This is a genomic window from Paenibacillus sp. J22P51, assembly GCF_059692215.1.
Genome location: NZ_JCAUAZ010000020.1, coordinates 1 through 87,371, shown reverse-complemented (window position 1 = coordinate 87,371; position 87,371 = coordinate 1). Strand labels below are relative to the sequence as shown.

The 87,371-nt window shown below is 47.2% G+C and carries 79 protein-coding genes, 3 rRNA genes and 1 riboswitch; of the genes, 9 read left to right on the top strand and 73 right to left on the bottom strand.

Annotation, left to right across the window (positions count from 1 at the left end):
- The 6 genes from AC58QC_RS27485 to cysD all read right to left on the bottom strand — a co-directional run.
- Positions 1–112: ribosomal RNA gene (locus tag AC58QC_RS27485) — 16S ribosomal RNA — on the bottom strand; the annotation flags it as partial.
- A 421-nt stretch (positions 113–533) separates the two neighbouring features.
- Positions 534–2,681 carry an ABC transporter transmembrane domain-containing protein gene (locus AC58QC_RS27480; RefSeq protein WP_497418228.1) on the bottom strand — a complete coding sequence of 716 codons (2,148 nt, stop codon included), beginning with the start codon at positions 2,679–2,681 and terminating at the stop codon, positions 534–536.
- A gap of 139 nt (positions 2,682–2,820) precedes the next feature.
- Positions 2,821–4,434: a glycosyl hydrolase family 18 protein gene (locus tag AC58QC_RS27475; RefSeq protein ID WP_497418227.1), complete on the bottom strand. Its 1,614-nt coding sequence runs from the start codon at positions 4,432–4,434 to the stop codon at positions 2,821–2,823.
- Positions 4,435–4,596: 162 nt separating this feature from the next.
- Positions 4,597–5,253 (bottom strand): M48 family metallopeptidase, encoded by a 657-nt coding sequence (locus AC58QC_RS27470; protein WP_497418226.1) that lies wholly within the window; start codon positions 5,251–5,253, stop codon positions 4,597–4,599.
- Between the two features lie 219 nt (positions 5,254–5,472).
- Positions 5,473–7,191, bottom strand: a complete 1,719-nt coding sequence (locus AC58QC_RS27465; protein WP_497418225.1) for a GTP-binding protein — start codon at positions 7,189–7,191, stop codon at positions 5,473–5,475.
- A 1-nt stretch (position 7,192) separates the two neighbouring features.
- On the bottom strand, positions 7,193–8,116 hold the full coding sequence (gene cysD / locus AC58QC_RS27460) for a sulfate adenylyltransferase subunit CysD (protein ID WP_497272079.1): 924 nt from the start codon (positions 8,114–8,116) through the stop codon (positions 7,193–7,195).
- A gap of 276 nt (positions 8,117–8,392) precedes the next feature.
- On the opposite strand from cysD, the gene AC58QC_RS27455 reads away from it, so the two are divergent.
- Together AC58QC_RS27455 and AC58QC_RS27450 are read left to right on the top strand one after the other, a co-directional pair.
- A complete protein-coding gene (locus AC58QC_RS27455; protein ID WP_497418224.1) occupies positions 8,393–8,596 on the top strand; it encodes a helix-turn-helix domain-containing protein in 204 nt (67 codons plus the stop codon).
- A 131-nt stretch (positions 8,597–8,727) separates the two neighbouring features.
- Complete coding sequence (locus AC58QC_RS27450) at positions 8,728–9,126, top strand: (deoxy)nucleoside triphosphate pyrophosphohydrolase (protein ID WP_497418223.1); 399 nt, start codon at positions 8,728–8,730, stop codon at positions 9,124–9,126.
- A 37-nt stretch (positions 9,127–9,163) separates the two neighbouring features.
- Here AC58QC_RS27450 and AC58QC_RS27445 read toward each other — a convergent pair whose 3' ends face one another.
- The 7 genes from AC58QC_RS27445 to nadX all read right to left on the bottom strand — a co-directional run bounded on the left by AC58QC_RS27445 (position 9,164) and on the right by nadX (position 18,973).
- Positions 9,164–11,977, bottom strand: a complete 2,814-nt coding sequence (locus AC58QC_RS27445; RefSeq protein ID WP_497418222.1) for a DEAD/DEAH box helicase — start codon at positions 11,975–11,977, stop codon at positions 9,164–9,166.
- A 52-nt stretch (positions 11,978–12,029) separates the two neighbouring features.
- Positions 12,030–14,471, bottom strand: a complete 2,442-nt coding sequence (locus AC58QC_RS27440) for a DEAD/DEAH box helicase family protein (RefSeq protein WP_497418221.1) — start codon at positions 14,469–14,471, stop codon at positions 12,030–12,032.
- Entirely contained in the window at positions 14,464–14,790 is a 327-nt protein-coding gene (locus tag AC58QC_RS27435) for a nucleoside triphosphate pyrophosphohydrolase (protein ID WP_497418220.1), read from the bottom strand. Before AC58QC_RS27435 ends, AC58QC_RS27440 begins: the two co-directional genes overlap by 8 nt.
- A gap of 311 nt (positions 14,791–15,101) precedes the next feature.
- Complete coding sequence (locus AC58QC_RS27430) at positions 15,102–15,632, bottom strand: hypothetical protein (RefSeq protein ID WP_497418219.1); 531 nt, start codon at positions 15,630–15,632, stop codon at positions 15,102–15,104.
- Positions 15,629–16,447 (bottom strand): ParA family protein, encoded by an 819-nt coding sequence (locus AC58QC_RS27425; RefSeq protein ID WP_497418218.1) that lies wholly within the window; start codon positions 16,445–16,447, stop codon positions 15,629–15,631. The genes AC58QC_RS27430 and AC58QC_RS27425 overlap by 4 nt, the downstream gene beginning before the upstream one ends.
- Before the next feature lie 289 nt (positions 16,448–16,736).
- Entirely contained in the window at positions 16,737–18,140 is a 1,404-nt protein-coding gene (locus AC58QC_RS27420; protein ID WP_497418217.1) for an NAD-dependent malic enzyme, read from the bottom strand.
- Between the two features lie 26 nt (positions 18,141–18,166).
- A complete protein-coding gene (gene nadX, locus AC58QC_RS27415) occupies positions 18,167–18,973 on the bottom strand; it encodes an aspartate dehydrogenase (protein ID WP_497418216.1) in 807 nt (268 codons plus the stop codon).
- A gap of 135 nt (positions 18,974–19,108) precedes the next feature.
- Here nadX and AC58QC_RS27410 point away from each other — a divergent pair, with 135 nt between their 5' ends.
- Positions 19,109–19,444 (top strand): 2Fe-2S iron-sulfur cluster-binding protein, encoded by a 336-nt coding sequence (locus AC58QC_RS27410; protein WP_497418215.1) that lies wholly within the window; start codon positions 19,109–19,111, stop codon positions 19,442–19,444.
- 126 nt (positions 19,445–19,570) lie between these two features.
- Here AC58QC_RS27410 and AC58QC_RS27405 read toward each other — a convergent pair whose 3' ends face one another.
- From AC58QC_RS27405 to AC58QC_RS27355, 11 genes are all read right to left on the bottom strand, one after another.
- The gene (locus AC58QC_RS27405; RefSeq protein WP_497418214.1) at positions 19,571–19,870 is read right to left on the bottom strand and encodes a hypothetical protein; all 300 of its coding nucleotides are present in this window, start codon (positions 19,868–19,870) and stop codon (positions 19,571–19,573) included.
- Between the two features lie 43 nt (positions 19,871–19,913).
- A complete protein-coding gene (locus AC58QC_RS27400; protein WP_497418213.1) occupies positions 19,914–20,387 on the bottom strand; it encodes a RidA family protein in 474 nt (157 codons plus the stop codon).
- Positions 20,388–20,424: 37 nt separating this feature from the next.
- Positions 20,425–20,709 carry a 2Fe-2S iron-sulfur cluster-binding protein gene (locus AC58QC_RS27395; RefSeq protein WP_497418212.1) on the bottom strand — a complete coding sequence of 95 codons (285 nt, stop codon included), beginning with the start codon at positions 20,707–20,709 and terminating at the stop codon, positions 20,425–20,427.
- Positions 20,710–20,755: 46 nt separating this feature from the next.
- Positions 20,756–21,433, bottom strand: a complete 678-nt coding sequence (locus AC58QC_RS27390) for a GntR family transcriptional regulator (protein ID WP_497418211.1) — start codon at positions 21,431–21,433, stop codon at positions 20,756–20,758.
- Between the two features lie 89 nt (positions 21,434–21,522).
- The gene (locus AC58QC_RS27385) at positions 21,523–22,053 is read right to left on the bottom strand and encodes a chromate transporter (RefSeq protein ID WP_497418210.1); all 531 of its coding nucleotides are present in this window, start codon (positions 22,051–22,053) and stop codon (positions 21,523–21,525) included.
- Positions 22,050–22,640 (bottom strand): chromate transporter, encoded by a 591-nt coding sequence (locus tag AC58QC_RS27380; RefSeq protein WP_497418209.1) that lies wholly within the window; start codon positions 22,638–22,640, stop codon positions 22,050–22,052. The genes AC58QC_RS27385 and AC58QC_RS27380 overlap by 4 nt, the downstream gene beginning before the upstream one ends.
- Before the next feature lie 52 nt (positions 22,641–22,692).
- Positions 22,693–23,166, bottom strand: coding sequence for a GlcG/HbpS family heme-binding protein (locus AC58QC_RS27375; RefSeq protein ID WP_497418208.1), 474 nt, complete (start codon positions 23,164–23,166; stop codon positions 22,693–22,695).
- 28 nt (positions 23,167–23,194) lie between these two features.
- Positions 23,195–24,664, bottom strand: a complete 1,470-nt coding sequence (locus AC58QC_RS27370) for an aldehyde dehydrogenase family protein (protein ID WP_497418207.1) — start codon at positions 24,662–24,664, stop codon at positions 23,195–23,197.
- Between the two features lie 139 nt (positions 24,665–24,803).
- Positions 24,804–25,514, bottom strand: a complete 711-nt coding sequence (locus AC58QC_RS27365) for an iron-containing redox enzyme family protein (protein WP_497418206.1) — start codon at positions 25,512–25,514, stop codon at positions 24,804–24,806.
- Between the two features lie 123 nt (positions 25,515–25,637).
- Complete coding sequence (locus AC58QC_RS27360; RefSeq protein ID WP_497418205.1) at positions 25,638–27,041, bottom strand: hypothetical protein; 1,404 nt, start codon at positions 27,039–27,041, stop codon at positions 25,638–25,640.
- Positions 27,042–27,045: 4 nt separating this feature from the next.
- Positions 27,046–27,792 carry a creatininase family protein gene (locus AC58QC_RS27355; protein ID WP_497418204.1) on the bottom strand — a complete coding sequence of 249 codons (747 nt, stop codon included), beginning with the start codon at positions 27,790–27,792 and terminating at the stop codon, positions 27,046–27,048.
- A gap of 168 nt (positions 27,793–27,960) precedes the next feature.
- Here AC58QC_RS27355 and yyaC point away from each other — a divergent pair, with 168 nt between their 5' ends.
- Positions 27,961–28,563, top strand: a complete 603-nt coding sequence (yyaC, locus tag AC58QC_RS27350; protein ID WP_497418203.1) for a spore protease YyaC — start codon at positions 27,961–27,963, stop codon at positions 28,561–28,563.
- 43 nt (positions 28,564–28,606) lie between these two features.
- Here yyaC and AC58QC_RS27345 read toward each other — a convergent pair whose 3' ends face one another.
- From AC58QC_RS27345 to AC58QC_RS27315, 7 genes are all read right to left on the bottom strand, one after another.
- Positions 28,607–30,070, bottom strand: a complete 1,464-nt coding sequence (locus AC58QC_RS27345; protein ID WP_497418202.1) for a hypothetical protein — start codon at positions 30,068–30,070, stop codon at positions 28,607–28,609.
- Between the two features lie 1,006 nt (positions 30,071–31,076).
- Complete coding sequence (gene mcrC / locus AC58QC_RS27340; RefSeq protein WP_497418201.1) at positions 31,077–32,117, bottom strand: 5-methylcytosine-specific restriction endonuclease system specificity protein McrC; 1,041 nt, start codon at positions 32,115–32,117, stop codon at positions 31,077–31,079.
- Positions 32,114–34,288, bottom strand: coding sequence for a DUF8426 domain-containing protein (locus AC58QC_RS27335; protein ID WP_497418200.1), 2,175 nt, complete (start codon positions 34,286–34,288; stop codon positions 32,114–32,116). The genes mcrC and AC58QC_RS27335 overlap by 4 nt, the downstream gene beginning before the upstream one ends.
- Before the next feature lie 95 nt (positions 34,289–34,383).
- Positions 34,384–35,787, bottom strand: coding sequence for a 23S rRNA (uracil(1939)-C(5))-methyltransferase RlmD (gene rlmD, locus AC58QC_RS27330; protein WP_497418199.1), 1,404 nt, complete (start codon positions 35,785–35,787; stop codon positions 34,384–34,386).
- Positions 35,788–35,977: 190 nt separating this feature from the next.
- Entirely contained in the window at positions 35,978–36,907 is a 930-nt protein-coding gene (locus tag AC58QC_RS27325) for a diacylglycerol kinase (protein WP_497418232.1), read from the bottom strand.
- Positions 36,908–36,979: 72 nt separating this feature from the next.
- Positions 36,980–37,741, bottom strand: a complete 762-nt coding sequence (locus AC58QC_RS27320; RefSeq protein WP_497418198.1) for a sirohydrochlorin chelatase — start codon at positions 37,739–37,741, stop codon at positions 36,980–36,982.
- A 139-nt stretch (positions 37,742–37,880) separates the two neighbouring features.
- Positions 37,881–38,171 (bottom strand): YerC/YecD family TrpR-related protein, encoded by a 291-nt coding sequence (locus AC58QC_RS27315; protein WP_029198698.1) that lies wholly within the window; start codon positions 38,169–38,171, stop codon positions 37,881–37,883.
- Positions 38,172–38,409: 238 nt separating this feature from the next.
- Between AC58QC_RS27315 and AC58QC_RS27310 the strand changes: the two genes are divergently transcribed.
- Positions 38,410–39,051, top strand: coding sequence for an aminotransferase (locus tag AC58QC_RS27310; protein ID WP_497418197.1), 642 nt, complete (start codon positions 38,410–38,412; stop codon positions 39,049–39,051).
- 269 nt (positions 39,052–39,320) lie between these two features.
- Here AC58QC_RS27310 and AC58QC_RS27305 read toward each other — a convergent pair whose 3' ends face one another.
- Together AC58QC_RS27305 and AC58QC_RS27300 are read right to left on the bottom strand one after the other, a co-directional pair.
- Positions 39,321–40,403, bottom strand: a complete 1,083-nt coding sequence (locus tag AC58QC_RS27305) for a DUF3048 domain-containing protein (protein WP_497418196.1) — start codon at positions 40,401–40,403, stop codon at positions 39,321–39,323.
- A gap of 401 nt (positions 40,404–40,804) precedes the next feature.
- Positions 40,805–41,194 (bottom strand): rhodanese-like domain-containing protein, encoded by a 390-nt coding sequence (locus AC58QC_RS27300; protein WP_497418195.1) that lies wholly within the window; start codon positions 41,192–41,194, stop codon positions 40,805–40,807.
- Positions 41,195–41,330: 136 nt separating this feature from the next.
- Between AC58QC_RS27300 and AC58QC_RS27295 the strand changes: the two genes are divergently transcribed.
- The gene (locus AC58QC_RS27295; RefSeq protein WP_497418194.1) at positions 41,331–41,744 is read left to right on the top strand and encodes a thiol-disulfide oxidoreductase DCC family protein; all 414 of its coding nucleotides are present in this window, start codon (positions 41,331–41,333) and stop codon (positions 41,742–41,744) included.
- 17 nt (positions 41,745–41,761) lie between these two features.
- Here AC58QC_RS27295 and AC58QC_RS27290 read toward each other — a convergent pair whose 3' ends face one another.
- Together AC58QC_RS27290 and AC58QC_RS27285 are read right to left on the bottom strand one after the other, a co-directional pair.
- Positions 41,762–42,559 (bottom strand): DODA-type extradiol aromatic ring-opening family dioxygenase, encoded by a 798-nt coding sequence (locus AC58QC_RS27290; RefSeq protein ID WP_497418193.1) that lies wholly within the window; start codon positions 42,557–42,559, stop codon positions 41,762–41,764.
- 125 nt (positions 42,560–42,684) lie between these two features.
- Positions 42,685–43,623, bottom strand: a complete 939-nt coding sequence (locus tag AC58QC_RS27285; RefSeq protein ID WP_497418192.1) for an N-acetylmuramoyl-L-alanine amidase family protein — start codon at positions 43,621–43,623, stop codon at positions 42,685–42,687.
- Between the two features lie 96 nt (positions 43,624–43,719).
- On the opposite strand from AC58QC_RS27285, the gene AC58QC_RS27280 reads away from it, so the two are divergent.
- Positions 43,720–43,845: a hypothetical protein gene (locus tag AC58QC_RS27280; protein WP_497418191.1), complete on the top strand. Its 126-nt coding sequence runs from the start codon at positions 43,720–43,722 to the stop codon at positions 43,843–43,845.
- Positions 43,846–43,952: 107 nt separating this feature from the next.
- Here AC58QC_RS27280 and purD read toward each other — a convergent pair whose 3' ends face one another.
- The 12 genes from purD to purE form a co-directional block, all read right to left on the bottom strand.
- Positions 43,953–45,215 (bottom strand): phosphoribosylamine--glycine ligase, encoded by a 1,263-nt coding sequence (gene purD / locus AC58QC_RS27275; RefSeq protein ID WP_497418231.1) that lies wholly within the window; start codon positions 45,213–45,215, stop codon positions 43,953–43,955.
- 70 nt (positions 45,216–45,285) lie between these two features.
- Positions 45,286–46,833 (bottom strand): bifunctional phosphoribosylaminoimidazolecarboxamide formyltransferase/IMP cyclohydrolase, encoded by a 1,548-nt coding sequence (purH, locus tag AC58QC_RS27270; protein ID WP_497418190.1) that lies wholly within the window; start codon positions 46,831–46,833, stop codon positions 45,286–45,288.
- A 364-nt stretch (positions 46,834–47,197) separates the two neighbouring features.
- A complete protein-coding gene (gene purN, locus AC58QC_RS27265) occupies positions 47,198–47,809 on the bottom strand; it encodes a phosphoribosylglycinamide formyltransferase (RefSeq protein ID WP_497418189.1) in 612 nt (203 codons plus the stop codon).
- Positions 47,809–48,849, bottom strand: a complete 1,041-nt coding sequence (purM, locus tag AC58QC_RS27260) for a phosphoribosylformylglycinamidine cyclo-ligase (RefSeq protein ID WP_056612773.1) — start codon at positions 48,847–48,849, stop codon at positions 47,809–47,811. Before purM ends, purN begins: the two co-directional genes overlap by 1 nt.
- 111 nt (positions 48,850–48,960) lie before the next feature.
- Positions 48,961–50,493 (bottom strand): amidophosphoribosyltransferase, encoded by a 1,533-nt coding sequence (gene purF, locus AC58QC_RS27255; RefSeq protein ID WP_497418188.1) that lies wholly within the window; start codon positions 50,491–50,493, stop codon positions 48,961–48,963.
- Positions 50,478–52,721, bottom strand: coding sequence for a phosphoribosylformylglycinamidine synthase subunit PurL (gene purL / locus AC58QC_RS27250; RefSeq protein ID WP_497418187.1), 2,244 nt, complete (start codon positions 52,719–52,721; stop codon positions 50,478–50,480). Before purL ends, purF begins: the two co-directional genes overlap by 16 nt.
- Positions 52,699–53,394, bottom strand: a complete 696-nt coding sequence (gene purQ, locus AC58QC_RS27245) for a phosphoribosylformylglycinamidine synthase subunit PurQ (RefSeq protein ID WP_057311519.1) — start codon at positions 53,392–53,394, stop codon at positions 52,699–52,701. Before purQ ends, purL begins: the two co-directional genes overlap by 23 nt.
- Positions 53,395–53,468: 74 nt before the next feature.
- Positions 53,469–53,708 (bottom strand): phosphoribosylformylglycinamidine synthase subunit PurS, encoded by a 240-nt coding sequence (purS, locus tag AC58QC_RS27240; protein ID WP_028556672.1) that lies wholly within the window; start codon positions 53,706–53,708, stop codon positions 53,469–53,471.
- A gap of 25 nt (positions 53,709–53,733) precedes the next feature.
- Positions 53,734–54,615 (bottom strand): phosphoribosylaminoimidazolesuccinocarboxamide synthase, encoded by an 882-nt coding sequence (locus AC58QC_RS27235; protein WP_497418230.1) that lies wholly within the window; start codon positions 54,613–54,615, stop codon positions 53,734–53,736.
- 49 nt (positions 54,616–54,664) lie between these two features.
- Positions 54,665–55,960: an adenylosuccinate lyase gene (purB, locus tag AC58QC_RS27230; protein WP_497366402.1), complete on the bottom strand. Its 1,296-nt coding sequence runs from the start codon at positions 55,958–55,960 to the stop codon at positions 54,665–54,667.
- A gap of 26 nt (positions 55,961–55,986) precedes the next feature.
- Positions 55,987–57,162, bottom strand: a complete 1,176-nt coding sequence (purK, locus tag AC58QC_RS27225) for a 5-(carboxyamino)imidazole ribonucleotide synthase (RefSeq protein WP_497418186.1) — start codon at positions 57,160–57,162, stop codon at positions 55,987–55,989.
- Complete coding sequence (gene purE / locus AC58QC_RS27220) at positions 57,159–57,644, bottom strand: 5-(carboxyamino)imidazole ribonucleotide mutase (RefSeq protein ID WP_056612763.1); 486 nt, start codon at positions 57,642–57,644, stop codon at positions 57,159–57,161. The genes purK and purE overlap by 4 nt, the downstream gene beginning before the upstream one ends.
- A 287-nt stretch (positions 57,645–57,931) precedes the next feature.
- Positions 57,932–58,033: riboswitch (purine riboswitch) on the bottom strand.
- A gap of 322 nt (positions 58,034–58,355) precedes the next feature.
- Here purE and AC58QC_RS27215 point away from each other — a divergent pair.
- Positions 58,356–58,916 (top strand): YdeI/OmpD-associated family protein, encoded by a 561-nt coding sequence (locus tag AC58QC_RS27215; RefSeq protein WP_497418185.1) that lies wholly within the window; start codon positions 58,356–58,358, stop codon positions 58,914–58,916.
- Here AC58QC_RS27215 and AC58QC_RS27210 read toward each other — a convergent pair.
- From AC58QC_RS27210 to AC58QC_RS27190, 5 genes are all read right to left on the bottom strand, one after another.
- Positions 58,913–59,185, bottom strand: a complete 273-nt coding sequence (locus AC58QC_RS27210) for a Fur family transcriptional regulator (RefSeq protein WP_497418184.1) — start codon at positions 59,183–59,185, stop codon at positions 58,913–58,915. The two genes, AC58QC_RS27215 and AC58QC_RS27210, sit on opposite strands and share 4 nt — an antisense overlap.
- Before the next feature lie 345 nt (positions 59,186–59,530).
- A complete protein-coding gene (locus tag AC58QC_RS27205) occupies positions 59,531–60,502 on the bottom strand; it encodes a pectinesterase family protein (RefSeq protein WP_497418183.1) in 972 nt (323 codons plus the stop codon).
- Between the two features lie 40 nt (positions 60,503–60,542).
- Entirely contained in the window at positions 60,543–61,481 is a 939-nt protein-coding gene (locus tag AC58QC_RS27200; protein WP_497418182.1) for a polyprenyl synthetase family protein, read from the bottom strand.
- A 15-nt stretch (positions 61,482–61,496) separates the two neighbouring features.
- Positions 61,497–62,129 (bottom strand): response regulator, encoded by a 633-nt coding sequence (locus AC58QC_RS27195; protein WP_497418181.1) that lies wholly within the window; start codon positions 62,127–62,129, stop codon positions 61,497–61,499.
- Positions 62,126–64,432: an ATP-binding protein gene (locus AC58QC_RS27190; RefSeq protein ID WP_497418180.1), complete on the bottom strand. Its 2,307-nt coding sequence runs from the start codon at positions 64,430–64,432 to the stop codon at positions 62,126–62,128. The genes AC58QC_RS27195 and AC58QC_RS27190 overlap by 4 nt, the downstream gene beginning before the upstream one ends.
- A 77-nt stretch (positions 64,433–64,509) precedes the next feature.
- Here AC58QC_RS27190 and AC58QC_RS27185 point away from each other — a divergent pair, with 77 nt between their 5' ends.
- Positions 64,510–64,710 carry a hypothetical protein gene (locus AC58QC_RS27185; RefSeq protein ID WP_497418179.1) on the top strand — a complete coding sequence of 67 codons (201 nt, stop codon included), beginning with the start codon at positions 64,510–64,512 and terminating at the stop codon, positions 64,708–64,710.
- Positions 64,711–64,834: 124 nt separating this feature from the next.
- On the opposite strand, the gene AC58QC_RS27180 is transcribed toward AC58QC_RS27185, so the two are convergent.
- The 21 genes from AC58QC_RS27180 to AC58QC_RS27080 form a co-directional block, all read right to left on the bottom strand.
- Entirely contained in the window at positions 64,835–65,812 is a 978-nt protein-coding gene (locus AC58QC_RS27180) for an aromatic ring-hydroxylating dioxygenase subunit alpha (RefSeq protein ID WP_497418178.1), read from the bottom strand.
- A gap of 23 nt (positions 65,813–65,835) precedes the next feature.
- Positions 65,836–66,951, bottom strand: coding sequence for a BMP family ABC transporter substrate-binding protein (locus AC58QC_RS27175; RefSeq protein WP_497418177.1), 1,116 nt, complete (start codon positions 66,949–66,951; stop codon positions 65,836–65,838).
- Between the two features lie 7 nt (positions 66,952–66,958).
- On the bottom strand, positions 66,959–67,426 hold the full coding sequence (locus tag AC58QC_RS27170; RefSeq protein WP_497418229.1) for a (2Fe-2S)-binding protein: 468 nt from the start codon (positions 67,424–67,426) through the stop codon (positions 66,959–66,961).
- A gap of 10 nt (positions 67,427–67,436) precedes the next feature.
- Positions 67,437–69,725 carry a xanthine dehydrogenase subunit D gene (gene pucD, locus AC58QC_RS27165; protein WP_497418176.1) on the bottom strand — a complete coding sequence of 763 codons (2,289 nt, stop codon included), beginning with the start codon at positions 69,723–69,725 and terminating at the stop codon, positions 67,437–67,439.
- Positions 69,709–70,647, bottom strand: a complete 939-nt coding sequence (locus AC58QC_RS27160) for an FAD binding domain-containing protein (RefSeq protein ID WP_497418175.1) — start codon at positions 70,645–70,647, stop codon at positions 69,709–69,711. The genes pucD and AC58QC_RS27160 overlap by 17 nt, the downstream gene beginning before the upstream one ends.
- Positions 70,648–71,115: 468 nt before the next feature.
- On the bottom strand, positions 71,116–71,817 hold the full coding sequence (locus AC58QC_RS27155) for a nucleotidyltransferase family protein (RefSeq protein ID WP_497418174.1): 702 nt from the start codon (positions 71,815–71,817) through the stop codon (positions 71,116–71,118).
- Positions 71,763–72,779, bottom strand: coding sequence for an XdhC family protein (locus AC58QC_RS27150; RefSeq protein WP_497418173.1), 1,017 nt, complete (start codon positions 72,777–72,779; stop codon positions 71,763–71,765). The genes AC58QC_RS27155 and AC58QC_RS27150 overlap by 55 nt, the downstream gene beginning before the upstream one ends.
- 107 nt (positions 72,780–72,886) lie before the next feature.
- Positions 72,887–74,482 carry a gamma-glutamyltransferase gene (gene ggt / locus AC58QC_RS27145; RefSeq protein WP_497418172.1) on the bottom strand — a complete coding sequence of 532 codons (1,596 nt, stop codon included), beginning with the start codon at positions 74,480–74,482 and terminating at the stop codon, positions 72,887–72,889.
- Between the two features lie 2 nt (positions 74,483–74,484).
- Positions 74,485–75,720 (bottom strand): pyridoxal-phosphate-dependent aminotransferase family protein, encoded by a 1,236-nt coding sequence (locus tag AC58QC_RS27140; RefSeq protein WP_497418171.1) that lies wholly within the window; start codon positions 75,718–75,720, stop codon positions 74,485–74,487.
- Positions 75,707–76,999 carry a Zn-dependent hydrolase gene (locus AC58QC_RS27135; RefSeq protein ID WP_497418170.1) on the bottom strand — a complete coding sequence of 431 codons (1,293 nt, stop codon included), beginning with the start codon at positions 76,997–76,999 and terminating at the stop codon, positions 75,707–75,709. The genes AC58QC_RS27140 and AC58QC_RS27135 overlap by 14 nt, the downstream gene beginning before the upstream one ends.
- Positions 76,992–78,383, bottom strand: a complete 1,392-nt coding sequence (locus AC58QC_RS27130; RefSeq protein WP_497418169.1) for an allantoinase — start codon at positions 78,381–78,383, stop codon at positions 76,992–76,994. Before AC58QC_RS27130 ends, AC58QC_RS27135 begins: the two co-directional genes overlap by 8 nt.
- A gap of 58 nt (positions 78,384–78,441) precedes the next feature.
- Positions 78,442–78,798, bottom strand: a complete 357-nt coding sequence (gene uraH, locus AC58QC_RS27125; protein WP_497418168.1) for a hydroxyisourate hydrolase — start codon at positions 78,796–78,798, stop codon at positions 78,442–78,444.
- Positions 78,795–80,264 carry a factor-independent urate hydroxylase gene (pucL, locus tag AC58QC_RS27120; protein WP_497418167.1) on the bottom strand — a complete coding sequence of 490 codons (1,470 nt, stop codon included), beginning with the start codon at positions 80,262–80,264 and terminating at the stop codon, positions 78,795–78,797. The genes uraH and pucL overlap by 4 nt, the downstream gene beginning before the upstream one ends.
- Before the next feature lie 684 nt (positions 80,265–80,948).
- Entirely contained in the window at positions 80,949–81,434 is a 486-nt protein-coding gene (locus AC58QC_RS27115) for a nucleoside deaminase (protein WP_497418166.1), read from the bottom strand.
- 17 nt (positions 81,435–81,451) lie between these two features.
- Complete coding sequence (locus AC58QC_RS27110) at positions 81,452–82,381, bottom strand: ABC transporter permease (protein WP_497418165.1); 930 nt, start codon at positions 82,379–82,381, stop codon at positions 81,452–81,454.
- A 106-nt stretch (positions 82,382–82,487) separates the two neighbouring features.
- On the bottom strand, positions 82,488–83,609 hold the full coding sequence (locus tag AC58QC_RS27105; RefSeq protein WP_497418164.1) for an ABC transporter permease: 1,122 nt from the start codon (positions 83,607–83,609) through the stop codon (positions 82,488–82,490).
- A complete protein-coding gene (locus AC58QC_RS27100; protein WP_497418163.1) occupies positions 83,606–85,141 on the bottom strand; it encodes an ABC transporter ATP-binding protein in 1,536 nt (511 codons plus the stop codon). The genes AC58QC_RS27105 and AC58QC_RS27100 overlap by 4 nt, the downstream gene beginning before the upstream one ends.
- 271 nt (positions 85,142–85,412) lie before the next feature.
- The gene (gene chrA, locus AC58QC_RS27095; RefSeq protein WP_497272194.1) at positions 85,413–85,949 is read right to left on the bottom strand and encodes a chromate efflux transporter ChrA; all 537 of its coding nucleotides are present in this window, start codon (positions 85,947–85,949) and stop codon (positions 85,413–85,415) included.
- Positions 85,946–86,536, bottom strand: coding sequence for a chromate efflux transporter ChrB (gene chrB / locus AC58QC_RS27090; RefSeq protein WP_497418162.1), 591 nt, complete (start codon positions 86,534–86,536; stop codon positions 85,946–85,948). Before chrB ends, chrA begins: the two co-directional genes overlap by 4 nt.
- 550 nt (positions 86,537–87,086) lie before the next feature.
- Positions 87,087–87,203, bottom strand: a 5S ribosomal RNA gene (rrf, locus tag AC58QC_RS27085).
- Between the two features lie 69 nt (positions 87,204–87,272).
- Positions 87,273–87,371, bottom strand: a 23S ribosomal RNA gene (locus AC58QC_RS27080); the annotation flags it as partial.

Sequence of the window (87,371 nt, the reverse complement as noted above, 5' to 3'; positions counted from 1 at the left end):
TGTTACTCACCCGTCCGCCGCTAGCTTACCCCGAAGGGTAAACCCGCTCGACTTGCATGTATTAGGCACGCCGCCAGCGTTCGTCCTGAGCCAGGATCAAACTCTCCATAAAGTTTTCCCCTTAAAGTGAAGCGAAAGCTCCGAAGAGAATTCCGATTACTTTCCGGGGGCCCCTAAGGGTTTGATGATTTGTGCTCATTTGAAGCTAGCGAGATTTTACAATCTCATTTATAGTCGATTACTCGACTGTGCTTACTCACTCGTTGTTCAGTTTTCAAAGATCAATTTCTTTTGCTCTCTGCCGTGTTACCGAAGCAGCGAGAAGTAATATACCATGTTTACTTTTAATGTGCAACTACTTTTTTTCGAGTTACTTTCAGTTACTCTCGCCAGCCTGTCTTGCGGCCGGAGTGATAATATAGCATGGTTTCGACAAATAATGCAATGTTTTATTTTTCCATTTCGAGATAAACTTTTCACTACTGTTATTTAAAGCTGAAATTAGTCTCTGGAATTGACGGATTGTTCCCCGATTAACTCCGCTCACTAAGCGACTGATTCAACTTCGCCTTCATATCCGTATAGCGATCCAATAGTGGCAGTAGCTGATTGCGAGTTAACGACAACAGCATACAATCGGTTAGCGCCGTGATGTTGGCATTGCGAGGTGCATCTTTCAGCAGCGCGATTTCACCGAAGTGGTCTCCATCCTGAAGAACAGCAACCCTTACGTTCTCGCCTTTGGCATTTCTTTTCGACACTTCCACTTTGCCCCGTGCAATGATATACAGTTTATTTCCCGCTTCACCTTGTCGGAAGACATACTGGCCGCTCATGATTTTCTCCGTTATCAGCAAATCCTTGATTTCGTGCAGAAGATCCTCATTCATATAAGCAAAGAAAGGCATCTGTCTCAAGCGTTCAACTTCAATGACAACTTCTCCATTGTGAGATAGTTGGAAGCCTTGCTGCTTTTGCCAGAGACTGTGGTAAGCCCCTTGGCGTTCCAGCAGCTCTTGATGCGTTCCGTATTCGATAACTTTCCCTTCATCTATGTAATAGATCAGATCCGCATGTGAAACGGTCTTCAATCGATGCGAAACCGCAACAACCGTACGACCTTGATTGACACGGGAAATGGTCTCATTTAGTGTGATTTCTGACTCGGGGTCTAGAGATGCCGCGACTTCGTCCATGAAGGTCAGCTCGTTGGAACGAAGCAGCGCACGCGCGATCGATATCCGGTGCCGCTGGCTGACGGACAGATTGGCTCCATCATTTTCAATCCAAGTATCGTAGCCATTCGACATTTGCATAATCGCCTCGTGAACACCCACCGCAAGCGTCGCTTCAAGAAGCTCCTCCTCCGTGGCATCGGGATGACCTATCAGCAGATTATCGCGTATCGTCGTATTGAAGAGATAGGGTTCTTGGAAAATAACGCCGGCTTGCGTAAGCAGCGAAGACAGCTGGATTTTGCGTATATCGAGGTCATCCACTTGGATGGAGCCTTTTTGCGGATCATAGAATCGCATGAGGAGTTGGAGCAGCGTGCTTTTGCCTGAACCACTAGGACCCACCAAAGCCACATAACTACCCACGGGAATCGATAGAGTTAGATCCTGAATAACCGGATGAGCCGCTGTGTAGCCGAAGGTGACATTGTCGAACTTTATCTCATTTGTAAAAGAGGGATTCTGAGCAGCCTGCTCGTCATCCTCTAGATCGGGCTGGATCTCGAGCACCTCGTTGATGCGTCGGATACCGACTTCGCCTTCAATCAGGTCAGGCACGACCTCCATGAATTGAATCACCGAGATGCCAACTGTATCGAAAACCGAATAAAATGCAATTAAATCACCGATGGTCATCGTTCCTTGGAACGTAAAATAGCCCCCTAAACCAAGGATAATCACGTTAATAACGGATAACACCATGATTGGAAGTCGCTCAAGATTGGAGTTAATAAAGCTCCTCTTCACACCTAGCCGGAACCAAACTTGCAGTTGTTTGTTGAACCTATTTTTCATAGATTCCTGCAATTGAAAGCCTCGAATGACCTTAAAAGCCTTCATTTCCTCATCCATATTATTAGAAAATGACTCTACAATGCCAACGTACTCCTCGTTATAGCGCTGAGCGCGTTTATTCAATAATTTCTGCGGGACAAACATGAACACAATGCCGACAAACGCAACAAGTGCCAATTTCCACTCCAAAACAAACAATAACGCCGTACCGACCACCATGCTCAGACTAGCTAAAATAAGCGTCGAAAACGTCTGCATCATCGCATGCTCCACGGCTGGAATATCCATGGTGAACCGCGCGACAATATCTCCGATTCGATAACGTGAGAAGAAATGAGCAGAAAGCTTCTGTGTCTGTTCATATAGATCCCTGCGCAAGCCGATTAGAATCGTCTCGTTTAATTTGGACATGGCATAATCGCCGCCGACGCCTATTAACAAATTCAAGACCCCGCCAATGAGAAGCGCTAAGAGAAGGCCGAAGAAAATAGTCATATTACGAGGCGTGATGGCATCGTCGATTAAATATTTGATACTTAATGATGTGAAGTACTCAAAGGAGAGTTCAAATAATAGCGCTATTATGAACAGAGTAAATATTTTTTTGCTATTCGCTAGGTATCGTAGAACTGATCGGTATAGATAGAGCATGGAGGGATTCAGCGCCTTTTCGTTTAGTACATATTACCTATAGTTTACCATAGATAATTAATGGGGTGAATGAAAATGAACCCTATCCGCTAGAATAACAAAGGAGCTAGGTTAATAAACCTAACTCCTTTATATTTAACTATTCCTTAGCCGCTTGCTCTCCGACTCGTTCCCAATCCGATGCCGTATAGTTGCCCATATACCATAAGGATACAGCTTTCAGCTTATAGAACTTGGCGAGCCAAATTTTCTTGGCTATACTCTGGGAATCCTCGTAGAATAGCACATGACTACCGCGTTCATCCGCGAACGTAGCTTTCTTCAAGAAGTAAGGCATGTTCCACGTGCTGTCAACGCCTGGCATTGCTAGCCTTTTCTCTACATCCACGATGAATGGGGTAAGCGCAGGTCCGGTTACCCCGGATGCGGTAATCCACTGGTTAGCCTGTTTGGATATGCCTAGCACCAGCTTTTCATTTGGTATAAATTGAAGCGCTGTAAGGACTGTATCGTTCACTAGTGGTAATGGAGCAGATGGCAACATGTTATCATCATGCGTGAAGTCATAAGCCATAAGGATTACCGTATCAGCTAGCTTACCGATCTCTTTTAAATCATACCCCTTATAATAATAGATCGGAGGAACAGCTACGGACAATGTAAGCGGGCCTAACTGATCTTTCAAATCCTGAAGGAATTGGATATAGTCGGCTGCACTTGCCGCATCCTTCAAGCCTTCAAAATCAATACTTACCCCAGTAAACGAGTAGGCCGGATCGGTTAAAGTCTTAAGTAATGATGCGATAAAGGTTTTCTTGGCAGACTGATCCTTCAGGAAGTCCTTTAAATTAGCACCATTATAGAAAACCATCAGTTCTTTCGTGATTTGAGCAGCATTCGCAGCGGCAATGACCTCCTCATAACCACTTGGAACCCGATATTCCGAAGAGCTGATGTTCAATGAAGCCGTTCCAGCAGCGCTATATTCCAGGTGAGACCAGCCAAAGATCACATTCGAAAGCTTATTCATCTGCTTAATCGCAGAGTAGGACTGAATGGCATAATAACCTGTGAAGTCGATCTTTTGTTCGGCAACACTCTTATCAATCAAACGATAAATAACTGCTGCTGCCTGCTTGCGAATCAAAGACTCTTTCGGGTTAAATCCTGCCTGATCTCCCTCCATAATGCCTCGATGCGCGGCGTAATAAAGGTAAGGTCTCATAGCTTCATCTATGGCCGATTCATCCTTAAAGCCTCTAGTGTTCCGTTCCTTGATCCAATCCGTGGACAGCCATTGTTGACGAGTCTCTTCACTTTCAGACTCCAGCAACGATTTCCCTACGAGCATAGCCACTTCTTCTCTAGTAATCGTCTGAGCAGGATGAAGTAATCCCTCACTATCTAGCAAACTATCCAGCCATTTCCGATCGTAGACAACAGAAATATAAGGTGCCGACCAACGGTCCTTCGCTACATCTGCGGGAATATTCCCAAGGGCGGCATGATTCTCTATTTTACCTGCCATTACGAGCAACTTTATGAAAGCCTCTCTAGACAGGTCATCATTGGGACGATAGGTTTGGTCCTCGTAGCCGTTAATAATTCCTAATGCAGATAATGTGTAAATCGGATCTTTAGCATAATCTTGTTCCTCGTCCTTGAATGGCTTGAGTTGTACATCGTACGCAAAAGCGTTATTTGCAAACAACAGAACAAACAGCACGCCCATTAAGATTGTCTTTTTCAACATAATCTTCTTCTTTCCTTTCCCTCTATAGCAGTGATTGCTAGAATTGAAATTTATAGCAACACATTAATAGACGTAATGAGAGAGCGTTAGTTACGCTGGGATTATGTGAAAAATCAAAGAAAAAACCGTCCAATCACAAGTGGTGCGATCGTGGACGGAGTGTTATAGCGTCATCGCCTGCCCATACCGGGCAAGAAACGCTTCTTTTTCTTTATAGTCCGGCATTATGCTGCCTACGCGCCTCCAGAAGGAGCGATCATGATTCATATGCAAGAGATGGCATAGCTCATGGATGATGACATAATCAATAACCTCAACAGGCGCCATGGCTAGTCGGTAATTAAACGTTAGCTTCTTATCCGAGCTGCAGCTCCCCCACTTGGTTCTCGACTCATCGATCTCAATCGTCTTGGGTTTGACTTTTAGTTGGGTTTGATAGGATTTGATGCGTTCCCCGATAACCTTCTTACAGCTAGCGAAATAGAACTTCTTCAGGTTGATTTTCAACTCGTCCTCTGTGAGTCCATTCGTTTCAATTAACTCATGGAGGAAATGATATTTCCCGAGATGAAGGAACTTGCCTTCGCCTTCGTATTCTCTGACCTTAGGGATTGGTTGGCGAGCTTTGGTGATGGCATTTAGCTTGTCTAGAATAGACTTGCTGTGTTGTTTCACAGCGTTAATAATCGTCTCCTGGCTTGTATCGTTAGGAGCTTTGACGGTTATGAAACCCGTGTCATCGATGTGGATGTAGAGTTTTTTTCGGATGGCGTATTGGACGTTGACGTCTATGGTTGTGTTATCGAGTTCGATTTTCATGGGTATCATCGTTTCTGTAGGGGTATTTGTGTAGCGGATAAAGAAAGGGGAATCCGCTCTTCTCGTTCCACTATTGTATCAAAGTATGGTTGAGGTTTGGTAGTGGTATCTGGAGTAAATAGTTAAAGGAAGAAACCCTAGAAGCTAGTGCTTCTAGGGTTTGCTTTACTAAAGGACAACATCACCTGAGTTGTTGACTTACCACGGATTATGTTTGCATTAAAAATTAAGGAATTGTCCGACACTACTCTCATTGATTAAATATTTGATAATTCGTTTCACTACATAATTTGCAGCTTCTTCGGTTGAAAACTTACTTGAATCGATCACAACTTCCGGGTTCCCAGGTATATGATTCGTGCTGGAGCTCACATAAACTTCAAAATACTCTTTGCCAATGATGTCTCGCACGGTTTCTTGGTCGTTTCCGATCGGGGAATTATTCGATACCAATGCAATAAGTCCAGCATCGTTCATCAATTTTGCAATCTCTGCTAATCGCTGCAACGATTCTCCTTGGCCATTCTTGAGTAACATCGTATGGTGGCCTGTCGATACCAAACGCTTCTCGACTTCCTTAGCAAGAGCCAATTGATCTGAAACCGAACCCGTGAACCAAAGGGTCAAAGGATTCTGACCTTTTTGCTGGGCACGAACATCTCTGGTGATTTCCGTATCTAGCGCAGAATTGTCGGAGCTTTGAAGGATTTGCTCAATCACTCCGCAAGCAGATGTCATATTGGTTACACGATCGATTAGAATAAATCCGCCAATGCTTTTGTTTTGTTCAAAAGAATCAATAACGATATTGTCAGATAAAGAAAACTCACATGTTGCCAATTCATTTTTGACAATATGATCGGTTGGAACCGTTTTTCCAGTATTGATTTCGATTTTATGCGTAATGGCCGTTACAGTACCTGGCAGGACTTTCGTTCCTACTTTGACCAGATAGTTTTTGCCTGGCGTCAGAACGGAATCATCCATCCAAAGAATCGTAGCTCTAAAACTGTCCGCCTCTTGAAGCTGACTATCCTTCGTGAATACACAGCCCCGCGAAACGTCGACTTCCCGATCCAATTGAATGGTTACGGGCTGTCCAGCATAGGCATAATCGCGATCTTGGTCTGTCACGAGGATCCGTTTGACTTTCGCCTTCTCATGACTAGGCAACGTTGTCAGCTCATCGCCAACCGCGATACGCCCAGCCTCAATTTGGCCTTGGAAACCGCGGAATGTATGATCCGGACGGCATACACGCTGAATTGGCATCATAAATTGCTTCGTATTGTCGCTCTGATGAACATCCACATTATCCAAATACGGCAGCAAGGCAAGGCCTTCGTACCAAGGGGTATTTGGCGATTTTTTGGTAATGTTATCCCCTTCTGTTGCAGAAACAGGGATCACCTGAATGCTTTCGAAGTGAAACTCAGCGGTCAACTGCAAGAATTCTTGTTTGATCGCATCAAATGTCTTAGGATTAAAATCAACTAAATCCATTTTATTCACGGCTAAAACAAGATGTTTAATGCCCATAAGTGCACAAATCCGAGTGTGGCGCTTAGTTTGGGTAATAACCCCTTTCTTAGCGTCCACAAGAATAATCGCCAGATCAGCAAAAGATGCGCCTACGGCCATGTTACGCGTATATTCTTCGTGTCCCGGAGTGTCCGCTACGATGAACGAACGGTGATCCGTCGTAAAATACCGATAAGCCACATCAATCGTAATGCCCTGCTCACGCTCTGCCAGCAACCCGTCAAGCAGTAAGGAATAGTCAATTTTGCCGCCACGGCTGCCAAGTCTGCTGTCTAGTTCCAGCGCTCTTTCTTGGTCGGCGAACAAAAGCTTAGCCTCATAAAGCATATGTCCAATCAGAGTGGATTTTCCGTCGTCCACACTTCCGCAAGTGATAAATTTAAGAAGACTCTTCATTTTAGAAATAACCCTCCCGTTTACGTCTTTCCATACTTCCAGCCGCTTCTTGGTCAATCACCCGCGTTGTCCGTTCGGATGATACCGCACCCAGGGTTTCTTCAATAATGGCATCAATTGTATTCGCCTCCGACTCGGCACCGCCAGTTAGCGGATAGCAGCCTAATGTGCGGAAACGCATCTTCTTCATTTCAATTTTCTCATGAGGCTCGAGCTTCATGCGATCATCGTCAACCATGATGAGATGTCCGTCGCGTTCGAGAACAGGTCTTTCTTTTGCAAAATATAGAGGCACAATATCAATGTTTTCTCTGCGAATGTATTGCCAGATGTCTTTTTCCGTCCAATTGGAAATTGGGAAGACGCGGATGCTCTCGCCTTTATTAATTCTTGTGTTAAAAAGCTTCCACATTTCCGGCCGTTGATTCTTCGGATCCCAGGCATGGTTCTTATTCCGGAACGAGAAAATCCGCTCTTTCGCACGCGACTTCTCCTCGTCACGTCTTCCGCCGCCGAATGCCGCTGTAAATCCGTATTTGTCCAATCCCTCTTTCAGGGCTTGTGTTTTCATAATGTCCGTATACGCGGAACCGTGATCGAACGGGTTAATCCCCTGCTCAATTCCCTCCTGATTGGAGTGAACGATCATGTTGATTCCGAATTCTTTGGCTTTGCGGTCGCGGAATTCAATCATTTCTTTGAACTTCCACGTCGTATCAATATGCATGAAAGAAAATGGCGGCTTCTCCGGATAAAAAGCTTTCAGCGCCAAATGCAGCATCACGGAACTATCCTTCCCGATCGAATACAGCATCACAGGTTTTTCACATTCCGCAGCTACTTCTCGGATAATATAAATCGCTTCAGCCTCGAGTTGATCCAGATGCGTCATTTCATCTATAGAATCAAGTATCAGTTTTTCCATGGAAAAGGTGCCTCCTTTTAATTCTTACTAAATCGATCGCCTTTCTTTATATCCTAACAGATTCTGGCTTTATTGCAAAGTGGAAGAAAGTAAAAATCTTAAGATTTCTGAGTTTTCGGTCGAATGATGTCGTGCTTATTTTCAAAAAAATCACGGAGACAGGCTCCGGCACATGATTTTATTCGAACACTTAGTATTTTACTCGGAATTGGGCCGATTTGCTCCAAAATAATTTTGAGAATCCTTGACGAAAATAAAAAAAGCCAAGGGAAGAGGTTGAAGTTTAAAATCGCGGAACTTACTCAAAAACACAACATCTCCTTGCGTGAGCTGTCGAGATTATCGGATGTGAGACATGCCGCGCTTAGTGAGCTAGCGAATGGAAAGCGTGAGAATATAAATTTTAGTCATATTGTAAGGATTGCGGAGGCTTTGGGGATTGAGGATATTAGGGAGATTGTGGATTTGGTGGAGGGGTAGATAAGAAAACAAGCGAAGCCGTTTAAAAACAAATTGATTTAAAACACCCCATCTCCAATTCCTGAATCTTAAATGCAACTTTCCAAGAAAAGTGATATCATGATACAGATTGTACTTATTAGGAGGCACTCATGAAGAAACTCGTAAAAGTAGTTGCTGCAATTATCGAAAATGATCAGCAAGAAATACTATGCGCCTTAAGGTCCCCAGAAATGGCCATACCCAATATGTGGGAGTTCCCTGGCGGAAAAGTTGAAGCTGGTGAGGATCTTTACTCAGCCTTAGAAAGAGAGATCGCTGAAGAACTGGAATGTAAAGTTGAGACAGTTAAAGAAGTATTTAATGACAACACACATGAATACGAAAAATTCATTATTAATTTACTGTCAATTAAATGTAGAGTCGTCGATGGGACTCCAACACCCAGTGAGCATTCAAAGCTAACCTGGCTAAAAAGGGAGAATCTAGATTCACTCAAATGGGCTCCCGCTGACATTCCTGCAGTAGAACAATTAATAAACGAAAAGTAGTCTCTCGAAATGAGAAGACTACTTTTTTTTCATTGGGCTAAACTTTTTTCGTAAACTCCGTAAATAAGGTTGAAGGTATTTCGTTGTGCAACTCGATTTTTACTGTAATGGGTCTCTCACCCTCATACTGGACGGTATCACCCGTTCCGATATAAATATATGGCTCACTCTGTCCATCAATTACTTTATACTTCCTCACAAATAAATGTAGTACAATTCCACGACGCCTATTATCAACGATGTTCTGCCCTCTATCCGTATTCTGGGAAGTATTATTGGGTGTTTGCCACTGAAAATTACGCTCATCTATGAATTTATCCTTATAATTGATGCTTTCCTTAATGTCTTCTTCCTTGTGAAGGTCGATGAACATAAAGTAGTTTTGACCATTTGTAAGAAGCCCGGAGCCCCTATAAGCACTATGGGTTTTACGGTAATTAGACAATAGAGCAGCGTCAACCATTTGATATTGCTCATACAATTTAAAATGTGGAACTCCGTAGAATGCTTGCTTAAACTCTTTTTCATAGCGGAAAATACCATAGGAAACAACATCCTCGATGTACATCCGGTATTTCTCATTGTTTAATAAGTCTTTAAACAGCAGACTCCTAACAAGCTTTCCATCACGAAATTCAACCAATTTAGGCTTATTCTTCAGTTGAACACTATCATAATAATCTTGATTCAAGCACTCAAACGCATGAAGAATACTATCATCATCCACTTCATTAATCATTTTTAGGATCTGACGCTTTGCGATGTCTAGATTTATTTCCTCGTGATCTAATAAATATCGAATGATAACAAATTCATAAATCCTTTTTAGTGGCAGCTTGCTAGATAATTCTTTTAATGTTCCTTCAAATGCTTCATTATTCAATAATTCCTTTAAGTCATCATCTCTCTCTACATTGGCCACGAATTGTAAGTAGTTTTTTTCACGATCAATAAATTTAACAGGATCTGGAGCGCCGTCAAACTTCATATAATCCATCAATAAATAAGGAATTCTCCCTTGATTTAGCTTTTTAAATTCAAAGTATGCTTCCTTTAAATATTTCATTGAATTGAAGTTTTCATTATCAATCTGCGCCAAAATTCTTTCCTGGGAGATCTTATCCATTTGGATGTGGGTACTCCCTGGTATATTGGCAAACCCCGTCGCAATCGCTACCTTCAAACTTTCTTTATCATAGTAACGACTTCCGTTCAGTGCCAGAGCTATTAGGAAAGTCTTATTATGATTACCGATAAAATCAAGGACAGTCAAGAAACTTTTATCTGCATGCTTCCGCAATCCTCTTCCAAGTTGCTGAATAAATACAATTGGAGAATTCGTTGGTCTCAACATAAGTACGGAATTTACCGAAGGAATGTCGACTCCTTCATTAAAAATATCAACGGTAAAGATAAATTCCAGTTCGTCATATTCATTTTCTAGGCGATTGATAAATCGCTCGCGTGTTTCTGGTGAATCATCACCGCTCAAGCAAACACTTTTGTATCCTCTCTTATTAAACTCACTGGCCATATAATTGGCATGCTCAACGCTCGCGCAGAAACCAAGACATTTCCTTTTCTCACCGTCATGACCATAGAAATTCATTTTTTCAATAATAAAATCGACACGTTCATTTACTTTAAGGCGTTTTGTGATTTCAGCAATGTCGTCAATATTTACATCACTTAGATCAATGCCCTCAATATCCGTTATCCCAAAATAATGGAATGGTATGACCAACTCATCCTCTAAAGCCTCGTGTAAGCGGACTTCCAACGCAACATTATTATCAAAAAGATCAAAAACGTTTGAACCGTCACTTCGTTCTGGAGTAGCCGTCATCCCCAGGGTAAACTTTGGTTCAAAGTAGTCTAAAACCGTACGATAGGTCGGACTAGTCGCATGATGGGCCTCATCAATAACTAAGTAGTCAAATTCGTCCTTATCGAATTCGTGATAACATCTAGAAATCGTTTGAATTGTAGCAAACACATAATCCACATTTTTTTGTTTGTGATTCCCTGTCAGTAAGCCAAAAGTTAAACGCTCATTAGGGAGAAGGAACTCAAACGTTTCTTTGGCCTTTCTTAGGATCTCTTCCCTATGAACAATGAATAGAAGTTTCTTAGGTTTTACGTTTAGTACATCAAAAGCTGACATATACGTTTTCCCCGTACCTGTCGCAGCAATTACGAGCGCCTTGTTCTCCCCAAATCTTCTGATTCTTTCTAAATTTTCAGTAGCTCGTTTTTGCATTCGATTTTGTACAACATATCGTTTTTTATATTCAAATAATTGATTGTTTTTTTGCGTTCTATTGAAGCCCTTTATAAAATCTGCGTATTTCTGAATAAATTCCTGGTCCGCTTCTGTACTCATATTCCATAGATATTCAAATTCCTTTATAACATCTTGAATAAATCGACCGTTCTCTTTTGTAATAAGTTGAACATTCCACTCAATATTACTTTTAAGGGCACTTTGGGTGATATTAGATGAACCGATAATAACCTTATAGTTATCTTTGTATTCAAATATATAAGCTTTCGTATGAAAACCAATTTCTCTATCAGTGACAAACACCTTTAAATCAACGTTATTAAACTCTCTTATTTTTTCTAATGCCTTTGCATCTGTAAAATTAAGATAAGTTGACGTAATAATTTTGCCTTTAATCCCCCTATTTTCTGCTTCTAATAAGGGATCGAGAAGTAGTTGCAAACCACTATAATTAATAAATGCTACGCTAAAATAAAACTGCTCGCACTCTCGCATCGAACTTATTAACTCTCTTAATAAATTTCCTTTATCTGAATTAACGATTAGTTTTTCTTGTAGTACTTCCATCTGATTTGCTCCTGCCTCTAGTTTGTATAGTCGTCCGGTAAGACTATGTCATTTACTCTGTATTTCCACGCCGTTCAAAATGCGCGTGTAGTCTATATACGCAGATTTCTCGAGTCCATGCGTGCAGTTGCTCTAAATCTTCAGATAGCACATCAAAATTTAACGAAAAGACATCATTTTTAAACGAAATCAAGCCTTTTGAGCTTCCGCTCCACTTTGTCATCGGCATAGTTGCAATTAACTTTGCTACTCGTTTCTCATCGTACTGCCATAACTTGCTGCATTCTCCATCTGAGAAATCAATGCGTTTCCGATACTCTTTCTCCATATAAAAATGATGAAAAAAGCTTGCTGTTTCAACCGAAGTAATTGGCTTAATCCATTCAATTGTACCACGTTCAAGCATGTATAAAAGGACTGTCATCTTATAGCTTTTTGTCATAACAGTGCTCTCTACTTCTTTTAACCAATGATTACAACGGAGAAATACTTCGGTCTCCCCGGCATCCAACTCGTCAGCCCATGATAGAAATCCGATATAAGAGTTAAATTCTTGCTTATACTCACGACTCAGCTCCCTACCATGTAGATGTAGTTCAAGGTAAGTCGGTCGACGCCCTAACTCATTCTTCAAATCAAAATACGCTGTTCGAAGCTTCTCTTTCCTCGGTTGCTTTTTACGAGACAACTCTTCGAACAGGTTAATGACATCTAAATCAATATGTATTTCGCAACCTTTGGGCACTACAGGAATGGTGTGTGTTATCTGTTTACCTTTTACATTTGAGGTATTCCCTCGGCCCATTTCAAATAAACTGAGCTTGATGTCAGCATTTCGATAGTTCCCTATGAGATCAATAATCGTGCAGTATTCCTTTCCCTCATGAAGGCGCAGACCTCGGCCAATTTGCTGAGTAAAGACCGTTAACGATTCTGTAGGGCGGGCAAAAAGCAATGTATCCACCGCTGGAATATCAACACCTTCATTAAACAAATCTACTGTAAAAATGACTTCAAGGCTGCCTCTTGTTAATTTATCTATTGCTTCTCCTCTGCTCATTTCTGAAGTTCGTGAATGAAGACTAATACACGATTTTCCTTGGCGTATGAAATAGCTTGCCAGAAAATTAGCTTGACGTATAGAGGAACAGAATGCAATCGTCCTTGTTTGCTTATGCTTTTGCCAAGCATAAAATATGCTTTCTGCCATCTCATCACGCAGTTGAAGGGCTAAAAGTTCTTCTTCATCATAACGCGAACCTAGCCATGGAATAGCTGAATAGTCTGTTTCATCATACACACCATAGTAGCGAAATGGACATAACCACTGACGTTGAATTGCTTCCAGAAAATGAAGCTGGAACGCCACGTTACCATCACAAAGCGCAAATACATCCTTGCCATCCATCCGGTCAGGAGTTGCAGTTATCCCTAGCAAAAAAGAGGGGCGAAAATAATCTAAAATAGATTGGTAAGTTTTAGCCGCGGCATGATGAAACTCATCTATAACGATTAGGTCGAAGGTATCTGGAACAAACCGTTCCCGATGCTTTTTCATCCCAAGCGTGTAGATGGATGCGAATAGGCTGTCTGATTCCTGATCTTTTTCTACACCATTATAGAGCCCTACAGATCGCTCCGGCATAACCACTTGGAAACTTTTCTGAGCTTGGTGCAATATTTCCTCTCGATGAGCAACAAATAGTATCCGTTTATACCTTTTTGCAAAAAAGGCTGCTAGATAAGTCTTTCCCAGCCCCGTAGCCATAACAACCATGGCTTTATCGTATTGTTCTTCAATAGTTTTTTCCAGAGCATCCAACGCATGCTTTTGTGCAGGGCGCGGTTCGAGAATTTGTTCCTTCAGGCTGACTTCTTCATCATTATCAACGGCCTGTATATCTTTATGAGGTAGCATAAGATCGGCTTCCTCAATCTCGGTAATGGTACTTACGATTTCAGGATTTTTTTGCTTATGATCCAGATATTCCTTCTCATAGGAAGCGATTGATTCTTGATGTAATGTCACCGTACACTCATCGTAAAAGTGATTCATGAACTTATCTAATGCCACTTGAAACGTATACGGGTCCGCCACGGCATTCATCGCCAAATTCCATTCGACCCCCATACGAAAAGCCGACCGAGATAAATTAGAGGAACCAACAATTAGTATCCCTTCTCCATTCTCATAATCCATTAAGTATGCTTTAGGGTGAAAAGACGTACCTCTGCTGTGCCATAGCCTAGCCTCAATCCGTTCGTCTATCGCAACGAGAGATCGTAATCCTTCAGGTTGAGTGATGAACAAATAGTCGCCGCAGAGTATTTTGATATCAGCTCCACGTTCCGCGGCTGCTTTTAAATAGGGGGCGAGAATTTGGACACCAGATTTCATTACAAATGAAGTCATAATGTAAATACCAGATGCCTTTTTAATTCCCTGAATCAATTCATCCGCTAAATTTTCCGTTATGAGTTTAATATCAGGCATCTTGAACGTCGATAAGGAAGATTCTTTCCTTAAAGCCCCCACGTTTTTCTGCTTTATCTACACGAATGGATTCGAGCTGCTCCACGCTTGAGCCGTGTATAGCTGTTAATGCGTGGAGGAGCTCAAGGATGTCAGCCAACTCTTCCATAGCACTATGATCGTCAGTTGCCTCGAGATACTCGTTAAGTTCTTCGACTAATTTCGTTCTAAGTTCTGCTTTGTACTCTACTTCGTCTAGAATACGAGTGTTATAATGACTCCCCTCACGTGCGATTATCTCGGGGATCAGGTCGCGGACAAGTTTGTTGTAGGTTGGCATGATCGTTGCTCCTTATTGATTGTTAATTTCTCATCATATGTGTTTATTATATACCTCATTATTTAATCAGACGAGTATTCCGGCATTTCCATTTAACTCGAGGAGCAAGAATGCTTTTTCCGCCCCTCCCATTGGCCAATACTCGTTATTCCATGCATGGGTCGTTTGAATAGGTGAACTCATATGCAACATCCTCTCTCATCTAGCTTCTGATATGAATGTAGCATATGCTTTCGTCAACATGATGTCAGAGAATATCCGTTCGCATATAAAAGACGTGGACCGAAAAAGTCTCACGTCTCCTTTTAACTTTAGTACCGTTTTTCTTTTCTTGAACTTACGATTGCATTGGCCATATTTAAGAAGCTAGATACATCATCACCTGAATTCATTTTATCTTTTAGCAGTTGCAGTTCGTTAAGCATTTCATCCCTTGGTCTAGCGGATATGTAATTCATATACTTATTAACGATCTCGACCTTTGTATTTTTCGAGGCGGTCAACATGACCTTACGTGAAACGAAGCTTTGTAGCTCTTTTACCGTTCTGAACGCATCTTTAGACAAAAGCATTTTATTTATTTCAAAAAGCAGCTCCTGAACCTCAGGATCAGTATTTGTATAACTACTCACTAGAACCTTTGAAACCGCTTCCTTTTTAGAACGAGTACTTGGTTTAGCTCCAGAAATACCATCAAGCTCTTGAACTAATTTGATGATATGAGCCAGAAGTGGCTCCGAACCCTTCATTAGCACGTCAGCAACCTGCTCGAATTCCTTGCCGCTATACCGCACTTTTAACTTCAACAAATCAAGTAACAGCTCTTTGGACTGATTCGTCATTCAATACCCACACTCCGTAAAAACTCGTCGCCTACCGCATAAAATTCTTCCATAATATGACCTCGTGATCTAGAATCCTTGAACATCGGCTTTCCCTCACGAATACCGTTAACATACGATTTGGATTCTCTAACTTCATTGTCGAATACATGCCAGTTGTTTTCTTTAGCAAAAGCTAAGACCTCTTTCTTGGAAATACGGTTTTCCGGTATATCACCTGCCTCTACATTATTGAAAATAATTCCGGAAACGGAAATTTTGTATTCTCCTTCGTTGTCCTCATTGAAATCCTCAATACTTCCCTTAAGCAGTGGCAGCCCTATGATCGCTAATTTTTCAGGCTTTACTGGAATAATTAACGAATCGCTGGCCAAATAGCTGGCTACTGATAAAATCGAGTCAGTCGGTGGACAATCGATCAGAATCAGGTCGTAATTACTTTGAACCTTCGTTAAAAATCGGCGCAGCTTATGCTCCTTTGACGTTGGATTCTTCAACGTTTTCGATAACTCAGCTCTCGACGGAATTAGATGTAGTAGACTACCATCCGTCCACTCGTCAACAGAATGAATAATATTAGTTGTAACTTTGCTGCTGTTTTCAAAAATGTCTACAATAGATTGCCTAGGGCTTTCTAAATAATCCCGATACCCATCGCCCCCCATAAAAATTTGCGTTAGATTCGACTGGGGATCAAGATCGACGACTAATACTTTATACATTTTTTTAAAAGCTGCATACCAAGCAAGGTTATAGGTTAGGGTGGTCTTACCGACTCCGCCTTTCATGTTAAGCATAGAGACAACTTTTGGCACTCTACCCGCTCCTTTGACCTATTTGGATTTAGATGCAATCGTTATATTCATTCATGTTTGTTCAATAATACGTACGGAGTTTCCCACATATGCGTCATCGTTCTGCTTAACCCAAAAACGAAAAAACAGCCCATTGGTTCGGGCTGTTTCACAATTATCCTATACACATCTAACAAATGGTTATTCCTGCCCCCCCCGCCATTTTAGCAACATTGTACACTCCACATGCACCGTATGCGAGTCAAAAAGCGAGTTTTATAGAGACTGTTATAGTCGGCTGGAGCCTCATTCATCTGAAATCCGGCGGAGTGCGGCGTGAAACTCCCGTTAAGATGGCTGCTTCAACGATGGCATTCCTAACCTTGGTAACAACTTGTTCATTAAATATACTCGGTATAATGTACTGGTCATTTAGCTCATGCTCGGAAACAACGGAAGCAATGGCTCGTGCCGCTGCCAGCTTCATCGGTTCGTTGATCCGGCGCGCACGGCAGTCGAGTGCCCCTCTGAATATACCAGGGAACACAAGCACGTTATTGATTTGGTTCGGATAATCGCTCCGTCCAGTAGCAAACACGCGAACATGGGGAATCGCTTCCTTCGGATCAATCTCCGGCACCGGATTCGCCATGGCAAATACAATGCTGTCCGGGGCCATCTTCTGCACATCGTTTCCGCTAAGCAGTCCGCCTCTCGATACTCCGATAAATACGTCCGCTCCGCTAATCATGTCGCGTAAGTTGCCCGGATTAGCTTCGACTTGAGGCTGTTCTGAAAGCCATGCCCACATTGGATGCGAGTAATCGCCTCCGCGGATGATAGCGCCTTCCCGATCAACGGGGACAAGCCTTTTCACTCCTGCGGCCAGCAGCATTTTGCATATGGATACGCCTGCTGCCCCAATGCCGTTCACTACGATACGGACTTGATCCATCCGTTTGCCAACTACTTTGAGAGCGTTAAGGAGCCCGGCAATAACAACAATGGCTGTCCCATGCTGATCGTCATGAAAGATAGGGATGTCCAGCTCTTCCGCAAGCCTTGTTTCAATTTCGAAACAGCGCGGGGAGCTGATATCTTCCAAATTAATTCCGCCAAATATCGGACTAATCGCTTTAATCGTGCGGATGATCTCTTCTGTGTCCTGCGTATCCAAGCAGATCGGAAAGGCATCCACCCCTGCTAACTGCTTAAAGAGCATCGCTTTGCCTTCCATTACTGGTGCGGCCGCGTGCGGGCCGATATCACCTAAGCCTAATACAGCGGTACCGTCTGTTACGACAGCTACGGTATTTCTTTTGATCGTTAAAGAATAAGCTTTTTGGGGATCTTCATGAATAGCTGTACATACACGAGCCACGCCAGGCGTATATACGATGGACAAGTCATCCCTGTTTTTGATCGGAAGTGTCGGCTGTACCGAGATTTTGCCTCCAAGATGCGCAAGAAAAATTCGGTCCGACACGTTCACGAGACGGATGCCGTCAATCGATTTTATCGCTTCCACAACCGTGGACTCGGCTGAATCAGCCACATGAACCGTGATGTCCCGGATAGTAACTTCATGACCTGGGCGAATGATATCGATGGAAGTAATATCTCCTCCGGCTTTACTGATGGCAGAAGCTACATCACCAAAATTCACTCGATTCAAGCTTAATTCCAGACGCAGAATAATACTGTTATAAGCCATGTCCATTTCCCCGTTTCAAATATATTTTATACGCCAATTACAAAAGGTGATGTTAAATCTCGAAGCGTTTTTATCACACTCATCGCCACAATATATCCGGTTTTTGGGTTCTCCGCGGAAGGCGTATTTCTAATTTGCAGATTGACTTGTCCGAATTTTCCCTTCGCTTCGATTTCATGTGTGTTATGGCTGATATGAGGATCTACGAATACTTTCACTTTGGTCCGGTCAAATCCTACACCAGCAAGACTTAGTGCGGCAGAAACATTTACGCTCTCTGGAAACAAGCGGGCGGAATCACGCGCTACACCTTCAAATGCACAATAGGGCTCCGTTAATTCAGCCAAATTTACTTGCTGCTCGATTAAAGTTCCAATCCATGCTTTAGGCGGTTTCCTTGTCACCAAGGTTACTTCGTCCATAGGACCTACACTGGCAGCGGCAATCCGATCGAGACCTCCTATAGCGGCTGAAGGGACAATCACTTTCCTGCCCGTTTCCCGTGCCTTCTTCATAATACTAAGGTGCAGCGGCTCCGTTGCTAATGCGCCAACACTGACCAAGATAAGGTCCGCTCCGTTCTCTAATGCTCTTTCACCATATTTCATTACCGCCTCATGGCCGGCACTCTCCACAACAATATCGAGATCTTGAGCAAAGAAAACATCTTCACTGGAAGTCATTACATAACCATGAGAACTAGTATCAGGATATTTCGTCTCGTCTCGGACTAGTATCGCTTTTAATTGAACTAATCCAGCGTCTCCTTGCAAAATAACTTGAGCTACATCCTTTCCGATGGTTCCATATCCAATAATTCCAACTTTTAGCATAAGTAATGAATCCTCCTGTGATGGTCTCAATTTATCTTATCTGTCTCTCTATCATATCAAAAATATTGTATTTGGTATACCATAAACCAAGAGATTGTGATATACTTACTCTATTAAGACATGGAGGGATGCCAAGTGCCATCAGTGACTTATCAAACATCAGGAAAAACGATAGAAGTCGAAAACGACGCCAATCTCTTAAGAACATCGATCCGATATGAAGGGTCTGTACCTTACAAATGCGGCGGTGGCCTTTGCGGAACTTGCCGTGTACAAATCGTGGATGGGCATGAACACTTAAGTAAAATTATGAAGAAGGAAGTCGACAGACTCGGCCAGGAGAAGCTGGACCTAGGTTTCCGTCTTGCCTGCCAAACCTTCATCAATGGTGATGTGACCATCTCCTGGGGAGAAGAGGATCTTAACCGTCTTAACAAAGTTGCCCAAAGAAGAATTGAAGCAGCCCAATAGTTTGAATGATGAAAGCAGTCCATGAGGACTGCTTTTTTGCATCTTACTCTACTTCTTTTCTTCTGCAGGGTTAGGACAGAAAAATACAAAAGCGCAAGCTCCTAGAGCCTGCGCCTTAACCCAATTCTAATATACTTTGACAATTTTACTATCCTTGTCGACATCTAATTCATAGATTTCTTTCTCAATTTGAGCGGTAGAATCAAACTTTGGAAACACCTTGAGCGGAATGCTGTTATCCGGGAATACTTCAGAAACGCCTTGAATGATTATTCTCGTATCATCACTAACAATTTTGCAAACTTCAAAAAGTGTTTTTTTCTTACCGAAGAAGTGATACTCGTATGCTGCCACTAACTCTAAATTCGGATTATTCGTTACTGTCCGGTAACGATCTGTTGTGGATACTAAAATATATTCGCTCATATGAAACCCTCCGCTCAATTATTTAAAATTTGCTATAAACCGCTTACTTATAGCTCACAATCAATTCTACTTCTACAGCAGCTCCTCCGGGTAACGCAGCGACGCCTACAGCAGAACGGGCATGTAAACCTTTGTCTCCGAATACTTCAACTAACAAATCTGAAGCGCCATTTAAAACAAAAGGCAGATCGTAAAATTGAGGATCGGCATTAATGAATCCTTCCATTTTAACGATGCCAGTTACCCGACTCAGGTCTCCCAGTACGAACTTTAATGTACTTAGTTGATTAATAATACATTGCCTAGCTGCCTGATAACCTTCTTCTTTAGAAAACTCTTGTCCTACCTTGCCCTTATATTGAAGCACTCCCCCCACCTTCGGAGTTACTCCGCTTAAATAAATGATAGGAGGTACAATTGTATAGGGTACATAGTTCCCGCTTGGTTTAGGTGGAGAGTCCAGCAGAATGTTCAGTTCTTCGAGTTTGGCTTCAGCTTGTCCATGTACTTGCACCATAGGTCATCCCCCATATTTGCCGGAATCCTGACTGATCCTATTCCTGACGGAGCTCAATATCTTCCGAAATATATAACTGGCATGCTAAGCGGAATCCTTCATTAATTTTATCGCCCAGCATCTTATTTTCTTTCCAATTGGGTTCTTGGAGCTTATCGCCGCCGGTAACAACTTTCACCATACATTTCGTACACTTACCCATACCACAGCCATACTTCAGATAGGGGAATTTCTTAACTCCCGCTAAAACTACCAAGTTACTATTCTCATTAACTTCTTGCTGATAAACTTGGCCATTCTGGTGCAATGTCACATTCGGCATTTCACAACCTCCATACAGCAGCATGAACTTAGGGCAAATACGGCAATTATTCTCTTTCTAAAGCTTCCATATAAGCCTTTTTAGAGTTTTCGACGTGAATCTTCGTTAGATTTTCAGCGAAATCCGCTTCATCGTTAAGAACGGCTTTGATAATTTCCCTGTGTTCCTCCATCGCTTTGCGTTGGCGTCCTGGAAGCTCATAGCCTACATGAACGAAAGCACGGATATAGTCGGATAAACCGTCCAGCATTTGCGTTAACCTCGGACTCTTCGCAGCCCGAAAAATAACTTCATTCGCTTCAAAATGATATTTCCAGTCCGACTGCTCGAACATCGGTTTCGCTAAAGCATTATCAATCTCTACAACAATTTGAGTCAGTTCGTTCCGTTGCGCCTGTTCCAATTTCTTCACGGCCAACTTAACCGCTAAGCTTTCAAGAGAAGAAAGAATCGTGAATATTTCGATAATCTCTTCCGGGGAAAGTCTAGAGACAACCACTCCCTTACGAGGAAGAGTCTTAACGAAACCCTGTGACTCAAGCCGGAACAGTGCTTCCCGGATGGGGGTACGGCTAACGTTTAATTGATCGCCCAGCTCCCTCTCGATAATTCGGTCACCTGATTTATATACACCTTGAACAATAGCTTGTTTAATATATTGATACACTTTATCCCGTATAGGGCTTAATTCCTCGTCTTTCCAAACAACTGGATTGTCCGGCATATGGTATACCTCCGCGAATGCGTTTTCTTTCAGTGTAATCGATACACCATAACCAATCAACATTTTAATATGGAGGTATACCTACCGGATCATCCCAGTACAAAAGCCCCATAAACTAAACCTAATCCCACAACAGCAGCAGGGTGTATTTTCCATTTTTCCAATGCTACAAAACTAACCGCTGCAAGTAATGCTGTCTGCCAAATCCCCGCCGATTGATAAGCGCTAGTGAAAAACTGCAGAGCCAATGTACCGAGAAGAACCGCGACAATCGGACGGACGATTAACGTCATCGCCATGACTTGCGGAGCCCCTTTGAAAAAGTTGATAAACTTGAACAAAAGGATCATTGCAAGCGCCGTTGGAAGGATGGTAGCAATAAGCGCGACTAGCGCGCCGGGAATTCCGCCAACCTGGTATCCGATATATCCTGCAAGCTTGGTGGCAATCGGACTAGGAAGGGCATTGCCGAGAGCTAACACATTGCCGAACTCTTCTATGCTCATCCATCCGAAGTGGTCAACTACCTGTGCCTGAAGCAAAGGGATAATCGGCGGCCCTCCGCCATAACCTAATATATTAGGAACAAAAAAGGCCCAAAATATTTCTAGTAGCTTCATGCTGAAAAACCCCTGTCTGAATCACGCTGCTGCTTAAGCTTTTTCTTATTGGTGAGATAAGTAGATTCAATGAACGCGTAAGCGAGCGCGATACCAATCAGTAATCCTGGGTTTAACTTAAGAAGAACCAGCGCAATTATCGAAATTAAAGTCCATGTCAGCGTTTTGCTCTTCACCCAGCTTTGCCAAGCTTTTTTGAAGAAATCATAAGCCATAACCGCCATCATCACGCCGATTACCGGCTGGATTCCGTGAGTCATGCCGCCTACAATACCTGAATCTTTTAATTTATAAATAAGTCCAAGAAGCAGAATCATACCAATGAGTACGGGAATGACCATAGCTATAATCGCGATAAATGCGCCTAAGTAGCCTTTCACCTTGAAACCAATATAACCTGCCATCTTCGTGGCGATCGGGCCGGGTAAAGCATTCCCCATCGCAAGCACGTCTGTAAATTCATCATCCGTCATCCATTGGTACTTCTGAACAGCTTCCGCATGAACCAAGGGGATCATCGTTGGCCCGCCACCGTAACCTAGAAGCCCAATCCGAAAAAAACCGAGGAACAGACTCCAGTATGCCATCTTCCCTCTTCCCTTTCCATTTGCAGCTAGTTTCGTAAAGTACGAACCGCGTTTATTTTTTAATATCCGCTTGTGTCATTACGTCATACTCGCTGCCTAAATAATTTTGCAAAGCTTTTAAAGCCGCGGTGCCAACTGCTGTATCCTGCTCCCCATTACCGCCACTGACGCCTACTCCTCCAATGACTTCACCATTGACGACAATCGGGAATCCACCAACGAATATTGCGAATTTACCTGGCATCATTACGTGAATACCGAATGCTTCGCCTGTTGTTGTAGCAGGGCCTCCGGGTTGGTTGAACAGATGCGTGGAGCGCTTATGGCCGCTTGCCGTAAAGGCTTTGGAAGTTGCAATCTCAGGCCCGGTAATCCGCCCGCCGTTCATACGTTCCAGAGCAACGATATACCCTCCATCATCTACGATACAGATAGATTCCAAAGCCTTAACTTCTTCAGCCGCTTTCTTCGCAGCTTCTATCATCACTTTTGCTTCTTCCAACTCAAGCTTTAATACCGATTTCATGTAAAATCCTCCATTATGAATCTATCGTTTATACGCCGTGGTATACCGTTTTGATTTGCGTGTAAAATTCAAGCGCAGCACGGCCAGATTCTCGGTAAGTTGCTGTACTGGACATTTTCACTCCGCCAAATGGCGCATTATATGCGTTGCCCGTAGTTGGACGGTTAATTTTCACCATACCTGTCTCGATGTTCTGGATGAAATGTTGGATCTGGCTTGATTCGGACGTGCAGATCGCAGCAGATAGTCCGAATTCCACATCATTCGCGATATCCATCGCTTCTTGGAAGCTTGTAACGCGGATAACAGAGATGACCGGTCCAAAAATCTCCTCCTGCGCGATACGCATGTCAGGTGTAACGCCAACGAATACGGCAGGAGTAACGTAATAGCCATTCGCGTATTCGCCTTCTGTCATTTTGTCGCCGCCTATGACTAGTTCGGCGCCTTCTTCTTTTCCGATAGCGACGTAATCCAGCACGTTGCGCAGTTGGCTTTCATTGGCCAGTGGACCGACATCAACGCCTTTGCTAAGACCGTTACCAACTCTAAGCTGTTTGGTCTTCTCCACAAGCTTCTGAACAAACTCATCATGCACTGCGTCCATAACGATTACTCTGCTTGTACCGGTGCATGCTTGACCCGTTAATTCGAATCCGCCCTTCACTGCGAGCTCAACCGAATGATCGATATTAGCGTCATCCATGATGATCAGCGGGTTCTTACCGCCTAGTTCCAATTGGACGCGTGTGGATAAACGAACCTGACGATTGATCTTCTCTCCTGCACCTGTTGAACCTGTAAATGTAACCGCTTTAACGGCTTGGTGAGTGACTAGCGACACTCCTGTTTTAGAAGCCGAGCCTGTCACAAAGTTGATCACACCTGCTGGAAGTCCTGCTTGATGAAGGGCCTCCACCAAACGGTAAGCAATTAACGGTGTGTTCGATGCCGGCTTGAATACCACCGTATTACCTGTAACTAAGGCCGGTGCGATCTTCCGTACCGGAATTGAAATCGGGAAGTTCCAAGGTGTAATAACCGAAATGACACCTAAGGGTTCTTTCCGTGTGTATACGAAAACCGTTGCATCATCCGATGGGAGTGTTTCGCCAGAAACGTTTAACCCTTCCGAAGCGTAATACCTTAGCGTTTGCGCGGAACGTTTAACCTCCATCCGACTGCTTGCGATCGTCTTACCTTCTTCTCGGGTCAATTCTTCAGCGTACTGCTCCAAGCCTGCCTCTAGTAAATCCGCTGCTTTATATAAGATTTCCGCTCTTTTCGTAGGAGCAACATTTCGCCAGGTTTTGAACGCTTGTTCTGCAGCCACCATTGCCTGTACAACATCTTCTTCCGTCGAAGCTTGAAATCTTCCTACTCTATCATTCACATTAGCAGGGTTAGTCGTTGTGAAGGTTTCGCCGCTTGCTGCCTCCACCCATTCCCCGTTAATTAAATTTTTGAAAGTTTGTACTGCCGTTTCCGTTGCTGCCATGTCAATCCCCTTTCTCTTCAAATACCAATTTCGGCTCAAAGCAGGGCTCAATTTGCAATTTAGACCAATTCCCGAGAATTCTACTTCCCGGGAACGGTTTAAACTTCTATTTTCTATGAACGTTTATATGAGATAAGGACTATTCTAAGCAAAATTCGCGAGAGATCGCAGCGATGTACATTCTGCGCATCTTTGTAGCTTCTTCTACAATTTTGATGCAGCGTTGTTGATCTTCTACCGTTTTAGCATACTCTAGTACGATTTGGTAACCACGCTCGCCGTGAATCTCATCGGATACGATATGTAGGTCGAAGAATTCCACCTCTTCATCTGTAAATCCGTAGTGATTGCGAAGTGTTGGTGTTTGTCTGCGGTAAATGGCAGGCACTTGGGATTCAAGTCCAACAACTAGCGCTGCTGTTGCGAATAAGAAGTTTTCTTTGAATGCCATCCGGTAACACCAGGATTGCAAGCCGATTGTTTCAGGAAGCAGGTGCTGCATCGATTCAACGCGTTCGCGAGTCGTTCCGCAAGCTTCACCGAATCGGATTAACAAATCTGTATGGCGGTCGCCGCCCAGTTCCTCTTCCCACATGTTTTGCAGGATGAAGTCTCTTGCATCCTCATGCGGGCAGTTTGCATATATGTAAGCCAAGTATTCCGCGAATGGACCTACATATGCGTAATGCTGTTCTACCCATCTACCAAAGTGTTCTTTCGTCAATTCACCATTTGCCCACATTGTTGTAAAAGGAGCTTTAGCAACGGCATTACCTTCGATTGCTTGCTCGAGTGCTAGGCGGAATTCCTCTTTGTTCAATAAACGAGATTCAGTAACTGTTGCTGTCATATAAAACTCTCCTCTCAAAATGTAAAGTGTAGTATTAGAAAAGCTTATTGGTTATTTGGTATTTGGTATTTGGTATACCAAATTATTGCTTGGCTTTATTATTACTTAGATTAGGTTAAGCTGTCAACCCACTTTTTTTAAGATTAACAGGAGTAACATCGCCATGATTAAATACGCAACTGTAAACGGCGCATTCCAGTTAGAAACCTTATACGAACTCTTACCAATCAAATTAGACATCATCCCTGCAGTAGCATTGTAAGGCCCCATCAAGAAGGCCGTGGCTGCTCCCGTAAGCATGGCAATAGCCATTAGTTGAACGGAAATACCCAATGCTTGCGGATTCAAAGATTCCGCCGCTAGTGCCAATCCTACTGCCGGATGCAGCCCGATAAATGCAAGAGCTAACGGAATTAGCGGTATCATGAGCAAAAAGAGATCAGACCCGATGAAATGCTGAATAGCCATAATCCCCTCATTGATCGCATGGTTGCTGCCTGTTGATTTAATGGCTGAAATCATAAACCCAGCGCTTAAGAAGACATAGAATTGATCCTTCATTTTCAGCACATGGGACGGCAGCATCGATCGGCTTCTCGTTACGAACGCCTTGCCTTTCCGAATCATCAGGGACCATACAAAAGCAAACGGAATAACGATGATCGATACTAAAAGCAAAAAACCCATATGCGTAAATCGCTCCAATATAAATACTAGAACATTAAGAACGACGATTGCGATAAGAATTTGCCCTGGGTGACTCCCCTTCCCCTCATCCGTACCATCCGCTTGGTGTAGCACCGCACTTTCCCTGGCAGCCGATACTTCCTCAAGCACAGTCAAACTGATCTTCTTAAGCCTCCGGTTAGCAACCCAAGTTCCCATTAACCAATCCAAAACAAGACCCATCAAGCTGAACGGAATGACAATGGGCAAAATAGAGCTCCAACTTACTCCCGTCATCTCCACAATAATCCCTACAATCGGAGCTACTGGAGTCCACAGAATTGGCATACTGTAACCATGTGTAATCGCCCGGCTAATAAATCTGTCTTTTTGCTGAATGGGATAATATTGTAGAGAAGGATGAATGCTATGGTACATCATAGGAAGTGTCGCTAAATTCATAAATGAGCTCAAAATATATGATAATAATGAAGTAATACAATAAAGCATGCCGGAATGCTTAACTTTGCTGTACAGAATCGCTTGTACTTTCACCGCATATTGTCCAAGCTCAATCGGCAGGGCGATCATCGGAATTAAAACAAACAAGCTTAATATGTTCAGCATACTGCCGAAACCAAGGACGTAATTCGTCCATGATGCTCCGTTTGTCGCTAGGAGAATGACCCCCGTACTTAAGAATACAGCACCCAATATTCGGACGAATGGCTTCATAGAACCAAAGACTACGAAAATAATGACCAGACTAAACGCTGATTGGATCCAATTAAGCAATTCACTCGGGAAGATCTCTGAGACAAGATAGGCTGCGATAGCTGAAATAAACAGTGCTTGCTTCATAAGATTACAACATGTCTCTGACAGCTTGGGTCAACCGCGCGAGCGCCGTCTCAACAATCTCCTCTCCGATTTCTCGACTGGCTTTCGTGGCATCACCAATACAGCCATTACGGGTCATTTCTTCATAATAATAGAATCCTTGAATTGGACTGCCAGGGCGAAGCTTCTTCCAACGTCCCTCTTGAATGTCGCCTTTCTCCAGCTTTTCCGGACGAACCAGATGAGGTGCCAAATACATCGCTTCTGACACTTCGCGGTCGCAGCTGTGGCCGTACAGTTTAGATTCAATACGCTTGTCCATCACATCTTTGGCTGAAGCCGTTGTTTTTGCATAAAATAGGGATACTCCCAGCTCTGCTGTGAGCGTATCCGCTGCTACACCTAAAGTCGCTTGATTGCCGCCATGAGAATTGATGACCAAGAACTTCTCAATCCCTTGGCTTTTTAATGATTTAATGATATCGCGCAAAATCGCAATAACGGTTGAAGGCTCCAATGAAATCGTACCTGGAAAATGAATATGATGTGGAGAGACCCCCATATTTATCGTAGGTGTTAACAGCGCTTCAGGATATAACTTGGCCGTGAGCCTTTTCCCCATTTCTTCTGCAAGAACAGCATCGCAGCTTTCCACCATATGCGGGCCATGCTGCTCATGCGCCCCTAATGGAATGATGGCAATTTTGACCGTTTTGAGTGCTCCTTCTACCTCTGGCCATGTCATTTGTGTTAAAATATAAGCGTTAGACATCGTTCTATTCTCCTCTTTTCGTAGCGTTATCTTTCATTTTGTATATTGTATACCAAAATTATATTAGGATATAGAACTTTTTATGATTAATTTTACTTGATCAAATCTAATGATATTTTTCACTTATATAACGTATATTACTTGTAGGAAGAGAGGTGATTCACCCTTATGATGCGTCATATCCATTATCTAGATAAGAAATCGGTCGCTTATTTATCTGAAGCTTTAACGAATCATTATTCCTCAAAACCGGAATTCATAGAAATTGTCATTATTTGCGTCGGTACCAACCGTTACACTTGGGATTCTCTAGGCCCGATAGTCGGGAGTCGGTTATCCGAGCGGTTCGAAGGACACCGTTATGTTCATGTTTATGGAACGTTGGATAAACCGGTACATGCGCTTAATTTAGAGAAGACGATAGCCCTTATTACCCAAACACACAGTCAAGCTTACATTATTGCTGTTGACGCAGCTCTGGGCCAGTTCTATAAGATCGGCACGCTCCAGTTGGTGGAGGAACCGCTTCAACCCGGAGTCAGTTTAAATAAAGAACTTCCCCCTATCGGAAATATACATGTGAAAGGGATTATTAACAACCACAGCCTGCTCAACCATAAAGTTATGGAGCATACAAGTCTTACGTTCATTAATGAAATGTCCGCGGTCATCAGCCGTTTGTTAGTGAAATCATGCCAAGACATCATTCCACAATTACTTGTCCCGCAGTCTGTAAATGAAGCGCCAAACCATCTATTGTCTGCGACATAAATGGCTTGACGCTCTTTTTATTTAGAATTATTAAATCATGACGTTACCAAATCAAAACAGCAATAACGGTAGAAACACTTAAGCCGATAATAACAGGCAGGAAGTTTTTACGTGCTAGATCAATAACTGAGACGCCGGCGAATCCAGCAACCGCCACAAGAGATGACCATGCAATTAATGTTCCTCCGCCTGACCATACCGATCCCATCTGACCAATAGCTGCCAACGTTGAAGGCTCCATACCTACTGCTGGTCCCAGTGCGCCAGATAGCGAGCCGGTTAACGGAAGACCTGAGAATCCTGAGCCTTCTAATCCTGCAATAATCCCCATAATCAACAATCCGAACGAAGTTAGAATGCCGCTTGATGGGATCAAGTGTTGCACTGACATAACCAAATCATAGAGAATAGCTGGAGCTTTGACACCTTCACCTAAGGAAAGAATACTTTTAGAGAAATCTTCATTTCCTAGGAAAAAGAATCCTGCAATCGGAATAACCGGTCCCATCGCCTTAAAGGCGAAAACGAAACCTTCCGTTAGATGTTCACTAATCTTATCTAATGCTTGTACTTTCGAGAACACGGTACAAGATAGTATTAATAAGATGACAGCCACACCGCCGATAAACGCTGCGCCATCTCCTCCTTCAAATCCACTCATGCCTTCGTGACCTAATTTGCTCCCAATCATAACCGCCATAACAGCAAGCATCGAGAGTGGAACAAGAACGGCGAACACTTTGGACCACCGTACAGTAGACGGACTAAGCGTTTCAACTGCTGCAGCTGCTTCAGGAAACTCAGATGCTGGTTGTACAGTACGAATAGCTTGTACATTATTTGGTGTTTCCGCAGACGTGAATTCAGGCTTGCGAATCGCCTTTCTGTTCATTAGATAAGCACCTGTAAGCGCTACGCCACCTGTGATTAAGGATAAGATCATCGCTTTATCCGCTACTGCTGCCGTCTGGACTCCTGCACCCTTCGCGCTTAGCATCGGTGCGACCTGCATAACATAGTCAGAAGACAACGCCATACCTTGTCCCGCAATTGCAATCGCCATAGCTGCCCCCATTGCAGGTAGACCTGCGCGAATCGCAGCCGGAATCAGAAGTGCTCCAATTAATGGAACAGCTGGTGTCGGCCAGAAGAAAAGAGAAATAACATAAGTAACACCCGCTAGAACAATATAAGCGATGTGACCATTGACCATTAGCTTCTGGATAGGTTTGATCATGCGCTTGTCTGCTCCGATATCTCTCAGAGAAGCTAACAAAGCAACCATAAACGTAATAATTAAGAAAATCGTAAATAATTCTTTGGCCGCAGTCAGATTGGCATTGTAAACTGCTTTAAACCCGCTGATCACATCCCCCTTATAGATCCATCCGATTAAGAAGGTACCAATTAAAGTGGGAATGACTACTCCTCGTTTTAACAGCATTACGACGATAACGCTTAATGTCACTAAAGCATAGACAACATGTGATAAAGTGATCATGCTCATCCCTCATTTTCATTTTTTTGACCCTCGAAGAAAATAATAATGCATTTTCTTTCATGAATAGATATTTGGTGCATTGTATACAATAATATGCTAATACCAGGTCTAAAAAAATGAAATCCGTGGATGTTATGTACTAAACCGTAACAATAATGTTGTTCAGATGGTGCTTAAACAAAAAAAAATACAATTTTCAAGATAGAAAGCTACAGTTGCTAGTGTGAAAATCTTGGATTAAGTAGTTATCACCTCAATTGCTTAAGTATCAATGATTATTTTCAGAAAAATCTGTAAGCGATTTCAAAGTTATTTTAACAGATTTTGTCGATGAGGGGAAGAATAAATTGTATTTGGTATACAATTCCAATTTAATGTGGAGGGGTATGTTGAGACCCTGATATCATAACGTTTCATTTAAAAATCGCAAAGATGCAAAAGAACCCAAACGATGTACCAATCGTTCGGGTTCTTATTCTTATGGACTATAACAGTTCATTCAAAATGTGCCCCTGTTTTACGCTTAATTCTGATGATTTCAAACCAACTATACACCAATGGCTAAATCCTGCTGTTTTATTGGAAAAACCCTGTATTAATAAGGTTTTTCGGCAACTGATTCATTTCGTACAAGCAACGCAACGGACTCCACATGTGACGAGTAGACAGTGACAACATACATGAATGTGTCCGTAAGAATGTGTTTGCTCAGATTTAGTTTCTGAAAGAATTAAGGGCTTGCCTTTTATAGCTACAACCATTGATTCGATTTCATCTAAATTTATGAGCTGACGCTTCCCCTATTACCCCAATGTGCCGCCAGCTAGGCATCCCCTAAGTCTATTATGAGGCTCTTTCGAATCGGGCAATTTATCCTTCCCCCGAATGTGAATGTTAGAGCTGTATAGATTCGCTTGGACACATAATGACCTCTGAACTGTAGTCAGGATGTTCCATCGTAATTTTGAGATGCACCATTTCCTGCTTTAGCCCTCGAAAGAAGGTCACATCCTTACGCTATAATTCCAAAATACTCCTCTACGATTGCATCCAGCTGCGTTGCAATAGCATCAAAATCACAGTCTAAATCCAATGTACGTACGCTTATCTTATTTCCACTCATGCGATATGTATTATTTGGTGAAACACTCTCGTCGGTCTTTGCATAGAGAAGCATGCCAGAAACTTCGTGTGGTTCATCTTTGAGTTCCGTTTCCTTATTCTTCACATAAGTGAATATCTGATAGAGATTGCCGGAATGTAAGGTGTGCACATCGTAATGTATCTGTGTCGTGTGAGCATAATATTTTGCATCAATGATGAGTATTTTCTCATCTTTAGAAAGCATGATGTCCGTCTGCATTACCGGAAGCATGGATCTTATATCATCATCAAGCTGCCAAGGTATCTGTGGTGCGTTGGCAGTAAGCTCTTGAAACTCCTTACGATAATACTCAAGAATGAATTTCTCATACAGGCGACACATACGCTGCTCGTCCAAGAAGTCCATAAGGCGAGTAGTTCCGTCTGAATTTGTCTGCAGCAATCCCTTAACGACCAGATAGCAAATTGAAATCATCATCCGATATGTCTGATTGTTTCGGTTATACTGCAAATCCCAATTGATGCTATGAACATCCAGCGTTTCTACCTCACCGAAGAAAACCAGCAGCTTTCGCAGTTCTTTCTTGCGGCTCTTGGAAATATCCGAATGTTGCAAAAGCTCCATGGTAGTTTTGATAATCCGGTTAATATAGGAATTAACCGAAAAATCATCATAAGTGCAAACCATCTGCTTCTTCAGCATTGTGAGTGTCTTTATTGATTCGGAAATATCTATCTTTCCGCGAAGTGTAGACAGTGTTTCCGTTTCCGGAATATATTCACGACCGAGTCCACGCTTCAATTGAACCGAGATACCCTTAGCCAGAATAGCTGCGCATAGCTCTGCCGCATTATTAAATTGTTCGGTAGCTATATCCTTGTAGCCTTGATCATTTAACACTTGGAAAGCATACGACAGCATATAGTAAATATTCTGTACTGGTATCACTTAATAGCGCTCCTTAATTTATTAGACCAATCCTTTACTTTCAGTGGCTCATCAAACCAGTATTCCTTCAGCAAGGGAATAAGCTCGTATTCAACGATATTAGATAGCACCTGACCTTTAACCTCATCCAAATTGCAGAAATAGCTATGACCAATGCAGAAGCCATCGCCAAGTGTATCATCTGCGGCAATCACGCCATTCAGGTTTTCTACGCAATTGATAAGGCTATCAAATTTTGTATTGTTAAGCTCCATTCTGTATTCTCTGAATCCGTCAGATTCGAAGCATGGTGTCATTTCATAAAATGCGAAACGTCTGCGTAATGCATAATCCAACATTGCAAGGCTTCTGTCTGCAGTGTTCATCATTCCAATGATATAAACATTTGCTGGAACGAAAAACTTCTCGTCAGAATACAACAACTGCAGAGCATTCCCGCGTTTATCGCTTTCAATCAGCATAAAGAGTTCACCGAAAATCTTACTCAGATTGCCTCGATTGATTTCGTCGATAATAAAGAAATATTCGTTTTCAAGATCATCCGCTGCCTTCTTGCAGAAGTTATAGAAGGAGCCTTTCTTGATTTCAAAATTGAGGCCAGTTCCGGATGGACGGAAGCCTTCAATGAAATCCTCATAGGTATAGCTCTGATGGAACTGTACCATCATAACGCGTTTCTGATCCTTGACACCCATCATGGAATAGACCAAACGCTTAGCCGCATAAGTCTTACCTACACCCGGAGCGCCCTGCAAAATAACATTCGTTTTCTTTCTAACAAGGCCGACCAGCGTGTTGTAACTATCCTCATCCATATAAACCTCTTCGAGGAACTTCTCTTTATCGTATGGAGGATAAGTTTTCTCTTCTTCCTCGATATCATCCTCAGCATTAACTTCAAAAAAAGCGTTGAGCTTTTCTACGTAATCTGTATATGCCGTAATATCCGTTAAAGTCTTCATGACAGCTTGGCCTGGATGTTCCCATTCGCCATTGTCAATCCAGTTGACCTGACGAATATTTTTATATTCATCCTTTACGGTAGCATCAAATTCATAATCAGATGTAACTACACCCCGACCTACCAGAAGATGCATGCCTTTCTTAACGAATACAATATCGCCCGGCTTCATCTCATTGGCAAACTGCCAAGTAGCGTGAGCTGCATTCTTGTACGGTCGGCTCGGATCGATGCACTCTTTCATCTTCTGCTTCATTTCGTCTTTACTTGAAAAAGCCTTCAGGTCACCTATCTCACTCCAGCCAATTGCCATGATGCCTTTCTTGTAAAACTCATCCCACTTAAAGGCACCATCACCCGGAGAGTAAATCCAATAATGTACTGTATCGACATCCTCGTCAGCGAGTGCTGTACCTTTTGCGTCACGCTGACTCTGCGCTTTCTCGGCTCTTTTTTCTTTGTTGACCTCTTCAGAATAACGCCACGCTTCAAAAGAAAGCTCTTTGAAGTCCTTGAGGTTGCTCTCATCACTTGCAAGATACGCACGTAGTTTTTCAACAATATCGAAGTACTTTGAAGCGGCAATCTTAGTCTCGATTGTAGGCAATGAAGACACAACGGATGCTGGTATCTTCCCGGACACGTAGATGTACCACTCATTACGACTATCCAGATTCAAGAAAGAATTAGGCGAAATCCAGTAAAGTCCCATTGTTATCTTACTGTTGCCGTTGCCTTTTTTGTTAATCGTTAGATCAAAGTACTTAGAAAGAATTACGCGGTTGTCAGCTGTAGAATTTGATGCATACTTCAGCGCTGCTTCGAAAAGCTCCCAGATAGTATCGATATCATCGTCATCTCTGTCACCGACAAAATAATAGAAAGTGGCATTCTGGTTATTCAAAACAGGTATGCTATCAAAAGAAGTCGGCACTACAGTGCGTACTCCAAACTTCTCAGCAATGGAGGAAATAATCTTTATGCGGTTCTCTTCACGCATGGAGCTCTTATTGAAAAGACCAAACACTGTAAATGGGTCAATATCTACAATCTGGTTATCTTTTTCAAGAGTAGGCAAATTGATGCCAATCTCCTCATAAATACTCTTGATTTTGCTGATAAGCTCCTGTCTTTTATTCTTGTAGGATAGTAGATTATTTGCAAATTCCTTATAAAAAGCTACCCAGCTGTATTGATTTGAGTTGCTCATCTACGTTTCCTCCTCAATGTCCATCAAGATGGCACTATCAAGATTCACTACAATATCGCCCAACCTCAAGTACTGGGCGAATTACTACAAGGGGCTTAGTCATTAGCCCCTTTCAATTTAAGTAACACTGTACACTCCACATGCACCGTGTGTGGAAACATATCCACCGGCGTCACCTCCGCGACGCCGTACCCGCCATCGACCAGCACGCGCAGGTCGCGCGCCAGTGTCGATGCGCTGCACGACACGTACACCACGCGCCGCGGCTGCAACTCGAGGATCGTCGCCAGCAGCGCCGGGTCGCAGCCCTTGCGCGGCGGGTCCACCACGATCACGTCAGGCCGAACGCCCTGACGTGTCCACTCCGGCAGGACGACCTCGGCGGGTCCTGCCTCGAAGTGCACGTTCGTCATGCCGTTTAACTCGGCATTCTTGCGTGCATCCGAGATCGCCTCCTCGACGATCTCGACGCCGTACACCTGTCCTGCGCGCTGCGCTAGGAACAGGGAGATCGTTCCGATGCCGCAGTAGGCATCGACGACAACTTCATCGCCGGTCAACGCGGCGTACTCCAAAGCCTTCCCGTACAAGACTTCCGTCTGGACGGGGTTCACTTGAAAGAAGGATCGCGCGGAAATTGCAAATTTCACTTCGCCGATATAGTCATAGATGACCTCGCTGCCCCACAGGACGCGAGTCTCATCCCCAAAAATAACATTGGTCTGTCTCACATTAATGTTATGACAAATGCTTTTCACCGCAGGGATAGCCTCACGAATGCCAGCAATCCATTCATCCGCACGCGGAATCTCCGCCCCATTGGTCACCAAAACAACCATGACCTCGCCCGTGCGGAAGCCGACTTTGACGACGACATGGCGCAGAAGCCCAGTCCCCGTTTCCTCACTGTAAGCGCGAATCCCTAAGCGCGATCCGATCTCTTTCACGCGCGCAACGACTTCGTCGTTAGCCTCGTGCTGTATCAGACAAGCCTCCATATCAATGATGCGGTGGCTGCCCTGCGCATAGAATCCGCCGATGAGGCCCCCGCGTTCTTCCCCAAAAGGAACCTGAGCCTTGTTCCTATATCTCCAAGGATCTGTCATACCTAATGTAGGATGAACAACGATTCCCTCTTCATTTTCATTGGATTTTACCGCCAACTTCCCAATCCGCACCAAATTATCCACAACCTGCTGCCGCTTCACGCGCAGCTGCGCCTCATAGCTCAAATGCTGCAGCTGACAGCCACCGCACTCGTCATAAATCCCACAGTCGGGTGCCACGCGATCCGGACTCACTGCCAGCAGCTCCACCAAACCAGCATACCCATACTGTTTCTTCAAATGTTCCACGCGTACAAGCGCACGCTCACCCGGCAACGCCCCCGCGACAAAAAGGGTAAAGCCGTTCACACGGCCCACCCCTTCGCCATCATGGCTGATCCCGATGATCTCAGCCTCATATTGCTGTCCGATTTGAACAGGCAAGCCTGCCATCCAAGCTGGCACTTCTTTTTTCCCTTTGTTGTTACCCGATGCCGAACCCCCTGCTCTTCCAGCGGATCCCGACTTCCCGTTCCGTTCTCTATGTTTACCTGGCGCGGAGCCAGATGTACCTTTTGTTTTCATATTTCCCTCACTTAATTCTACCTAAAATTAATCATGTTAATCTTTTAATTTTTAAACCCTACTCATGCTCATCATGCCCATTCCCATGCCCTTTCAAATGAAACGGCGTGGTCAAAGCCTCAAGAAATTTCTTTTTATAAATCGATTGTCCGGACTCATCCACAATCACCTGCAAATGGCTCTGCAAATTCGTCATCACGCAAGGCAATGTCCCACCAAACTCACCGTCGAGATTCAGTTGGACGTAGTCTGGTGAATTAATTTCAATATGATTGGTCTGAAAATAGATCAGATTCGGATCACTCAAATGCTCGCCGCGCAGCGCCAGTGATACGATACGGATGAATTCTGCAAGGTTACATTTCTTCAAAATAATCACATCAAACATGCCATCATTAATGTTGGCTTCCGGAGCCAGCTTCTCAAAGCCACCTACGGAGTTGGTGTTGCCCACGAGGAAGAGCATGACTTCTTCATGCATCTCGCGATCGCCTGCTTTGATATAGAGCTCAATCGGCTTCAGCCTAGGCAGCTTCTCGAGTCCCTTCATATAATAGGCCAACTGGCCGATCATGGTTTTGAGCTTGCTAGGGACTTCATACGTCAGCTCGGTCATCGAGCCGCCCCCAGCGATATTGATGAAGTAGCGGTTGTTGATTTTGCCTACATCGATAGCGGTTGAATACTGCTGAATGATGAGGTCGCAGGCATACTCCAAATTCTTGGGGATACCCAGCGCACGCGCAAAATCATTCGTCGTCCCGAGCGGCAAAATGCCGAGCGGCGGTCTGCCTTCTCTTTCGGCCATGCCGTTGACGACTTCGCAGATCGTTCCATCGCCGCCCGCCGCGATAATTAAATCGAACCCGCGTCTCACAGCCTCTGACGCTGCGAGTGTTGCATCTCCTTCACCGATGGTCGCGTGAGCGGATGTTTCGAACCCGCCGCGCTCTAAGCGCTGGAGAATTTCGGGCAATCTTTTTTTCATTTCTTCCCGGCCTGAAGTCGGATTATAGATCAATCGTGCTCGTTTGACCACTCAGTTCATCCCCTGTTCACCTTATGGGAATACGGAGGCAATCTGCCCCTCAATCCATTTGGAAATTTGCGGACTAGGCAAGAGCGCCTGTCCATTATATTGATAGTCGAACCCTTCCAGACGGGAAGGAATCACTTTATGTGTAAAATAACCTTCACTGAGAAAAAGCGGTGCAACAACGACCTTATACGTTGGCTTCTCACGCGCCCACCATGCCATCTTCTCCGCTAATTGATCTGGCAAAAGCATAGCAATGTCCGCTTCGGCAAAGCCGCCTAGCGCCTTCACCCGCTCCGCGAGCAGCTCCAGCCCTTGGCGCCACTTCTGGTGAAAGCCGTCTTCCTTACTTCCATGTCCCACCAATAACAGAATCTCTTCCTGTGGCGAGACCGAAAGCTCTTTGATTTTGCCATAAAGAATAGCTGCAATATCGGGATGATCATCAATCGGCGACGTGAAGTGAATTCGCGCGCGTATATCCATAAGCTCCATGTCGGTTTCGAGCAACGGCTCTGCAATAACCCCTAACGCGTAGCTGATCTCATCAACATGTGTACTCCCAGAGGACACGAACAGCGGAACGACGATGATATCAGTCACACCTTGCTCCTGCAAGCTGGTTATCCCATCCTGTATCAATTTACCCTCGACAAGCTCTAGATATGACGCATAAATCGGCATGGCATCAGGCATCCGAACCGCATTCACGGCATCCTCCACCAGCTGAACCCAACCCTCATCACGGGATCCATGGCTAATGACAAGCACACCATACTCACTCATTCCTTTTTTCCCCCACCCGTACGAACTAAGCCTATCTTCCTATGCTACAGAATGTGTTCCCCTATGTCAATTTGAAGCCCGCTTAAACAGGAAAAACCCCGCATTACACGGGGTAATACAGGATTCGGCAAGTAACTATTTAACGACCTAAACGATCCAATGTCAGCACATAACCATCGTTCCCGTAATTCAGGCACCTTTTGACCCGCGAAATGGTTGCTGTAGAAGCTCCTGTTTCCGCTTCGATCTGGTTATACGTACATCCCTTGCGCAGCATACGAGCTACCTCAAGGCGTTGCGAAAGCGACTGAATTTCGTTAACGGTACACAAGTCGTCAAAAAAGACGTAACACTCTTCAATATCCTTCAATGTCAGTACAGCCTCAAAAAGCTGGTCTATGGCTTTATCATTTAATTTTTTTAATTGCATTTGCTGTCAACTCCCGGTCAAAAAGCATGTTAGCTCATAGGTACTCTAAGCTCCTGTGTATCATTCGACACGTCCTGGGTAATTCCTTCCTTTAGGATTGCAGAACGTTAAAATTTCTATGCGTTAATTGACTAAATAGTAACAAATCACGGGCACCCGTGACATTCGTCCATACCAAAGGTAGGCAAGTGACATATCCTGTAGGAGACAAATCTGATAAAAAGGATCGTGAATCCTAGTGACCAACCCAAGACAACAAATTATTGGTAATGGCGGAAATCGTCCTGAAGTTGAAACAAGAAGCTTAACGCTCCCTGGTGAAGGCTTCGGTCAATACCCAGGCTTAGGCGGTGGCAATCCCTTCGGTGGAGGCGGCTTTGAAGGCGGTGGTGGCTTCTTCGGCGGCCCTCCTGCTGGCGGTAATGCCGGTGGTGGATTTTTTGGCGGCGGTGGCGGTGGTAATCCCGGTGGTGGTGGCGGTAACTTCCTAAGCAATCTCATTGGCGGTGGTGGCGGTGGCAATGCCGGTGGTGGTGGTGGTAACTTCCTAAGCAATCTGCTTGGCGGCGGTGGCGGTGCGGGAGGCTCAAACCCACTAAGCGGCTTAAATATGAAGCAAATCTCCGGCTTCGTCGAGCGGATGGGCGGTATTGACGGCATCATCGGCACGATGGGCAAAGTTCAGAAGTTCATGTCTACCTTTCAGCAAATGGCACCGATGGTGAAAACACTCCTTGGCTCTGTCGGCAAAGGGAAAGTAGCCTCCGGAGACGTAGAGGAAGTCTTCCGTCCGAAACGCAAACGCCGTAAGAAATCCGGTACGGGTAAAAGACGCAAAGGCAGCTCGAAGTCTGGATCTGCTAGGCGGAAGCGTAGATAGTTGTGGGTGGTGAGGCGTGTGGGCTGCGGACGCACAGGAATCCGGTGCAAAGCGTAACTTTACCTGTACAGCGTAACAAATCACTTACACTGTACCCGCATGAGACTGCACAGTATGCGCTCCCCACTCCCACTCCCTCTGCCGCTTCAGCAATCCTGCCACCTAGACATGACAAAACAAATTAGCGGGAAAACCTCCCGCTAATTTAGTCTATTTTCGTATGCCGAGCGATATAACTGGAAAAAATCCAGCTATTTGCGGGCTTCACACTACTCCACCTTCAACTTCGTCCCCTCCGGCACGATCTGCACCCATGTGTTCCCCGGCAGCAGCGGCACTTCCTTGCCATCGCTAGCGTAGGCACGTAGCATGCCGTTTTTGCGTTCCCATGTGATCGCTTGGGACATGCCTTCTTGGAAGATCATCCCCTTGTTTGGCCCGAACACATCAACGATCCGGCGCCCCTCTTTGTCGATGATTTGATGCTTGCTCTCAAGGACAAGCAAATTCTTCGTCTGCAGCTGCTTGCCGGTTTCCTTATCGAGATGCGGTTTGCCTTCCATGCTGCGCTTATACACACCCCCAGCTGCATCGTAGTCATAGGAAGCGAAATACCCCATGAGGTATGGGATTTGAATATAATGAACGGCTGCACCCGTGAGTTTACTTTGTCCTGCCTTGGCGAACGCCAGCAAAGGCCCGTTCCACTCGGTGCGGAACTTGCGCGCCTCGGCACCTTTTTTCATTTTATCCACAGAGGTATACAGGTTGTGCGGTGCCTTACGATCGGTGGAGCGCCAATAGTAGGCGCCGTCGCCATACACTTCATCGAGATGGGCCAGATTGCGGCCTGCCATCATATCCATCGCATCCTGACTCCAGCCAGCATGCACAATAATCGCGTCCAGCGCGTCGCCGATTTCTACAAAATAAGGCCGAATGCTACGCACAGGACCGATCGCTCCAGCAGCTTGGCTCTGAAACACAGAGACGAATCTAGTAATCTCGCCTTCGGCAAGGATCTCATAGACGATGTCTGCCTGGTCGAGGCCGGTTTGGGGCCGGGCTTGTGGGGCATTTTCGACCATGACCATGTAGGGCCGAGTCTTCACCTCATGATCGGTTGGCAAACCGGTTAACGGGAATTTGTAAGGAAGCTGAGCTTCCACCGGGGTTGCGGTAGGCTGCATCGCAGGCGTTGGAGCAACAGTGGCCGACACAGCGACGGCTTGCGGACTTGGCGTTGATATAACAGACGTTGTATCACTGCAACCAGCAAGGGTTAGGACAGAACATCCAAGTATGATCCATGTGCTAAGGGTTCTTTGACGGACTAGCGGCAAAACTTTCAAGGGGCTGCACCTCATCTTCTCGTGGACTATCGATCTATGAAATGTATATGCTAGAGGCATGAAATGTAGAAGCTAGAGAGGAATTCGACTGTAGCAGGGTACGATAGCGCACGCTCTGTAGGCGGCCTTTGCTGATCTGATTCGCGCATTGGATAAATACATTGTATTCAGCGAAATTAGCGAAAATAAGTCACGTTCATTGGATTTATCCAGTAGCGACTCCTCAAATCGGGTGAGTTTGGCTTAAAACTAACGATTTGAGTGGATTTGTCCAATCAAATTCATTTTCTGGCTCCTTTTATGAGCATTCCATTGTATATATCCAATCGCGGGCAGCTCCCCCCAAGCCAAAAAGCCATTAACCCCAAGTTAATGGCTTTTCCCTCCTTTTTCACAACCACCTATTGCGTCTGCTGCCCTCTCCAGCTCATAATACCGCCCTTCAGATGGGACAACTCGCTAAAGCCATTTCTCCGAAGCATTCTGGCAGCTTGCTTGCTCCTCATGCCACTACGGCAATACAGATAAATCTGACGATCCTTCGGGATTTCGCTCAATCTTTTCCCCATCGAGGACAAAGGAATATTCACTGCACCCGGGATGTAGCCTTGCTTCAATTCACCAGGCTCGCGCACATCAATGAGCACATGCTTGTCCGTGTCCGCTGCCATGGCCTCCTGAAATTGTTCAGACGATAGATTGCGCAGCCCCTTAACTCCTGCAAACCTCGAATAGAAAAACCATACGATAAAACCGAGTGCCACGATATTAAAAATCATATTACTATCCATAAGCTGCCTCTTTTCTGGGCTGAATCGATTACATTTTCACATCATCCTCATATTGTAGCACCAACACCCTAACTTGGAAAACTACATTGAGGTATACTAAGATAGAGTCGAAGACATGCAGTACGGAGGAGAATCTATGCCTAAAACGACTGAACATCACGCTGTCATTCTATTCGACGGTGTTTGCCTGCTTTGCAGCTCAGCGGTGCAATTCATCCTGCGAAACGATCCGAAGGGCGTGTTCCACTTCGCTTCTCTTCAGTCTGAGTCAGGCCAAAAGCTGCTTGCCCAGCACAAACTGCCCCTAGATCGACTAAGCACCATAGTGCTGATCGAAGGGGATCGCGCTTATACGCGCAGTTCGGCTGCCCTGCGTATTGCACGGCGTTTGCGCGGTGCTTGGCCACTGGCCTACGCAGCCATCGTAATCCCGTCTCCGATCCGCAACCTCGGATACAGCTTCATCGCGCGCAACCGCTATCGTTGGTTCGGCAAGACCGAGCATTGCATGCTGCCGAAGCCGGAGCATAAGGGACGGTTCCTGGATTGAGTGGCGACCGCCTCAGCCTAAACATCCTTCTTGCGCAAACTTACGCCGCCGAACATCCAACAGCACAAGCTCAGGGTGCCCATCTGGAAGCTATGGTGCAGCAGCTTCGCGCTCCGTGAAGCATCGCCCGCTCCAAGCGCGATCAGCAACGGCGCAAAATGCTCCGGCGTTGGCACCGCCTCCCGCGCATGTGGCGCTCTTTCGTCGTAGCGAATCAGCGCCTCTAAGTTCCACGTTTCTAGCTGCTCCGCTAGCCACTCGTCAAACTCCACGGCCCATAGCTGCGGCACTGGATTGTTATGATCCAATTTCCGCAAATTGTGTACCGTCCCGCCACTGCCAATGATCAGTACCTGCTCCTCCCGTAAGGGTCCTAACGCGGCACCAATCCGATAATGCTCCTCGGGCGTTAGCCGCGGATTAACCGAAAGCGTCACGACTGGGATCTGCGCATCGGGATACATAATGGAGAGCGGCGCCCAGGCCCCATGATCCAGGCCCCGCCTATCATTGAGCTCACAGCGTATACCCTCTTGCTGAAAAAGCTGCTGAATATGCAGGCTTAGGGGGAGATCCCCTTTAGCCGGATAGTTAATGTCATAAAGCTTTTCCGAAAAACCTGAGAAATCGTACATCATCTCCGGCTCGACTGCCGAGCTAATCTTCTGCACGGGGCTTTCCCAATGAGCACTGAACAAAACAATGGCTTTCGGCGTCGGTATCGACATCGCAAGTCTTTGCAAGAACTCCGTATACGCATGCTGCTCAATCGCCAAGCTCGGTGAGCCATGCGCAATAAAAAATGCCGGCAGCATAGCAGCGCCCCCTCCCACAGAATTCAATGCCAATTATCTACATTATTCTCGAATCTGTGAAAATAAAACCACACTACACTCGCCTTGGGAGTTTCCATCATCTTTTTCCAGTGATTCCGTCCTCATCACTTACCGTTCATAAACCGCTCGATCCCATCCGCAATGCCCTTGGCCAGCTTTTGTTGGTATGCCGTCTCTGACATAAGCTCGTCCTCTTCGGGATTAGTCATGAACCCGAGCTCAACGAGCGCGACGGGGACCTTCGACCAGTTGAAGCCGCTAAGGTCGTCGCGTGCCGAAAGACCTCTGCCCTTTTGGCCTGTTGCTTGCTGCAAGCCAGCTAGTAAATATCCAGCCGCCTGCTTGCTTTCTGTGGCAATGGGCTTAACTGCCGGTTGTCCCGCTGATGGGTACAATACCGAAAACCCCTTCGTACTCGCCGAGGCATCGCCATCCGCATGAATCCTTACAACCAACGCCGCATCTGCCTCATTCGCCATATCCGCACGCTGCTTGTTACTGATATCTACGTCGTGCGACTCGCGCGTCATCGCAACGTTGATCCCCCGTCGGACTAGCTCAGCTTTAAGCAGCAAAGATACTTCCAGATTGAGCACATACTCCGGTTTCTTCGTGCGTACGCCAACAGTTCCAGAGCTGACCTTGGCCTTCGTTTCACGCGTATCTGGCCCGACCTGCTCAGGTTCGTTATTACCGACCCGTTGATGCCCGGGATCGATCATCACGAGCTTATTGCTCTGTTTTTTGACTGGAGCTATTGTTGAAGCAGTCGAAGTCTTCGATGGCGTTGGCTTCGGTTCAAGCGTTGCAACCGGTGATGGAGCCGCCGTTGGTGAAGGTGCTGGCGTATTGATCGGTGCCGCCTGTACCTCTGACGCCGTCGCAGCTGTCGCCACCGCTGTTCCCTGCGAAACAGGCGCAGCACTCTGCACCGTCTCAGTCGCAGGAGCAGCCTCAATCAGCTTTTGCTTATTCCCGCATCCAGCCAACACACCGACAAGAACTACGACCGCAGCGAGGAGCAGCATTCTTTTATAACACATCTAACGATTCCCCTTTTTCTCTATGTTCTGTATAAAAACGGCCAACATTCACGAAACTAACGCTACCATGCTTCTCCACATTTGGGAGGTTCCACTATGGCACTTTGGCATTATATCACTGATCACTGGCTGTCCATATCATTAGTTGTTCTTGCCATACTGGCGTGTTTTTTCGTCTACAAGGGCAGAAGCAAGTACATTCGTGGCTGGGATAAAAAGTAGATGGATACCCTACACCCCCACACATACCAAAAACACAGCCCCCGCTGCGCACGCCCAATCGGGTAATCGCTTCTAAGAGGACTGTGTTTTTTGTTTGTAGCTACAACTTATTTCAATGCTTTCATCGCAATGTCCGTACGGTAATGCTTACCTTCAAAATGAATCCGATCCGCATCCGCATAAGCCTTTTGACGAGCTTCGACGATATCCTTACCAAGGCCAGTGATCCCGAGTACACGTCCACCGTTGGTGACAATTTGCCCGTTTTCAACTGCTGTACCAGCGTGGAACACAAGAGAATCCTGGACTTGATCAAGACCTGTGATCGGCAATCCTTTCGGATATGGCCCAGGGTAGCCTGGCGAAGCCACGATCACGCATACTGCGGCTTGTTCGCTCCACTCGATTGGCTGCTCAGCCAACGTACCGTTGTTGATCGCTAAGAAAATATCCAGCAAATCCGTTTTCAATCGCGGCAAAATCACCTGCGTCTCCGGATCACCGAAGCGCGCGTTGAACTCAATCGTTTTCACGCCGTTCGGCGTCAAAATCAGACCCGCATACAGGACGCCTTTGAACGGACGGCCTTCAGCCACCATTGCATCCGCCGTTGGTTGGACGATGTTCACAAGTGCTTCCTGCACGATGGACTCTGGAATATGTGGCAGTGGGGAGTATGTGCCCATTCCGCCTGTATTCGGCCCTTTATCGTTATCAAAAACAGGCTTATGATCCTGCGAAGGCACCATCAAACGCACCGTCGAACCATCAACGAAGGCCAACAAAGACATTTCTTGTCCTGTTAGGAACTCCTCGATCACCACGCTTGCGCCTGCGGATTTACCAAACACCTGACCCACCATAATGTCTTTCAGCGCTGCTTCCGCTTCTTCCATCGTTTGCGCAACCGTTACACCTTTACCAGCGGCCAAGCCGTCAGCTTTGATTACGATAGGCGCTGTTTGACTGCGCAAGTAAGCAAGTGCCGGCTCATACGCGTCAAAAGACTCGTAAGCTGCCGTTGGGATGCTGTATTTTTTGAGCAGCTGCTTCATAAATACTTTGCTGCCTTCAATAATCGCAGCGTTGGCGCGCGGGCCGAATGCCTCGATGCCTTTGGACTCCAAATGATCAACCAAACCTGCCGCTAACGGATCATCTGGCGCAACCATGACCAAATCAATGGCTTGTTCCTTGGCAAATGTACTGATCTCTTCGAACTGAAGCTCAGTGATCGGCACGCATTCCGCTAAGCCGGCAATTCCACCATTCCCTGGTGCGCAGAACAACTTGCTGATTTTTGGGCTTTTGCTCAGTGCCCATACAATCGCATGCTCACGTCCGCCACGTCCAATAACTAATACTTTCATCTTCGTCATCAGTCCCTCTCATGGGGAATGCCCACGGTCCACTTACGAATCGTGAGCATTCTCAATTGTTTTAGTGTTTAAAGTGACGAACGCCTGTCATGACCATCGCAATGCCATTTTCGTTCGCTACGCGAATGGATTCTTCGTCTTTGATGGAGCCGCCTGGCTGAATCACCGCAGTGATGCCTGCTTTTGCTGCCATTTCAAGCGTATCGCCCATTGGGAAGAAAGCATCGGACGAAAGGACGGAGCCTTTCGCTTTGTCGCCAGCTTGCTCGATCGCGATTTTCGCTGCGCCGACACGGTTCATTTGACCAGCGCCTACGCCAACTGTCATATCGTCAGCCACAAGTACAATGGCATTAGATTTAACGTGCTTAACTACTTTCCATGCGAAAAGCAATTGCTTCATCTCTTCCGCTGTCGGTTGACGCTCGGAAACGACCTTCAGATCTGCTTCTGTCAGTTGGTAAGCGTCGCTAGCTTGTACAAGCATGCCGCCTTCAACTGTTGTGATTACTGGCTCGGAAGTGCGGCCAGCAATTGTATCCAAACCGCTTACTTTGAGTAGGCGGATGTTCTTCTTTTTAGCCAAAATTTCAAGTGCTTCTGGTGTAAAATCTGGCGCGATGACGATTTCCAAGAAAATCTCATGCAGCAGTTGTGCTGTCGCCTCGTCGATAGTACGGTTTGCAGCTACGATTCCACCGAAGATGGACGTTGGATCTGCATTGTACGCTTTCGTGTAGGCTTCCAGTACGTTCGTACCGATACCCACGCCGCAAGGGTTCATGTGCTTAACGGCAACAACCGCAGGCTCGCTGAACTCTTTTACAATTTGAAGAGCCGTGTTCGCGTCATTAATATTGTTGTACGATAATTCCTTACCGTGTAATTGTTCAGCCGTTGTGATGTTGCCAGCAGCTGCATTCGGCTTGCGGTAGAACGCTGCGCTTTGGTGCGGGTTCTCGCCGTAGCGAAGCTCCTGCATTTTCTCATACGTTACTGTGTAACGCTCTGGGTAAGGCTCGCCCTGAAGGCCAGTCAAGTAGTCACCAATCAAAGCATCGTAAGCACCTGTGTGACGGAACACTTTTGCCGCTAGACGTTTACGTGTTTCCAGCGTCGTATCGCCAGTCTCTTGTACTTCTTCAAGCACTTTCGCATAGTCAGTCGTGTCTACGATAACGGAAACGAAGGCATGGTTTTTCGCTGCGGAACGAAGCATGGTCGGCCCACCGATATCGATGTTCTCGATCGCATCTTCGTAAGTCACATCAGGCTTCGCAATTGTTTCTGCAAAAGGATACAAATTCACGACAACTAGATCAATGTACTCCAAGCCAAGCTCTTTCATGCTTGCTTGGTGCTCTTCGTTGTCACGAACAGCTAGAAGTCCGCCATGTACGTTCGGGTGAAGCGTCTTCACACGGCCATCCATGATTTCTGGGAACCCTGTAACCTCGGAAATACCGATAACCGGCACCCCTTTATCCTTTAACAAACTAAGCGTACCGCCTGTGGAAATGATCTCAACGCCCAGCTTCGACAGCTCGCTCGCGAATTCAACGATGCCCGTTTTATCGAAAACGCTGATCAGTGCTCTTTTGATTGCCACTATGCTTCCTCCTTAGGGAATGGAATTGTATGAATAAATGCTTAGTGATGAAAAACATCACTACAGCTGCTGCTTCTTACGCTAGGTCCTACTTAGTGATGAAAATCATCACTACAGAACCCGTTACCCCACTTTCGGGGCAAAATGATCTCTGTAACGTGATAAAACATCACTACAGCGGCCATTTCTCTCACCACGCCCAACTTAGTGATGAAAATCATCACTACAGCGCACGGAATCACGATTTCCGGGGGCACTGGCCCCCCGCTCTCTAACGTCCGCCCCAACCTTCGAGGCATCCGCCTTCTCTGAATAAGATAGATAAGTGCCACACACGCACGCACAGCGGCGCGCGAATTAAACCCTACTTCCGCACGCTAACCCTGCGTCCGTCCAAGCTCACGCGGCCCTCGCGCAGCCACCGCACAACCTGCGGCAGCAGCACGTGCTCAGCCGCGTGGATTCGCTCCGTGAGCGAATCTGCCGTCTCGTGCTCGTGGATTTCCACGGCACGCTGCGCAATGATCGGGCCGGAGTCCAGCCCGCCATCGACAAAATGCACCGTGACGCCTGTCTGCTTCACGCCATACTCAACAGCCTGCTCCACAGCGCGCACGCCGGGGAACGACGGCAATAAAGATGGATGAATGTTGATCATCCGCCCAAAAAACGGCTCAACCAACACATTCGTAATAATCCGCATGTACCCTGCCATCACAACCAGATCAACCTGGCGATCCTGCAGCTCTTTCAAGATCAGCGCCTCATACGCCTCACGGCTTTCGTATTCCTTCGGGTTGAAGGCAAATACTGGCACCTTCGCTTCCTTCGCACGCTCAACTACGAACGCCTTTGGGCGATCACAGACAAGAAGCTCGATGCTAACATCAAGCTTCCCCTTCTGTACCTGATCCACAATAGCCTGAAAATTCGAGCCGCTGCCTGAAGCCATAACCGCGATGCGATAAGGCTGCATTACACGTCAGCTCCTTGGAACGTAACTACACGCTCGCCTTCGGTTACAACGCCTAAACGATAAGCTTTCTCGCCTTGCGCTTCCGCTGCAGCAATAGCTTTCTCTGCATCGTCAGCTGCCACGATGACAACCATCCCGATTCCCATGTTGAACGTGCGGAACATATCATTGTTCGTGATGTTACCTACACGCTGCATCAAAGAGAAGATCGGTAGAATCGGCCATGATCCGTATTGGATATCCACGTTCACGCCATCTGGCAGAACGCGTGGAATATTTTCGATGAAACCACCGCCTGTAATGTGCGCCATACCTTTGATCGCTACGTCTTCCAACATAGCCAAAACTGGCTTCACATAAAGCTTCGTTGGCTCCAGCAGCACGTTCCCCAGCTTGTCCCCAAGCTCTTCAACATGCCCTTGAAGGGTATACCCGTTATCTTCTAGCAAAAGCTTACGCACAAGCGAGAACCCGTTACTGTGCACACCGCTCGAAGCTAGTCCTAGTACGACATCTCCAGGACGGATCGTTGTACCATCAATGATCTTTTTCTTGTCGACGATTCCAACCGTAAAGCCGGCAATGTCATACTCCCCTTGTGCATACATGCCTGGCATTTCCGCAGTTTCGCCACCGATCAATGAGCAGCCAGACTGCGCACAACCGTCGGCGATCCCTTTAATGATCGCTTCAATTTTCTCTGGAATGACTTTGTCACAAGCGAGATAGTCAAGGAAGAACAATGGCTCTGCGCCTTGAACGATAATATCGTTTACACACATTGCAACAGCGTCGATCCCAATCGTATCATGCTTATCCATGGCAAAAGCAATCTTCAGCTTCGTGCCTACGCCGTCCGTACCGGATACGAGAACAGGCTCCTCATACTTGTCTTTGTTCAAGCTGAACAGCCCGCCGAAGCCTCCGAGATCTGTTAACACTTCAGGACGGAATGTCCGTTTAACGTGCTTTTTCATCCGTTCTACTGCTTCGTTCCCCGCCGCGATATCGACGCCAGCCTTTTTGTAAGCATCCGACACTGACCAACACTCCTTAGTTTGTCTATATATGGGGGAGGTCGCTAGACCCCCGTTTTCTCTCTATTACTATTGGCTGAATCCGTGACCGTGAGGCTGTCACAGAATCATCTGTTAATCACAAGCACAGCCAACCTTCGTCACATCAACGATTTCAGTCGGATAGCTGTTATCGAAGCAAGCCGTACAATATCCGCTCTCTTTGCCTGCGGAACCTTGTCCGATTGAATCCAATAACCCATCCTTCGTTAGAAAATGAAGCGAATCCGCGTTGATCGCCTTGCGAATTTCTTCGATCGAATTCATCGCCGCGATAAGCTCTTTGCGGTCTGGTGTATCAATTCCGTAGTAACAAGGGTTCATGAAAGGCGGCGAAGATATCCGCACATGAACCTCCGTTGCCCCAGCTTCACGAAGCAGGTTGACGATGCGTAAGGACGTTGTCCCACGAACGATGGAGTCATCGATCATCACGACACGCTTGCCTTCGACCACCTTGCGAACGGCGCTCAGCTTCATTTTGACACCTTGCTCACGAAGCTCTTGGCTTGGAATGATGAACGTCCGGCCCGTGTAGCGGTTTTTGATCAAACCCAGTTCGTAAGGAATCCCGGTTTGTTCCGCAAAGCCGATCGCAGCTGAAATACTTGAATCCGGCACGCCAGTAACAATATCAGCATCCACGAAAGCTTCCATCGCCAATCGTTTACCCATCCGTTTACGAGCGGAATGAATATTCACCGTGTCGATGTCGCTATCAGGACGAGCGAAGTAGATGTACTCCATCGCACAGATCGCACGCCTTCCGCCTTCTGTAAACTGCTCAGAACGGAAACCGTCACGATCAATGACGATAATCTCACCAGGCTGCACATCACGGAAATACGTTGCCCCAACGGCATCGAACGCACAGCTCTCAGACGCGAACAAGTAGGCTTCTCCGAGGCGACCGATCATGAACGGACGTAAGCCGTTCGGATCAAGTGCAGCAATCAATTTATCTTTCGTGATAATAAGGAATGCGAAGCCGCCGATGACTTGATTCATTGCATCTTTCACAGCATCAACGATATCATCATGCTCCGAGCGAGCAATCAGATGCGCCATAACCTCAGTATCACTTGTTGTTTGGAAAATAGAACCCTTCCGCTCCAGTTCACGCTTGATAATGTTGGCATTATCCAGGTTCCCGTTCGTCGCAATCGCTAGATCGCCCTCGCGGTATTTGAATACGAGTGGCTGCGCATTTGCCAGCTTGCTTTCGCCTGCTGTTGAATAACGTACATGAGCGATAGCCGTTGAGCCCGTAAGTGGATGCAAATTATCATTTGTAAAAACTTCCTTCGCAAGTCCCATCCCACGGTAATAATTGAACTTGCCTTCATCGACCGTACAGATGCCGGCACTTTCCTGGCCACGATGCTGCAGGGCATGCAGCCCGTAATAGCACAGTGAGGAAGCGTCGGGATGACCATACACCCCGAACACCCCGCACTCTTCATTCAGCTTATCGAACAATCCGCCTTGGCCGCCAATACCTTCGTTGTAATAGTCGCCTGTCCAAAGCTCATGCTGCCCATTCTCAAGTTGTTCAAATGGTGCCACAGGAAGCTTCAGGGCCTTGGATTGCTTCACGCCATTAGACATGGAATCGCATCCTTCCAGACTTTCGCCAGCTCGTTTACAGGAGACTGGAGACGCTGTTCGTCATTGATTTTCACAGTTAAGTAAGAACCTGTTACTTTTCCGATTTCTTGATAAGGTACACCTTGGGAAGCGATCCAGTGCTTAAGCGCATCCGCTTTGTCTGGTGTAGCGCTCAGAATGATACGGGATTGCGTTTCACTGAACAATGCGAAATCAGGACGAAGATCAGACGCTACATTAACCTCTGCGCCGATGTTGCCGCTGATACAGCTTTCTGCAAGTGCTACAGCTAATCCGCCTTCAGACAAGTCATGCGCAGAAGCAACTAGACCTTCTTGAATCGCTTTTAGTACTGCGTTTTGCAGGCGTTTCTCAGTCGCCAAGTCCAACTCAGGAGGACGGCCTTCTGTTACACCGTGAATCACATATTGGAATTCGCTGCCGCCGAGCTCAGCTTTCGTCTCACCTAGCAGGATAATGATGTCGCCTTCGTTTTTGAAGTTTTGTGTTGTGATGTGATCGATGTCATGAACAAGACCAACCATACCGATTACCGGTGTAGGGTAGATAGCGCCTTTGGAGTTCTCGTTGTAAAGCGAGACGTTACCGCCGATAACCGGCGTATCCAAGAAGCGGCAAGCTTCCGCCATACCATCTGTGGATTTCTCCAACTGCCAGAAGATTTCCGGCTTGTCAGGGGAACCAAAGTTCAAGTTGTCCGTCACAGCAAGCGGCTCAGCACCAGAACATACTACGTTACGTGCTGCTTCTGAAACCGCGATACGTCCGCCCACTTCCGGATCAAGGTACACGTAGCGTCCGTTACAATCCGTTGTCATCGCTAGACCTTTGCGCGTGCCGCGGATGGTTACAACAGCTGCGTCCGAACCTGGACGCACAGCAGTTTCTGTACGAACCATGTAGTCATACTGGTTGTAAACCCATTCTTTGCTCGCTACCGTTGGGGACGCGAGTACGGATTTCAGCGCATCCGTCAACTTCGTTACCTCTGGGTAACGCGTTGTATCGATCGCTGCGCTTGCTTCGTAATAAGCCGGCACTTTGCTTGGCTTATTGTAAACCGGGCACTCATCAACGAGTGCGCCAACAGGCATGTTCCCCACGACTTCACCGTGGTGGATTAACTTAAGGAAACCGTCGTCAGTAACCTTACCGACTTTCGCGCAGTGCAAGCCCCAACGCTCGAAAATGCCCTTAGCTTGCGCCTCATCCTTCGGCTCAACAACAAAAAGCATACGCTCTTGGGACTCAGACAGCATCATTTCATATGCAGTCATACCGTCTTCGCGTTGTGGAACTTCATCCAGGTACAGCTCCATGCCGTTACCTGCTTTACTTGCCATCTCAGCGCTGGAACACGTAAGTCCCGCTGCGCCCATATCTTGAATTCCTAGCACGATGCCGGAATCGATTAACTCTAAGCATGCTTCTAGAACAAGCTTTTCCATGAACGGATCGCCAACTTGTACCGCTGGACGCTTCGCTTCGGATTCAGCAGTTAGTTCCTCGGATGCGAATGTCGCACCGTGGATACCGTCACGGCCTGTTGCTGGGCCTACATAGAAGACTGGGTTGCCAACACCCTTGGCAACACCGCGTTGGATCATGTCGTGGTCGATCAGACCCACGCACATGGCGTTAACGAGCGGGTTCCCCTCGTAGCTCTCGTCGAACATGACTTCGCCGCCAACAGTCGGAATCCCGATACAGTTACCGTATCCAGCGATACCGGAGACAACGTGCTCGAACAAGTACTTCACGCGATCGTTTTCCAATTTACCGAAACGCAAGGAGTTCAATAATGCCACTGGGCGTGCACCCATGGAGAAAATATCACGAATAATACCGCCCACACCTGTCGCTGCGCCTTGGTAAGGCTCGATTGCGGAAGGGTGGTTATGACTTTCAATTTTGAAAACAACCGCTTGGTTGTCCCCGATATCTACAATCCCTGCACCTTCACCAGGTCCCATTAGAACGCGAGGTCCTGTAACTGGGAATTTGCGAAGAACAGGTTTGGAATTTTTGTAAGAACAATGCTCGGACCACATTACGCTGAATACGCCGATCTCCACATAGTTCGGATTGCGTCCAAGGAAGCCGCAAATTTTGGCAAACTCCTCGTCGGTTACACCCATTTGCTTGTAGATCTTCTGTTCCGCGATTTGTTCGGCTGATGGTTCCTTAGCGGATAGCTGCTGCGTCATGTTTTTCCCTCCAAGCACTTAGAATTGATGTGAACATTTTCTTACCGTCTGCGGAGCCCAAAATCTCATGAATGGCGCGCTCTGGATGGGGCATCATACCCACAACGTTCCCTGCTTTGTTGCTAATTCCTGCGATATCATCAAGTGATCCGTTCGGGTTGTTGCCCGCTTCATAACGGAACACGATTTGGTTGTTTTCTTGTAAATCTTTCAGCGTAGCTTCGTCACAGTAGTAGTTGCCTTCACCGTGTGCGATCGGAATGTTGATCAATTCACCTTCAGCATAATCACGTGTGAACGCCGTTGTGTTGTTCTCAACCTTCAGAACCGCTTGGTGACAGCGGAATTTCATGCCGTTATTGCGCAGCAATGCGCCTGGCAGCAAGCGAGCCTCCGTCAACACTTGGAATCCGTTACAAATACCTAGAATGTATTTGCCTTCTTCCGCAGCCTTCACGACAGCCTTCATCACGTTCGTAAACTGAGCAATCGCTCCACAACGCAGGTAATCCCCGTAAGAGAATCCTCCTGGTACTAGGATACAATCATATTTGGACAAGTCGCCGTCCGTATGCCATACATAGTCAACTGGCTGACCAATCGTGTCTTCAATCGCTTTGTACAAGTCAATATCGCAATTCGATCCCGGGAACACAAGAACCGCAAAATTCATGGCTATTTCCTCCTAAAAGTTTTGCTTTAGCAAAACTATCTTCGTAAGCATTTGCTTTGATTAACTTGTGTCTATTACACCAATTCGTAGCGGTAATCTTCGATTACTGTGTTTGCAAGCAGCTTCTCGCACATTGCTTTAACACGTGCTTCCGCTTCTGCTCTGTCTGTTGTACCTAGTTCAAGCTCCAAGTATTTACCGATGCGTACTTTGCCAACTTCTTCGAAGCCCATGGAGTGAAGTGCTCCTTGTACTGCAGTTCCTTGCACGTCCAATACGTTCTGTTTAATCGTTACATAGACCGTTGCTTTCATATGAAATCTCTCCTCAGCGTTATTATTAATCAACCAAGCGGTGCAGAATGCCTTTATATCGGTTCGAAGTCTCTTCCACAACAGAAGCTGGAAGCTCATCCGGTTCACTATTTTTATCCCAACCTGATCCCGCCAAATACGTGCGAACAGGCTCTTTGTCCATAGAATCGATCTCGATATCCAAGGCATATTTATCTTCAGACCAGTAACGGGATGAATCCGGCGTGAAAATCTCATCAATAATAATAAGTTCACCTGCATAGAAACCAAATTCAAACTTCGTATCTGCTAAAATAATGCCTTTTTGCTCACAGATGGAATGTGCTAGCACATACAGCATAATGCTGCGCTCTTGCAGTGCATAAGTCAGCTCTTCGCCAACCAGTTCTTTCATTTGCTCAAGGGAGATGTCCTCATCATGACCGACATCATTTTTCGCTGCTGGTGTGAAAATGGGCTCTGGCAACCGTTGGTTTTTACGTAAGCCTTCCGGTAATTTAATGCCGTTAATTTCTCCCGTTTTCTCGTACTGTCTCCAGCCGTTCCCTGTGATGTAGCCACGAACAACGCACTCGATGGAAATGCGCTCTGCCTTCTTGGCTACAATAATACGTTCCTTCAACAGCTCACGGTCAGCAGCACTTGGAATAATCGCTTGAAGCTTCTCAACATCCGTGTGGATGATGTGATTATTCATATAACCGCTGGTAATTCCGAACCAGTACTTGCTGAGTGCATTCAGTACATAACCTTTATCCGGAACGCCAGGCTTCAAGATGTAATCAAAAGCCGAAATACGATCCGTTACCACGATCAAAAAGCTATCCCCAAGATCATACAACTCACGTACTTTGCCTTTATGCACCAGAGGCGCATTAATCATTTCCTCAGCAGTATCTACGATCACGCTTGCGTTTGCCACGAATTCCACACCCTTTCCCCTTCAAATCTATCTGTTAGTTCAAACCAAGACGGTCAAAGATCGTGCTTACATGCTTCAAATGCCAGCTAGGATCGAAGCAATCTGCGATTTCTTCAGGGCTTAACACTTCTGTAATCACCGATGTGTTCTCAACGATTTCACGGAAGGAACGTTGCTCTTCCCATGCTTGCATCGCTCTCGGCTGTACCGTGTCATAAGCTTGCTCACGAGCAAAGCCTTTGTCGATCAGCTTCGTCATCACGCGGCCGGAGAAAGGAACATCGTACGTGCTGCGCATGTTACGTTTCATATTTTCAGGGAACACCGTCAAATTCTTGATGATGTTGCCAAGACGGTTCAGCATGTAGTTCAACAATTGTGTCGCATCCGGTAAAATAATGCGCTCAACGGAGGAGTGCGAAATGTCGCGCTCATGCCATAGCGTTACGTTCTCGTAAGCGGACACCATGTGCCCACGAATGACACGGGACAGACCGGAAATGCTCTCGCAACCGATTGGGTTACGTTTGTGCGGCATTGCGGATGAGCCTTTTTGACCTTTTGCAAACGGCTCTTCTACCTCGCGGAACTCACTCTTTTGAAGGGCGCGGATTTCCGTTGCAAATTTGTCTAGGGATGTTGCTACCAATGCAAGTGTAGCCATGTATTCTGCATGGCGGTCACGTTGCAGCGTTTGTGTGGAGATTGGCGCTGCTTTCGTACCAAGTTTACCGCAAACGTATTCTTCAACGAACGGATCAATGTTCGCGTACGTGCCAACTGCTCCAGAGATTTTACCGAATTGCACGCCGTCAGCGGCAAAGCGGAAACGCTCCAGGTTACGCTTCATTTCCTCGTACCATAGCGCCATTTTCAAACCAAACGTCGTTGGCTCTGCGTGAACACCATGCGTTCTACCCATCATTGCTGTATCTCTATGCTCAATCGCTTTGTTGCGTAGGATTTCGATGAAGTTCTGGATGTCTTTATCCAAAATTTCGTTCGCTTGGCGCAGCAAGTAACCAAGTGCTGTATCTACAACATCCGTGGACGTTAAGCCGTAGTGAACCCATTTGCGCTCAGGCCCTAGCGTTTCAGAAACCGCTCTAGTGAAGGCGATTACGTCGTGACGTGTTTCTTGCTCGATTTCATAAATGCGATCGATGTTGAAGCTTGCTTTCTCTCGCAATACTTTCACATCTTCTTTCGGGATCACACCAAGCTCTGACCAAGCCTCGCAAGAAAGAATTTCAACTTCCAGCCAAGCGTTAAATTTATTTTCTTCTGTCCAAATGCGTGCCATCTCGGGGCGTGTATAACGTTCGATCATGATTCCGTTCCTCCAATGAGTTTCATTTACTTACTTTCCCAAATGCCTGTCTGTTCTATCCAAGTCAGTGCTTTCGCAACATCGTTTGTCAAAAGATTAATGTGACCCATCTTACGTTTTTCTTTCGCTTCCTTCTTCCCGTACAAATGAACCTTCGCGCTAACGCCTAAAGCTTCGTTTTCCAGAAACCCTGGCTGAGTTAGCTGTTCATGCAGCGGCGCGATATGCTCGCCTAGCAAATTAACCATCACTACTGGTGTCAACAGTTCCGTTGAACCAAGCGGCAAGTTGCAAATCGCCCGAACATGCTGCTCGAACTGCGAGGTCCGGCAAGCTTCCATCGTGTAATGCCCAGAATTATGCGGGCGTGGCGCAAGCTCATTCACGTACAGTTGACCGTCCTTAGTCAGGAATAGCTCAACCGCGATAAGCCCGATCACACCGAGTGACTCGGCGATGCGAATCGCCAGTTCTTCGGCTGCCTTCTGCACGGGCACAGGAATACGTGCCGGCACGATGGATTCGTGCAGAATATTATGTACATGTATATTTTCAGCAGCAGGAAATGCCTTTACCTCGCCGCGTGGACTTCTAGCTGCAATAACGGATAATTCCTTGTCAAAATGAATGAATTGCTCGAGCACCAGCTCGGTTTTGGCGCGGCTTAAGGTTTCGTAGGCTTCTGCCACTTCGTCTAGAGAACGAAGCACCCACTGCCCTTTACCGTCATAACCGCCAGTAGCGGTTTTGAGTACGCATGGCGTACCGAAGCGCTCTGCCGCTTCCCGCAGCTCCGCCTCGCTTCTGATCTCTGCATATGGCGCTACAGGAACGCCTGCTGCTTCAATCGCTCTCTTCTCACGAAGACGGTGCTGTGTCGTGTATAAAAGATGACTGCCTTGTGGAACATAGGACTCTTCCATCAAGATGTTGGTGACGTGCGCGTCGACGTTTTCGAATTCGTACGTGATCACGTCCGACAGTGCGGCAAGCCTTCTAGCGGCCTCAACGTCGTCGAAATTCGCTTTAATTTGCTCATCGGCTACTTGACCGCATGGTGCGTCCTCCGTCGGATCGAGTGTCACGAAGCGATACCCCATGTTGCGTCCGGCTAGTGTAAGCATGCGCCCTAATTGCCCGCCGCCAAGGATGCCGATTGTGCCTCCTGGCTGGATCACCTTACCTCTGGATGCCTCGCTCATAGCTGGTCACTGCTTTCTAGCACCGTTTGCGTAATACGCGCGCGGCGTGCTTTCACTTTCGCTTGAATCTCTGGATCAAAAGCGCCCAGAATTTGCGCAGCGAGCAAGCCTGCGTTCGTTGCACCTGCATGGCCGATTGCAACCGTAGCAACCGGAATGCCGCCCGGCATCTGTACAATAGAGAGTAGAGAGTCCATACCATTCAACGTAGACGTTTTGACTGGAACACCAATAACCGGAAGCTCCGTTTTGGCCGCTACCATTCCTGGTAGATGCGCCGCCCCGCCTGCTCCGGCAATAATCACTTGTAGGCCGCGTTCGATGGCTGATGCCGCATAATCAAACATCAGATCCGGCGTTCTATGCGCGGAGACGACCTTCTTCTCATAGGCTATACCCAGTTCGTCCAACATATCACAAGCATGCTTCATCGTTTCCCAATCCGACTGGCTTCCCATAATTACACCAACACGTACCGTCATCTCAAACCTCTTTCTTATAGGTAATTTTAAAAGTCAACTTTGATAACGAAGAATTTACGAGAAGCGTCTCGGCATCGAATCTTGAACGAAATTCGGGAAGTCCGGTACTCACGTAGCACATCACTACGCTCCGTTCCTCTTTCTCCACCTTTCGTCCAACCTTCTCGGTTCTGAAAGCCGACTTTTAAAATCTTCATAATAATAAAAATGCCCAGAGCTAGAATTCACGATTCTATACGCTGGACAGCAAAAGAACCGAATGCAAAAAGACCATCATTTCCTATGGTTCCCCTCATTCGCTTCCTCGTAGTCCAAAAATTCATGGTTTTTGGGTAGATACTTCCAGGCCTTATTCCTGATTTTATACGAGTTGATTCGACATTTTCAATTAGTGCGGCTTCATTTCCCGCTTTCCTAGTTTACTACCAACTAACGTGCCATGTCAATTTGAAAAAACGAACATTTATTACTTTATTCTTTTAAATAGTTCGCTTTTTCGGCACATTTTCTATCTTTTACCTGTTTTAGACGGAAGATGCGTTTCACAACATCTCTATATGAGATCAGCACATGTCCTTAGACTTCGAAATCACTTGTAAGACGAGCCTTCATATTTTTCGACACGACTTCATTCTTTGAAAAAAACAAACGCACTGACATACAGCTGTCAGTGCGTTTGTTTATAATGATAATCAGAGGTGACCAGAATCTATGATCATAGATAAAATCGTACAAGTTCACACGCGACAAGATTGGCGAAATTGGTTAAGTGATTTTCACAGCACAGAAAATTATTGTTGGGTAGTCCCTACAAATCGTCATGCGGATAGTTACTTAGATTTTGTTGAAGAAGCCTTGTGTTTTGGCTGGATTGATAGCACGACTAAAAAAATCAATGATACGCAAACAGCCCAACGATTTTCGCCCAGGAAGAAAAAGAGCAACTGGACAGAGCTCAATAAAGAACGCGTCAGAAGGTTAGATAAATTAGGCCTCATGACAGAAGCAGGATATCGTGTATTGCCAGATATGAACACCGCGGCTTTTATCATCCATGAAGATATCTTAGCGCAATTACGTCAGGACGAAGTGCTTTATCGCCATTTTCAAGCCTTGCCAGATCTATATGTTAGAGTCAAGATCGATAATATCCAGTCTGTGCGGAAAGATCCTGCGTTGTATCAGAATCGTTTGACAAAATTCATTGAACAAACTCGTCTAAATAACATGTATGGACAATGGCATGATAATGGTCGTCTATTGGCGTATTAAGAACAGATCGCCGCTTCATAACGTAAGGAGGCACCGCTAACCGTTGATTCATTCACTAATCCAAGCTGCTTAAAAACGTGCAGAGAGCTGTTAACTGTCATCGCATTCAGATGTGGATATTGACCGACCATCGCCTCGCAGATGTCTTTCACCGTTGTGAAGCCTTCTTGCTCATAAAGAAATGCAAGTAATGCACGCCGCTGCGGTGTTAGTGGAATATTTCTAGCCAGCATCCGCTGTAAAGCCTGATTCAGATCATGTTTGACCATAAGGGTAACCTCCTCTTTCATTTTCTTTGCTTTTGCTCACCAGTAGTCAATGCATCGATATTTAATTATAATTATTATAATATAATATTTATTATAGTTATAGTGAGAATCGTTGTCAATCAACTTTCCTAGACAACAATAAACCGCCAGGGGAGATCATCCTGACGGCAATACGCAAGCTAAACTTGCTTATTCATTCGAATACCTGGGGATTTAGTGAGATAAGGACACTGGGTGTGCTTATTTCCCGTACCACTCGATATTTCGAGCACATTTGCGAAAAATAAGCACCCTCGCCTTGCTTAGACGCTTCAGCTCAGGGGGTATGTGATAAATAAGAACTTTCTATCGTTCTATCCCCCGCTTCGTTGGATCCCAGCCATCCTCGCCTGCAAGAATTTGCTGAGCTGTCAGCTTCTCCACTTCCTGCGCGTTCAACTCAATTGCCCACTCGGACCGCCCGCTTGTTACAGCCCCAGGCCCCTTACTCCCAAACTCCATGTACCTAACCTCATCGATAGGTTCCCGCTCATTCCAGCGATCCCAGCCCACGGCCTTAATATGCGGCCCCATCCAGCAATCCAGAAATGCGACCTTCGCGTAATTTCTCCACGGCCTTCCTAAACCTACAGATTGCTCAGGCGCATCCCCAGTCAGCTTACACCCTAGGAATACATAGCCATATTCAACCTCCTCAGGGGTAGATGCTGCCGTAATCCATCCACGTCCCAAGGAGAAGATCTCACAATCCTGAAAAACCGCTGTCGCCGAGCCGAATATAAAATCGATATCCCCCTCCACATAGCAGCGTTCATAATACTGCCTTACGGGACGTCTTGGCGCATCCTCCCTCGGACCGCCAAAGCTGCCGCGATCTCTCGGTTTCGGTGGTAAAGGACCTGTAAACAGGGTGTCTTGAGACCCACGGAAACGGCAATCTCGAAAGGCGACGCAGTCTCCATCGACGTAAGCAGCAAGCGCCTGCCCCACGACCTCCCCTCTCCCCGCTGTATTCTCGAACGTGACGCCTTCCACCGTCACATGATCCCCGCCTATGTAAACCGTGTAAGAATGAAACGTGTGGTAAGGCTCCCCGTTTGGAAACAACTTTTTCGCGTAATCGTCATATGTGATAACTGTCTGATCCGCGCCATCCCCAACCAAGCTTATCCACGGCTTATCGATCACCAACTTTTCTTTGTACACACCACTTTTGATATAAATGGTCACTGGCTCTTCTCGCTCCGAAGGTACGTAATCGACAGCCTCTTGAATTCGAATGAAATCCCCGCTTCCATCTGCTGCAACTGTAATCATAATTTCCTACCTTTTCTCTAGACGATAGAAAGAGCAGGCGCTATGCCTGCTCCACTTCCACACCCAGCTTGATGAAATCGCCTAACGTGAGCGTTCGGAACTCTTCCTTCCATGGCGACAACGCCTGCAACTCCCCAAATATCCCCTCAGCCTTCTGAACACACACCGTCTGCACAATCCGTGCGTACTCCAAGCAGCCAGAGTCCTGAATGAGCTCTTTTACCTTTTCTTCACTCGCCGCAAATTGCGCAGCCGTGATTTCCCCAGCATAATAGGCCTTCACCGGTGAGAGGGCCTCATCTTCAATCGCGAGTAAATACAAGATCGGCAGTGTCCGTCTCTTCGCCATTAAGTCACTTTTCTCATCATAGCGAACAAGATCTCGCACATCATTTTGAATCTGGTGGAGCAGCCCCACGCAATCAGCCATCTGATGCAGCAGCTCTACCATTTCTTCCGTACACGCTGTATCGGAATAGCCCATGAAGCACGCAAGGCGGAATAAGGAACCCGATTTCTCTTGAGTCATCCACAGGTATTCATCCACGGTAGTGACGGCATTGGTCACATCCTTATGCTGGCCGTTAATTGATCTAGCGATGATTTTGCTGATTTCTACCAGCATAGTTCCGCTAGCATTCAGCCTTCCCAACTCACCCACCACACCCATGATTAGCGCCAATACAGCATTCAACGCACTCGCAGAGTCGACTCTCATCCAAGGCTTACTCTCACTATCCTGATCCTGCAGATCGTCCACGATATCCAGAATGAGTACAACCAGTTCTGTCAATGCCGCTCGGCGATGAATATCCGGTGAGCCGCCACCTAGCATGGCGTGTGTGCACAGCGTGAGATTGGACCATGAAAGACTCGAGGTCTCCTTGTCAGTCATACAGGATCTCAGCAGATCTTTCAAATCCTCATCAAACATATAATCATCCATCATCCGTGCCATATGCTGCCGAATATCCTGCATGCAAAGCGCCTACTTTCAGGTATAGTATTTACTCTTGATAAACTTCTCCAAAGCCTCTGTCCTTGATTTCGCGCCCCACTTGTCATAAATTTTACGCAAATAATTATCTACCGTACGCTTACTCATGAAAATCCGCTCCGCAATTTGTTCGTGGGTAGCCCCTTTAACGAGCATGTTCATCATGAGCACTTCTTCCTCTTGCAGCTCGCACTCTTCCCCAGCGTCCGCTTCATTTAATTGCATCTGGTTGAAGAAGGACAGAGGAATCATCGTATATCCGTCTAAAATGCAATACACCATATTCTTGATCGTTCGCTCACTCGACTCTTTCGAGAGTACACCGCTTACTTTCATTTCAATGAGTTTATTATAAATACCAGCCAGTTCGATGCCTGTGAAAATGACAATATGGATGTGCGGATAAAGCTGCTTAAGCTGTGCGGCAACCTCTGTTCCTGTCTGATCAGGAAGCTGATAATCTAGAAATACGAGTCCAGGCTGGTGCAGCTTCACATACTCCAAGCATTCCTTCGCATTACTAACAACTCCGACAACCTCAATCCGATCTATTTCATCTAACAACGACTTCGTCGCCCGCGCAAATAAAGGATGGTCATCGACCACTAATGTTTTGACGGTTTCACTCATGCTGATAACACTTCCTCAGTTGGTATTGTGATTAGGATATGGGTCCCTTCACCCTCTGCTGTCTCCAATTCAAAGCTTCCACCCACATGCAGCACGCGGCTTCGCATATAGGTAAGCCCCATTCCCGAAGAAGCGATCTCAACAGCAACCTCTTCCTTCACGTGAAAGCCTACGCCATCGTCCCGATAGCTTAAGTAGAAGAAAGGTCCTTCCTCCCACAAATGAAAGCTAACGTTGGCAGCCTGTGAATGTTTCTTAGCATTGTTAAGTAATTCTTGCACGATCCGGAAGATATGCCGTTTGGCCGATAAATCCTTGCCCTCGATGTCGGAAATCTGCTCTGCTCGGAAGGAAATTTCGAATGGCGTCGTATACGATTCCTTCTCAACGAACGTCTTCAAGGTTTGCTTCAATCCTACCTCTTTTAACAAGTGAGGATTCAACTCAAAGCAGCTTTGGCGTAAGCTGGCATTAATCATTTCCACAAAGTTGTTCATGCTGTATAACTGTTCACGATCCTCTTGGCGCATCGATGGTTTCTCTGCCAGCGTGGTTAATCTTCGTTTGAGGAAAAATAAATCCTGCATCGTTGTATCATGAAGATCGGTTGCGATCCGAACCCGTTCCTCCTCCTGCAGCTCGAACATAACCTTCCTTAACCAGAGATGTTCTTCCTGCGGGAGATGAGAAACCATTTGCTGGAGCCTGCCTGTCAGCTTACGAATCAGATACACATTCTCCATCCCTACTTCCAAATAGGAGGTAATCAGCTGCAGCCACTGCCACTCTTCCTTCGCGATCCGTGTGTTCGTCTTTTTCCGTGTCACGATAAGATAGCTTGTGTACTCCTCATGGCAGTTCATTTCCATAAACGTATAGTAAGGATGATCCAGCATTGCAGATGAATTAACCAAACGCTGAATTTCGGCCGTGTCTACTTCACCTTCGCATATGATTTCGATATCATTTTTATGCCGAAAAACAATCGCGCCGCCTGTCACTTGCAGGGTGCCCACGATATCCACAAGGATGATATCCTTCAGATCACGGAAACTGGAAATTGTACCTAAATTTTTGGAAATCTTTTTCAAAGCCGACTTCAATATGTACTTTCTCGGGAACAAATAGGGTTCTAATCGAGTCGTCCAATATTCGGCTGCATATAGCATGATGGAGACAAGGAAGAGAGAACCGCTGAAGATAAATAAAAGTTGTTTGCTGTTGGTCTCACCATGAAAAACGAGTGCAAAAGCACCAGTAAACAAAATGACCGGCAGTATGGCCATTAGGCAAGAAAACACAATGCGCCGTACCACAAGTCCAATATCATACAACTGATCTGAAGCTATTAAATACGAAAATGTAATTGGGAAAATGAGCAGCATTCCGCTCGTATAAATTGGATCCAATATCCAACCTCCAACGATGAGCTGTGGAAGAAAGGATAGACAAATAATGGGCAGAAATGAGATGAGCAAGGAGTAAAACACACTCTTAATAATCCCAGTCAGCGGCGTTTGTATTTTCCGGATTTTCACAAACAAGGTAGATAAGAGAACTAAATTCAAAGAGATGATGATGATGAAGAATCCTATCGTAAAGGAGCCATCAAAGCGATACACGTAAGCCATTGACGGGAAGAAATATAAGCCTCTTGATACAAAAGCCAGTAAAGCAATCGCGTACAAGTATTTAAAATGTCGTTTAGGTAACTCCATGTTCCCTTTTTCCTTGAAGAACACAACAAGAAAATGCAGAAAAACAATCGGCAGCACCATCATCGAGCTTGCAATGATCAACTTGCCTATCAAGTCCCCTCGCGTAGAAGGACCCAAACTCATAAAGATCATGGCGGCGCTTAGGAAAGAGAAAGCTAGTAATCGTGCGGAAGGCGACCGGCTTTCTCTTACTAGTAATAATACGCACATGAATAGGCAGACGAATTCCTCAGTAAGCGAAATAATATCAAATAGTGAGGGTTGACCCGTCCTTAAGTCGATGGACTCTACGTTCCCAGCTCTCCAAATCACGACTGTGTTTGCCTTCTCTACAACCTTCCATCGTTTTACGGTAGACCATTCCTCTGGCGGCTTTCCGTCAATGGCGATTACTTTATCGCCGATACGAATGTTATCATTCGTGCTATTTGCCTCTAGCTTACTGACCACCCAATCATTCGTACGAGCTTTGTCCAAGTAGATACCATTATACGGAAAATGGAAGGTAATAAAGGAACACCAGATTTGCAATGCAACCAGGACCACCATGCAAAAACCGACAATAATCTTTGTTAATATTTTCAATTACCTCTCCCCTAAATTCCAATATTTTGCTATACTTACTCTTGAACACTACTATTAAAAAAGAGGGAGCTAAAATTATGTCGATTATTCAGTTAAACCCAGAGCTGCAACGTTCCGTACACGCAGTTAAGCGCGCAGAGTTGCGCAAGCAAGCAGATTCCTTTATGGTGGCTCAGCCTCTTTCTACTGAAGAAACTGCTGCACTTATCAAAACGTTTACAACACCTTCGCACACAAGAAAACAAGATGCAAACGAGCCTTCTAACTACTGGTGGTAATCTAGTAGTATTTTACCAAATATTAAAAAGGATTGTATATTAGCCTCAGCTAATTATACAATCCTTTTTTTATTTCGTATGCATGTCCTTCGCACTACTCTGCCCAAATCCAACAAATTTCTTGCTACGCTGTTCCGAAGGTGACACCTAGTTCACGGAGTCGTTTGCGGTACGCGATACTCAAGCGATCACACTTCAAATGCAGCTCCGCTTGCAAATCTAGCGGCAGCAATTCCGGCTTCTGATTTTCTACCATAATCCGATCCTGCTCGATGAGCCTATCTTGGAATTGGATGAACACCTCGTCGAGCTCGTCATACGCATAATTTCTTTGCTTCAGCATGTAAGCCACGCTAGTCTGCTCCGTAATCGGCAGCACCATCAGAAACAGACGAAAGATGTGATCAGACACGTCATCTCTCTTCGTAAAAGCTACACATAATGGACCGAACACCTCATACACATAGCGACTATTCACTCCACGTCCAGTCCCATCGGCATCTGGCTGATACACGATGATCTCTTCGGAACGCAGAACGCCATCCTCTTCCAACACATGATAATCATTGATTTCAGCAAAATCACTATCGCCCAGCAGACCCTCATGCACGAACATGAGGTGGGATACATCGAGGAAATTTTCTATAATGCGTGGCCCTGCTGCTTGCAGCGTGTAAGGTCCCATGAACACTTCCTTGAAGCCTTCGGGCACGTAAGCACTCACTTTCGGCAGCGGCCCAGCGGGTGTCCCTAAGCATACCCAGATCAGGCCATGCGCTTCCACACAGGCATAAACGAAGGCCTTGGCTTTCGTTGGGATAGCCTGATCCTTCGGCAAAGAAGGAATCCTGGTACATGTGCCACAGCCATTATAGGACCAGCCATGATACGCGCATACAAGCTCATCGCCATTTACTTTCCCTAGTGAGAGCGGCACACCGCGATGAATACATAAGTCTTTAAACGCGTGGACGCCTTGCGTGGTGCGGAATACCGCTACTTTTTCGCCTAGTACAATCACTGCTTCCGGCTTTTTCGTGAGTGCTGACGATAACAACACCGGGTGCCACTCGTGAATTAATGCGATATCTTGTATTGTCATCGCCACTCACATCCTTTCGGACTCTATTTAGGAATGACACCTTTAATGCCCTTAACAAACCAAGTAGTGCCCAGAATTTCTTCGTCTGTCATCTTTTTGCCTGATTCGAAGCGAGTTTTACCGTCTTGGTCCACGATTGGTCCTTGGAACACCTCAAACGTACCATTCAGAATTTCCACTTTCTTCTTCTCCACCAGCGCCTTCACATCAGCTGGCACATTTTTACCAAGCGGAGCAATATCCGTGATGCCTTCTTTCATACTGCCGAAGTAAGCCTCGGATTTCCACGTGCCATCCATAATACTTTTTACCGTTTTCACGTAGTAAGGGCCCCAGTTCCATTTCGGATTCGATATGTACGTCTCGGGTGCGAATCTCCCCATATCGGAATCATTCCCGATGCCCCAAACTTTACGTTCAGCAGCCGCTTGAATGCTTGCCGGTGAATCTTGGTAAGCCGCCAATACGTCCACACCTTTATCCAGCAGGGAAATTGCAGCTTGCTTCTCTGTGGCAGGATCGAACCACGTGTTGCTCCACACCACGGAGACATCGATATTCGGATTCACACTTTGCGCACCCAGCGTGAACGCATTAATGGTATAAATGACCTCTGGAATTGGGAATGCACCGACATAACCGAGGTGGTTGTTTTTTGTCATTTTCCCAGCTGCCATACCGACGAGGTACGCACTTTGGTACTCACGTCCCATGTACGTTCCTAGGTTTGGCGCTGTTTTGTAGCCTGTGGAATGCAGGAATTTCACATTCGGATGCTTCGCCGCTACCGCAACCATCGGGTCCATGTATCCGAAGGAAGTTCCGAAAATAATATCATTTTTCTGAGCCAACTCTTCAAATACGCGCTCTGCGTCAGGGCCTTCCGGTATATTTTCAACCGTTGTCGCTTTAATACCCAGCTCTTTCTCGAGCATTATCCGACCTTGATCATGCTCAAATGTCCAACCGCCATCCCCCGGAACTCCGATGTACACAAAAGCAACTCTCGGCAGCTTTTTCTCTGTTGCTGCTGCTGAGGATGCAGGGGACGTGCTCGATTCCGTAGTGGTACTCGTGGTGGAGCAGGCGCTTAGAATGACAAGCATAATGGCGGTTAAAGAAAGCAATAATTTTCGCATATGGCTTCTACCCCTCTCTTTTTATGGACAATCCGCATTTCTCTACAGCTCTGAAAATCCCCTCATACCCTGTGCACCTGCATATGTTCCCGCATAGTGCTTTCTCAGCCTCCGCCCTTGTTGGCGCAGGATTCGTTTCCCATAACGCGGTTAAGGTGACAACCATGCCGGCGGTACAGTAGCCGCACTGCAATCCTCCCTCCTCTAACATCGCTTGTTGAATCGGATGCAGCTCTTCGCCTGCCGATATTCCCTCTATGGTCGTAAGTTCCTTCCCCGATGCTTGATACGCCATCAGTAAACAGGAATTCACAGGTTGACCATCGAGCAGAATCATGCAAGCGCCGCAGCGCCCGATCTCGCAAGAAACCTTGGTGCCGGTCATCAACAGGTCATCCCTCAGAACTGCTGACATCCTTTTGTATGCTGGGACTGGAATTAACACTGCCCTCCCGTTAATGGTGCACTCTAGCACAAAAGATGTATTAATCACTGGCCTCCACCCCTTCTAGCCAATCGATGGATTGCACGATGTCTTCTGGTGATATGGGTAACTGATTCACCCAAATGCCTGTCGCTTGTCGAACCGCCGCCGTAATCGCAGGGGCTAAGCCAACGGAGCCAATTTCGCCAACGCCTCGAGGTCCGAACGTATCCCCTTCAGGAAGCTCTTCGATTGCCTCGACTTGAATACTGTGCGGGCTATCGCTGAAGGTGGGCACGAGGTACGTATCCAAGTTATGCCTTACATATCGGCTATCCTTCATGACCGCATCTTCCGTCAACGTATAACCTAAGGCCATCACACTGCCGCCTTCGATTTGCCCAAGAAAGCCCATCGGATTAATCACTGGACCTGCGGCGATGACGTGATCGGTATGCAGCACTTTGACCCGTCCGGTCAGCATGTTGACTTCCACCTCTACGATGGCTGCTGCGTATGAGTACAGGTAGTGCGCACCGACCCGCCCTTCGGGCGTCGTCGGGTAGTCGAACTCCGTATGCGCGAGGATCGGCTTCGCCGCTGCCGCAGCGGCCTCCGCATACGTGACAACCGGCCCCCCGGATTCATCACCCTTGTGATGAATCCCGCCTGCGCCGGTTGCGAGCTCTGCGGCCGGAACGCCGCAGAGCAGCGAAGCCTGCTCCAGCAGCGCCAGCATGAATGCTGGCTTCAGCCGCTGGAGCGCGCGCCACATCATCGTGGTGGCGCGTGAGGCCGTGCTCGAACCGCTGCTGGGCACGCGGTCTGTATCGCCGATGACGATGCGAATGTCATCGACGGCGCAGCCGAAGATGTCCTGCAGCATCAGCGTGAGTGCTGCATAGAGCCCTTGGCCGAACTCCTCGAAGCCGAAGGAGGCCTGGATCTTGCCCTCCGGCGTCAGCTCGATGCGGCCGCCGGAATGATCCGGGATGCCGAGGCCGAGCCCGGCACCGTGCATCACCAGCGCAGCGCCGACGCCTCGGCGCAGCCAAGGATCTTGCGCAGCGTGGCGGCCGCTGCTGGCGCGCTTCGCCCAGAGCGGCGACTCCTGCGCCTTCGCCCACACCTGGGCGGCGCCCTCGGTGGCCACGATCTGCTGGCCCATAGGGCCCGGATCTGCTGGCTGGCGCAGGTTGAGCTTGCGCAGCTCCCACGCGTCCATGCCGAGCTTCTCGGCCAAGCGTTCGATTTGACTCTCCACCGCGAAAATCACCTGATTGCCGCCAAATCCCCGAAATTCACCGGATACACCGTTATTCGTATAGACACTCTTTCCTTCTACATCGACATGTGGGATGGTGTAAGGTCCAATCGCATGCTCGGTTGCAAAATTCAACACCTCACACCCTAAGGTCGCGTAAGCCCCTGTGTCTGCCAGGATGCGAACTTGATGAGCGATAAGCTTTCCTTGTACATCTGTCCCTGTTTTCATCGTGATCCGCATCGGATGACGCTTAATCCCCGAAATAACCGATTCCCGGCGGGAATTGTGCATTTTGATTGGCTTCTTCGTCCTTAACGCCATCAATGCGCCGAATGGCTGCACATTGAGCTCATCTTTGCCGCCAAACGAACCGCCAATCGGGCTGGATACGACTCTGATTTGCTCTTCTGGGACGTCGAGGATTCGTGCTAGCTGGAAACGATCCTTGTAGCCATGCTGGGTCGGCGAGTAAACGGTCAGCCGTCCGTCATCCTCAGGAACAAAGAGACCGCCTTCGGTTTCCATATACGTATGCATTTGCCGAGGTGTCCAATAGATCTCTTCTACGACGTGTGCACAAGTTTGGAAAGCTGCCTCAATGTTCGAATCCCCATCCTGCAGGGCTGTTTGATGCAGAAGATTTCCTTCGGGGTGAAGCAGGATCGTACCCGCTTCTAACGCGGTTTCTGGGTTATCTACAAGGGGAAGCGGCTCATACACGACCTCGATGAGGCCGAGCGCGTATTCCGCAATTTCCTCTGTATCTGCAGCAACGGATGCCAAAGCATCCCCGATATAACGAACACGATCCTGACAAAACACCGGCTGATGAGGAAAGGCAATCCCAAATAAGTTCAACCCTGGCACGTCATCAGCCGTCAGGACCGCGCGCACGCCAGGTAATTGTTTGGCTTTACTTGTATCGATGGAAAGAATCCAAGCATGCGGGTATTGACTCCGCAATACCTTGCCGTGCAGCATGCCAGGGGCGGTTAAATCAGTGAGATAACGGAGCTCCCCAGTGACTTTCTCTTTGCCATCCGGTCTTATGATCCATTTCTTCGCATTACGATTTAGGAGCATAGGCTCCGCCCCCTTTGCGCCAAGCTTTGTAACACTCCGAAATGATCAAATTTGCCGCTGTCTGCTTCCGATAAGCCACGCCAGCATAATCATCAGCCACAGCGTTGAAATCAGCCATCACTCCCTTATGAAGGGTCTGCAAAACTGCCTTCGATAATGGCTTCCCGAGCATTTCCGCTTCCAAAGCTGAAAACCTCGCAGGAATCGCGGTGCCCCCGCCTGCCGCTATGGCGATGCGGGCAATCCTCCCATCTGCCTGTAGGGAAAGCCTCCCCGCAACCGTGACGACCGATGGTGTAAATGCCTCTCTTCGTCCTACCTTGAGGTAGAACTCATGGATAGTTCCCGCTTCTTCCGCGGAATCTAGCTGTTCTTCAGCTTCAGCCTCTGTCTGCACCATGATCCCTATCATCATCTCTTCAGAAGCTCCTGGCGAAGCAGCGAGCCAATCTTTCAGGTAAACCGTTCGTTCATTCTGACCATCCGTGCACCGTATCTGAGCGTTCATCACAAGTAATGCTGGGATCAGATCACCTGTACGCGTCATCACATTGCCGCCGATGGACGCTAGGTTTCGAATCGACGGTGCTGCGATCTCCGAGCAGGCCTGCACGAGAAGACAGCATTTCTGCTGAACCAGCTCGTTTTTCATCAAATCTGCAATGCTAAGAGCAGGGCCTATATGAACTTGACCATGGGAATTAACTGTTAATCCCGAAAGGACAAGAATACGTCCAAGACTAATTAAATGCTGCGGCATCGGTGCGAGAGCATTTTCCCAACGTGTCCGAAGCCAAGTGCCTCCGGCTACAACGACGGCATCTTCGCCCCATTTGTGCTTCAATTGGATCGCTTCCTCCACACTTGTCGGCTGCCATACAGAAGGTTGCTGCTCAGGCAGCTGATGCATAGGAACTGACATATTCAACCCTCCTCAGAGTTTCTGAATGACCACGTGCTCGTTATGCGTCCTGAGTTCACCGGAAGAGTCCGGCTTGCTGCGTGGTGCCAGTATGCGTTCGCACTCCCACTTGCGGAACGTCGTTCCGCTATTTCTACTGATTCCGCTTCATTCGACGAGTTACGGAACGTCATTCCGCTAACCTACCTCAATTGTCCAATTTCTCGCCTAAAATCGTAAAATAAGGGATCCTCGTTCCGTAACTCCTTCAAGTGGCTCTATTCGCTTAAAATAGCGGAACGTCGTTCCGTTTCGCGAGCCCCTCGCCCGCTACAGCCTTATCGTCATCTTCAATCGTTCTGAATAATTAGATCTACTATAAACAATATCTGAAATTAACGTCAACTAATTTAACATCATTTTGTTTTTTTATATAAAAAAATAGCGCATCATTCGTGATGATGCACTCTTCAACTAATTTCATGTTATTTAATTTGACATACACTTAATCTTAAAGATGTTCTTCGCCTCTTCATAGCGCTCTACGGTATCAATATCCATAAATGTCAACGAATCCGCCTCGATAATTTGCCCGCGAAAAGCAGGCAAGTGAAACAAGTCTCGTGCTCCAGCATCTCCTTCTAACTCCGCAATAGCCGACCACATTCCGCTCCCGAGAAGGACAGGCGGTTTAGGCGTTCCGCCATCACCGCTAGCAACGAAGTCATAACCAGGCTCCTGGTTGAAGACATCAATCAGACCCTCTAGCCCTGCACGATCAATAAAAGGCTGATCAGCCAGCATAACCATAACACCGTCAGCCCCCAGCTCCACTGCCACTTGAATACCGGCGCGAAGCGAATGTGCCATGCCAAGACTGGCATCCTTACATACAACCATGCGGCATCTACCACTTGCGAGCTGACTACGAGCCTCTTCCGGCAACCATGTCAGCGTATCTCCTTCGCGTACAACGACAATCACCCGCTCTAACTCCGAACAGCGGAGCGCCTTCAACAGCGCAATACCTCCGAGGCTGATGCCAGCTGCCAACTCCAGGGCCTGCTTCGCTGTCCCCATGCGCCGACTGCTCCCCGCCGCAAGGTAGACGCCGACGATCTTTTTCTTCACCAGTTTCACCATGAGCAGAAGCTTTGGACATCCCGTCCATGAGCTAACTGGGATTGCCATGAATCCGCTCCGTGATTACCTCGCTTAATCGCAATCAACTCAGCCACTATGCTGACTGCATTCTCGAACGCGCCTTCCGAACCGATGTTCAGGCCGATTGGCGCATGCAGCCAGTCAGGACGATCGAATCCTTCCAGCATTTTCGCCGTACGCTCCTTGGAGCCCATAATGCCGAGATATTGTAAGTGATAGGCCATAACGCCTCGGAAGAATGCCGTATCCTTCTCGAACTGGTGACTCATGATTACGACGTAGTCTCGCTCATTCAGCGTAAGCTTTTCGACTAACATCTCTGGAAAGGCAACCATCGTTTCTACCCCAGGAAACCGTTCTGCGTTACAGAATGCCTCGCGCCAGTCCGCAACCACCACACGAAAGCCACTGTTTGCAGCCATTTGTACGAGTGGAATCGCATCAGGATTAGCACCAAACACGATGACTCTTGGCTTTGGCACAAAAACAGTGCTCGTCATGAAGCAAAACGGCTTTCTCATAGCTGTAGGGGCAGAAAGCCCCTGCTCATCCACGCCTGATCCCCGAAGCGCATACCTAATATCTGAATACCCATCGGTATAAGTGCGAATAAGATCCACGGCTTCACCGCGATCTAATTTATTTTTCACCACAATAAGATTAACCAGCAGCTCACCAGAAAGCGGCTCTAGCAAAATACGAATCAACCCGATGCACCCGATTGTCTCCCCCCAGCCGAAGTCATCCACAGGTCTCATATCGTATTCGACCATTTGCGGTTTTTGCGATTCCCACACGCCTGGCACGTAAGCAGCGAGATCTCCTTCCAAGCAGCCCGGAGAAATGCTCCCCACCGTGCTGCCATCTGCCATTAACAGCATGACAGCTCCTTGTTTGCGATAAGTGTGGCCTTCCACATGAATCACTGTTGCTAATACACGAGCTCCTGTATTACTTTCCACAGCTAGCAAAATGTCATAGGCCTCCATCACTCATCGCTCCCTCTTTGTATAAATGTTTTGCCTTGCAACCTTATTCCACGCATCTCTCATACACATGCCTAATTGATCTTTCAGCGCTTTTCCTCGTGGGCCCGCTACCAGCCAATCGCCAACCCATCGCCACGCGGATCCGCCGCACCACTCATAAACCCTTGCTCATCAATGACAATGCCCTGCGCCTGCCCCATAATGCCATCCCATGACTTCACGGGCTCCACGCGGTGTCCCCACTGCTTCAGTCGTGCATATACCTCAGGTTCGAGTCGATGTTCTAGCTTAAGCGCGTCGCCATCTTCTCCCCACGTACGTCCATATACCCAACGAGGAAGTGAAATGGCGTCCTGAATGGATAAACCATAATCCAAGACCCCCGTGAGTATCGAAAGCTGCGTCTGCGGCTGACCTTCTCCCCCCTGCGTGCCGAACAGCATATACGGCTTTCCATCCTTGCTTACCATGGCGGGCATTAAGGTATGGAACGATCTTTTGCGTGGTTCCAGCACATTTGCGCATGCAGGATCGAGTGAGAAGAAGGAGCCGCGATTTTGCATAATAACGCCGGTATCACCAGGAACGTAAGCTGCCCCGAAATCGAAATATAAGCTTTGGATAAAAGAAACAGAATTCCCCTCTTCGTCCACAACAGCTGCATAAGCGGTGTCCTGACCGATCGCTGGTGAGAGATGCTCACTCACCTGAAATGGCTGCGTTTGAATCTCATGCCAAAGCTCCTGCGCATACGTTTTCGATAGCAGTCTTTCGAGCGGAATGTCCCTGAAATGGGGATCTGTTAAATAGCGATCACGATCTTTGAACGCCTTTTTGATCACTTCCGACATGAGATGATAGAAATTGGCCGATGCCCTCGGCACAGCCGCCATATCAATAAGTTCTAACATATTCATCATCATGAGCGCTGTGAACCCTTGCGAGTTCGGCGGCATTTGATAAATTTCATATCCGCGATACGTCGTCGATAGCAGCTCCACCCATTCTCCAGCGAAGCTGCGGAAATCATCTTCCTCCAGCAAACCGCCATCATGCTTAACGCTATTAACAATCGACTTCATCAACGAGCCTGAGTAAAACACATCTCTACCTTCTTGCTGAATCAGTCGCAGCGTTCTTGCCATGTCGGGCTGAATAAGCCGATCTCCTTCCTTCAAAAGCTCGCCGTCCCGTATATATAGCCTGCTTAGCTGTGCGGAAGCACGAATGAACTCCTCATCTTTACGCATCCAGAACAGTAAATTGCGCGAGATTGGAAACCCCTTTTCCGCATATCCGATGGCTGCATCCAATAGCTTCGCCCACGGAAGCTTGCCGTGCTTTTCCCACACCTGCCACCAAGCATCCACCATGCCCGGAACAGTAATCGCACTTAAAATGCCGCGTTGTGGAATCTTATCCATCCCTTGCTCTCTATAAAAATCAGGCGTCGCCTTCGCAGCTGACTTCCCGCTTCCGTTAAACCCGGTATAGGCTCCCGTTGACGCATCATGCATGAGGAAAAAAGCATCTCCGCCGAGCCCCGTCATATGCGGGTAAACGACGCCCAGGGTCGCACTAATGGCAATTGCCGCATCGAAGGCATTGCCTCCTTGCTGTAAAATCGTGCTCCCCACTGAACTAGCCAAATAATGCGGCGTAGCAATCATGGCTCGCTCTGCTCGTGGCATGATGTTTAACATGATTATTCCTCCCGTTTATGAGCATATACCGCTAGTGCAGCCTGCAGCGCCTTTCCTACCGAGATATCCACACCATGCCAGTGAAGTGTTGCTTCTAGCGCCCCAAGAACATGAAGCACATTCTTCTGATTACAGCTAAAACCCATCGTACCGATACGCCAAATCTGTCCCTTCAAAGGACCGAAGGATGAGGCGATTTCAATACCGAAGCTGTTCAGCAGCATCGCGCGTACAGCTTCTCCATCCACTGCCCCCGGAATGCGTATACAGGTTACTACCGGCAGCTTACACAAGGGATCTCCATAAAGGGTCAATCCCATAGCTTGCAGCCCAGCAACCAAAGCTGCTTCGTGACGCTTATGACGCAAGAATCGCTCATCAAGCCCCTCTTGCAGCACAATGCGTAAACCTTCACGCAGTGCATACAGCATTGTGGTAGCTTCAGTATGGTGATTCAACCGCTTAGGACTCCAATAGTCCTGCAGTTGCCCGAGATCGAAATAGTTGCTCGCCACAGCCTTAACCGTGGAAACAGGGGAGCCTTTCTCCCGCAGTCCCCGCTCAATCGTTTTGCGGCGCAGCACCTTCGCTTCGACACGATCATTGTAGGTAATCGGCGACATGCCCGATGGAACGGATAAACATTTTTGCGTTCCGCCAATCACCGCATCCAGCAGCCATTCGTCTGTTTTTACAGGAACGCCACCAATCGTGGCTACAGCATCCACTACGAGAAGTGCATCTACTTGACGGCAAGCTGCCCCAATCCCATCAAACGGTTGGATACAGCCTGTCGACGTCTCTCCATGAACCATGGCCACAATAGCTGGCCTCTCCCGCTCGACTGCTGTAATGATATCCACGGGATCAAACACGGAGCCCCATTCCTTCTCGATAATCGTCACTTCAGCCCCACAGCGTTCTGCAATTTCTACCAGTAAATTTCCAAATCGTCCGTATATCGGAACGAGTACTTTATCTCCTGGCTCGATGATGCTTACCAGCACAGCTTCTATGCCTGAACGGGATGTCCCGTCGATCGGAAACGCCCATTGATTGTTCGTTTGAAAAACCTCACGAAGCATCTCCATCGTTTCATTCATCAGCTCGGTGAACTCCGGATCGAACTGGCCCAGAATGGGATACGACATCGCGCGCAGCACCCTAGGGTCAACCTCGACCGGTCCTGGGGTCATAATCGTTCGAAGGGAGGGTGATAAATCTTTATAGGTTTTCATCTGCTTTTCCCCCGTAGCCGTATTGGTATAACACATGAACGAGTGTCTGGAAGCCGATAATGAGATCCTCCGGCTTCGTGTACTCTTTGGGACTATGGCTGATGCCAGCCCGACTTGGCACGAAAATCATCGCCGACGGGCAGATAAGCCCGAACAACTGAGCATCATGTCCAGCCCCGCTTGGCATCCGTATATGCTCGTAGCCATAGTAGTCGCAGGCAGCCTCAATTTCTGCCGATATCCCGCTATCCATGGCCACTGGTAAGGCATTTAGATGTTCCACCGTATCTATATAAAGTTCTCTTCGCACGGCGATTTCCACAAACCGCGATATCAGCTCCGCACGAAAAGCCTCTATCTTTCGCTCGTCAGTATGCCTAATATCTAACGTAAACTCAACTTCGCCGGGCACCACATTCGATGTTCCGCGCTTCACTTCCAAGCGTCCTACGGTGGCTACCAACGGTTCCCCCTCAGCGAGTGCCATCTGCTCTGTGAGCACGACCATTTCGGCTGCGCCAGCCAATGCATCTTTGCGCATCGTCATCGGGGTCGTTCCTGCATGATTTGGCGTACCCGTGACGACGACGGTCATTCGAACTTGACCAACAATCGCCGTAACAACACCAATCTGCTTCTCTTTAAATTCAAGTACTGCGCCTTGCTCGATATGAATTTCAATATAGGCCCCAATATCATCACGCTTGGCAGGACAAGCCCTACTCTGTGAAGTTTCGAAGCCCGCCTGCTCCATCGCCTCAAGCAGCGTCACCCCCTCCGGATCGGCAAGTCCGACACCATCAGCTAACGATAGAACCCCTGTCACATGTCCCGAGCCCCAATAAGCTAAAGGAAACCGACTTCCTTCTTCCTCGCAAAAGGAGACCATCTCCAATGTCCGTTTCGGCGTCCCGTACACGGCCTTCAAATACCCCAATGCCGTCATGGATGCGATGACGCCATAGGCTCCATCGTATTTGCCGCCATTCTTGACGGTGTCCATATGCGAACCTGTGAGTATCGGCTTTAACGAAGGCTCTGACCCTTGCAATTTACCGTATACATTGCCGATTTCATCAAAATCTGCCTTCAACCCCATGCCCTGCATGGTGTCGATCAGTGCTAATTGCGCTTGGAGCCATGGCTCCGCATATAGCAGCCGAGTCACGCCGCCTTCAGGATCGGCGCCGAAGGTCGCCAGCCACTCCAAAGCTCGCAGCATACGCTCCCCGTATTGAGCTAGCATTTCCTCTTGTGGGTGCTGTTTCATTTTAGCCATCTAGCTCGCCTCCGATCGATGCACTATGACGCAACCAAGCTCCATCTAACGCTACTCCAACACCCACGCCTCGTTCATACACCTTAACTCCTCGCAGGAAAGTTGATTTCACACGGCAGCCGAACGCTCTGCCCACATAGGGACTCTGCTTATGTCGATAAAGCAAGTCGCTCTCTTGCAGCGTATAACTTGCTGCCAAATCCACCAAAGCTAGATCCGCGTCAGCTCCTATGGCTATTTCCCCTTTGCGGGGATATAACCCGAAGCGTTTCGCTGGTTCAAGCGCCAGCATGCGAGCGAGCTCCGGCAGCGGAATCTCTCTTCGCAGATGTCCTTCATCCAGCATGAGCTCGAGCGAGCTTTGCGCCCCTGATATGCCGCCCCATGCTGCGAAGAAATCACCCTGCTTCATGTGTTTTGGAGAGGGTGAGTGATCAGAAGCTATGATGTCGAACCGACCTGCCTTCAACTCAGCCCACAAACGAGTTTGATCTTCGACCGTGCGTATCGGTGGCGCGCATTTCGCAACAGGTCCAAGGCGTTCGACCTCCACGTCCGTTAGCGCCAAATAGTGAGGGCACGTTTCCACGGTAACGTCCAATCCCCGTGCCTTCGCCTCGGTAATAAGCTGTACCGCTTCTGCAGAAGAGATATGTACAAAATGCAGCTTACAGCCTGTCTGCTTCGCATAACCCAATGCTCGGTTTACAGCTTCCACTTCAGCGGCAATCGGCCGTGTCGCGATGAAATCCAAGGCGCTGCGTTTGCCTGCTTGCACGGCCTCGGCAGCGAGATTGGAGACGATCTCCTCGCTCTCGGCATGAAGTGCTAGCACCAGACCCAAGCGAGCAATTTCTTTCATGCCGTTAAATAACGTCTCGTCATCCACTTCCGTGAAGATATCTTCTCCCTCTCCGCCTGGGCAGGACATGAAGGCCTTGAAGCCAATCACGCCCGCTTGAGCAAGCCTCTCCAACTCACCGATATTGCCGGGGACAAGTCCGCCCCACAGCGCATAATCTACGTAGGATTGTCCTTCGGCTGCTCCCAGCTTCATCGCTAACGCGCTGAGCCGAACTGTAGGCGGGACCCCATTTAGCGGCATATCCATATAGGTTGTGCATCCGCCAGCAGCCAGAGAGGCTGAACCTGTAGCGAAGCCTTCCCAATCGCCTAGTGCCGGTTCATTGAAATGAACATGCGCATCAATCATACCTGGGAGGATTGTTAGGCCTTCTGCGTCATAAACAGGAGTTTGCTCCGAGAACACGAGGTTTTCACCTAGTGCTGCAATTTTGCCGTCCCGTATACCGATGTCTAGCTGCCGGTACTCATCTTGCACGACCACAGTCCCATTACGAACGATAAGATCAAATCGATTCATCCTACGAAACCCTCCCTCGAAGCTCTCTGTCTGTTCGTTTGACGCCGACTACTTCGGACTAACTCCCGCGATAGGTGTTATACCCCCAAGGGGCAATTAATAATGGAACGTGATAATGCATCGCGCTATTGGCAACACCGAAACGAATCGGTACCTGATCTAGGAAAGCTGGCTCTGGCAGTTCTACACCCTTCTCTCTGAAGTAGTCGCCCACATGGAAAAGAAGCTCATATGTACCTACGGTAAAATCATCCCCACTCAATATCGCCCCTGGCAGCCTGCCGTCTGTATTCGTAACGTCGGAGCGAATTAGCTCCGACATGTTTCCTTCGCGTTTGAACAAGTCGATTCTCACACCAACTGCCGGTCGGCCGCAGCTAATGTCTAGAACATGTGATGTGATTCCTACGCTCATAGGCCCTCCAGATCACGCTTTGTCATCGAAAATCCTTGGAAACCATACGGTGGTCTAGGCTCTGTAAATACTTTGCCTTCACCTGCGGAAACTTCCTCAAGAATCGTTTCCCATGTCCGATTGTTGGACTCAAAGCGAATTTCTTTGAGCTGTGGAAAACGCAGTAACGACCGCTGCCCAATACGATAGATGAGGTTTTGGATCGACGGCGAATGCTGCTCATGGAATACGGTATGCGCAATATCACGAATCTGCTCAGCGGCTACATAGCGCCCTAGATCGGCATCGAAGGCATCCTCCCCTGATTCATAGGTCCATGCAATATCCAGAAAAATAAAGAGGGGCCGATCCGAAGACTCCGGCAATGTCGTGTACTCATCACGAACGAAACCGGCGAAGGAACTTCCTTTGACTTTGATCAGCTTTAGATCTGCTACGCCAGCGGAGTGGTCTGCGACGACGATTTGGTCTTCCATGCGAACGAGTTCAACCGCAGCGGTTGGGTGTTCATTTTGCGAATAACGGTACACGAGATCCCCCGCCTGGAAGCCTGAAGCCCCTGGAACCGGCAGCACCTCGAAAGCCACTTGATCCGCACTCATTTTGATCCCCGTCATCCATGGATACTTCTCTAGGAAGAGCCGGCTAACAAAGACCAAAAACCCTTCTGCCGTAGATCCTTCATACTCGCCTGCTTTGCGTAGGATGAAGTTTTTCATCGAATCTGTCGCCACAACGTTGGTGTTATCTCCCTCGCTGAACGACGTGAACAGCTTCTCGCCGCTCACCGCTACTTTGATGTTCATGCCGAACAGCACATTATCTCGCCCTGTGAAACCCGATTCCGGAATCAGCGTGATATTCGTCAACGGTTTGGCATAGGAACGATAGACCCAGACATCACCTTTCCCGTAGTACATGATCCTCTCTGCGCCTTTTGCTTGATCCATCGCCTTCTCCTCCGTTTCATTCATCACGATATCTGCTAGTCGAAAACGCCCAATCTTACAAACCTCTTGCAGTGCCGTATGCAGTTCTACTTCTGGAGCTCCTTGTATGCGATGATGTAACGCCTCGCGTATCGTGTTTTTGGTCTGTCCCTTCACCGCCATGATAAAAGGGAACTGAAATCGATCCGTGTACTGCTTATTTAAAGAAAGAAACTGTTCGTATTCTTCAGGGGTTAGCTGGTTCAGACCGGCACCTGACTGCTCCTGGACGGAGTGGTCGGTCATCCGGACGCGAGTACCTAGATCGGGATGGGCCCGAAGCAGCGCCAGCTGCTCCTCACGACTCGCTCGTTCCACCTCTTGTTCAAGGGCGCTAATCATATCCTTGATTTCGGTAAATGGCCGAGATCCAGCTGCCCGCTCTGCCACCCAAGGCGAGTGTTCAAAAAGCGGGCCAAACGCTAAAATGAACGCTTCTAGATTCATGTCATTGACTTGCTTCCGTGTGATCTTCATAGCCTCGTCACCTCGATTTCCGCCTTAAATTCCATGCATTCTTTTCCAAGATTTGTTCCATTGTAAATGCGTCATCCCTATGGGTCAATTTATATGAAAGAAGTTTGTAATCTTTCATAACAACGATAAGTTTTTTTGTATTTTTGCTAAAATAGGCGGGCTGGGGGCTCTATTCCTTATCCGGACTCACACCATTACCTGCCATGAACTTGTGTTTATGTTAACTCCTTAATTACATTAATCATCCAAACTACTCATACCCCTCTTTCTACTCTACTTTTCATTTTCATTTTCCACCTTCACTCCACACCTATACTTCACACTTTCCGCTCCCACGCCTTTACTCCACACCATCCATCGATGTTGCATTCCATACAACATCGAAGCCCTTAAACACGCCAAATTGCTTCGCAAGTTGTATAACGTACAACATTATTCTTCATTTCAGTCCATTTCCGCTGAAAAAGCCCTAAAAGGTTGTACAAAATACAACTTCACTCCATTTTCAGGGCAAAAACCATTAATAATGATGCATAAATTACAACATCGAAACCATCGATTTCCTTTTACCGTTATCTTCATCCCCCTTCTCTCCCACCTCAGCAGCACATGCTTCCACAACCCTATCCCCACACAAATCAAAAAAAGCCACCAGGAGAACGAACCTCCCAGTGACTTTCCTTATTAATCCCAATACCCGCTATGCGCAGCGACTGCCGCTTCCACAACCTCAGGAACAGGACCGATCACTTGGATCGGCTTGTTCCCTCTTGCAAATACCTCACGACAAGGCAGCATCAACGTGGGATTCTGCTCATGATCCCCTGTCAGCCCTGCGAGCATCGCTTCTGACATTGCGAAGATGACGCGTCCCACGTTGCCCCAATAAATCGCCCCCGCGCACATCGCGCATGGCTCCGTTGAGGTGTACAGCGTGCACGCCCACAGCTCTTCCTTGCTATACCGCTTGGAGGCTGCCTCCATGAGCATCGTTTCCGCATGCCCTGTGCAGTTCGATTCGGTAATCTCAACATTGCCATGCTCCAGCAGAATCTCCCCGCTAGGTCCAACAAGCAGCGAACCGAAAGGCGTATTGCCGGATTCTCTCGCCAGCAGGGAAAGTTCTACGCATCTTTTTAAATATGGAATATGAACCTTAAATTCACTCATGTTTGCCCTCCTTTTAGCTATAATCTTTGCTCACGTATATAAGGCACACCAAGCGCCTCAGGCGCACCGGATGGCTTATTTTTATTCCGCCAACCGAGGAACATCAGCACCAGAATGGTTACAACGTACGGAATCATTTTCAGGAAGTAAGAAGGAATATGACTGCCGATAAGCTGCACACGGAATCCCAGACTATCCAACACGCCGAAGAAATACGCGCACACCAAGGCACGAAACGGGTTCCACCTAGCGAAAATAATAAGCGCCACCGCAATCCACCCGCGTCCCGAGGTCATCCCCTCATTCCATGTCGGTGTGTACACTAGCAGCAAATCTGCGCCGCCAATACCGATCAACATAGAGCCAACAACAATGCACCCGTAGCGAATTGCGATCACAGGGATCCCCATCACGTCCGCCGTAGCCGGATTATCCCCAACTGCGCGAAGATGGAGCCCCCATGATGTGCGATGAATGAACAAGTGCATAGCCAGCACGAGCACAAAGCTTAACCAGGTAAACAAATCCATATGAGCAAAAATGCCACCAATCAGTGGCAAAGGCTCCAGCCACGGCATATCGAGCTTGGGCACTGCACCAACAAGTGGCTGACCGCTCACTGGTTTTCCCAAATAAGCACTAAGACCTGCACCGAATATCGTCATCGCCAACCCGCAAACAACCTGATTCGCATGCAGCGTCACGCATAGAAAGCCATGGAGCAATCCGAGGACCCCGCTCACTGCGAAGACACACAAAATCGCCAGCACTAAACTCCCTGTATGTATGAAAACGAGGCACGAAGTCACTGCGCCCATAAGCATCAAGCCTTCAGCGCCTAGCTGCATGATGCCGGATCTTTCGATCAAGATGCCGCCCAATACGGCCAATAGCAACGGTGTACCCGAAGAGATTGCTGAAACAATGATTTGTGTGATCGCATCCATCTCCTCCCCCCCTTTTCTAACCGTTGATTAACACCATTAACTAAGTTACTACTGCCCGTTGTTTCAACGCTTTGTACGTCACCTCGATCCGTCACACCCAGCTCCCTCAACTGTTGCGACGAATACGGAATTTCCCTGCCATCCCCCCAGCAATAAGGAAAAACAGGATCGCCCCTTGAATCATCGAGGACATGGAAGGCGGAAGTCCAATCGTTTGCACACTGTATCCCCCAACAATAAGACCTCCAAATAGTACCGAAGCGACCACAAGCCCAATCGGATTCAGCTTCGCCAGCCAAGCCACAATAATGGCCGTGTACCCATAACCAGGAGATATCCCGTACATGAGACGGTGTGCAACACCAGATACTTCGCCCATGCCAGCAAGCCCCGCCAATCCGCCGCTAATCACCATCACCAGCAGCACATGTCTGGAAATACGTATACCAGCATTCTTAGCCGCTTCATTATTGGCACCGATCAACCTCAGCTCATAGCCCCACCGCGTATACCGGACGACGAAGGCATAGATCAGCACCGCAATGATGGCGAAAATAAGTCCTACATGCAGCCGAGTTGTACCAAAGGTCGGTAAGGACTGAGCAACTGTGAACATGGGAGATCCTGGGAAGTTAAATCCTTTTGGATCTTTCCACGGCCCGAAAACCACATAGTTCAGCGCAAGCAGCGCCACATAGTTCAGCATCAACGAGGTAATGAGTTCGTTTACCTGAAAATAGTTCCGTGGTATCGCCGTCAGCAATCCCCAGAAGCCGCCGGCCACGATGCCCGCGACCATCATAGCTGGAATTGAGAGGTACATCGGCAGATGTGGAAAATAGACCGTAATGGCCGTAGCTGCCATCGCCCCAGCAACGAATTGCCCTTCAGCTCCGATGTTCCACACGGAGATGCGGTAGGCAATCGACACGCCCAGCCCGCAAAGCAGCAAAGGAATCGCCTTCACTAGCGTTTCTGTTAATCCAAAGGTGGAGCCAAAGGCCCCTTTCAGCATTTTGCTGTAGACCATGAACGGATTCATCCCATTCAGCGCGATAAAAATCCCACAAGCCACCAACGCCAAAACGATGGCGATAATCGTTACCCACCAAGGGCTATTCGCCCCTGCGGGATCGATTTCCAAACGATACGGTAAACGGAACCCTGCTCCGTGCTTCGGCACTTTATTTTCGAGCGGAATGCTGCCTGCTGTTCGTTGTTCACTCATCCTGCAACCTCCTCCGATCCCGCCATCAGCATACCGATGTGCTCGCGGCTCGCCGCTTCCCTCGGAATATTACCTACAATGCGCCCATCGTACATCACCAGAATACGGTCAGCTAGCTGCAGCACCTCATCCAAATCCTCCGAAATCAGCAACACAGAGCGACCCTTGCTTCGCAAATCCTCCAGCAACTGATACACACCTTCTGACGCACCAACATCAAGTCCTTGTGTCGGATGTACCGCAATCATGAGCTTCGGACCTTGATCAATCTCTCTGGCAAAAAGCAGCTTCTGCTGATTCCCCCCCGACATGAATTGAACTGGCGAATCGATTCCCGATGTTTTCACATCGAACATCTCGACCAACCGCTGAGACCAACTCCGATTGCTCCCTCTCCGCAGCAAACCAAATCGTGACCGTTCCGAGGAGCGGTAAGTTTTGAACAGCAGATTATCCACCGAGTCCAAGCTGCCAGCTAGACCGCTGCGCATCCGATTCTCCGGCACATGCCCGATCCCGAGCTCAATCGCCATACGTACCGAACCATTCCGCATGGCCTTTCCGTCAAAATGGACTTCCCCCTGCTTCCAAACGCGCAGCCCCGTCAGTACTTCTGCCAGCTCCTTCTGTCCGTTCCCGGAGACGCCAGCAACACCAACAATCTCACCTTCATTGACCTGAAAATGAAGCCCATCCAGCACCTTGCGTCCATGGTCCGCATAGACATCAAGCCCCTTAACCGTGAGCATCGGCTTCTCCTTCGCTCTCGTTCTTTTTTGAGCGCGGCCCGCTAGGCTCATCTCACCCACCATCAACTGCGCAAGCTCACGCTCGCTCGTTTCTGATTTCGCCATCGTCGCAATCATCTTACCCTTGCGCATGACCGAGATATGATCCGCCGCAAACATGACCTCTTTCAGCTTATGCGTCGTCATAATGACCGTTTTGCCTTCCTTCTTCATCCGGTCCAGCGTCTCAAAAAGCTGCTCAACCTCTCCCGGTGTCAACACCGACGTTGGCTCATCTAGAATAATAAAATCCGCTCCCCGATAAAGCGTCTTTACAATTTCAACTCGCTGCTGCTCGCCAACAGATAGCTGCCAGATGGGCCGATCTACGGGAAACAGCAGCCCAAAATACTTCGAAATCGCCTCGATTTCCTCGGACTTTTTCGAGAGCCAGCCAGGTCCGCGCCAGAAAGAGCCAGCCTCCCCGAGCACAATATTCTCCGCAGCCGTAAGTGTCTGCACGAGCCGGAAGTTTTGAAACACCATGCCGATACCGAGCTTCATCGCATCCTTCGGTGAGCGAATACGCACCTTCTCGCCATGGATGTAAATCTCTCCGCTCGTAGGGCGGTACACGCCGGAGAGCATGCACATCATCGTGCTTTTGCCCGCACCATTTTCGCCTAGCAGCGCATGAATCTCTCCCGATCTCGCTCTGAAATCCACCTCATCATTCGCCAGCACTGATCCGAACTGCTTGACGATTTGGACCATCTCTACGGCATCTTTCTCTTGTGTAGGCATAGGTCCCCGACCTCCTTATTCCGTTAAGCACCCTTGTATAGCTAAAACAGCATCTCCCTATCAACTCACCCTGATATGAGAAAACAGCATCTCCCTACTAGGGATTTGCTGTTTCAGGATTCCGATATCATCGAACAGTTCACGTCTATCCCTCTCACATCACTATACGGTCCGCCAATCTTGGGCGTCAATAAACATGACACAAACTTTGGTTGCGTAACGAAAAGAGGCGCAAGCTTTGTGCTTAGCGCCAAAATTAGGTGAGGTTAGATTACGTGGATAGAAAAATCCCACCATATACGAAACCCGCAAGAATCACAAAAGCAGGATGAATCTTACGCATTTGGATCAAATAAAAGGCCACCGCCGCGATCCCGAAAAATTGCAAATAACCGATCGCTTTCGTAGACTCCACCAAGCTGCTCCAGGTGACGAGCACCATCATGATCGCAATAACGGGCTGCACCAGCAGTGTCATGCCTTTAATTACAGGGGATTGCTTGTATTTCTGCAAAATATTCAGCAAAATAATCAGTGCAATGATCGACGGAACCACCGTTGCCGCTACCGCAATAAGCACGCCGATCCAGCCGCCGATTTGGTAGCCGACGTACGCGGCGATTTTCGTCGCAATCGGCCCCGGAAGCGCGTTCCCCAGTGCCAACATATTCGAGAATTCACTGCTGTTCATCCAGCTGTGATTCGTCACGATCTCTTGGAACATCAGCGGAATGGACGAGGGTCCTCCCCCATAGCCAAACACATTGGCAAGAAAGAAACTAACGAGCAAATGCCACCAATCCATCATACGCCATCACCTTTGCCAAGCGTCTCCTTGCTCTTCGTCCACTTATCCTTTAGCTTGTGATGGAAGGCTCCGTATAACAGAAACATGAATATCACGATTGCCGGGTGTACCGATAACGGTTTTAACAATAGGAACGATAGGATGAAAAAAGTAACCCCCGCCGGCCATCCCAGCCCTTTAATCGCTTTCTCGCCGAACTCAAACGCCATCACGCCTAACATGACCGCGACAATCGGCACCACCGCTGCAATCATCCCCTTGATCACATGCGACGTGCTGAAAAAAGTGATAAACGAGTACAAACCCACCATCGCCACGCAAGTAGGCAGTATATGAGCCAACAGACCAATAAGCGCTCCCCAGCTCCCTTTGAGCCGATAGCCCAAATAGCCCGCCAGCTTCGTCGCAATCGGCCCAGGCAGCGTATTCGCGATCGCGAGCACCTCCATGAATTCTTCATCCTTCATCCATTTAAAACGCGTCACCGCTTCATAACGAATTAATGGCACAATCGACGGCCCGCCGCCATACCCCAAAATCCCTGTCCGGAACATCGCCGTCCCTATCTGAACATAGGCGTTCTCCACTATGTATCACTCCCATTTCATCGTTGTTTCACCCTAAGAAGTAGACTAAGCTTTATTGTATTATAAAATGAAGCCAATATTAGGATTCTCTTTATATTTTTGTGAAAATCACAAAGTTTTTTTTGAAATCTTGGGACTTGGCTAGAAACCACCCCAACAACTCACACCTTTCATGCTCAACCATGCAGCCCTTCCCAAACTTCCTCTTTCTCTCGGCTATTCCTACAACTGCCTCTTTCTTTGCTGCCTCCGTTCTTGCTCTCTCCAATCGAATAAATGGATTATGTACAGTTAATTTCGCTACATTTGCCATATTTATTAAAACAGATGGATTTTATGTAGCTAATTTCAGCCGAAGAGGTTGAAATGGAGAGTTCAGCTGATATTAAATGTAAGTTTTCCATCTAAACCAATTATTTCGATCAAATCACTGAAAATAACTGTAGTTTATACAGTTAGCACTTTCTTCATGGCGCGAATACCCTCCGATCATATATACATGCGAAAAAAGAGCCCTACTTGGAATAATCCAAGTAAGGCTCTTTCAGTTGCTTGGCAACGTTCTACTCTCCCAGAACCCTGCGGTTCAAGTACCATCGACGCTGGAGGGCTTAACGGTCGTGTTCGAGATGGGAACGCGTGGGTCCCCTCCGCCATCATCACCAAACAGTCAAAGCGTTTGTTTGCGCCTTGAAAACTAGATACGAAACTTCACGTAAAGTATTACTTAGGAATTTTGGTTAAGCCCTCGACCGATTAGTATTCGTCAGCTGCATACGTTACCGCACTTCCACCTCGAACCTATCAACCTCGTCGTCTACAAGGGGTCTTACAT

Excerpts from the sequence above, each read along its gene's own strand:
- AC58QC_RS27465 (WP_497418225.1), bottom strand. The coding sequence starts at position 7,191 with ATGAAGAGTCTTCTTAAATTTATCACTTGCGGAAGTGTGGACGACGGA.
- AC58QC_RS27210 (WP_497418184.1), bottom strand. The coding sequence starts at position 59,185 with ATGGTCAAACATGATCTGAATCAGGCTTTACAGCGGATGCTGGCTAGA.
- AC58QC_RS27300 (WP_497418195.1), bottom strand. The coding sequence starts at position 41,194 with ATGGATAGTAATATGATTTTTAATATCGTGGCACTCGGTTTTATCGTA.
- purK (WP_497418186.1), bottom strand. The coding sequence starts at position 57,162 with ATGAGCGAGGCATCCAGAGGTAAGGTGATCCAGCCAGGAGGCACAATC.
- AC58QC_RS27315 (WP_029198698.1), bottom strand. The coding sequence starts at position 38,171 with ATGCAATTAAAAAAATTAAATGATAAAGCCATAGACCAGCTTTTTGAG.
- AC58QC_RS27140 (WP_497418171.1), bottom strand. The coding sequence starts at position 75,720 with ATGAAAACCTATAAAGATTTATCACCCTCCCTTCGAACGATTATGACC.
- purL (WP_497418187.1), bottom strand. The coding sequence starts at position 52,721 with ATGACGCAGCAGCTATCCGCTAAGGAACCATCAGCCGAACAAATCGCG.
- pucL (WP_497418167.1), bottom strand. The coding sequence starts at position 80,264 with ATGAAGATCACACGGAAGCAAGTCAATGACATGAATCTAGAAGCGTTC.
- purD (WP_497418231.1), bottom strand. The coding sequence starts at position 45,215 with ATGAAAGTATTAGTTATTGGACGTGGCGGACGTGAGCATGCGATTGTA.
- purS (WP_028556672.1), bottom strand. The coding sequence starts at position 53,708 with ATGAAAGCAACGGTCTATGTAACGATTAAACAGAACGTATTGGACGTG.
- AC58QC_RS27290 (WP_497418193.1), bottom strand. The coding sequence starts at position 42,559 with ATGCTGCCGGCATTTTTTATTGCGCATGGCTCACCGAGCTTGGCGATT.
- AC58QC_RS27150 (WP_497418173.1), bottom strand. The coding sequence starts at position 72,779 with ATGGAGGCCTATGACATTTTGCTAGCTGTGGAAAGTAATACAGGAGCT.
- AC58QC_RS27385 (WP_497418210.1), bottom strand. The coding sequence starts at position 22,053 with ATGAAGCTACTAGAAATATTTTGGGCCTTTTTTGTTCCTAATATATTA.
- AC58QC_RS27470 (WP_497418226.1), bottom strand. The coding sequence starts at position 5,253 with ATGAAAATCGAACTCGATAACACAACCATAGACGTCAACGTCCAATAC.
- AC58QC_RS27195 (WP_497418181.1), bottom strand. The coding sequence starts at position 62,129 with ATGAGTGAAACCGTCAAAACATTAGTGGTCGATGACCATCCTTTATTT.
- AC58QC_RS27325 (WP_497418232.1), bottom strand. The coding sequence starts at position 36,907 with ATGAAAAAAAGATTGCCCGAAATTCTCCAGCGCTTAGAGCGCGGCGGG.
- AC58QC_RS27475 (WP_497418227.1), bottom strand. The coding sequence starts at position 4,434 with ATGTTGAAAAAGACAATCTTAATGGGCGTGCTGTTTGTTCTGTTGTTT.
- AC58QC_RS27345 (WP_497418202.1), bottom strand. The coding sequence starts at position 30,070 with ATGAGCATGATCACTTTATCACATGTTGTCTATGCTTTAGTGACATTA.
- AC58QC_RS27185 (WP_497418179.1), top strand. The coding sequence starts at position 64,510 with ATGTCGATTATTCAGTTAAACCCAGAGCTGCAACGTTCCGTACACGCA.
- rlmD (WP_497418199.1), bottom strand. The coding sequence starts at position 35,787 with ATGGCAGGCTTGCCTGTTCAAATCGGACAGCAATATGAGGCTGAGATC.
- purB (WP_497366402.1), bottom strand. The coding sequence starts at position 55,960 with ATGATCGAACGTTATACACGCCCCGAGATGGCACGCATTTGGACAGAA.
- AC58QC_RS27435 (WP_497418220.1), bottom strand. The coding sequence starts at position 14,790 with ATGCCAACCTACAACAAACTTGTCCGCGACCTGATCCCCGAGATAATC.
- AC58QC_RS27430 (WP_497418219.1), bottom strand. The coding sequence starts at position 15,632 with ATGACGAATCAGTCCAAAGAGCTGTTACTTGATTTGTTGAAGTTAAAA.
- AC58QC_RS27295 (WP_497418194.1), top strand. The coding sequence starts at position 41,331 with ATGCCTAAAACGACTGAACATCACGCTGTCATTCTATTCGACGGTGTT.
- AC58QC_RS27360 (WP_497418205.1), bottom strand. The coding sequence starts at position 27,041 with ATGAAGCAAGCACTGTTTATTTCAGCTATCGCAGCCTATCTTGTCTCA.
- AC58QC_RS27480 (WP_497418228.1), bottom strand. The coding sequence starts at position 2,681 with ATGCTCTATCTATACCGATCAGTTCTACGATACCTAGCGAATAGCAAA.
- AC58QC_RS27115 (WP_497418166.1), bottom strand. The coding sequence starts at position 81,434 with ATGAGTGAATTTAAGGTTCATATTCCATATTTAAAAAGATGCGTAGAA.
- AC58QC_RS27440 (WP_497418221.1), bottom strand. The coding sequence starts at position 14,471 with ATGCCTGATATTAAACTCATAACGGAAAATTTAGCGGATGAATTGATT.
- AC58QC_RS27445 (WP_497418222.1), bottom strand. The coding sequence starts at position 11,977 with ATGGAAGTACTACAAGAAAAACTAATCGTTAATTCAGATAAAGGAAAT.
- AC58QC_RS27335 (WP_497418200.1), bottom strand. The coding sequence starts at position 34,288 with ATGAGCAACTCAAATCAATACAGCTGGGTAGCTTTTTATAAGGAATTT.
- AC58QC_RS27180 (WP_497418178.1), bottom strand. The coding sequence starts at position 65,812 with ATGACAATACAAGATATCGCATTAATTCACGAGTGGCACCCGGTGTTG.
- purE (WP_056612763.1), bottom strand. The coding sequence starts at position 57,644 with ATGACGGTACGTGTTGGTGTAATTATGGGAAGCCAGTCGGATTGGGAA.
- ggt (WP_497418172.1), bottom strand. The coding sequence starts at position 74,482 with ATGTTAAACATCATGCCACGAGCAGAGCGAGCCATGATTGCTACGCCG.
- purF (WP_497418188.1), bottom strand. The coding sequence starts at position 50,493 with ATGTCTAATGGCGTGAAGCAATCCAAGGCCCTGAAGCTTCCTGTGGCA.
- AC58QC_RS27395 (WP_497418212.1), bottom strand. The coding sequence starts at position 20,709 with ATGCCGAATGTGACATTGCACCAGAATGGCCAAGTTTATCAGCAAGAA.
- AC58QC_RS27105 (WP_497418164.1), bottom strand. The coding sequence starts at position 83,609 with ATGAGTGAACAACGAACAGCAGGCAGCATTCCGCTCGAAAATAAAGTG.
- AC58QC_RS27375 (WP_497418208.1), bottom strand. The coding sequence starts at position 23,166 with ATGAAATCGGTATTAAAGCTTGAGTTGGAAGAAGCAAAAGTGATGATA.
- AC58QC_RS27135 (WP_497418170.1), bottom strand. The coding sequence starts at position 76,999 with ATGGCTAAAATGAAACAGCACCCACAAGAGGAAATGCTAGCTCAATAC.
- AC58QC_RS27420 (WP_497418217.1), bottom strand. The coding sequence starts at position 18,140 with ATGGCTTATAACAGTATTATTCTGCGTCTGGAATTAAGCTTGAATCGA.
- AC58QC_RS27215 (WP_497418185.1), top strand. The coding sequence starts at position 58,356 with ATGATCATAGATAAAATCGTACAAGTTCACACGCGACAAGATTGGCGA.
- pucD (WP_497418176.1), bottom strand. The coding sequence starts at position 69,725 with ATGCTCCTAAATCGTAATGCGAAGAAATGGATCATAAGACCGGATGGC.
- AC58QC_RS27100 (WP_497418163.1), bottom strand. The coding sequence starts at position 85,141 with ATGCCTACACAAGAGAAAGATGCCGTAGAGATGGTCCAAATCGTCAAG.
- AC58QC_RS27200 (WP_497418182.1), bottom strand. The coding sequence starts at position 61,481 with ATGCAGGATATTCGGCAGCATATGGCACGGATGATGGATGATTATATG.
- AC58QC_RS27380 (WP_497418209.1), bottom strand. The coding sequence starts at position 22,640 with ATGGCATACTGGAGTCTGTTCCTCGGTTTTTTTCGGATTGGGCTTCTA.
- AC58QC_RS27205 (WP_497418183.1), bottom strand. The coding sequence starts at position 60,502 with ATGATTACAGTTGCAGCAGATGGAAGCGGGGATTTCATTCGAATTCAA.
- AC58QC_RS27365 (WP_497418206.1), bottom strand. The coding sequence starts at position 25,514 with ATGACAGCAACAGTTACTGAATCTCGTTTATTGAACAAAGAGGAATTC.
- cysD (WP_497272079.1), bottom strand. The coding sequence starts at position 8,116 with ATGGAAAAACTGATACTTGATTCTATAGATGAAATGACGCATCTGGAT.
- yyaC (WP_497418203.1), top strand. The coding sequence starts at position 27,961 with ATGATGCGTCATATCCATTATCTAGATAAGAAATCGGTCGCTTATTTA.
- AC58QC_RS27285 (WP_497418192.1), bottom strand. The coding sequence starts at position 43,623 with ATGTGTTATAAAAGAATGCTGCTCCTCGCTGCGGTCGTAGTTCTTGTC.
- purQ (WP_057311519.1), bottom strand. The coding sequence starts at position 53,394 with ATGAATTTTGCGGTTCTTGTGTTCCCGGGATCGAATTGCGATATTGAC.
- AC58QC_RS27160 (WP_497418175.1), bottom strand. The coding sequence starts at position 70,647 with ATGTCAGTTCCTATGCATCAGCTGCCTGAGCAGCAACCTTCTGTATGG.
- AC58QC_RS27320 (WP_497418198.1), bottom strand. The coding sequence starts at position 37,741 with ATGAGTGAGTATGGTGTGCTTGTCATTAGCCATGGATCCCGTGATGAG.
- AC58QC_RS27130 (WP_497418169.1), bottom strand. The coding sequence starts at position 78,383 with ATGAATCGATTTGATCTTATCGTTCGTAATGGGACTGTGGTCGTGCAA.
- uraH (WP_497418168.1), bottom strand. The coding sequence starts at position 78,798 with ATGAGCGTAGGAATCACATCACATGTTCTAGACATTAGCTGCGGCCGA.
- AC58QC_RS27355 (WP_497418204.1), bottom strand. The coding sequence starts at position 27,792 with ATGTCTAACGCTTATATTTTAACACAAATGACATGGCCAGAGGTAGAA.
- purN (WP_497418189.1), bottom strand. The coding sequence starts at position 47,809 with ATGCAGCCTTATCGCATCGCGGTTATGGCTTCAGGCAGCGGCTCGAAT.
- AC58QC_RS27280 (WP_497418191.1), top strand. The coding sequence starts at position 43,720 with ATGGCACTTTGGCATTATATCACTGATCACTGGCTGTCCATATCATTA.
- AC58QC_RS27405 (WP_497418214.1), bottom strand. The coding sequence starts at position 19,870 with ATGAGCGAATATATTTTAGTATCCACAACAGATCGTTACCGGACAGTA.
- AC58QC_RS27155 (WP_497418174.1), bottom strand. The coding sequence starts at position 71,817 with ATGGCAATCCCAGTTAGCTCATGGACGGGATGTCCAAAGCTTCTGCTC.
- AC58QC_RS27400 (WP_497418213.1), bottom strand. The coding sequence starts at position 20,387 with ATGGTGCAAGTACATGGACAAGCTGAAGCCAAACTCGAAGAACTGAAC.
- nadX (WP_497418216.1), bottom strand. The coding sequence starts at position 18,973 with ATGCTAAAAGTTGGAATTATTGGATATGGAACCATCGGAAAGGATGTA.
- AC58QC_RS27110 (WP_497418165.1), bottom strand. The coding sequence starts at position 82,381 with ATGGATGCGATCACACAAATCATTGTTTCAGCAATCTCTTCGGGTACA.
- AC58QC_RS27370 (WP_497418207.1), bottom strand. The coding sequence starts at position 24,664 with ATGGCAGCAACGGAAACGGCAGTACAAACTTTCAAAAATTTAATTAAC.
- chrA (WP_497272194.1), bottom strand. The coding sequence starts at position 85,949 with ATGATGGATTGGTGGCATTTGCTCGTTAGTTTCTTTCTTGCCAATGTG.
- AC58QC_RS27390 (WP_497418211.1), bottom strand. The coding sequence starts at position 21,433 with ATGCCGGACAATCCAGTTGTTTGGAAAGACGAGGAATTAAGCCCTATA.
- AC58QC_RS27450 (WP_497418223.1), top strand. The coding sequence starts at position 8,728 with ATGAAGAAACTCGTAAAAGTAGTTGCTGCAATTATCGAAAATGATCAG.
- AC58QC_RS27175 (WP_497418177.1), bottom strand. The coding sequence starts at position 66,951 with ATGCGAAAATTATTGCTTTCTTTAACCGCCATTATGCTTGTCATTCTA.